Source organism: Naasia sp. SYSU D00057 (assembly GCF_017916505.1).
In the GTDB taxonomy this organism is placed as follows: Bacteria; Actinomycetota; Actinomycetes; order Actinomycetales; family Microbacteriaceae; genus Naasia.
The window spans coordinates 1-113,052 of the sequence record NZ_JAFMSZ010000005.1; the positions used below are offsets into that span (position 1 = coordinate 1).

Below are 113,052 nucleotides of genomic sequence, written 5' to 3' on the forward strand. Positions count from 1 at the left end.
CATTCCGAACCCGGAAGCTAAGACTCTCAGCGCCGATGGTACTGCGGGGGCGACCCCGTGGGAGAGTAGGACACCGCCGGACTTCTTCGAAGGAAGGGCCACCCATAGCCGGGTGGCCCTTTCTCGTTTAACCCGCGGCTGCTGCGCCGCATCGGGAGGGGGCGGGATGTTCTCGCTGATCTACACCAGCACCGAGACCCAGCCGTTCGACGGTGAGCAGCTCGAGGAGCTCCTCACCGTCAGCCGGCGCCGCAACGGCGCGCACGGCATCTCGGGCATGCTGCTCTACAACGACGGCCGGTTCATGCAGGCGCTGGAGGGCGACGAGCAGACCGTGCGCGATGCATACGCCCTGATCTCCGCGGACGAGCGTCACGACAGTCTCAAGGTGGTCACGCAGGGCGCAGTCGAGGGACGATCGTTTCCGGAATGGACGATGGGCTATCGACGAGTCGGCGACGAGGATCTGCGTGAGGTGGCCGGATACGACGGCTTCCTCGACTCGAGCGGCTTCGGTGACGAATCATGGTCGTCCCCGTCTGCCGCGAAGCTCCTTCTGGACTGGTTCCGCGTTCAGGGCCTGTGATCGAGCGCCGTCAGCGGAGGATCTCGACGAGCAGCACCCAGGCGTTCGTCATCGAGAGCACCAGCACCGCGAGGAAGCCGGCGAGCAGCAGGTAGAGCGCAACCGGCAGTCCCGCGATGAGGAGCGCCCCGGCCACCAGGAACGGCAGGAGCTGAACCTGACCGGTCAGCACCTCCACGATGGCCTCGCTTCGCGGCCGCCGGTTCTGCCGGTCCGCGCGGATGCCCGCGAGTGAGGCGCGCGCCTGGAGATACCAGGCCACGGCGCCGAGGCCCAGCACCTCGAGTCCGAACGCGAGTGCGGTCTGGTCGGCGAGGCCGGCGAGGCTCACGGTCAGGACCAGCACGAGGGCGGCGACCGTGGCGGCGGCGCGCGGCGGCAGCTGCGGGTACTTGAGGATGCGCTCCACGTTGACGGAGATCGCGACGATCACGAGGCCCGCGAGCGCGGCGGCGGCGCCCGCGGCGGCGACGAAGAACTCATGCCACGCCTCGACCTCCCGCATGGGCGCACACGGTACCGGCCCCAGGTCACCGAGCGGGCCGGTTCTCCACCGGGGTGAGCGACCTGTTGGAGGCAACCCACGATCGCAGCGCCCCTCGAGCACTGCAGCCTTCATGTGACCTACAGTCGACGGGCGCCGGCGCGAGTGAAGAGGCAGACTGCCGTCATGGAAGCGGTGCAGCGCGTCGCCATCGTGACCGGGGGAGCCCGTGGGATCGGGGCGGCCGTCGCGCTTCGGCTCGGCGCAGACGGGCGGGCGGTCGCCGTGCTCGACCTCGCGGAGGAGGCCGCCCAGGACACCGCCGGCGCCATCCGCGCCGCGGGCGGGCGCGCCATCGGAGTGGGGGCCGACGTCGTGGATGGCGACGAGGTGCAGCGCGCCGTCGACCGCGTGACCGCCGAGCTCGGCGCGCCGACCATCCTCGTCAACAATGCGGGGATCCTCCGCGACAACCTGCTGTTCAGGATGAGCGACGACGACTGGGACTCCGTCATCGCGGTGCATCTCCGCGGCGCGTTCCTGATGACGAGAGCCGTGCAGGCGCATCAGGTCGAGGCGAGGTGGGGGCGGATCGTGAACCTGTCGTCGACGAGTGCCCTCGGCAACCGCGGGCAGGCGAACTACTCGGCGGCGAAGGCGGGACTGCAGGGCTTCACGAAGACGCTCGCGATCGAGCTCGGCCCGTTCGGCATCACGGCCAACGCGATCGCACCGGGCTTCATCGCCACCGACATGCTGCGCTCGGCGGCCGACCGGATGGGCGTGCCGTTCGAGGAGTACCTGACCAGGGCGGCCGAGGGGATTCCGGTCGGTCGGACGGGTGTGCCGGAGGATGTGGCCGCCGCGGCCGCCTACTTCACCTCGGACGAGGCCTCGTTCGTCACCGGACAGGTCCTCTATGTGGCCGGAGGTCCGGCAGCGTGAACCGCGCGAGACTGGACGGGGCGACGGACGAGACCGCGACCGCCCGACGCTCCGCAGACACTTCTCCCGGAGATTCCGGGCCGCTCGAGGAGGAGCCATGACCGGTGCGGCAACCGCCCCACGTGCCCACGCCGGTGTCGGCGTCGCCGAGCCCGACTACGCACTGACCGAGCCGCTCGACCCCGACATGGCGGGCGTCTTCCGCCGCCTGCCCGCGGAGGCGCTGGAGTACCGCGCCCGCGCCCGCCGCTTCGTGCAGGACGAGGTCCTGCCCACCATCCAGGGGTTCTGGGACCGCGCCGAGTACCCGCTGCACCTCGTCCGACGCCTCGGCGAGCTCGACCTCCTGCGCGACGGCATCGACGTGCCCGGCTTCCCCCGCCAGAGCCTTCTCGCCGCCTGCCTGGTGCAGGCCGAGCTGAGCCGCGGCGACGGGTCCGTCGCCACCATGCTCGGCGTGCAGGGCGCCCTGACGATGCGCTCGATCGCACTGCTCGGCTCGGCGGAGCAGAAGGAGCGCTGGCTGGAGCCGCTCTCGCGCGCCACCGAGTTCGGCGCGTTCGCCCTCACCGAGCCGACCCACGGGTCCGACTCCGTGAGCCTCGAGACCCGCGCCACCACGGTCGACGGCGGCTTCCTCCTGAACGGCGAGAAGAAGTGGATCGGCAACGGCTCCATCGGCGGCGTCACCGTGGTGTGGGCGCGCGGCGACGATGAGGCGGTGCACGCCTACCTCGTGCCGCAGGACACCTCCGGGTACAGCGCCGAGGTGATCCCCGGGAAGCTGGCCCTGCGGGCCATCTGGCAGGCGCACATCCGGCTCCACGACGTGTTCGTCCCCGCCGAGGCGCGGCTTCCGGAGGCGCGCAGCTTCGGAGACACCTCGCGCGTCCTGCGCGCGACGCGGCTCGGGGTGGCCTGGTCGGCGCTCGGCCACGCGACCGCCTGCTACGAGTCGGCGGTGCACTACACCCGCCAGCGCATGCAGTTCGGCCGGCCGCTCGCCGCGTCCCAGGTGGTGCAGGAGCGGCTGACACGGATGCTCAGCGAGCTCACCCGGATTCAGACGCTGCTGATGGCGCTCACCGGACTCGAGGAGGACGGCGGGCTGACCGGCCCCCAGGCATCCCTCGCCAAGTACAGCGCGACCCGCGCCGCGCGGACCATCGCGGCGGAGGCCCGCGACCTGCTCGGCGGCAACGGCATCCTGCTCGCGAACCGGGTCGCGCGGCACTTCGCCGACATCGAAGCCCTGCACACGTACGAGGGCACCGAGACGGTGCAGGCCCTCATCATCGGCCGGGACATCACCGGCATCTCCGCCTTCGCCTGACGACACCGAGGAAGCGAACCATGACCGACGACACCACGCCCGTCCTCCTCGGCGGTGCCCGCACGCCGTTCGCGAAGTTCAACGGCGCCTTCGCGCCGCTCAGCTCGACCGAGCTCGGCGCCCACGCCATCCGGGCCGCACTGGAGCGCACCGGTGTGCAGGCCGACGCCATCGACGCCGTCATCCTCGGCCAGGTGATCCAGGCGGGCGCCGGACAGGGTCCCGCGCGCCAGGCGAGCATCGGCGCCGGCATCGGCTGGGACGTGCCCGCCATCACGATCAACAAGCTGTGCCTGTCCGGCCTCACCTCCGTGATCGACGCCGCGCGTCTCATCCGCACCGGCGAGGCGTCCGTCGTGGTGGCCGGGGGCCAGGAGTCGATGACGAACACCCCGCATCTGCTTCTGGGGTCCAGGGAGCCGTTCGGCATCGGGAATCGGGCGCTCGAGGACTCCCTCAATCACGACGGCCTGCTCGATCCCTTCGACCACCTGCTCATGGGGCGAGCGACCGACGAGGGCAACGAGGGTCGGCGCATCCCGCGCGAGCGCCAGGACGAGTACGCCGCACAGTCCCAGCAACGTGCCGCCGCGGCTCGCGAGCGGGGCGACTTCGACGCGGAGATCACCCCCGTTCCCGTCCCGCAGCGACGAGGGGAGCCTGTGCTCATCCGCCACGACGACGGCATCCGGCCCGACACGACGGTCGAGAGCCTGGCTCGGCTGCGTCCCGCGTTCCGGGAGGGCGGGACGGTGACGGCGGGCAACGCGTCGCAGCTGACCGACGGCGCCGCCGCCGTCGTCGTCGCCAGCAAGGCGTGGGCTCTCGCACACGGGCTCGAGTGGCTGGCCGAGATCGGAGCGGCGGGGCAGGTCGCAGGCCCGGACCGGTCCCTGCACTCCCAGCCGGCGAACGCCATCCGCCGCGCGCTCGACCGGCAGGGTCTCCGCGTCGAGGATCTCACCGCGATCGAGATCAACGAGGCGTTCGCGTCGGTCGTGCTGCAGTCCGCGGACGACCTCGGCGTCAGCCCGGAGCGCATCAACGAGGCGGGCGGAGCCATCGCACTCGGGCACCCGGTCGGGGCGTCCGGAGCCCGGCTCGCGCTCCACCTCGCACACGTCGTCTCCCGCGACGGCGGCCTCGGCGTCGCGGCGCTCTGCGGCGGCGGCGGGCAGGGCGAGGCGCTCATCCTCACGGCGCCCGGCGCCTGAGCCGCTCCCAGGAGGGCGCGCTCGCGAGGGAGAGGGAACGAAGCGAGGCGGCGCCCGTCGGACGCCGCCTCGCTTCCGTCGCTCCTCAGGCGGCGGGGTGCAGCAGGACCTTCGTGTAGCCGTCGATCCGCTTGTCGAACTTGTCGTAGGCGTTCGGAGCCTCGTCGAGCCCCACCTCGTGCGACACGATGAGCGACGGATTCGCCCGCCCGCGGATGATGAGGTCGCGCAGCTCCCGGTTGTACTTCTTCACCGGGCACTGGCCCGACCCGATGCTGATGCCCTTCGTGAACGCCGTGCCGTAGTCGAAGGCGATGCGTCCCTCCTTCGCCAGGTCGTTGGCGGCGTCCGGGTCCTGCGGGTTGTAGACGCCGACGACGCCGATGTGCCCGGTCGCGCGGACCGTCTTCACCAGGTTGTCGAGCACCATCTCGGGATGCTCCTCGCCGACCGCGTCGTGGGCCTGGTAGCCGACCGCCTCCACGCCGCAGTCGGCGCCGAACCCGTCGGTCAGGTCCATCACGGCCTCCTCGACGTCGGTCTTCGAGAAGTCGATGGCGGTGGCGCCGAACTTCTCGGCCAGCGCCAGGCGATCGGCCTCCTTGTCGACGACGAACACCTGCGCGGCCCCCCGGAGCATGGCGCTGTGGGCGGCCATGAGTCCGACCGGGCCGGCGCCGAAGATGACGACCGACTTGCCGGGTGCCACGTGTGCGAGCTCCGTGCCGTGGTAGCCGGTGGGGAAGATGTCGCTCAGCATCGCGAAGTCGGACTCGTGCTCATCGCCTGCGGGCAGCTCCAGCAGGTTGAAGTCGGCCCACGGCACGCGGAGCAGCTCGGCCTGGCCGCCCCAGTACGGACCCATCATCGGATAGCCGTAGCCGGCGCCCGGCATGCCGGACGGGTTCGCCCGCAGGCAGGCGGACGTGTATCCGTCGTTGCAGTTGCGGCAGGTGCCGCAGGCGAGGTTGAACGGCACCGAGACGCGGTCGCCGACCTTGATCCGGTCGACTCCCGGGCCAATCTCCTCGACGATGCCCATGTTCTCGTGACCGATGACCATGCCCGACTCCATGTCGGCGCGCCCCTCGTACGGGTGCAGGTCCGAGCCGCAGATGTTCGCGGTGGTGATGCGGATGACGGCGTCGAGCGGCGCCTCGATCTTCGGGTCGTCGACGTTCTCGACACGGACGTCGTACGGTCCGCGGTAGACGACTGCCTTCATGTGGTGTCCCTTCGGTGCTTCGAGTGGTGGACAGGCCGGTCGCTGCTCCGGAAACGCGGTCGGGGAGCCGATCAGGAGCGGGAGCATGCGTGCCGACGCCCCTCCAGCCGACACCTCCGATGCCGCTCCGGCAAGAGCGGGCGGGGAGGTTGACCATGCGGGCCTCGTCCGATACGCCGCGGATGCGCGGTCGGCTTCTCGGTTCCCGGACGGCGCCGCCGGGAGGTCAGCGGGCCGCGATCAGGTCCTCGCGCACGACGCGGCGCAGCACCTTGCCGATCAGCGAGCGGGGCAGGTCGTCGCGGACCACGATCCGCTTGGGCACCTTGTACGCGGCGAGGTGGCTGCGGCAGAACTCGCGCACTGCGTCGGGCGAGGCGGCGGCGCCTTCCCGGAGGACGATGGCCGCGACGACGTCCTCGCCGCCCGCGGGCCGCGGCAGTCCGACCACGGCCGCGTCCGCGATGTCCGGGTGGGAGACGAGCACACCCTCGACCTCCGACGGCGACACGTTGAAGCCGCCCGTGATGATCAGCTCCTTTCGGCGGTCGACGATCGTCACGAACCCGTCCGGGGCGACGGTGACCAGGTCGCCGCTGCGCAGCCAGCCGCCCTCGAGCAGCGTCTCCGCCGTCTCGAGGGGGCGGTTCCAGTAGCCCTGGAACACCTGGGGGCCGCGGAGCAGCAGCTCGCCCTGCTCGCCGGGCGGCACGTCCACGGTCGGGTCGTCGGGGTCGACCACCCGCATCTCGGTGCTGGGGAAGGGCACGCCGACGGTGCCCGGGCGGCGCGACGGTCCGATCGGGTTGCCGAGGGCGACCGGCGAGGACTCGGTCATGCCGTAGCCCTCCACGAGCAGGCCCCCGGTGGCCTCCTCCCAGCGCGCCACGGTCGCGACCGGCAGGTTCATGGCGCCGGAGATCGCGAAGCGGACGCTCGACAGGTCGGCGCCCCGGCGGCCGGCCGCCCGGACCAGCGCGTCGTAGATGGGCGGGACGGCGGGCAGGAACGTCGGCGGCGACTTCTCAGCCGCCGAGAGGACGAGGTCGACGTCGAACTTCGGGAAGAGCACGAGCCGCGCGCCGATGCTCATCGCGAACGTGAGGCACAGCGTCATGCCGTAGGCATGGAAGAACGGCAGGACGCCGTAGAAGATCTCGCGCCCCGGGGCGAGCCCCGGCACCCAGGCCCGCCCCTGCTCCGCGTTGGCGAGGAGGTTGCGGTGCGTGAGGACGGCGCCCTTCGGCGATCCGGTCGTGCCGCTCGTGTACTGCAGCAGCGCGACATCGTGGGGGGCGGGCTGCGGATGCCGTCGGCTGAGCGGCCGTGCCGTCACCAGCTCCTTCCACGGCCGCACCCGCCGGGACTCCGGGCGGGCGGTGAGGGCCGCGCGGCTCTCCCGCGCCTTCCGCACCGGCAGCTGCAGCGCGAGCCGCGTGCGCAGGGGGAGGGCTCGGGTGACGTCCACCGCGATGATCTGCTCGGGCCGGACGTCGTCGGGGAACGCGGCGACGGTGTCCGCGACCTTGTCCCAGGTGATGGCGACGCGCGCGCCGTGGTCCTCGAACTGATGGCGGAGCTCGCGTGCCGTGTAGAGCGGGTTGTGCTCGACGACGATCGCGCCGAGGCGGAGCGCCGCGTAGAAGGCCACGACGTGCTGCGGGCAGTTGGGCAGCACGAGGGCGACCCGGTCGCCCCGGTGCACCCCGAGCCGGCGGAGCCCTCCCGCGACCCGCTCGATCTGCTCGCCCAGCTCGGCGTAGGTCGTCTCGGCGCCGAAGAACTCGAGCGCGGTGTTCCGCCGGTACCGGCGGACGGCGGAGGCGATCATCTCGGGCAGCGACAGGTCCGGCACGTCGATGTCGGTGGGCACCCCCTCGGCGTAGGAGGCGAGCCACGGGCGTGAGGCGAGCGGGGAGTCGGGGGCGGCGGAGGAGTCGGGCATCGTCCCGATCGTAGGAGCATTCGCCGGGACGAGGCCGAGGGATTGCGGCCGCCCCTTCTCGGGGGCGCCGTCAAGGGTCTGCCCCGGAGGGCGCACCGTTCGTAGCGTTGCCGTCGGAGGCACAGTGATCGACGACGAGACCGACCGAGCAGCCGGACCCGCGAGCCCCGACGACGACCGGGTGCATGCGTTCCTCGCCGAGCACGCCGACCGGCTGGTCGCACAGCTCGCCGAGTGGGTGCGCATCCCCTCAGTGGCCGGATCGGATCGGGACACCGCCCTGGTCCAGTCCGCCAACTGGCTCGCCGGCGCGCTGAGGGACCTCGGGTTCCCCCGCGTGGAGGTCTGGAAGGCGGGGGACTCGCCTGCCGTCTTCGCGGAGTGGATCTCGTCGCCGGCCGCGCCGACCGTGCTCGTCTACAGCCACCACGACGTGCGCGCGGTGAAGGGGCAGAACTGGTCCGAGACTGAGCCGTTCGAGCCGGTCGTGCGCGGCGGGCGGATGTACGGCCGCGGCACGTCGGACGCGAAGGGGCAGATCCTCGCGCACCTCTGGGGGCTGCGCGCACACCTGGCGTCCCGTCCCGCGCCGGCGGTCAACCTCAGATTCCTCGTCGAGGGCGAGGAGGAACTCGGCTCACCCTCGCTCGCGGCTCTCCTCGAGGAGAAGCGGGAGGAGCTGGCGGCCGATGTCGTCGTCTTCTCGGACACGCTGCTCTGGCGAGAGGACCATCCGGCGATCTGCACGAGCGTCCGCGGCATGATCAGCGCGAGCATCGAGGTGCGCGGGCCGCGCAAGGACATCCACAGCGGCGCCGCCTCCGGCTCGGCGCCGAACCCGGCGCTGGAGCTCGCCCGGCTGCTCGGGTCGCTGGTCGACGAGGAGGGACGCATCGCCCTGCCCGGCTTCTACGACGACGTGCCGCCTCCTCTCGAGGAGCGCCGGCGGGAGCTCGCGGCCCTGCCCTTCGATGAGGAGGACTGGCTCACCCGGTCGCACACGCGGAGCGTGGGGGGCGAGCCGGGCTGGACCGTGCTCGAGCGGCTGTGGCTGCGCCCCTCCACCGAGGTGATCTCGATGATCGCGGGCGACCCGATCGGCGCGACGCGGGCCGCCATCCCCGCCGTCGCGTCCGCGGACATCTCGGTGCGGACCGTTCCGGGCCAGCGCGGCGAACGGGTCGCCGAGCAGATTCGGCGCTGGGTGGACGACGGTCTGCCCGACAGGGTCGAGTACACGGTGGCCGTCGCCGAGGAGACCGCGCAACAGCCGTACGAGACCCCTGCCGGGCCGGCCGTCGCCGCCCTCGACCGGGCGATGCGCCGAGGCTTCCGGACACCATGGGTGGGCCGGATGGGCAACGCGGGCGGCGGCCCCGCCGAGCTCCTCGCCCGGACGCTGGATGCGCCCGTCGTGTTCTTCGGCACGGGACTGATCGAGGACGACTGGCACGACAGTGACGAGAGCGTCCGGCTCGCCACGCTGGCGGATGGCGCGGCGACCCTCGCCTTCCTCTGGGAGGAGCTGCGCGCCGCGATTCGCGGCTGAGCCTCGAGCCGCGGGCGTGTGAGCAGGGATCAGCCGGCCGCCAGGGCCGTCCGGATCTCCTCCTCGACGAGGTCGGCGTTGATCATCGCTCCCGCCGTGCTGCCCGCGGCCGCGGCGACCGGGACCGTCGCCCCGGGATTGACCACGTTGCCGGCAGCCCAGAGCCCCGGCACGGTGGTCCGGCCCGTGGCGTCCACCGTCACCCAGCGGCCGTCGCCGAACGCGTCGGCCGTTCCGGCGCCGAGGGCGAGGAGGTGCCCGTCGTTCGGAACAGCGCGCGGGCGCACGAAGACGGCGTCGATCGGAAGGAGGTCGCCGGTCCGCAGGCGGAGACCGGACAGCCTCCCGCCCTCCTCGACGACGGCCCCCACGGGACGCGACTCGACGGCGATCCCGCGAGCGCTCAGCGCGCGGCGCTCGTCGCCGGAGATGCTCGTCCCGTTCGGGAAGTAGGTCACCCGGTCCGACAGCTGACGCACCAGCTGCGCCTGATGGATGCTCATCGGCCCGGACGAGAGGACGGCGATCCGCTGATCCCGCACCTCCCAGCCGTGGCAGTACGGGCAGTGCGCCACCCCGACGCCCCACTGCTCGGCGAGCCCGGGCAACTCGGGCAGCTCATCGCGGAGCCCGGTCGCGACCAGTACCCTGCCGGCCGTGTAGACCTCGCCCGACTCGAGCGTGACGGCGAAGCCTGCGCCGCCGCGTTCGGCCTTCGCCGCGGAGGCCCGGCGGACCACCCCGCCATACCGCTCCACCTCTCCGCGTCCGGTCGCGAGCAGATCGAGCGGGGACCACCCATCCCGCCCGAGCACGCCGTGCATCGCGTCGGCCACGCGATTGCGCGGCGCCCCTTCGTCGATCACGAGCACGCGGCGCCGGGAGCGCGCCAGCATGAGCGCCCCGCTGAGTCCGGCGCTTCCGCCGCCGAGGATGATCGCGTCCCACTTCTCGCTGTCCATGCCTCCACCGTGCGCATAGTGTGTCCTCAGCGCAACACGATTTGCCGAAACAGCAAGGAGAGACGTGGCGGAGGACCTCGAGGCGGTGCTGGACAGGGTCGCGCCCCGACTGCGGGAGCTGCGGCGCCGGACCGGATGGACTCTCGCCGACCTGGCGGGAAAGACCGGCATCTCGACGAGCACGCTGTCCCGGCTGGAGTCGGGGCTGCGCCGGCCGACGCTCGACCTGCTCATCCGGCTCGCCGTCGCCTACGGAGCGAGCCTCGACGATCTGGTGGGTGCACCGCAGATCGCCGACCCGCGCATCCACCCGAAGCCGTTCTACCGGGAGGGGCGCGCCATCATCCCGCTCACCCGCAGCAACCCCGGCATCCAGGCGTTCAAGATCGTGCTGCCCGGCCATCCGCCCGATGCCCCGGTGCCGCGGCGGCGGCACGAGGGGTACGACTGGCTCTACGTGCTGAGCGGACGGGTGCGGCTCGCCCTCGGCGACAGCGAGATCGTGCTCGAGGCGGGAGAGGCGGCCGAGTTCGACACCCGCGAGCCGCACGGGCATGTGAGCGCCTCGATGGAGCCGGCCGAGGTCCTCAACCTGCTGAGCACTCAGGGCGAGCGCGTGCACCTGCGTGACGCGCCGGGCGAAGAGCCTCCTTCCTGAGTCCCTCCGCCGCTGGCGATGACCCCTCCGGTCGCAGTAGAAGTGACGGGCGGAACGGGAGGCGCGGGATGGGAACAGCGGCGGGAACCGCCTGGATCTGCCGGACCTGCGGGAACCAGTACCCGCCGACGCCCACCCCGCCGAAGGAGTGCCGGATCTGCGTGGACGACCGTCAGTACGTCCCCGCCGGCGGCCAGGAGTGGACGAGCCTCCAGCAGCTGGCCGGCGAGCGGCGCCGCACCGAGTGGGCCGAGCTCGAGCCGGGGCTGTTCCAGCTGACGATCCATCCCTCGATCGGCATCGGGCACCGGGGCCTGCTCGTGCGGACGCCGGGCGGCGGGATCCTCTGGGATCCGCCAGGCTACCTCGACGCGAGCGCAGAGGCCTTCGTCCGCGAGCGCGGCGGCCTCGCCGGCCTCGCCCGCAGCCACCCGCACCTCTGCGGCGTGCTCGCCGAATGGAGTGCGCGGTTCCCCGATGCCGATGGGGCGGGCGCCCCGATGTGGCTGCCGCGGCGCGACGCCGCCTGGGTGCTCCGGCCCGGCGACGCCGTCCGGTGGTGGGACGATCGGCAGGAGGTGGCGCCGGGCGTGACGCTGATCCGCTGCGGCGGCCACTTCGCCGGCAGCGCCGTGCTGCACCTCGCCGACGCGGCCGATGGACGCGGCGCGCTCCTCGTCGGCGACACGATGATGGTGCTCGCGGGAAACCGTCGGGTGTCGTTCATGCGCAGCTACCCCATGCTGCTGCCCCTGCCGGAGCGGTACCTCGACGCGCTGCTCGCCGCCCTCGAGGGCGTTCGCTACGACCGCATCTACGGCGCGTGGGCGGGGCTCGTCGTGCCGGAAGGTGCGCGGGAAGTGGTGGCGCGGAGTGCGCAGCTGTATCGGTCCTGGCTGACCGGCGCGGCCCGGGACCCGGACCAGGACTGAGCGCGCGGGCGGTCAGACGAGGCCGGCGACCGAGCTGCGCCGCTCGAGGAGCACCGTGTCCCGCCATCGGCCGGCCATCGGCCCGTAGGTCATCTTCGCGATGCCCTCCCGGGTGCCGACGCGGCGGAAGCCCACGGACTCGTGCAGGATCAGGCTGATCCCGTTCTCGGGGAAGATCGAGGCCTGCAGCGTCCAGATGCCCGCCCGCTCGGTGGACTCGATGAGCGCCGTGAGGAGCAGTCGCCCGATGCCCCGGCCCTGCGCCTGCTCGCCGACGTACACCGCGTGCTCGACCACGCCGGAGTACACCGCGCGGGACGAGACCGGGGCTGCCGCGATCCAGCCGACGACGTGGGCGCTCTCGACGGCGACGAACCGGTGCGCGGGGAGACGGGTGGCGAAGAACTCCTCGGCCGTCGGGGGCGCCGACTCGAACGTCGCGTTCCCCGTCGCGATGCCCTCCTGGTAGATCCGCTCCACGGCGCGCCAGTGCTCGCGCGCGAGCGGCGCGACGACCACCCCGGCTCCGACTCCCACAGCACGAGGCTAGGGGAGTGGCGCGCCCCGCGGGTCGCGAACCGTCGGTCCCGGCCAAACCCCGGCTCAGTCGTGCGCGGGCGTCTCCCGTGCGACGTGCGATTCATCGACGGTGTGCGGCTCGTCGAGTGGCTCGTATCCGCCGGCCGCGAGTCGGAGGAACTCGTTGGCCGTTGAGACCGCGTCGCTCGGCATCGACTGGACCGCGGCGAGGAGCCGGGCCTGGAACGTCCCGAACGCCGTGCCGATCACCGCGGCGCCCTCGTCGGTCAACTCGAGCTGAATGCTCCGCCGATCGTGAGGGTGCGGGGTCCGGCGGATGAGCGCCGCCTGCTCGAGCCGGTCGAGCAGCGGGGTCACCGATCCGGTGGTGAGCCCGAGCTGGTCGGCGAGGGCACGCGGAGTGAGGCCGTCCATCTGGCCGATGCGTCCGAGTGCCCGCAGTTCGGTCACGCTCACGCCGAGGCCGTGTGAGAGGCGACGTCGGTAGCTCTCGACGTTCCGGATGAGGCTCATCACGGTGCCGGCGCTCTCCTGCAGTCGCTCCCGGACGTCCTCCGGCAGCGGGAGTCCGGTGCGCGGATCGACTTCGAGCGGCGCGAACGGCTCACGGTCGGCCATGGTTCCCCCATTCCGAGTCTGCGCTGGCTCGCAGGCACTCTAGCACCGAGCATCTTGACAGCCAAGCATCTTGATTCCTGTCATGTGACGGCGTACGGTTCAACGAGTTGCCGTTCGCGGCGGAGATGAGGAAGACATGGACACCCTGCAGGAGCGCATCGTCGATGCGGCCTACCCCCTCATCACCCACCGCGGGATCCGAGGAGTGTCGCTCGACGACGTGCGACGGGACGCGGCGGTCAGCTCGGCCGAGTTCGATGCCTCTTTCTCATCGATGACGGAGATCGCGGAGGCCTGCCTCGCTCGTCGGGAGCAGGAGTGGACGATCGACATGGTCGAGTCCGGCGCCCGGAAGCGCGGGAAGACCGGGGAGGGGCGGCTGCTCGGCATCTTCGATGTGCTGGACGAGTGGTTCCGGCGCGACGACTACGAGGCGTGCACCTTCATCAACACCCTGCTCGAGCTGGGCCGGGACCACCCGCTCGGCCATGTCAGCACCCGCCACCTCGAGCGCGTCCGGTCGATGGTCGCCCACCTCGCCGAGGAGGCACGGCTCGAGCGGATCGACGACTTCGCCCGCTCGCTGCACATCCTCATGAAAGGCGCGATCGTCAGCGCCGCCGAGGGGGACCAGGACGCCGCACGGCGGGCACGGCAGATGGCGGAGCTGCTGGTCGTCCAGCATCGGAGCGCCGCGCCGGTGATCGTGACGGAAGTCGACCTCGACTGGATCGAGCTGGACGCCGCCGACCTCGGCGGAGAGCGCACCGTCCGCGGGTCCGCATCGTCCGAGGCGGAGGTCCTCGACTGGCTGGACCTCGCCGACCTCGAGCTCAGCTGAGCCGAGGCGGCGTTATCCCGTGACGAGCAGCTTCGACACCGCGTCGAGGGAGCCGGGCACCAGCCGGTAGTACGCCCAGGTTCCGCGGCGGCTGCGGGTCAGGTAGCCCGCGTCCACCAGCACCTTGAGGTGGTGCGACACCGTCGGCTGGCTGAGGCCGACCGGCTCGGTGAGATCGCACACGCACGCCTCGTCCTCGGGTGACGCCGCCACGATCGAGAGCAGGCGGAGCCGCGCGGGGTCCGCGAGCGCCTTCAGCTTCCGCGCCAGCAGGTCGGCCTGCTCGGCCGGCATGGCCTCGCGGGTGATGGGCGCGCAGCGCGCCGTCACATCGGTGAGTGCGAGCAGGGTCGGGGAGGACATGCGGCGATCCTAGCGGCCGCATCGACCATCATCGATCCCCTCCGCGGTCGGCGCGGCCGCCTACGCCAGCAGCCGCCGGAGCATGGCGCGCTCGCCGAGGGTCCACGCCGCGCTCGCCGTGAGATAGAGGGCGGCGGCGAACGGAGCGATCGCGGCGAACGCGACGCTCGCGAACGGCAGGACCCGGGCGAGCGTCGCCATTCCCGGGACCGCCTGCTGTGCCGACGCGTCGAATCCCGTGAAGCGCGCGTTGGCACGGCGGCTCAGCTCGACGACGACCACCAGGACGACGAGCAGCGCGAGGAGCGGCCAGGCCGACGCGGCGCCGCTCAGAACCGGGAGCAGGTTCGCCCCGAGCGGCATGCCCCACAGGGAGTGCCCGAGGAGGGCGTTCGCCTGCCCGGCGAGCACGGGATGCGTGAACAGCGAGTACACCGCCGTCAGCACGGGCGCCTGCGCGATCGTCGGCAGGCAGCCCGCCAGCGGCGACACCTTCTCGTCGGTGTACAGCTTCAGCACGGCGCGGTTCAGCGCCTCGGGGTTGCGGATGCGGCGCCGCAGGTCGGCGATCCGCGGCGCGAGCCGGCGCCGTGCGATCTCGGCCCTCACCTGGGACACGGCGACGGGGAGCAGGGCGAGCCGCACCAGGACGGTGAGCAGCACGATCGCGAGCGCCCACGCCCCGCCGCCCGCGACGGGCGCGGTGAGCTGGGCGAGCAGGGCGACGAGGGACGAGAGGCCGTCGAGCACGACGGCGAACGGTGGGAAGAGGGACAGGTCCACGGCGGACTCCAGGGGTTCGGTGCGGGCGGAGGGAACGACGACCGCCCGGCGCCGGAGCGCCTAGACGGCCGGGATCCCCCGCCCCGGCGCCCGCGAGCGCACGTGTCCTGCCGCATCCGGATTGCGGTGCCAGACGAGGATGCGCGTCTCCGCCGCCTCCACCAGCGCGGCTGCCGAGCAGGCGTGCCGCACGGTCGCCATCCCGAGCACGACGAGCACGACGGCGAGGGCGACGAGCGAGGTCGCGGCGCCGAGCAGGCCCGCGAGGACGACCGCCGACAGCGGACCGCCCGCAGCGAGGGCTCCGTCGAGCAGCGCGACCAGCGGCGCGAGCAGGACGAGAGCGGACCTCACGAGCCGACCCTATCGCCCCGGCTGCGGGGGCGCGGCTCGGCGAGGAGAGCGGCGATGGCCGCCTCCTGGTGCCGGTAGCCCACCCACTCGTAGCCGATCACCACCACGGCCGGCGAGGCGACGACGAGCAGCAGCGTGACCGTGAGCGACGCACCGAGCGCGGCGAGCGCGATGCCCGCGACGAGGGCGAGCACGGAGAGTGCGAAGAGCAGGATGTGGAACCGGTCGAAGGCTCGGAGCAGGACGCTGTAGAGCACGATCACCGTGACCGTCAGCACGAGGACCGGCACCGCGACGGTCAGCGCCGCCCCGACACGGCTCAGAGAACTGTCGCCTTCGATCGCGTACGCGAGCACGTGCAGTCCGGCACCCGTCGCCGCGATCGATGCGAAGACGAGGATGTGGCTGAAGGCCCAGAACAGGACCCGCTCCCGATGCCGCGCGAGGAACTCCGCGGCAGGGGTGATGTAGTACTCCCACCACAGGCCGAAGGCGAGGGCGGTGCCGGTGACGGCGACGACGCCCGCCTCGAACGACCAGCCCTGCTCCTGCACCACAGCGGTCAGGGCGGTGACGGTGCCGAACACCACCTCGCCGAGCGTGATGATCACGAGCAGTCCGAACCGCTCCGCCAAGTGGTGCGGGTGCCACGGAAGCGGGTCGAGCCGCCGCTCGGTGATGACCGGGCCGGCGAGCTCGAACAGGATCAGCGCGAGGGTGCAGGCGACGAGCACCACCGCGTCCTCGATGAACACCGCCAGCAGCACCCAGCCGACCTGGGCGAGCGAGATGGTGATCGCGAAGAAGCGCGCGGTCCGCCGGCGCTGCGGATCGTCGCGAGCGGCTCGGAGCCACAGCGGCACGAGGGCGGCCCGCATGACGACGTAGCCGGCCACGATCAGGCCGTTCTCGAGGGGTGCGCCGGAGTCGAGTGAGGCGAACGCGTCGGGGATCCCGAAGGTCAGGAGCAGCACACCGACCATCTGCACCAGCGTCGCGAGGCGCATCAGCCAGTCGTCGTTGTCGTACGCCGACGCGAACCAGGAGTAGTTGATCCACGCCCAGCCGACCGCGAAGCCGGCGAACGCGAAGCCTGCGAGACCGGAGCCGACGTGCCCCTCCGCCAGCGCGTGGGCGAGCTCGTTGGCGGCCACTCCGTAGGCGACCACGAACGTGAGGTCGAACAGCAGCTCCAGCGGCGTCGCGGTCCGGTGTCGCTCGTCGGGATCGCGTCCGATCATCCGGACGAGATGATGGCTGCGTCCGCGCTCCGCAATCGTCATGCACCACACGGTAGGGGCGAGGAGGGGGGAGCCGGAAGCGCGGCTCGGGAGGGGAACGGGGGCTCGCCTCGCGAGAAGCCGCCCGAGGCCCCAGAATTGACGCAGGATGCGGTCATGACGGGGGAGCCCTACTCGCGGGTGCGCCTCGAGGCCGAGGGGCGGGACACCGAGCAGGCCCTGCACGAGCTCGCGCCCTTCTACGACGGGTCCGGCTGGGAGGCCGCGCGCACGGACGGCGACTACTCGTACCGCTATGCCGCCATCGGCGACACCTCGATGACTCTGCGGACGTCGCGCATCCAGGGACGCTTGCAGGGAGTCGTGCAGCCCGGACGTGACTACGTCGTGCAGTGGATCCTCGCGGGCTCCGCAGTCGTCGACAAGGGGCGGGACAATGTGCCGCTCGAGGTGGGGCAGCCGATGCTCTTCCCGGCGCACCGGCCGTTCCTCTTCGACTTCCGCGACTACGACCAGAAGATCATGCACCTCGAGCGGGGGCAGGTGGACCGCATCGCGGGGGAGCGGAACGCGATCGCGCCGGGTTCCGTGCGCTTCGACCACCTCGAGCAGCCCTCGGATGCGTCGGTGCAGCTCTGGCACGACACCGTGACCCTCGTGTCCCGCACGCTCGCGAGGGGAGAGGTCAGCCCGCTCCTCTGGAGCGAGCTCACCCGCATGACCGCCGTCGCCTTCCTCGAGATGTACTCGCCGCGCTCCGACGAGCTTCCCGCCGCGCTGCTGCACCCTCGGCAGGCCCGGCTGCGCGCCGCCGTCGAGCACATCCACGAGCGGGCCCACCTGCCGGTCACCGTGACGGAGCTCGCTCAGATCGCCGAGCTCGGCGTCCGCGCCCTGCAGGAGGCGTTCCAGCGCGAGCTCGGGATGCCGCCGCTGGCCTACCTCCGGCAGGTGCGGCTCGATCGGGTGCGGCAGGAGCTCGCACAGGCGGATCCCTCGCGCATCAGCGTCGCCGAAGTCGCCGGACGCTGGGGGTTCGCCCACCTGGGCCGCTTCGCCGCCGCCTACTTCCGCCGGTTCGGGGAGTACCCGAAGGAGACGCTACACGGCTGAGGTGGTTCCGCCGCCGCCCGACCGGCTCATCCGCTGAGCGCGGATGCGGTTCCCTGGACCGCGCCTGCTGGACACGCGCCCGGCGCAGGCCGCGGAGCGCGACCTACTGTTCCAGGGATGGCTGCCGCCTCGATCGACGGGAACCTCGGCGGCCAGGACAAAGAGAAGACACCATGGGCAAGCTCATCTACGGCACCGACGCCGGCATCGACATCGAGGATCGCGTGCTCGCGCATCTGCAGGTCGTGATCCTGTCGAAGATGCGGCGCAGCGAATCGTTCGCCTTCTCCTGGGAGTACGGCCGCGAGGCCGGCAGCGGGCGCACCACCATCTGGGTGCACCCGAGCATGAACCTGCGCTTCCGCTACAACGGCAGCCGCGCGCCCGAGCTCAACCGTGCCTGGCTCGAGGAGCTCAGCGTCCTCGCCAACTCGGCGAACGGCCTCCGGCTCATTCCCGAGCCCGAGGTGGCGCCGACCAGCGCCGAGCGGGGCCTGCGCAAGAAGTTCGCGACCGCGATCTGACCACCGCGATCTGATCCGAGCCGCGGGGCTCAGCCTTCGACGTTCGTCTCGGCGTGCGGAGCCCCGACCGGCTTCGATTCCGGCGACCCGCGCTCACGGAGGTAGACGGACAGCACGACCATGCTGCCGACCGCCAGGAACTCGGACTGCCAGTTCTGGAACGTGCGGTTCCAGAAGTCCGCCGACCCCAGATACTCGGCGAGCGTGAGCGGGTCCTGATAGTCGATCAGCTGCTGCTCGTTGTAGGCGGCGTGGCCCGCGATCCACTGCACGGCCCACGATGCGACGAAGATCGCGCCCATGGTCCACAGCAGGGAGTGCGAGTAGAGGCTGCGCCGCCACCCGGTGGCCTTCGCCCAGGAGGGGGAGTCCTTCCGCACGTGCCGGCCGAGCATCTGCTGCTCGTCCGTGCCGCGGCCGACCTCGTCGAGGTCCTTCGACTCGGGCGAGCCGCGGTGCACGAGCCACACCGTCGCCCCGATGAAGAGCAGGAACTGCAGGTACTCGGACTGCCAGTTCTCGGTCACGTCCGCGGCGAAGCTCGCCGAGGTGACGTAGTCGAGGTAGCTGATCGGGAACAGATGGGCCGCGGTCTGCTCGTCGTTGAACGCGTTCCAGCCCGCCAGCGACTGCGCGATCAGGGTGACGGCGAAGATTCCGCCGAAGAAGAGCCCGAGCCCGATGGGGCGGATCCGGTCGAGGAGAGCTCTCATCGGCCGAGGATCCCCAGCACCGCGAAGTAGACGAGCCCGGCGGCGATGACCGTGACGTACACGACGAAGGTCGCCTTCATGTCTCAGCCGCCCTCCACCGTGCAGTCGTAGGGGCCGTCCGGAACAGGGGAGCACCCCGCGGCGCGCACGGCCCAGCTCTCCCCGGTGCGGGCGAGGAACAGGGTGTCCCCGTCCAGCTCGACGATGGCCGCCCGTCCCCAGGCCTGCACGCTCGCCATCTCGCCCCCGGGCGGGATCCCGAGCATCGCGAGGGCGTCCGGGCACGCCTGTCCGCTGCCGCTCTCCACCTGGGTGACGGCCTCCGGGGTGAGGAGGTCGCACGCAGCGCCGTAGTCCCCGCCGCCGAGCGCCGCCTCGAAGTCCGCCGCCGCCGTGGCCGGTGACGCCATCGCTCCCGAGCAGCCGGTGAGCAGTGCCGAGGTCGCGAGCAGCCCGGCCACCGTCGGGGCCAGGGCCCGTCGTCCTCCGCGCACGATGACCATGCCTTCAATGTGAGCGGGGCTCACCCGCGAGCGCAACCCCCTTGCGGGGGCGCGAGCGGGGGCGCGGGGCGCACGGCCGCGCGGGTAGGGTGACCTCCGTGGAGAGCGCGAAGAGGCGGGTCGTCGTCACCGGGGGAAGCGGCAAGCTGGGGCGGGCGGTGGTCCGGCACTTCGCGGAGAACGGCTACGCGGTCACGAACGTGGACAGGGTCCCGCCGCCGGAGCTGCCGGACGGCGCGCGCTATCTGCAGGCCGACCTCACCGACTACGGCCAGGCGGTCCAGGTGCTCACCCACGTCGACGAGCACTACGGCACGCTGCCGGTGGGATCGGGCGACGGCGTCGACGCCGTGGTGCACCTCGCGGCGATCCCCGCGCCCGGCATGATGCCGGACTCCGCGATCTTCCGGAACAACACCGCGATCACGTACAACGTGTTCTCGGCCGCTCGCCTGGCAGGCATCCGCCGGGTGGTCTTCGCCTCGAGCGAGACGGTGCTCGGGCTGTCCTTCGACACCACGCCGCCGCCCTACTTCCCCGTCGACGAGGAGTACGCCGTCCGGCCCCAGTCGTCCTACTCGCTCGGCAAGGCCGCCGATGAGGAGCTCGCCCGCCACTTCGCCCGGTGGTGCCCCGACTCGGCGTTTCTCGGCCTGCGCTTCTCGAACGTGATGCATCCCGAGCACTACGCGGACTTCCCGGCCTTTGACGCCGACGCCCGGTCGCGCTCGTGGAACGCCTGGGGCTACATCGACGCCCGCGACGGCGGCCTCGCCTGCCGCCTCGCGATCGAGAGCGACCTGGTCGGCGCCGAGAACTTCATCATCGCGAACGCGGACACCGTCATGTCGCGGCCGTCCGCGGAGCTGATCGCCGAGGTGTTCCCCGGCATCCCCGTGAATCGGGAGCTGAGCGGCACGGAGACGGTGCTGTCGATCGACAAGGCGCGCCGCCTCCTCGGCTACGAGCCCCAGCACTCCTGGCGCGACGCCTGACGGTGGGAGCTCCGACGAAGAGGGGGAGGCGATGACCGAGCCGGAGTGGTGGAAGACGGCGGTCGTCTACCAGGTCTACCCGCGCAGCTTCGCGGACTCCGACGGGGACGGCATCGGCGACCTCCGCGGCGTGCGGCAGAAGCTCGACCACCTCGTCGACCTCGGCATCGATGTGGTGTGGCTCTCGCCGATCTACGCGTCCCCGCACGACGACAACGGCTACGACATCTCCGACTACCAGGCGATCGATCCGCTGTTCGGGACCCTCGAGGACTTCGACGAGCTGGTCGCGGAGCTGCACCGGCGCGGGCTGAAGCTGATGATGGACCTCGTCGTCAACCACACCTCCGACGAGCATCCGTGGTTCGTCGAGTCCGCGTCGAGCCGCGACAGCGCCAAGCGCGACTGGTACTGGTGGCGCGACCCGAAGCCCGATGGAGCGGCGCCGAACAACTGGGGCTCGTTCTTCTCGGGCCCGGTCTGGGAGCTCGACGAGCGTACGGGCCAGTACTACCTGCACCTGTTCTCGAAGAAGCAGCCCGACCTCAACTGGGAGAACCCGGAAGTCCGGGCCGCGGTCTACGAGATGATGCGCTGGTGGCTCGACCGGGGCGTCGACGGCTTCCGGATGGACGTCATCAACTTCATCTCCAAGGACCCGGCGCTGCCCGACGGTGTGCAGGATCCGGTGTCCGGGCTGGGTGACGGCTTCCCGCACTTCGGCTCAGGGCCGCGCATCCACGAGTTCCTGCAGGAGATGCACCGCGAGGTGTTCGAGAATCGGGACGCGGCCCTCGTGACGGTGGGCGAGATGCCCGGCGTCACCACCGAGCAGGCGCGCCTGTACACCGACCCTGCCCGCCGCGAGGTCGACATGGTGTTCCAGTTCGAGCACGTCGGCCTCGACCACGGCCCGGGCGGCAAGTTCACGCGGCGGGCCCTCGACCTCGCCGAGCTGAAGCACTCCTTCGCGCGCTGGCAGGAGGCGCTCGCCGACGTCGGCTGGAACAGCCTCTACTGGAACAACCACGACCAGCCGCGGGTCGTCAGCCGGTTCGGCAACGACCGGGAGCACTGGTACGAGTCGGCGACCGCCCTCGCCACCCTGCTCCACCTGATGCGCGGGACGCCGTACGTCTACCAGGGCGAGGAGCTCGGGATGACGAACGCGCCGTTCAGCGCCGTCGACGACCTGCGGGACATCGAGAGCCTCAACTACTACAACGCGACGGTCGCGGTCGACGAGGAGACGCCGATCGACGTGCTCGCGCGCGTCGCCGTCGGCAGCCGCGACAACGCTCGCACGCCCGTGCAGTGGGACGACAGCCCGGGCGCCGGCTTCACGGATGGCCGACCGTGGATCGCGGTGAACCCGAACGCCTCGTGGCTCAACGCCCGCGCTCAGGAGGGCGACGACCGCTCGGTGCTCGCCTGGTACCGGCGCCTCATCGCCCTTCGGCACGAAGAGCCGTTGCTTCGGGACGGCCGCTTCGAGCTGCTGCTGCCGTCCGACCCGCGGCTCTGGGTCTACACCCGCACGGCCGAGCGGCGTCAGCTGCTCGTCGCGGGCAACTGCTCCGACGGCCCCGTCACCGTGCCCGAGGACCTGCTGGGGGAGTGGGCGGACGCGGCGGTCGTGCTCGCCAACGCACCCGGCCGCGAGCGCCTCACGGCTTCCCTCGGGCCCTGGGAGGTCGCGGTCCTGGAGCGGAGTGTGCCCGTCACGTAGGTCGCCTGAGGAGCCGCCGGCGGCGCTCCTCCAGGGCGTCGGCTCAGCAGGAGCGGAACCTCTTCAGCAGGCGCTCGAGAGCCTTGAGTGCCTGCTGAAGGAGTGGAGTGCCTGCTCAAGGGGGCGAGAGTACGTCGCTGGTCTCGAGACGCGGCTGCGCCGCTCCTCATCCAGCCGAGGCGTGCAGGGCGATCGTGCGGGCCGCCTGAGCCACGCGGAGGGCGCGCGCGTCCGCCTTCGCCGGGGTCGGGACGCGCTCGGGGAGGTAGCCGAAGGCGAGCCCGGTGATCGGGTCGGCGAAGCCGATGCCGCCGCCCGCGCCGTCGTGGCCGAACGCGCGCGCCGTGCCGAAGTCGTGGTCGTCGGCGGGCTTCTGGAAGAGGAGCGAGTAGCGCCGATGACCGCCGAGCACCAGGTCCTCGCCCGCACTGCGCAGCTGCGCGATCCGCGCCACCGTGCCGGACGACAGCAGCGGGGAGCGCCCGTCGGAGCCGATGGCGAGGGCGTACGCGTCCGCGATGCCGCGCGCGCTGCCGACGCCGGACACGGACGCGACGCCGGCCTCGAGCAGCCGCGGGGAGTTTAGCCACGGATCGCCGTCGCCCAGCCAGTCGAAGGGAGCGACGGCGAGGCGGGTGACGTCGCCGGTCGGGTCGGCCGAGCCGACGGCCGCCCCCGGCATGACCTTGCGCAGTCGCGGCCGCTCACGATCCGGTAGGCGCAGCCAGAAGTCCACGCCGTGCCGGTCGGCGACCTCCGCCGCCCAGAACTCGGCCGTCGCGGCTCCCGTGATGCGGCGGACCAGCTCGTCGGCCAGGGTGCCGATGGTGAAGGCGTGGTAGCCGTGGGCGGCGCCGGGCGGCCAGGCCGGCCGCTGAGCGGCGAGATCCGCGGCGCCCGCCGGGCCGGTCGCGTCCGCCCAGGAGAGCCCGGGGGAGAAGCCGGGCAGGCCGGCGCGGTGCGAGAGCAGCTCGGCGACGGTCATCGCCTCCTTGCCCCCTCGCCCGAACTCAGGCCAGTAGTCGGCGACCGGCCGCTCCTCGTCGAGCGCTCCGCGCTCGATCAGCAGCCCGAGAGCGATCCCCGTGATCCCCTTCGACACCGACGCGACGGGCTGGATGCGGTCGGGCTCGTCGTCGCCGAAGGTGTGGGCATCGAGGAGGGTCCCGGCCGGGCCGTGCAGGACGAGCCGGAAGCGCCACGAGGGATCCTCGGCGAGGAACCGGTCGAGAATGCGGAGCAGGTCCTCGTAGCCGGAATCGAGCGTCGCGACGGTGACGGGCGTCACGCGAGCTGGCGCTCGCGGCGCAGCTGCGCCGGCTGCATCCCGGTGGCCCGGCGGAAGCTCGTCGAGAAGTACTGGCTCGACTGGAACCCGCAGAGCTGCGCGACGTCCGAGACGAGCAGGTCCGTCGTCGTCAGCAGGTGCTTCGCCTGCTCGACGCGCAGCAGCGACAGGTACTCGAGCGGCGTGAGATTCACCATCTTCTTGCAGTAGTGCACGAAGCGGGTCCGTCCGAGGCCGCACTCCTCGGCCATGCGGTCCACCGACCACTGCTCCTGCGTGCGCTCGCGCAGCCGCTGCAGGAACAGGGACACGGTCCGCTCCGTCGACGACAGATACGGGTCGAGGATCGGCTCCTGCTGCTCGAGGAGGTCGCCCAGCTCGATGAAGATCTCCGCGATGCTCGTCGCGATGCGAGCCATCGGCTGGCTGACCTGACCGCGCAGGGTGCGCTCCAGGGTGTCGACCGCCGCGAGCAGCGTCTTGCTCGCCCGCCATACCGGACGCTCGTTGAGGCTCAGCAGCTCGGTCAGCCGCGCGAGGTCGGGCGCGGGGATCGGCAGCCAGGACGGCCACACCCACTCCTGGTTCGGGCGGCGCACGTCCACGTCGACGATGAACCAGGTGAGCGTCGACGACGAGACGTTCGGCCGGCCCACCCGGTGCAGCTGCCAGGGCCGGGTGACGGTGATGTGGCCGGCGGTGAGATCGAACTCCTCGTTCTCGCAGGAGAACGGAATCGAACCCGCCGAGACGCACGTGAACTCGATGCCCTCGTTGCGGTGCCAGTCGAGGCCCCAGTCCTGGTCGCTCGTGATCTCCCAGCCGCCGACGCTCTTCAGCTGCGGCAGGATCTCGGGCGGAATCGGCTCGCCCGGGTAGGTGCCGCGCCCGTACGCCCAGAGCCCGATGTCCCCGGAATCGCCCGCATCCCGCAGGGGAGCGCAGGTGTCAGCGACGAATGTGCCGCCCGGGCCGATGAAGCGCGGAGCCTCCGCAACGCCGACTGCCGCCGGGCCCTGCCCCTCGCCCATCGCTCTGTCGACCAGCACCCGCGCCTCCTCATCGAGATCGTCCGTGCTGGAGACCCTACGTAGCGGACCGCCCCGGCGGCAATGGCTCGGATGTTCACAATCCGTCGCTGACGGATCGTGAACGACACGCGCGCCGTCCTCATCTACTGTCGGCGACAACCCCGCGGGCCCACGTGCCTCGCCTCGATGAAGAGGAGATCTGATCCGTGCCTATCAAAATCGGTTGCTTCGCGCTGGTCGACCCGTTCTCCACGCTGGACCACCAGCTGGACCGGATCCGCGACTGGGGGTTCCAGTACGCGGACGTCACCGACACGGGTGACGGCGCCGTGCTCGGCAACCACTTCGGCTTCAGCGCCGTGGCGAGCCTCGACGCGAACCCGTTCGAGATGCAGCGCCTGTTCCGCTCCCGCGGACTCGAGATCACGTCGTACTGCGCGCACGCCGACCTTCTCGACGCGTCGGCGCCGTGGCGGTACGGCACGGTAGAGATCATCAAGGCGGTGCGCGCCGCCGGCGCAATCGGCGTGAAGCACGTCGTCACCACCGAGGGGGAGCCGGTCACCCCGTTCGGTCACGGCCTCACCCGGGAGGAGGCGGTGTTCACCATCGCCGAGAAGCTGCACGAGCCGCTGCAGGTCGCCGCCGACTACGGTGTCACCATCCTCCTCGAGCCGCACGGCCCGATCACCGGCACGATCGACGGCACCTCCGCCCTGCTGGAGCGCATCGACTCGCCCGCCCTCGCCCTCAACTTCGACACGGGCAACAGCTGGCTCGCCGGCACCGACCCCGTCGAGTACGTGAAGACGTTCGGCGAGAAGATCCAGCACGTGCACTGGAAGGACCTCGGCGCCGAGTGGGAGGCGAAGCGGGGCGACATCTACGGCTGCGGGATGTCGACCATCGCGCTCGGCTCGGGCGTCATCGACATCGAGGGCTCCTTCCGGGCCCTCGAGAAGGCCGGCTTCGACGGCTACTCCACCCTCGAGATCGGCGGCGACGACGCGGTTCTCGCGTCCGCGGAGTACCTGCAGGGCCTCGGGGCGGTGCGCTGATGGCGGACGAGCTCGGGATCGGCCAGGTCGGCCTCGGCAGCATCACCACCGCCCACCGGCAGGGCTACCGGCTCTACGGCCAGCCGGTGGTGGCCGGCTTCGACCCGAACCCGGAGGCGCGCGCGCGCTTCGCGGCGGAGGAGCCGGACGCGACTGTGCACGAGACCCTCGAGTCGCTGCTCGCCGATCCGCGCGTCGGCGTCATCGACCTCGCCACCCCGCACCACGCCGACACGCGCCTCCCGGTCGTGCAGCAGATCGCGGCGGCGGGCAAGCCGATGCTCATCCAGAAGCCCTTCGCCTACACCTATGGCGACGCGGTGCAGATGATCGAGGCGATCGAGGCAGCCGGCGTGACCGCCATGGTCAACCAGAACATGTGCTTCGTGCCCGGCTCCCTCCGCCTGATCGACGCCGTGATGAAGGACCAGGCGATCGGCCGGCCCACCTTCGCGCAGGTCACCGTCCAGTACGTCTTCGACCTGCCCGACCATCCCTGGTTCGGCAAGGACGACCGCTGGTGGACGGGGGCCCTCACGGTGCACCACTTCGGCCTCCTGCAGCTGCTCTTCGGCCCGCCCGAGACGGTGTACGCGGTCACCGGCCGGGACGAGAACCAGCCCGGCATCACGGTGGACGGCTACGGTCACCTTCTGCTGCGCTACCGGAGCGGCCTCACCGTCGCGATCACGTCGACCGGCACCTACTACGGCACCGAACCCGTCCCGCACGGCAACGAGAAGATCTGGATCCAGGGCACGGACGGCATCGCCGACTGGCGCCCCGAGGGCGGCCTGTCGATCACGCGGCGCGCCGGCGCCGAGTTCGAGACGACCCGCACCGAGTGGGACTCGGAGCGCCGCTGGTTCCCGGACGCGTTCGGGCTCACCATGGCGCACTTCCGCCAGGCGCTCGCCGCGGGCCGGGAGCCGCTCAGCTCGGTGCAGGACAACCTGCACGTCATGGCGCTGATCGAGGCCGCGTACCTCTCCAGTGCCGAGAACCGGGTGGTCCCGCTCGCCGAGATCATGGGCGACCGCTGGAACCCGGACTACGGCACCGGCTGGTCGCACGGCTTCGGCGACTGGACCGCGCCGGGCGTGCAGACGGTCGAGGCGGTGCCGGCGTGACGTCGCTGCAGTGGACCGAGACGGCGCCCGGCTCGGGCTCCGTCTCGACCGCGGACGGCAGGCCGCTCGCCCGCTACAGCTGGTCGGCGGAGAAGAACCACCCCTACTTCTCCGAGGTGCGCCCGCTGCAGCACACCGGCGTGCTCACGAACACGGCGCCGTGGGACCACCGCTGGCATCACGGGCTCTGGTGGTCGTGGAAGCACATCAACGGCGTCCTGTACTGGGAGGACCACGAGGACTACGGCGGGGGCGGCGACGGGCTCGGCCGGTCCCTCGTCGTCGAGCACGAGGTCGACGAGGAGGACGGTGACCTGGCCATCCGCGAGACCCTCTCCTGGAGCCCGGTGGCGACAGGCCGGCCGGTGCTCGAGGAGCGCCGGATCCTGCACCTCCACACCGACCTCGACGGCGTCCTGGGCTGGGCCCTCGACTGGGACTCGGAGTGGACCGCCCTCGAGCAGGCCGCGCTGACCGTCACCTCGTATCCGGAGCACTGGTGGGGCGGCTACGCGGGCCTCAACTACCGCGCGGCGCGGTCGATGGCAGCGGGCGAGACGATCCTCGCCTCCGGCGACCGGACCGGCCGGGAGGCGATCCACTCGCACCCGGGCGAGTGGGGCGCGCTGCTCGGCAAGGTCGACGGCGCGGGCACCGACGAGCCGAACGCCCCGGCGTTCGGCGGCGTGGCGCTGCTCGTCCATCCGGGGAACCCGCTCACCCCCACCCCGCTCTACGTGTTCTCGGCGGAGGACGAGTTCGGCTTCCTCGCCTCCGCACCCCTCATGCACCAGCCGCTGCAGCTCGCCCAGGGGGAGACCCTCCGGCTGCGGCACCGGGCCGTCGTCCTCGGCGACGCCGTCGATCACGCGGCCCTCGACAGGCTTTCCCGCCAGTACGGCGGGGAGGAAACAAGCACAGCTCACAACCCGGCATCGAGAAAGGTACGTCAATGACGACACACCGCAGGAAGAGGCTCAGCGCGCTGGCAGCGGCCGCCGCTCTCCCCATCGTCCTCCTGTCCGCCTGCGCGAGCGGCGGCGGAGGAGGCGCCGGAGCCTCCGAGGACGAGGAGCTCACCCTCACCGCCTTCGACTACTACACCGACGAGCCCAGCCACACGAACATGGGCGACCGGCTCAACGCGTGCGCCGCCGAGGTGAACGCCACGGTCGAGCACCGCAGCGTGCCGTCGAACCAGTACAACCAGCAGGTGCTGCAGGCGATCCAGAGCAAGGACCTGCCGGACATCCTGATGGTCAACAACCCCGATCTCCCGCAGTTCGCGGAGACCGGGGCCCTCCGGCCGCTCACCGAGCTCGACATCGACACGAGCGCCTACTACGAGTCGGTGCTCAACGTCGGCAAGTACGAGGACGAGCTCTACGGTCTCGCCCCCAACGTCAACAGCCTCGTCCTCTTCTACAACGAGGCGATGCTGGCGGAGGCGGGCATCCAGCCGCCGACCACGTGGGCCGAGCTCGAGGCCGCGGCCGCGGCGCTCACCACCCCCGACCGCTACGGCTTCGTGTACGCGGGCCAGGCGGGAACAGAGGGTACCTGGACCTTCATCCCCTTCCTCTGGTCGAACGGCGGGTCGCAGCTCGAGCTCGACGCTCCGGAGGCGGTCGAGGCCCTCGAGTTCTACACCGGTCTCGCGCTGAAGGGCTACGTCACGACGGACGTCGTCAACTACACCCAGGCCGACGCGAAGGACCAGTTCGCGGCCGGGCGGGCCGCGATGATGATCAACGGTCCGTGGCAGATCCCGAGCCTCAACGAGACCGAGGGCCTCGAGTGGGCGAGCGTGCCGATCCCGGTGCCGAACGCCGGCGACGACGTCGTTGCGCCGCTCGGCGGCGAGCTGTGGACCGTGCCCGTCACCGACGACGAGCGCGAGCGCCGCGCCGCGCACATCGTCGAGTGCCTCAACAGCCCCGAGACCCAGCTCGAGACCGCGCTCACGAACAACACGGTCCCGAGCAACGAGGAGGTCGCGCAGCAGCTGATCGAGGAGCAGCCCGAGATGGAGTCGATCGTCCAGACGGTCTCCACGGCGTACCCGCTCACGGGTGACTCCGGCACCAAGTGGCCGATCGTCAACGAGCAGATCTCGGTCGCGCTCCAGTCCGTCATCACGGGTCAGGCCGACCCGCAGACCGCCATGGAGTCCGCCCAGGCGGCCGTGAGCGCGGAGTGATCCGGCGATCATGACCAACTCGTCACTCACGGGTGACCGCACCGGCGTTCCCCGCCGCGCTCCCGGCGCGGCGGGGGACGCCCCGCGTCCGCCCCTCGAGACGCAGGGCGGCCGGCGCGGAATGCGGCCGCGCACCCGGTCGGCGATCGTGACGTGGGCCTTCATCCTGCCCGCGGCCGTCTACCTGCTGGTGTTCTTCGGGTACCCGATCGTCAGCAACCTGACGATGAGCTTCCAGGACTTCACCACCGCGACCTTCTTCACGGGCGAGGCGCCGTGGGTGGGCTTCGACAACTACGTGGCGGTCGTCGGCTCCGGACTGTTCGCCAAGCTGACCGCCAACACCGCGATCTTCACGATCGTGTCGCTGACGGTCACCTTCCTCATCGGGCTCGGACTGGCGCTGTTCTTCAACCGGTACTTCCCGCTCAACAAGGTGCTCCGCGCACTGCTCCTGCTGCCGTGGCTGCTGCCGCTCATCATCTCCTCGGCCGTGTGGCGGCGGATGATGGAGGGCGAGACCGGCATCCTCAACGTCGTGCTGGAGGGGCTCGGGCTGTCCGGTGTCTCCTGGCTGACGAACCCGGATATCGCGCTCTACTCGATCATCATCGTCAACATCTGGGTCGGCATCCCGTTCGTGATGGTCATCATCTACGGCGGGCTGCAGGAGATCCCGAAGGACTACTACGAGGCGGCGTCGCTCGACGGCGCCACCGGGTGGCGCTCGTTCGCGAGCATCACGTGGCCGCTGCTGCGGCCCGTCGTCGTCGTCGTGCTGATGCTCGGCTTCATCTACACGATCCGGGTGCTCGACATCATCCTCGCCCTCACCGGCGGCGGGCCGGCGAACGCGACCGAGACGTACGCCTCCCGCGCGTACCACCTGTCGTTCGTCAACTTCGAGTTCGGGCGCGGCGCCGCGCTCAGCAACATTCTCATCATCGTCTCGCTGATCGTCGCGGCCTTCCAGCTGCGGGCGAACAAGCGGGCGAGCGACCTGGCGGGATGAGGACCATGCCCCACGCACTAGCGAACTACTCCCGCACGGCGATCGGGATCGTGATCGTCGCCCTGCTGCTGTTCCCCGTCTACTGGATGCTCAACACGTCGCTGCAGGGCAGTGAGAACCTCCTCGAGACCGAGTGGTTCCCGTTCGACCTCAGCCTGGAGGGGTACCAGCGCGCCATCGACTCGCAGCTCGGCAACCTCGCGACCAGCCTGCTCATCTCGATCGGGGCGGTGATCGTGTGCCTCGCCATCGCGGCGCCCGCCGCCTACGGGCTGTCGCGGACGAACATCGGCGGCCGCAGCGTCGCCGTGTTCATCGTCCTGCTGCTCATCACGCAGATGATCCCCGGCATCGTCATCGCGAACGGCCTGTACCCGCTCTACAACTCGGCGGGGCTCCTCAACACGATCCCCGGGCTGATCCTCGCGGACGCCTCGCACGGCATCCCGTTCTGCATCCTGCTCATCCGTGCCTTCATGCAGAACATCCCGCACTCGCTGCTCGAGGCGGCGCGGATCGACGGGGCCGGCGAGGTGCGGGTGTTCCTGTCGGTCGTGCTGCCGCTCAGCCGCAACGCACTCGTGACCGCCGCCGTCTTCTCGTTCCTGTTCGCGTGGAGCGACTTCCTGTTCGCGCTCACGCTCACCAACGGGTCGACCGTCGTGCCGATCACGCTCAGCATGTACGTCTTCGTCGGCGCGCACACGCAGAGCTGGGCGGCCCTCATGGCGACCGCCACGCTCGCGAGCATCCCGGCGGCCGTGCTGCTCGTGATCGCACAGAAGTACATCGCCTCCGGAGTGACCGGCGGCGCCGTGAAGTGACGCTGCGCTGGGTCTGGGGAGGGCGGGCTCGGATCGGCGAAGCCGCCCGTGCGCCGTCGCGCCGCGCTGCTAACGGATCGGTTCAGCAGGAGCCGGACCCCTTCAGCAGGCACTCGAGAGCCTTCAGTGCCTGCTGAAGGAGAAAAGTGCCTGCTGAAGAGGGCCGGGTGCCTGCTGAAGGAAAGAAGTGCCTGCTGAAGAGGGCCGAGTGCCTGCTGAGCGGGACCGCCGGACGCGGTCATGCCCGGGACGAGTGGGTTACGCCAGGAAGACGAGGTTGCAGGAGCGACACGACCAGTAGTGGCTGGCCCCGTCCTCTTGGAGCGAGAGCGGAGCGGAGCAGTGCGGGCATGCGGGAGCCTTGTGCCGCGAAGAGCCGCTGTCGGTCGGAGTCGTTGTCGTCATCTGAGGCGCCTTTCGTGCTCGGCGGAGGTCCCTTGCCGGGCGATCTGCTTACGTTAGACCCGGTTATCTCGACGATCAAGCCTGTTGCATATGCATATTCTCGTGGTGCGATCGGGGAGATGCGCGGTGCGGCATACGCGCCGGACGCCGGGAGGGACGCCCGGCGCGCGCCGTCAGCGGATCGCCTCGCCGCTCGGCGAGACCACCCACCAGACGTCCTGCACCGCCTGCCCGTTCACGTCCCCGGGCGCGGAGTCGCCCTTGAAGTAGTAGAGCGGCAGCCCGTTCAGGGTGAGCTGCGTGCTGCCGTCCGTCGCCGTGATGGTGCCCACCTCGCCCGTCACGCCCTCGACGGCCGGCGGATCGGCGCTCGGGGGCACGGGCGGCCAGTTGACCAGGCACTGACCCGAGCAGGAGCTGGTGCCCGAGCCTGCCGTGTCGTTGTCGAAGGAGTAGACGGTCATTCCCTTCCCATCGACCACGATTGTCGCCGAGCGAGGAGGAGGCGACCATGAGGTCCGGGGAACCCGCGTCGGGCGACTCCGCGGGCGCCGACTCGCTGGGCGCCGGACTCTCCGAGGTGGTGCCGGCTCCGGCGTCCGGGGAGCCGCCGGAGTCGGTCGTCGAGCCGGCGCATCCGGCGAGGACGAGGGCCGCCGCCGCGAGGGCGACCGCGAGCCGGGGCATTCGGGTGTTCATGCGAGGCCTCCGTTCCCCCGCGCGCGCGGGGACGGAGAGAGGCACGACGGAGGGGCCCCGCAGGTTCACCCGGCCGAGGAATTCGCCACTCGCGCACTCAGCAGCACGTCTCCCGTGCGCGTGGACCGCACCGCGATCGAGGTGATGTCGTCGATGGGGAGGTCAACCGTGCCCGTCGTGTGCACGGTCTCGCCGGGCCCGGCCTCCCAGCTGGAGACGACCGTCTCCTCCCCGTCCTTCGATGTGACGGTGAGCGCATACCGCCACGGCGGCGGGCTGCCGTACGGGCCGCTCCCGCGGTACGAGCAGGTCATCTCGACCCGCGTGCCCCAGTCCTCCGCGACGAGCTCCACGTCGGCCGACAGCGGACTCGACTCGCCGGCGGCCTCGAGGGACACGCCGACCGGCTCGAAAGCGGGGCGCAGTGCGCCGGAGAGGACGAGGAGGAGCGCGGCGACGGCCGCGGCGACGGCGGCGCCGATCCCGGCCCACCAGCGCCGCCGGCGCCGGCCGGTCCGCACCGCGGCGAGCAGCCCCGGCAGCGGATCGGGGGCCGGTTCGGTCGCGGGACGGTCCTCGGCGAGCAGCGCGAGCGCCTCGTCGGCCGGCACCCGGGCGAGGAGCGGAGGCACGGCGGCGAGCTCGGCCACCGCGGCCGCGCACCGCTCGCAGCCGCGCAGGTGCGTCTCGTACTCGCGCCGTTCGGCCGACGAGAGCGCACCGAGGACGTAGGCCGCGTCCCAGTCCTCGTACGGGTCGCGCTCCGCAGTCATCCCGTCACCCCCTTCTCCTCGAGGGCGAGGCGCAGCGCACGAAGCCCGTAGTGCAGCCGCGACTTCACCGTGCCGGCCGGGATGCCGAGCTCGGCCGCCGTCTCGGCGATCGACCGCCCGCCGTAGTAGACGTGCGCGACGACCGCCCGGTGCTCCGGCGACAGTGCGGCGAGCGCGTCGGCGATCAGCCAGGAGTCGAGCATGGCGTCGATGCGGTCGGCGTCGGGCTTCTCCGGCAGCGTCTCGACCGCCAGCTCGTGGCGGTGCCGCGCGCTCCGGCGGTCGTCGATCACGAGATTGCGCGCGACGGTGAAGAGCCAGACCCGGGCCGACGACGCGGACTGGTCCAGCACCGAGGGGCGCCGCCACGCTCGCAGCAGGGTCTCCTGCACCACGTCCTCCGCCAGAGCCCGGTCGCCGGTCAGGGAGACGACGTAGCGCCACAGCGGCCCGGCGTACTCGTCTCGGAGGGCACGAAGCAGCCGGGTCTCGTCGGAATCCATGCCCCTCCTTCCCGGGAGAGCACGAGCCGGGGCGGCCGCAGGTTCAGTGAACCGGAGCCGGGGGCGCCGACGTGCTCTGTCCATGGACTTCTCGGTGAACGGCTTACCACTGCACCCCCTCCTCGTGCACTCGGTGATCGCGCTCGTGCCCCTCACCGCGATCGCGGTCGTGCTCCACGTCCTCTGGCCGGCGGCCCGGCGGCGGCTCGGCGCGGTCACGCCCCTCCTCGGACTCGCGCTCGCCGTCGCGACGCCGGTCACGGTGCTCGCGGGCCGGGACCTGCGGGCGCAGGTCGGCCCGATCCCGGCGGTGGATCGGCACGCCGCCCTCGGCGAGACGATGACGTTCTGGGCGGTGGGACTGCTCGCCGTGTCCGCAGCCGCCTACGCCTGGTTCCGCTGGCGAGATCGACTGCGGCTGTCCCGCAGCACGGTCGTCGTGCTGACCGCGGTGCTTGCGGTGGTCTCCATCGGGGTCTCGATCGGCGCGCTCGCGATGGTGGTCCTCGTGGGCGACTCCGGCGCCCGGGCGGTCTGGGGCACCTGACGCGCCGTTGCACTCTGCGCGACACAGTGCAAGACTGCACTCTGTGGCCGAAAGTGCAACCGGACTCCGCGAGAAGCGCCGGCAGGAGACGACCCTCCGCATCAGCGAGGCCGCCCGCCGCCTGACCGCCGAGCACGGCCTGCACGGATTCACGATCGAGCAGGTCTGCGAGCAGGTCGGCATCTCGCGCCGCACGTTCTTCAACTACTTCCCGTCGAAGGACGACGCGATCATCGGCTACCCCGAGGACGCCCTCGATCCTGAGGCGGTGGAGCGCTTCCTCGCCTCGGCGCCGGGTCCTGGTGCCGCGCCGGCGCCGTCGGATCTCCTCGACGCCCTCGTCGCGATGACCCGTCAGCACATCAGGCTCATCCGCGTCAGTCCCGAGCAGGCGGGCGCCTTCGTCGCGGCCGTCTCCCGCGAGCCGCAGCTCATGCAGCGGATGATCCGCAGCGGCGGCGAGCGCGAGCGCAAGCTCATCGCCCTCGTGGAGGCGAGGGAGGGGCTGGCCCCCGGCGACCGCCGTGCGCAGCTCGCCGTGCTGCTGCACGAGGCGATGATGCGCTCCTGCTGGGAGCTCTTCGTAGCGCCCGGCAACACCCGCTCGATGGAGGACCTGCTGGACGAGGCGCTCGCCGTATCCCGCGCCCTCCTCGCGTCCTGACCAGCACCTCCCTGAACAGAAAGGTCCCCGTGACCGCTTCCGCGACGCGCCCCGCCGAGGACGCCCCCCTCCTGCTCACCCGGCGCAGGATCTGGATCATCTTCAGCGCCCTGATCGCGGGCATGCTGCTGTCGAGCCTCGACCAGACCATCGTGTCCACGGCGATGCCGACCATCGTGGGCCAACTGGGCGGCGTGGAGCACCAGGCCTGGATCACCACCGCCTATCTGCTCGCCACCACGATCGTCATGCCGGTGTACGGCAAGTTCGGCGACGTGCTCGGCCGCCGGCACCTGTTCCTCATCGCGATCGCGCTGTTCACCCTCGCGTCCGTCGGCTGCGCCTTCGCCGGCGACTTCTGGAGCTTCGTCGTGTTCCGGGCCCTGCAGGGCCTCGGCGGCGGCGGGCTGATGATCCTCTCGCAGGCGATCATCGCCGACATCGTCCCCGCCTCCGAGCGCGGCAAGTACCTGGGCCCGCTCGGCGGGATCTTCGGCCTGTCCGCGGTCGCCGGACCGCTGCTCGGCGGCTACTTCGTCGACCACCTCACCTGGCAGTGGGCGTTCTACATCAACATCCCGATCGGGATCGCCGCGTTCGCCATCGCCTGGTTCACCCTCACGCTGCCCGGCAAGCGCGCGTCGAAGCCGATCGACGTCCGGGGTGTCGTGCTGCTCTCCATCGCGACCACCTGCCTCATCTTCTTCAGCGACTTCGGCGGGGACACCGGGCACGGCTGGGACGCTCCGGAGACCTGGCTCTGGGGCGCGGGCCTCGTGCTCGCCGCGGGCCTGTTCGTGTGGACGGAGGCGCGAGCGCAGGACCCGATCATCCCGCTCTCGCTGTTCAAGAACCCGATCTTCGTCAACGCGACCGCGATCGGACTCACGCTCGGCCTCGGCATGTTCGCCGCGATCGGCTTCGTGCCGACGTTCCTGCAGATGTCGTCCGGAACCTCGGCGGCCGTCTCCGGTCTGCTGATGCTGCCGATGATGGCGGGCCTCATGGGCACGTCCATCTGGTCCGGCATCGCGATCTCTCGCACCGGGAAGTACAAGATCTACCCGATCGTCGGCCTCATCGTCACGATCATCGCGATGGTCGCCATGACCACGCTCGCTGCCGACACCCCGCTGTGGCTGATCTGCGTCTACCTGTTCCTGTTCGGAGCCGGCCTCGGCCTGATCATGCAGGTCGTCGTCCTCGTCGTGCAGAACTCGGTGCCCGCCGCCGAGATCGGAACCGCGACCAGCACCAACAACTACTTCCGGGAGGTGGGCGCGTCCCTCGGCGTGGCGATCTTCGGGACGATCTTCACGAACCGGCTCACCGAGAACCTCACCCAGGTGTTCCGCTCGGCGGGTGCCTCCGCGGCCGACGCCAGCGGCTCGGCGGCCACCCTCGACCCCGAGACCCTGAACGCGCTGCCGAACGGAGTCCGTGACGGGATCGTCGCCGCGTACGCCTACGCGCTCGCCCCGGTGTTCTGGTACCTGATCCCGTTCCTCGCGATCTCGCTGGTGCTGGCCCTGTTCCTCAAGCAGATCCCGCTGTCCGACACGGCCGGGATGGTCGCCCGAGGCGAGGCGGTGGGCGGCGCGGAGGCGGAGGAGCTCGAGGCGGCGCAGCGCGCGGCGGCCCCGGTGAGCCCGTCCCGTCGGGGCGGTCGATCCTCGAGGGAGTGATCGCTCAACCTCGGGATCGAGGAGCCGCCGCAGGCGACGCCCGCTTCGCGGGCTCCTCGATCACCGGGGTGGTCGGAAGGGTCAGGCGGCGCCGCCGAGCCGGCCCGCGAGGCGCTCGTGCATGCGGGTGCTCGCCTCATTGAGCCCGGTGATCTCGGCGCGCTTGCCGTGCTGGGCGTACTTCCAGGTGATCGCGTCGAGGGCGGCGACGGTCGAGGCGTCCCAGATGTGCGAGCGGCTCATGTCGATCACGACGCGCTCCGGGTCCTCCGAATAGGAGAACTGGGTGGTCAGGTCGTTGCTTGAGGCGAAGAACAGCTCCCCGTCCACCGTGTAGTGCGCGACGGGCTCACCGTCCTCGGTGCGCAGGCTCCGCGCGACGGTCGCGAAGTGCGCCACACGCCGTACGAACGCCACCATCGCGGTCAGCACGCCGGCGATCACGCCGACCGCCAGGTTGTTGGTGGCGACGACGACAGCCACCGTCACCACGAGCACCGTCGTCTCGCTCTTCGGCATGCGACGGAGCGTCGACCAGCGCACGCTGTGCCAGTCGAAGGTGCCGACCGAGACCATGATCATGACGGCGACGAGCGCCGCCATCGGGATGATCCCCACCACGTCCCCGAGCACCACGACCAGGATCAGTAGGAACACCCCTGCGAGGAAGGTCGAGATGCGCGTGCGCGCGCCGGACGCCTTCACGTTGATCATCGTCTGGCCGATCATCGCGCAGCCGCCCATGCCGCCGAACAGGCCGGACAGGACGTTGGAGACGCCCTGGCCCCACGCCTCCCGCGTCTTCCGGGAGGGGGTGTCGGTGTTGTCGTCGACGAGCTTCGCGGTCATCAGCGACTCGAGCAGTCCGACCAGCGCCATCGCGAGCGCGTACGGGCCGATCTTCGCGACCGTGTCCCAGGTCAGCGGCACCTGCGGGAGGAAGAACTCCGGCAGGCTGCTCGGCAGCTCGCCCTGATCGCCGACGGTGGGAACCGCGATCGAGGCGCTCACCGTCAGCGTGGTGAGCAGCACGATCGCGACCAGCGGGGCGGGCACGACGCGGGTCACCCTCGGCAGGAGGACCAGGATGAGGATCCCCGCCGCGGTGAGCGGATAGACGAGCCACGGGACGCCGACCAGGTGAGGCAGCTGGGCGAGGAAGATCAGGATGGCGAGCGAGTTCACGAAGCCGACCATCACGCTGCGCGGGATGAACCGCATGAGGCGAGCCACTCCGAGCATGGCGAGCGCGACCTGCAGGATGCCGGCGAGGATCACGGTCGCGAAGAAGTAGTCGAGCCCGTAGTCCCGGGCGACCGGGGCGATGACGAGCGCGACCGCGCCCGTCGCCGCCGAGATCATGGCCGGGCGCCCTCCGAGCACCGCGATCGAGACGGCCATGATGAACGACGAGAACAGCCCGACCTGGGGATCGACGCCCGCGATGATCGAGAACGAGATCGCTTCGGGGATGAGGGCCAGCGCGACGACGAGTCCGGCGAGCACTTCCCGGGTGAGGACGCGGGGACTGCGCAGCGCGCCCAGGACGGACGGGCGGGCAAGGTCGGCGGCGGGCGTGACGGGAGGCATGCGGAAGCTCCGGGAGAGGGGCAGGACCGGCGCATCCTTGCGCGCGAGGGAACGCTCGCGGGACGGAAGAAGGGCCACCGGAGCCTCCCGATCCTACCCGCGGGAGACGGAAGGGAGGCCCGCGTCAGGCCGGGACGGTCTCTCGCTCGACAGCGGCAACGCGGGCCAGCTCCCGCTGGACGAGCTTCGCCAGGTCGCGCAGGACGCGTGCCGTCTCCGGGTCGGCCGGCCGGGCGGCGTCGTCGAGCACGCAGAGCGCGCCGATGCGGTAGCCGTCCGGTGACTCCACCGGGAAGCCGGCGTAGAAGCGGGCGCCCTGCTCCAGGTGGGGGAAGCCGGCGAAGCGGGGATCGAGCAGCGCGTCCGGCACGATCAGGGCCCCCGAGCTGCCGATCGTGCGTGCGCAGAAGGACAGCGCGCGGTCGATCTCGCCTCGCCGGCCGGCGCCGTCCTGAGCCAGCTGCCACTGGACGTTCCGGTCGATGACCGTGATGGCGGCATACGAGGTGCCGAGCAGCGTTCGCGCGAGAGCGGTGATGCGCTGCAGGGCCGGGTCGTCGGACAGGCCTGCGGCGCGGATCCGGTCGACGGCGCGCTGGCGGGCGCCCTCCTCATCCGGTCGGTCGCGCAGCCGGCGCGCGCTGGTCGCGTGGTCCGCCGGCGCCACGCCCGGCAGTGCCTCCGCAACGGAAGGGGCGAGGACGCGGGCCCATTCCTCGTACATCTCGGGACAGCCGCCGTTGCGGTCCGGCGACGGCAGGGCGGGGTCAGGGAGCTCGACGTAGGAGGTCCGCGCGTACTGCAGGCAGAGGAGGCGCGTGACGCGGTTCATCCGACGGCCGTGCACGTCGACGAGCCGGCCGAAAGGGCCGTCGACGCCCTTCAGCGCGGAGACCGGGTGCACGCCGGCCACCACGACCCGCGTTCCGGACGCGGTGCTCGCGACGAGCAGGCGGAGCAGCGAGCTCATCAGCTCCTCCCAGTCGGCGAGGGGCACGAGTCGCAGGACGTCCTCATAGCCGACGGTGACGACGACCGCGTCGTAGCGCCAGAGCCGCACGTCGGCGAGGGTGCGTCCGACGGCCGCGACGGGAAGGCTCGTGCGGGCCAGGAGGTCGACGTCCGCGCCTCGGCCGGTGAGCCCGGAGAGCGCACGGGCGAGCTGCCCGGCGAGAGCCAGGTCGAGGCTCCGGACTCCGAAGCCGACCGCCGGGCCGCTGCCGAGCAGGAGCACGCGATCCGGGTCGGGACCGGACGCGAAGGCCGACGTGCCGTCGACCGGGCGGGGCAGTGCCGACCGCGTCCTCCGCCCCCGTGAGCGCCACGGCGCGAGCGCGGGGGCGAGCAGAGCGGCCAGGGGCGCCCGCGGAACGCTCGACATGATCCCCCTCCCGGCATGCGGCTCGACGTGCGGCTATCGAAGCGGCCGCTCCGGCGATACTCCGTTGCGCACCGGGGGACAGCAAGCGGGCCCCGGGTGTGCGGGTTCGGATAGCGAACATGGCGGTGAACCGCGCGGCGGCGGAACCCGTGCGCACGCTCGGGTTACCTTTTCCTGTCCTCGCATCCGTCGGTGGTCGGGGTACAGCAGAGGGGGAACGGTCATGGACGCGGTGCTCATCGCCGACGACGATCTGCTCCTGCGCATGGTCCTCCGCACCGCTCTCGAGCGGCGCGGATTCGCCGTGGAGGAGGCGGCCGACGGCGACGCCATGCTCCGGCTCCTCGGGTCCCGGCGGTACTCGCTGTGCCTCATGGACGCCGGGATGCCAGGGCCGGCTCTCGAGGACCGCTGCGAGTGGCTGCGCACGACCGCCCCGGACCTGCCGGTCGTGATGCTCACCGGCCAGGCGGACGTCCCGTGCCGCACCCAGTGCCCCGACATGCGCTACGCGAGCAAGCCGATCGACCTCGGCGCCCTCGACGCGCTGCTCGCCGATGCCGGCCTCATCGGAGGCCAGGGGTGAAGGCGGCGCAGCTCTCCGCCGCGCCCGCCGCCGAGCTGGCCGCACGCGCAGCGCGCCTGCTCGGCGCCGCAGCGTGGTCCTATGACGCGGACTCCGGGATCTTCCGCACCTCCGGGTCGTTCACGACGGTCTTCGGCGAGGGTGACGAGTCCGCGGCCGTCCTGTCCGAGACGCTCGCGCTCCTTCCCGAACCGCAGCGGTCCGTGCTGCGGCTGTCCCTCGAGCACTGCCTGAGCACGGGCGAGCCGTTCGACTTCACGACCGCCCTCGGCGGTCCCACCGGACGGGAGCGGCAGGTCCGCTACGTCGGCGAGGCGGTCCGGGACGAGGACGGCGAGGTGACGGGAGCCGCCGGCGCGGTGCACGACGTCACGCCGATCCTCGCGCAGGCCTCGAGCCGGGACATCCTGGAGGAGCACGTCCGCTCCCGTCTCGACCAGATGCCGACGGGCATGGCCTTCCTCGGCCCGGACTGGCGCTTCACCTACATCAACGAGAGCGCGCAGCGCTATCTGCAGCGCCCGGGCGCGGTGCTCCTCGGCGGCGTGCTCTGGGAGCTCTTCCCCGAGATCGAGGGCACGGCGTTCGGCATCGCGTACCGCCGGGCGATGGAGGACCGGGTCGTGGCCTCGGTGCGGGGCTACTTCGCGCCGATCGCGATGTGGTTCCTCGTCACCGCGTATCCGGTGGGCGAGGGCATCGGCTTCCACGTGCAGGACGTGACCGACGACCAGCGGAACGTGGAACGCCTCGAGGAGTCCGCCGGCCGGCTCCGCGCCCAGGCGGCGCTGCTCGATGCGGCCCGGGACGCGATGCACGTGCGCACGCTCGAGGGCGAAATCCTCTACTGGAACGCCGGCGCCGAGCGCGTGTACGGGTGGGCTGCCGAGAGCATGGTCGGACGGACGGTGTGCGGCCTCGTCGCGGCGGACCGCAGCGCGTACGACGCCGCGATGGAGACGACCCTCCGGACCGGGCACTGGAGCGGCGAGCTCGCGATGCGCACGCGGGACGGGCGCACGATCCTCGTCGACTGCCGCTGGCAGCTCACGAGCGCGGAGGACGGGCACGTGAGCGCCGTCTTCGCCGTCGAGTCGGACATCACCGAGATGCGGCACGCCGAGCAGGAGCGCTACCGGGCCCAGCGGATGGAGAGCCTGGGGGTGCTCGCCGGCGGCATCGCCCACGACCTCAACAACGTTCTGACGCCGGTCCTCCTCTCGGCCCAGCTGCTCGGGGACAGCGTCCGCGATCCGCAGGAGGTCGAGCTGCTCGGGTCCATCGAGGCCGGCGCGCGCCGCGGTGCCGACCTCATCCGGCAGGTGCTGCTGTTCGCGCGCGGCGAGGAGGCCGAGCGTCGCGTCCTCGACGTCGACAGCCTGCTCGCCGAGCTCGCCGACTTCTGCCGGAAGACCGCGCCGAGGAGCATCGACGTCGAGTTCCTCGCGCCGAGCCGCCCACTGCGCGTCACCGCCGATCGCACCCAGCTGATGCAGGTCCTCGTCAACCTGGTGACGAACGCGGTCGACGCGATGCCGGGCGGTGGAGCGCTGACCATCGGCGCCGCGCCGGTGGACGGCGGGCGGGGCCGGGTGGGCTTCACCGTCGAGGACACGGGCCACGGGATGGACGCCGAGGTCTGCGGGCGCATCTTCGAGCCGTTCTACTCGACGAAGGGACCGGGACGGGGGACTGGACTGGGCCTCCCCACGTCCCTCGCCATAGCCCGGCGTCACGACGGCGGAATCGACGTCGTGAGCGCCCCGGGCCGCGGCTCGCGGTTCACGCTGTGGCTGCCCGCGGCGGACGCCCCGGCGGACTCCGGCGAGGGGATCCGTCCCACTCCGCAGGAGGCGCCGGCGGGAGCGGGGCTTCTGGTCCTCGTCGTCGACGACGAGGAGCCGGTCCGCGACGCCGTTCGCCGGGTGCTCGAGACCCACGGCTATCGCACGGTCGAGGCGGCCGACGGCCGCGCGGGGCTCGAGCTCCTCGAGCGGTGCGAGGCGAGCGGCGACCCCGTGGCGGCGGTCGTGATCGACCTGATGATGCCCGTGCTCGGAGGGGCGAACACGCTCGACCGGATCCGCTCGGAACGGCCCGAGCTCCCCGTCATCCTGACCAGCGGCTTCGATCCGAGCGCCGGGAACGAGAGCCGCCCGGCGGACGCGGCGGTCCGATTCCTCCGGAAGCCGTTCGCCGAGGCGGAGCTGCTCGGTCTGCTGGGCGAGCTGCGCTCGCGGAGGAGGGTCCTGCTGTGACGGCCGGCTCCATCCGGGTCGTCGTGGCCGACGACGATCCGTTCACCGTGTCCCTCGTCGCCGGCGGACTCGAGGCACAGGGATTCAGCGTGCACACCGCGGCGACGGTCGAGCAGGCGTGGGAGCTGGTCGTGGCGGAGGAGCCGCACGCCCTCATCAGCGACCTCGACTTCGGGGGCGGGGTGTCCGCGGCCCCGCTGCTCGCTCGTGCGGCCGCCGACTATCCGTGGATGGGGCTCGTCGTCCTCACCGCGCACCGGTCGCCGGAGCTCGCCGTGGACGCTCCCGGTGACATCCCCGCGGGCGCCGTCTACCTCGTGAAGTCCACCCTCCGGCGGGTCGAGGACCTCGGCGACGCTGTGCGGCGCTCGATCTCGGGTGATCCCGTCCCGGACGGCACGGCAGCGGCGGAGGACACCCCGACCGTGCTCCTCACGCAGGGGCAGGCCGAGGTGCTGCGCATGCTCGCCGCCGGCGCGTCCACCCGGGCGGTCGCCGAGCACCGCGGCACGACCGTGCGCGCCGCCGAGACGATGCTCACGCGCCTCTACGCGGCGCTCGGGCTCGAGGTCACCGAGCAGTCGAACCCGCGCATCGACGCGGTCCGCCTCTGGCAGCAGGGCCGTGTCGGCGTCCGCTGAGCGGGAGCAGCGGACGCTCGGATTCCGGGAGGCCCTCGGCAGCCACTGGGGCTTCGGCCAGACCGCGCGGCTCCTGACCATTCCGCCCGCCGCAGCGCTTGTCGTGCTGCAGGAGGTGAGCGTCCCGTTCTCCTCGCCGGCACTCGTGCTGCTGTCCGTCCTCGCGCAGACGGCTCTCGTCACGCTGATCGCCGCTCCGCTCGCGGGTCACCTCCGGCGGACCGGCCGGACCCTGCCGGTCTGGCTCGTGCTCACGGCCTGGGCGGGCATCGGCGCCGGACGGGGGTTCGCCGGCGGCGCCGCCGCCCTGCTCGACGGCAGCGATCCCGACTTCGGGTTCCGGGTGGTCTTCTGGGCGCTCACCGCGGCCCTCTGGATGCCGCTCCTGGCCTACGTGCTCGCCCAGCTCGCGCACCGCCGGCTGCTGCTCACCACGCTCGCCGACGCCGAGGAGGATCTGCAGCTCGCGCGGGTGCGGGCCGCCCGCACCCAGCGCCAGGTGCGCGATCGCGTCGTCTCCGCGCTGCACGCGACGGTGACGCCCGCCATCCGGGAGATCCGGTCGCGGCTCGCGGCCGTCGCGCAGGACCCCACCCGGTTCACCGAGATCGGGTCGCGCCTCGGCACCGCGTCGCACGACGTGAGCCGCATCGTCGAGACCCTCTCCGCCGACTCGGGGCTCGGCTCCGTCTCCGCCGCACGGCGCCCTGCGCCGATGGCGGCGGCACTCGCCTTCGAGCGGCGGCGGCCCCTGCTCTGGGCGACGGGCGCGGCGACCGGCGTCGCGCTGGCCCTCGGACCGCTGGCCGCGCGCTCGGGCAACGTCGACCTGCTCCTCGAGCTGGCGGCGGCCATCACCACGTCCACCATCGCGCTGGTGGCCACCTCCGAGGTCTCTGGCCGCTCGAGCAGGCTGCGCCGCTCCGTCCGCGTCCGCGACCTGGCGCCGCAGGCCCTCGCCGCGTCGGCGGGTTCACTGGTGCTCGCCGGGTTCCAGGGGGACCGGCCGGAGGCATTCCCGCTGCTGCTGCTCGTCGCGCTTCCGCTCACCCTGCTGTTCGCCGTGGGCCTGATCTCCATCACCGTGGGCAGCGGCACGGCCAACGCGGATCTCGCCGCGCTCCTCGACCGGGTGGAGGATGAGCGCCGCTGCACCGACGCGCGGACGACGGAGGAGGAGTCGCGCATCCGACGGCAGCTGACCACCCTCACGCACGGGCCGATCCAGGGGCGGCTCGCCGCCTGCTCGATGGCGCTCAGCTTCCACGCCGCGGAAGGGGAGTCCGCGTCGCCCGAACGCACGGCCTACATCGCCGGGGCGGTCCTCGCGCACCTGGATGACGTGATGACGGACCTCGCGGACCTTCGGCGAGCCGCCCGCGTCCCCAATACGCGGCTCATTGCGCCCGCGCCCGTTGTCTCCGGGGTGCTCTCCTCGTAGCTTGGGGGACAAGGTCGCGGGGGTCGCGGCCGCGCTGAGCGTCCGGGGGCGGATGCCGGCCGACGCTGTTGGGGGACATCGACCGATGCGGCGAACGAGACGTGGCGCCATCGCCGTGCTGTTCGGCGCCGCCGTGGTCGCGGGCGCCCTCGTCGGCGCCGTGCCCGCGCTGCCCGTACTCGTCGCGCAGATGCCGACGATCGCTCCGGCCGCCGAGACCGTCGCCGTCTCCGCAGATGCGGCATCGTGCCCCTCCGGCGCCGAGCCGGTCGGAAGCGATGCTCCCGCGCGCACCTACGCCGACGGCGGAATCGCGGGCACCTCCACGGCCGACCTGCGCGCGTTCGCGGTCCGCTTCAACGAGATCCGCACGCAGCACTGCCTCGAGCCGATACCCGCCGAGAACTTCGCCTGGTCGGAGTGCCTGGAGGACCGCCTGGTCTGGATGGCGGAGGACCCCAGCACCGACCCGCTGAGCGCATGGGGCCACGAGGGAACCCCCCGCAGCGACGGAGCGCCGAGCGAGGGCTGCGACGGGAACCTGGCCGGCGGTGCCGACAACACCGGCGCGACCGTCGCCCAGAAGTGGTGGCAGTCGCTGCCGCACCGCACGTCCCTCTACCGGCCCGGAGAGGACGTCGGCGGCGCGTGCATCGCGTTCGCCATGACGCACGGCGGCCTGCCCGACGAGCCGAGCTCGTTCGCCCGCGCCGCCGCCCGCTGGACCGACTGCTGAGGCGATCCGCCGATCGATAGTCTTCGGGAGGCAATCGATTCTCGAAGGGACGGCGCGATGGCGGAGACGATCGGCTGGGGGATCCTCGCGACGGGCGGCATCGCCGGAGCCTTCACGAAGGACCTCGCGGTCGCCGGCCTCCGAGCCGCCGCGGTCGGCAGCCGCACTCAGGAGTCCGCGGACGACTTCGGGGAGCGCTACGGCATCCCGAACCGGCACGGCAGCTACGAGGCTCTCGTCGCCGACCCCGACGTCGACATCGTCTACATCTCGACGCCGCACTCGCACCACGCCGAGGCCGCGCTGCTGGCCCTCGAGGCGGGCAAGCACGTCCTCGTCGAGAAGCCGTTCACCTTGAACGCCGCACAGGCACGGCAGGTCGTCGCGCTCGCCGCCGAGAAGAACCTGCTCGTGCTCGAGGCGATGTGGACCCGTTTCCTGCCGCACATGCTGCGCCTGCACGAGATCCTCGACGCCGGAACGCTCGGCGATGTGCGCACCGTGATCGCCGACCACAACCAGGACACCCCCAAGGACCCCGCGCACCGGATGAACAACCCGGAGCTCGGCGGCGGTGCCCTCCTCGACCTCGGCGTCTACCCGGTCAGCTTCGCCGTCGACGTGCTGGGTGGGCCCACCTCCGTGACGGCCGTCGCCACCTTCACCGAGACCGGAGTCGACCGCCAGACGGCGATCATCCTCGAGCACGCCGGCGGCCGGCAGTCGGTGCTGCACACGGCGCTCGACACCCGCGGCCCGAATCGTGCCGCCGTCATCGGCGCGCTCGGCCGCATCGAGCTCGACGCGGTCTGGTACTCGCCCACGTCCTTCACGGTGTACGACAACACCGGCGAGGTCGTCGAGCGGTACGAGACCGCCATCGAGGGCCGCGGCATGCAGTTCCAGGCGCTCGAGGCGGAGCGGCTCATCCGGGTCGGGGAGACGGCGAGCCCGCGGCTCTCGCCCGCCGAGAGCGTGCTCGTCATGGACGTCCTCGACGACGTGCGCCGCCGGATCGGCCTCACCTACCCCGGCGAGACGCCTGCTTAGACTGTCCCGGTGCCGCTGACCCGACGGACCCGCCTCGTCTCCGCGATCACCGCGGGCGCTGTCGCGTACGCCGCCGCGCTCGGCGGCGCCGTCGCCGGCGGTGCCGCCGCCGCCGACCCCCGACCGGTGCCCGCGCCCACCCCCACCGCGTCGAGCGCCGCTCCGACGCCCACCCCCACGCCGACGGAGGTCGCGCGGCCCGTCCCCGCTGCTCCCGCCGCGCCCTCGCCCATCCGCACCTGCTCGGTGTCGGCAGAGGCGGCCGACGGGCGGCTGGGCAGCTTCCAGGGCCGCGTCGTCAACGCGGTCACCGGCGAGGTGCTGTTCGACCGCGGGGGCGACATCCCCTCGCGCGCCGCGAGCGTGATGAAGGTGCTCACGAGCGCCGCCGCGCTCTCCGTCCTCGGCCCCGACCATCGCCTCGCCACCCGCGTCGTGCGCGGCGCGGAGCCCGGAACGGTCGTCCTCGTCGGCGGCGGGGATCCGACGCTCTCGCGCACCCCGTCCGGCAGCACGACCGCGTATCCGGGAGCGGCGCACCTCGACGACCTCGCCGCCCAGGTGCGCGCCGCGTGGAGCGCGGATCCCGCCACCGCCGGCACGCCCATCACGACCGTCGTGCTCGACGCCTCCTACTTCGCGGGCGACGACTGGGAGCCGAGCTGGGCGCGCTCCGAGCTGACCGGCGGCTACATGCCCGAGATCACCGCGCTCATGGTCGACGGCGACCGCAGCGACCCGTACGCGAACACCTCGGTCCGCAGCGACGACCCCGTTCAGCGCGCCGGCGACGCGTTCGCTGCCGCACTCGGCGCGGGCGGCACGGTCCGCGGCACGGCACCGGCCGGCGCGCCGGTGCTCGGTCAGGTGGAGTCGCAGCCGGTGTCGACGCTCGTGCAGCAGAGCCTCCTCGTGTCGGACAACGCCCTCGCGGAGGCGCTCGCCCGCGTCACCGCCATCGAGGCGGGGGCGGGGAACACGTTCGGGTCCCTTCAGGCGGGCGTCACGAGCGGACTCGCCGCCTACGGGGTCGACAGCTCCGCACTCCGCATCGTCGACGGCTCAGGGCTGAGCGACAACAACGCCATCCCGCCCTCGTACCTGACCTCGCTGCTGATCAAGGTGCAGAACCGCGAGGGCGCCCTGTGGGCGGTGTACGACGGGCTGCCGATCTCCGGACAGACGGGGTCGCTGCGCTACAGCGACCGCTTCTCGGGCGCCGCCTCCCGGGCCGACGGGGCGGTGCACGCCAAGACGGGCTGGATCGAGACCGGCTACACGCTCGCGGGAACCATCGACGCCGCCGACGGCACGCCGCTCACCTTCGCGATCTACGCGCTCGGCGACGTCCGCGACAACGCGAAGCAGGCGATCGACACCTGGACCGCCGCCGTGTGGGACTGCGGCAACAACCTCGCCAACCACTGACGGCAACCGAAGCGACATCCGGCGACCGCTGCCGGTGTCGCCCCCGTTGGCGGTCCGGCGCTACAGCGTGACGGTGCCGCGGACCACGGTGGTGCTCGGGCCGCCGACCCAGATGCTGTCGCCCTCGGGACGCACGCTGACCCGGCCGTCCCGGAGCAGCGCGGTGCCCTGGCGGGCCGTGTAGGCGCCGGCGGCGACGCCCTCCTGCAGGAACCATCGGGCGAGGCCGGCGTTGAGGCTGCCGGTCACCGGGTCCTCGGGAACGCCGATGCCGGGCACGAAGGCGCGCACCTCCCAGTCCGCGGGGCCGCCCTCCGGGTGCGGTCCGGCGGCGCCCACCTTGAGCGACCCCATCGCCGCGAAATCGGGCTCGAGGGCCAGCACCGTGTCGGCGCTGTCGAGCAGCACCGCGATCCAGCCGGGCCCGTTGTCCGCCCATTGCACGTCGCGCACCCGGGCCGGGTCCACCCGGAGCGCGCGCAGCGCCGCGCCGCGCTCCTCGTCGGTGGCGGGCCCGCCCTTCCGCAGCGGCGGAGCCTCGAAGGCGATTCCGTCGTGCTCGACCCGCAGGCGGACGAGGCCGATGCCGCACTCCTGCACCACCTCGCCCGCGGTGCGCGGGGTGCCGCCCGCCTCGAGCCAGGCGTGGCAGCTGCCGAGGGTGGGGTGGCCGGCGAACGGGAGCTCGCCGCCGGGCGTGAAGATGCGCAGCAGGTAGTCGGCGCCCGGGACGGTCGGCGGCAGCAGGAACGTCGTCTCGGACAGGTTGGTCCACCGCGCGAAGGCCTGCATCTCGTCGTCCGCGAGCCCCTCGCCCTCGAGGACCACCGCCACCGGGTTGCCGCGCAGCGGAGTGGGGGAGAAGACGTCGACCTGGGCGAAGGGACGGGAGCGCATCCTCCGATCATCCCGCACCGCCCGGCCTGGTCGCCGTCGGGGCCGCCGTTAGGATTCCGGCATGACCTCGGCGCTGTTCATCATCGACGTCCAGAACGACTTCACCGAGGGCGGCGCCCTAGGGGTGGACGGCGGCGCGGCGGTCGCGGCAGGCATCTCCCGGTACCTGGACGAGCACCCCGGCAAATACGACGTGGTGCTCGCCTCCCGCGACTGGCACGACGGGACGAACGACAACGGCGGCCACTTCGCGACGGACGACGCGCCCGACTTCGTGGCCACCTGGCCCGCGCACTGCGTTGCGGGCACCCCGGGCGCCGAGTACCACCCCGACCTCGACACCGAGGACGTGCATGTCCACATCCGCAAGGGGCAGGGCAAGCCGGCCTACTCGATCTACGAGGGCGAGACGCCCGAGGGCGTCCCGCTGCCCGAGGTCCTCGCGGAGCACGGGGTGACGGACGTCGACGTCGTCGGCATCGCGACCGACTACTGCGTGCGGGCGTCCGCCCTCGACGCCCGGCACGACGGCAAGCGCGTCCGCGTCCTCACCGACCTGATCGCGGGCGTCGCGCCGGAGTCGAGCACAGCCGCGCTCGCCGAGCTCGAATCCGAGGGCATCGAAGTCACGCACTCCTAGGTCGCCGTTCCCGGCTCGCGGTCGGCGCTCGGCAGGACTTTCGGCGTTGAGCAGGACATCCAGGCCCCGAAAGTCCTGCCTACTGCAGAAAGTCCTGCCGAGCGCGCCGCCGACGGCCGTGACTTAGACCAGGAGCTGGTGCTTCGCGAGCTCTCGGTAGACCGGCACGGTGCTGACGAGCTCGGAGTGCGTGCCGATGCCGAGGACGCGGCCGTGATCGAGCACGACGATCTGGTCGGAGTCGACCACCGTGGACAGCCGGTGCGCGATGACCACGAGGGTGCGGTCCTCGGCGACGGCGTCGATCGCCTCGCGCATCCGCTGCTCGTTCACTCCGTCGAGGCTCGACGTCGACTCGTCGAGCAGCAGGATGGGCGGCGCGGCGAGCAGCGTGCGCGCGATCGCGAGCCGCTGGCGCTCCCCGCCGGACAGCATGATGCCGTCCTCGCCCACCTGAGCGTCGAGTCCCGCCGGGTCACGGTCGAGGACGTCGGCGAGGTTCACCCGGTGCAGCACCTCGGCGCACTGCTCGTCGGTGGCATCGGAAGCGGCGAGCAGCAGGTTGTCCCGCAGGGATCCGGCCAGCACCGGCGCATCCTGCTCGACGTAGCCGATCTGTGCCCGCAGGCTCTCCCGGGCGAGGCCGCGGATGTCGATGCCGCCGAGGCGGATGACGCCGGAGTCCGGGTCGTAGAACCGCTCGACGAGGGCGAGGATCGTGCTCTTGCCCGCCCCCGACGGGCCGACGATCGCGGTGCGCGACCCGCGGGGCACGCGGAAGCTGACGCCGTGCAGCACAGGCTGGCGCACGATCTCGGCCGGGGACTCCTGCCCCGGCTCCTGCTCGGCGAGGGCGGTGTAGCCGAAGCGGACGTCCTCGAACTCGAGGGCCGGCGCATCCGGCCGCACCGCCGAGTTGGCCGCGCCGACCACGACGGCCAGGGGCGCGATGTCGCGGTCGTGCTCGGTCTCGGTCGGCAGGGCGAGGACCTCCTGGATGCGCCCCAGCGCGCCGAGCGCCTGGTTCACCGCGTTGACGGCGCCGAAGAACTGGGCGAGCGGCATGATCATCATGAACAGGAAGAGGATGAACGCGACGAGGCTCGCGACGGTGATCGCGCCGCTCGCGACGCGGAAGCCGCCGACGCCGAGGACGACGAGGAACGACACCTGCATCGCGATGCCGGCGATCGGCACGATGAGCGCGGAGATGCGGGCCACCTTGATGCCCTGCCGCCAGGCGCCCTCGGCCTCCTCGCTGATGGCGTCCACCTCGCGCTCAGTGGCACCGGCGGCGCGGACGGTGCGGATCGCGCTGATTGCGCGCTCCACCGCGGCCGCGAGGTCGCCCACCTTCTTCTGCCCCTCCTGGACGGCGGGCCGGATGCGGGCGGACAGGGCGACCACGGTGACGACGGCCACCGCGACGACGAGCAGGGTGAGCAGCAGGAGCACCGGATCGAGGATCGCCATCGCGATGAGGGCGCCCACGAACGTGATCGCGCCGCCGACGGACTCGACCGCGCCCTGCGTGAGCACTGCGCGCAGCAGGGTGGTGTCCGAGCCGACGCGGGACACGAGGTCGCCGACGCGGCGGGTGTCGAACTCGCGGATCGGCAGGTGGAGCATCCGGTGGATCAGGTGCCGCCGGGAGCTGAGGACGACGCCCTCACCGGTGCGCTGGAGCAGGTAGTGCTCGTAGCCGTCGAGCAGTGCCGCGACGATGACGAGCAGGACGAGCAGCCAGACGAGCGGGCCGAGCGGCTCGCCGGCCTCGACGACCGTGATGACCTGACTGACGAGCAGCGGCTGCGCGAGCGAGGCGACGGCGCCGAGGACGCTGAGGGTGAGGATCAGCACGAGGACCGGGCGGTGCTCGAACAGGTAGGGGAGGAGCTGGCGCAGGGAGGCGCGCGGACCGGAGTCGGCGCGGGAGCGGCGACCGAGACGCGGCCGTGCGGCGGAAGAACTCATCGAGACCTCATTTTCGTCCGTACTTCTTGTGAACCGCCTGCCGGGAGACCCCGAGCGCGAGCGCGATGATCTGCCAGGACAGCCCGGCGTTGCGTGCGCGGCGGACGGTCACGGTCTCGATCGCGTCGAGCTCGCGGCGCAGCTCGGCGATCGCCCGCAGCGCGGCGTAGGGGTCGTCGGAGTCCGCGTTCCCGACGAGGGTGCGGATCGAGTCGATGCTCACAATGTCAACGCTAGTTGACAGCGAGGGCTGTTGTCAACCTGTGTTGACGCAGCCCGAGGCGCGACGTCAGTCGAAGACGACGCCCTTCTGCAGGATGAAGCAGCCGTAGGGACGGCTCTCGAGGGTCTTCACCACCGCGTACACGCCCTTGGCGCGCTCGTAGAACTCGAGGCGCGGCACGATGCCGTACTCGAGCGGCTTCTCGTGGCCGGCGCGGGCGACCTCGAGAACCTCGTCCTGGACCTCGACGACGATGGACGGGTCGTCGTCGACCTCCATGCGCTCGAGCGGCCGCTCCACGAACGTGTCGAGGGGGAAGACGGAGAGGATCGCCTCCGCGGCGCGCGTCTGCGTGATGTCGCCCAGGTGGATGACCGGCTTGCCGCTCGCGTGTGCGGGGTAGTTGCGGTCGACGAGCAGCAGCGTGTCGCCGTGGCCCATCTCGTCGAGCACCTTCAGCAGCTCGCCGGTGAGGACCGGGTCGACTCCCTTCAGCATGAGCCGAGCCCTACGGGGCGAGGGAGCCGGCGCTGCCGAGCTCCTGCTCCGGCTCGCCCGTGAGGTCGCGGTCACGCGTCTCGCGGGTGAGGATCAGGGCGATGAGGGTGAGGACCGCGGCGCCCGTCAGGTAGAGGCCGACGAGAAAGATGTTCCCCTCCGCCGACCACAGGCTGAGCGCGATCGTCGGGGCGAGCGAGGCGCCCAGGATGCTGGCGACGTTGTAGGCGATCGCCGATCCCGTGTATCGCGTGTTCGTGGGGAACAGCTCGGGCAGCAGGGCGCCCATCGGGCCGAAGGTGAGACCCATGAGCGCGAGCCCGGCGATGAGGAACAGGGCGACGACCGCGGGGTCGCGCGCCTCGGCGAACCAGGATTGGAAGGTGAGGCCGAACACCGCGATGAGGATGGTGGTCGCAATCAGCGTGCGACGGCGGCCGTAGCGGTCCGCGAGGATGCCGGCGAGGGGGGTCAGCAGGCCGAAGAACACGACGCCGATGAGCAGCAGCACGAGGAACTCGGGGCGGGTGTAGCCGAGGCCGACCTTGACGCCTTCGCCCGGCTCCGTCGGAGCGGTGCCGTAGGTGAGGGTGAACGTGGTCATGAAGTAGAAGAGCACGTAGGTCGCGAGCATCACGAAGGTGCCGAGGATGAGCGGCCGCCAGCTGTGGCGGAACACCGTCGCGAGCGGCAGCTTCACGCGCTCGCCGCGGTCGACCGACTGCTGGTAGACGGGCGTCTCGACGAGCTTGAGGCGGACGTACAGGCCGACGACGACGAGCACCGCGCTCAGCAGGAACGGCACGCGCCAGCCCCAGGCGGCGAAGGCCTCCGGGTCCATGCTGAGCGAGAGGGCGAGGAACAGGCCGTTCGCCATGATGAAGCCGATGGGAGCGCCCAGCTGCGGGAAGGTGCCGTAGATGGCGCGGCGGTTCTGGGGCGCGTTCTCGATGGCGAGGAGGGCGGCGCCGCTCCACTCGCCGCCGAGGCCGAGGCCCTGGCCGAAGCGGAGGAGCGCGAGGATCGCGGGCGCCCAGAGGCCCCAGGTCTCGAAGGTCGGCAGCAGGCCGATGAGGAACGTCGCGATGCCCATGACGAGCAGGGAGGCGACCAGCGTGACCTTGCGCCCGTGGCGGTCGCCGAAGTGGCCGAAGATCACCGATCCGACGGGGCGCGCGAAGAACGCGAGCGCGAAGGTCGCGAACGAGGACAGCTGGGCGGCCGTCGCGTTCTCGTTCGGGAAGAACAGCGCGGGGAACACGAGCACCGCGGCCGTCGCGTAGATGTAGAAGTCGTAGAACTCGATCGACGTTCCGATGAGGCTCGCGACGATCACCCGTGAGCGGGGATTGACGGGGGTGACTGTTCCGGCGGTCGACGTCATCTTCAGTCCTCGTTCACGTGTACGGCGTCCCGTCCGGCGGAGAGGGACCGAACGAGTTTACGCCTTTCCTGCGAAGAGGCTGACAGGATGGGGGCGTGGGACGTGTCGTCGTGGTCGGTTCGCTCAACGTCGACTCCGTGGTGACCGTCGAGCGCCATCCGCGGCCGGGCGAGACCGTACTGGGCGGCGACCTCCGCACCCTCTTCGGCGGCAAGGGCGCGAACCAGGCCGTGGCAGCGGCGCGCGCGGGCGCCCCGGTCGCGATGATCGGGCGGGTCGGCAGCGACTCGTCCGGCGCCGGCTACCTGGAGCGGCTGGCCGACCTCGGCATCGACGCGTCCGGGGTGACGCGTGACCCCGAACGAGGCACCGGGCACGCGGCGATCGCCGTCGCTGCGGACGGCGAGAACACGATCATCGTGTCGCCGGGCGCGAACGCCGGTGTCGGAGTCGACGACCTCGCGCCGCTCTCCGCCCTCGCTCCCGGCGACGTGCTGCTCGTGCAGCTCGAGCTCCAGCTCGACGTGGTCGCGGAGGCGGTGCGCCGGGCCGCATCCGCGGGCGCGCGAGTCGTCCTCAACGCGGCCCCCTACGCGGATCTGCCCGCCGATGTGCTCGCGCTCGCCGACCCGGTGGTCGTCAACGAGCACGAGGGGGAGCTGCTCGCCGCCGCCGGGCTCGACGCATCCTCGCTGCTGACGACGCTCGGCGGGGAGGGCGCCCGCTGGGGCGACCTCTCAGTCCCCGCCGCCCGCGTGGAGCGGGTCGTGGACACCACGGGAGCCGGTGACGCGTTCTGCGGAGCCCTCGCCGCCGCGCTGGCGGGGGGCGCGTCCCGTGAGGGCGCCCTCCGGGCTGCGGCCGCCGCGGGCGCGGAGGCGGTCGGCTGGCCGGGAGCTCAGCCCGCCTGAGCCGGCTGTTCCCTGTCCCTCAACAGGCATTTCTCCCGCCAACAGGCGGAATCCGGTCGATTCTGCCTGTTGGCGGGATTTGCGCCTGTTGAGGGACGGGGGCGACCGTGAGGAGCGGGACTTCTAGGAGGAGCGGATCTTCCGCACGAGGAGGGCCGCGCGGACGGCGGCCTCCGCCGCCTCGGCGCCCTTGTCCTCCTTCGACCCGGGGAGCCCGGCCCGGTCGAGGCCCTGCTGCTCGTCGTCGAGGGTGAGCACGCCGAAGCCGACCGGCTTGCCGGTCAGCAGTGCCACCTGGGTGAGTCCGCTCGTCGCGGCGTCCGCCACGTAGTCGAAGTGCGGGGTGCCGCCGCGGATGATGACGCCGAGCGCGACCGCCGCATCCGCCCCGCCGTCGAGCGCCGCCTTGCTGAGCAGGGGCAGCTCGAAGCTGCCGGGGGCGTCGATCTCGACGATCGTCGCGCCCATCGTCTCCAGCGCTCGGCGGGCTCCGGCGCGCAGGCCGTCGGCGATCTCCGCGTGCCAGGTGCCGGCGACGATCGCGACCTTCAGGCCGCGCGCGTCGATGTCCTTCAGCGACGCCTGGGGCGCGCCTTTTCCGCTCATTGCTGTCCTTCCAGGGTGGAGAGCGGAGCCAGGATGGCTCCGTCGGCGATGGAGTGGCCCATCCTGTCTCTCTTGGTCTCGAGGTAGCCCTCGTTCTGCGGCGTCACGCCGACGACGAGCGGCACCCGGTCCCGGACGGTGACGCCGTGCTCCTCGAGCTGGCGCACCTTCTCCGGGTTGTTCGTGAGCAGCCGGACCTCGGTGAGACCGAGGTCGGCGAGGATCGCGCTCGCGGCGCCGTAGTCGCGGGCGTCGGCGGGCAGGCCGAGCGCGAGGTTCGCGTCGAGGGTGTCGAGGCCCTCCTCCTGCAGTCGGTAGGCGCGCAGCTTGTTGACGAGGCCGATGCCGCGTCCCTCGTGGCCGCGCAGGTAGACGACGACACCGCCCTCGCGCTGGATCTCCTCGAGCGCGACGTCGAGCTGGGGTCCGCACTCGCACTTCAGGGAGCCGAACGCCTCCCCGGTCAGGCACTCCGAGTGCACGCGGACGAGCGCGCCCGCCTGCGGCGTCCCGGAGACGATGGCGACGTGGTCGGCGCCGGTGAGGCCGTCGCGGTAGGCGCGCATCCGGAAGGGGCCGTGCTCGGTCGGCACGGTGGTCTCCACCTCGAAGCGCACGCGCGGGGAGTCCTCGGCGACGGCAGCCTCGCAGCGGCGCGCCTCGCCCGGATTGGAGCGCAGGTACTCGAGGAGGATCGCGATGGTCGTGACGACCACGCCCTCCCGCTCCCCGAACTTGATGAGCTCGGGCAGGCGCATCATCTCGCCGTCGTCGGCGACGACCTCGCCGATCGCCGCGACCGGCTGCAGGCCGGCGAGCTTCATCAGGTCGACGGCCGCCTCGGTGTGGCCCGGCCGCTCGCGGACGCCGCCGTCGACGGCGCGCAGCGGCAGCACGTGCCCGGGCCGGATCAGCCGGGACGGCGTCGCGGTCGGGTCGGCGAGGGTGCGCAGAGTGTGGGCGCGGTCGGAGGCGCTGATGCCGGTTGACAGCCGGTCGGCGGCGTCGACCGTGACCGTGTAGTTGGTGCCCCGGGCGTCCTCGCTCACCGCGACCATCACCGGCAGCTCGAGGCGGTCGGCGTACTCGGCGGGCATCGGGGCGCAGATGAACCCGGAAGTGTGCCGGATGGTCCAGGCCATCGTCTCCTGGGTGACGAGCTCGGCGGCCAGGATGACGTCGCCCTCGTTCTCGCGGCCCTCGTCGTCCGCCACGAGGACGGGACGACCGGCCCGCAGGGCCTCGAGGACCTGGGGAATGCTCGCGAGACTCATCTCGCGCCTCCTTCTGCTGCGCTCGGTAGGCGGTCGCCGAATGCGACCAGACGGCGGACGTGCCGCGCGAGCACGTCCGTCTCGACGTTGACCACATCGCCCGGCTCGAGGGAGCCGAGCGTGGTGGCGACGAGGGTCTCGGGGATGAGACTCACCTCGAACCAGGACGGCGCATCCCCGGGCTCGCTGACCGCGGAGACGGTGAGCGAGACGCCGGCGACGGTGATCGAGCCCTTGTCCACGACGAGCGGGGCGAGGGCGGGGTCGAGCGCGAAGCGCAGGACGCGCCAGTGCTCCTGGTCGCTGCGGGCGAGGAGCGTCGACGTGCCGTCGACGTGCCCCTGCACGATGTGGCCGCCGAGGCGGTCGCCCACGCGGGCGGCGCGCTCGAGGTTGACCCGCGTGCCGACCGTCACGCCGGCGAGGGCGGACACGGCGAGGGTCTGGCCCATCACGTCGGCGGTGAACCAGTCCGGCCCCTGCTCGACGACGGTGAGGCAGACGCCGCTGACGGCGATCGAGTCGCCGTGGCGAGCGTCGGAGACGGCGAGCGGAGCCCGTACGGTGAGGCGGGCGCTGCCGTCGGGCAGGCCGTCGAAGCCGGTGATCTCCCCGAGCTCCTCGATGATTCCGGTGAACATGTCAGTCCTCCTCGAACTCGCGTCGCGGACGGGCGACGATCCGGACGTCCGCGCCGATCGTGTCGGCGGAGACGAGCTCCATGTGCCGGGCGTCGGCGATGCTGCCGATCCCGAGGTCACCCGTGGCGAGGCGGCCGCCGCCGAGCACGACGGGGGCCAGGTAGACGAGGACCTCGTCGACGAGGCCCGCGCGCAGCAGCGCGCTCTCGAGCGTCGGCCCGCCCTCGACGAACACGTGGCGCACGCCCTCGTCCCAGAGTGCGGCGAGCACGGCGCCGAGGTCCCGTCCGTCGAAGGAGCGGAACCCGCCCGGGTGGCGCCGGACGGCGGCGTCCTCCGGTATCGGGCGCTCGCCGAGCGCCACCGCGATCGGCTGGTGGGGGAGCAGGTCGCCGGCCTCGGTGCGGGCGGTGAGCGCGGGGTCGTCGGCGAGGACCGTGCCGGTGCCGACGAGGATCGCACCCGCCTGGGCGCGGCGCAGGTGCACGTCGGTGCGGGCGTCCGGCCCGGTGATCCACTTGCTGGTGCCGTCGGCGGCGGCGATGCGGCCGTCCAGGCTCGACGCCCACTTGGCCGTGACGAACGGTCGGCCGAGCCGGGATGCGGTGAGCCACACGACGAGCGCGTCCTCGACGAGGCCGCGCAGCACTCCGCCGATCACCTCGACGCCCGCCGCGGCGAGGCGCTCCGCGCCGCCGTCCGCCTGCGGCGACAGGTCGGGCACGGCGTAGACGACGCGGGCGACGCCGGCCGCGATGAGCGCCTCGCTGCAGGGGCCGGTGAGGCCCGTGTGATTGCAGGGCTCGAGCGTCACGACGGCGGTAGCGCCGCGGGCGCCGCCCTCCGGCAGCTTCGACAGCGCGTCGACCTCTGCGTGCGGGGTGCCCGCGCCGCGGTGCCAGCCCTCGGCGAGCACCGAGCCGTCCGGGCCGAGGAGGACGCAGCCGACCTGGGGGTTGCGGGTCCAGGCGGGTCCGCGGAGGCCGAGCTCGAGGGCGCGCGCCATCGCGCGCTCCAGGGGAGCCGTGCCGCTCGCGTCGCTCATTCCGCCTCGTCCGTGATCTGGACTCCGGGGGTGGACGCTGTCGTCGCCGTGGCAGGGCAGCCTCGACGACCCGTGCTTCTCCCATCCAGACTGTGACTGTCGGTTCCGGAATTCCACCGGATCGGCCGGCGCTCGCCCGAAGGCGCTCGCCGGTTCGCGGACTTTGACCGCCGGTTCGGAATTACACCGACCCCGGAGCACGTGTTGCTTGCTTCAGTTATACGGCAACGCGAGGGCCCGTCGAATATTCCCGGGTGCCCGGGCGGGCGCCCCGTCCGCGCTCAGCGGCGCAGGAGCACGTCCGGAACCTCGTCGAGACCCTCGACCCGCACGACGCCGAGAGCCTCCGCCTCCGCCGCCCGGGCGCTATCGAGGGGCTCGTGCCGCCGGTCGAGCCACACGCCGGTCAGGCCGGCCGCGGCGGCTCCCATGGCATCCGTGCGCAGCCGGTCGCCCACGTACGCGGCCTTGCCCGGCGCGACGCCGAGCCGCTCGCAGGCGAGCTCGAAGATGCGCCGGTCGGGCTTCGTGACGCCCACGTCGCCGGAGGCGACGACGACGTCCATGCGGCTGGAGAGGAGCATCGCGTCGAGCTTCGTGGTCTGGAAGTCGAGCTCGCCGTTCGTGATGATCCCGAGCCGCTGGCCGGCCGCGGTGAGCGCGTCGAGGCAGGGGAGCGCGTCGTCGTGCAGCCGCCACGCGTCGCGGTACTCCCGCAGGTACGCGGTCCACCACTCGTCGGCCTCGGCGTCGCTGAGCGGCGGGGCGCCCGACGCCGTCATGAGGTCGGCGGCACGGGCGCGGCGCTGCCCTAGGTAGGTGAGCTCGCCCGCGAGGTACCGGTGGTAGTGGTGCTCCTCGATGTCCCGCCAGCGGGCGCGGATCAGCTCGGGGTCCTCGACGGCGATCCCCGTGGTCCTGAGGTGCGCGACGATCGCGGCCTCGACCGCGGAGCGGTGGGCGAAGAGAGTGTCGTCGAGGTCGAAGAGCACCGCGCGGAGCGTCACGGCAGCAGCCGGACCCGTCGCTCGGTGCGCAGCTCGAAGGGGCCCATGTCAGCGGCGCGGCAGCAGCCCGACCCGGTCGTACACCGCCGCGACCTTGCGGTCCGCGAGCTCGGCGGCGCGCTCCGCCGCGTCCGAGAGCATCCGGTCGAGCTCGGCCGGGTCCGCGAGCAGCTCGAGCGTGCGGGCGCGGATCGGCTCGAACACCGAGACGACGGCGTCCGCGACGTCCTTCTTCAGGTCGCCGTATCCGCGTCCCGCGTACTGGTCCTGGAGAGCGGGGATCGGCGTGCCGGTGAAGGCGGACAGCATGGTCAGCAGGTTGGAGACGCCCGGCTTGTTCTCGCGGTCGTAGACGATCTCGCGGCCGGTGTCGGTGACCGCGGACCGGATCTTCTTCGCGGTGCGGTTGGGCTCGTCGAGGAGACGCACCAGGCCGGCGTCGCTCTCCGTCGACTTGCTCATCTTGGCGGTCGGGTTCTGCAGGTCGTAGATGCGGGCGCCGGCCTCCAGCGTGAGCGTCTCGGGGATCCGGAACGTCTCGCCGAATCGGGAGTTGAACCGCTGCGCGAGGTCGCGCGTGAGCTCGACGTGCTGCCGCTGGTCGTCGCCGACCGGGACCACCGCGGTGTCGTAGAGCAGGATGTCGGCCGCCATCAGCACGGGGTAGGTGAACAGGCCGACGGATGCGGCCTCTGTTCCCTGCTTGGCGGCCTTGTCCTTGAACTGCGTCATGCGGCTGGCCTCGCCGAAGCCCGCGATGGTGTTGAGGATCCACGCGAGCTCGGTGTGCGCCGGCACGTGAGACTGCACGAAGAGCACCGACTTCTCCGGGTCGATGCCGGCCGCGATGTACTGGGCCGCCGTGCGCCGCGTCCGGTCGCGCAGCTCGGCCGGGTCCTGCGGCACCGTGAGCGCGTGCAGGTCGACGACGCAGAAGATCGCGTCGTGCGTGTTCTGCAGCTCGCGCCACTGCAGCAGGGCGCCGACGTAGTTGCCGGCGTGCAGGGAGTCGCCGCTCGGCTGCATGCCGGAGAAGAGCCGGGGCTTGCCGGCCGTGCTGTGGGTGGCGTTGTCCTGAGGAAGGGCGGGGGAGTCGCTCATGTCGTCCTGGTCAGATGGCGTAGTCGACGACCACGGGGGTGTGGTCGGAGAAGCGGGTGTCGTAGCTGGGGGCCCGGTCGACCGTGCAGTCGGTGACGGTGTCGGCGAGGGCCTTCGTGGCGAGGTGGTAGTCGATCCGCCAGCCGGAGTCGTTGTCGAACGCCTTGCCGCGCCACGACCACCACGTGTACGGGCCGGGCACGTCACCCGCCGCCTTGCGGCCGACGTCCACCCAACCGAGGCCGGCTCCGTCGTTGTAGCCGTCCGCATCCTCGGCGCCCACGATGCGGTCGAAGTAGGCCCGCTCCTCCGGCAGGAAGCCGGCGCGCTTCACGTTGCCCTTCCAGTTCTTGATGTCGAGGGTGCGGTGCCCGACGTTGAGGTCGCCGACGACGAGCGCGAGCTCGCTGTGCGCCTTCAGCTCGGGGAGGCGCGCCTCCATCGCGTCGAGGAACTTGAACTTCTCGACTTGCTTGTCGGTCTCCGCCTCGCCGGAGTGCACGTAGGCGCTGACGACGGTGACGATCGTGCCGCCGTACTCGTAGTCCGCCTCGAGCCAGCGGCCGGCGGTGTCGAACTCGTCCTCGCCGATCGCGACGCGGTGGATGTGCGCCCTGTCGCGGCTCGCGATCGCGACGCCGGCGCGGCCCTTCGCGCTCGCGGCGTCGTGCAGGATGCTCCACTCGGGGCCGAGCAGCTCCTCGATGTCCTCCGTGGACGCGCGCACTTCCTGCATCGCGAGGACGTCGACGCCGCGGCCCTCGAGCCAGTCGCCCATGCCGCGCCGGAATGCGGCGCGGATCCCGTTCACGTTCACGGTGGCGACGCGGAGGGGCTTGTGGCGAGCGGGCATCGCTCAATTCTAGGGAGCGCCACCGACACGCTCTTCGACGCCGGCTGTGCACCTGCACTCGGCAGGACTTCCTGCACTGAGCAGGACATCCGGCCCGGAAAGGTCCTGCTGGCTGCAGAACGTCCTGCTGACTGCAGGCGCGGCGACTGCTAGTGGGCGCCCTCGTCCTCGCGCGCGAACTCCTCGGTCGTGGGCACCGCCGCCCGTCGCCGCGCCTCGGCGCGCACGTCGCGCTTGATGCGCCGGCGGAGCGCGAGCCGGCGGAGGCCGCGGGCGTTGCGGTACTCCTCCTCGGCCTGCCGGTGGTTGGCGTCGGCGACGAGGCGGCGGGCCTCCTCGAGCTTGAGGGCGTCCTCCACCTCCGTCTCCTCCTTGCTGAGGCTGCGGGGCTCGATGCCGGCGTCCTGCATCCCGACGTCGATCCAGGACGCGGCGATCAGCAGCACCTGGCAGAAGAAGTTGAAGAAGATGAGGAGACCGATGATCACCGCGAAGCCGGCGAGGAGCGGGTTGTTGCCGACGCCGCCGATGAGGCCCTGCGCGAAGGCCGCCTTGAGGACGCCGATGCCGACCGCGCCGATGGCGGCGCCCACCGCGAGCCGCTTGAGGGGGATCGGGACTGCGGACAGGATGCGGTACGCGGCGGCCACCGTGATGAAGTCGACGAGGAAGACGAGGACGTAGCCGATCACCGTGCTGACGACGACGGCGAACAGCGACTGCTCGTCGATGCCGAGGAAGGTCAGCGTTGCCCGCACGGCTCCGTTGGTGATGAAGGTGAGGCCCGCGGAGACGAGGATGAGGACGCCGAAGCCGAGGGCGAGCCCCAGGTCGCGCAGCTTCTGCAGCACGATCATGGTGGTGTCGGGCGGCAGCGCGAAGATGCGGCGGACGGCGTCGCGCATCGAGGCGAGGAAGCCGAGCGCGGTGAGCAGCAGTCCGACGAGGGCGATGGCGCCCGTCCAGCTGAGCGTGTCGGCGGAGAGCAGGTCGTCGGGGTCGACGGCGCCCTCGCCGTTCTCGCCGAGCAGGCCGGGGACGGTCGTGTTGATGCCGCTGATGAGCCCGTCACGGAGGACGGGGTTGCCGGCGATGATGAAGCCCGCGATCGAGAAGGTCACCCAGAGCGCGGCGAAGGTCGCGAAGACGGCGTTGTAGCTCATCCCGGCGGCGAGCAGAGGTCCGCCGTCCTCGTTGTAGTGCTGCAGCACCCGCATGGGGCGCGAGGCGGTTATCCGCTGGATGAGCCCCGCGAACCCGGTCTTCTGCTCTTCGGGGGTGGGCTTGGCGCTGGGCGCGGTCGCGACGGTCTCCCCGTCCCGCACGGCCAGCGTGTCGGCGTCCTTCGCCATGCCGGAAGCCTATGGCCGGGCCCCGGTGCCCTGCCGACTGCCGCCCCGCGGTTGCCCCGCCGCCCGCCTCCCTGCTACGGCGCCGCCTCAGCAGGACTTTCTGCAAACAGCAGGACTTCTGGGCCCGGAATGTCCTGCTCAGTGCAGAAAGTCCTGCCGAGTGGTGCGAGCTGGGGCGTGCTGCGAAAGGGTCGAGAGGACGGTCGCCTCGACGGTGGGCCAGTCGTAGACGACGCTGCCGTAGTCGAACTGGAGGGTGAGCTTGCCGTCGCGGTACAGACTGCTGATGCGCCGCCGGTCCTTCGAGAACGAGGCCGCCTGCGCATGGAACTCCCGGCCATCGAGCTCGACCACCAGCCAGTCGTCGATGAGGAGATCGACCCGGCCGATGCCCGGCAGGACGACCTGCGGCTCAGCGCGCACTCCGCGAAGGGCGAGACGGTAGCGCGCGATGGATTCGATGCCCGACTCGCTGCGTGCATCGAGAAGGTGGGAGAGCGCGGCCGCGTGAGCCGAGGTGGACGCCAGCACCGAGCGGAGGCGGTTCTCCGAGATGATCCGCCGCTGCATCAGCGAATCCAGGACGGCCACGGCGAACCAGGACGGCTGGCAGGACACGAGGTGACGCACGCTCGCCTCGGGAGGACTGGCCGCGAATCGGGACCCGATCGCGTGACCACCACCGTGCCAGTGCACCGTGACCTCGTCCGATTCCGCCGTCGCGAGCCGTCGGCCGGACGCGGACGGTGACATCGCGACGTGCAGCCGAGGATCCGGCGGTCGCCACGCTCCGGTTGCGGCCAGAGCCGTGACGCATCCCGCCCGCCCACCGAGCTGCATTGCACGCACCACATCCGGGTTGGCGCCGACAGCCGCGTACCAGCCGCGCACGACCGGACGGAGGCGTCCTTCTCGAACGGCCGTCTCGACTCCATGTCGAGTGACCCCCTGCGCTCGGAGGTCCGCTGCGCTGAACACGCCGAAGGCTGACATGGCGACGAGTGTCGGCATCGCAGTGCTTCTGAGGAGCACCGGCGGCTCGACCGTGGGGAGCGCCACCTCACCCGCCGCTGTGGAGGGCCGCGGTCAGCAGGATTTTCTGCAACTAGCAGGACAAATCAGGCCGAGAAGTCCTGCTGAATGCAGAAAGTCCTGCTGACGGCGGGGGCCCCTACGGCTTGCCGACGAGGATGGCCTGCTTGACTTCCTTGATCGCCTTCGTGATCTCGATGCCGCGGGGGCAGGCCTCCGAGCAGTTGAAGGTCGTGCGGCAGCGCCACACGCCCTCCTTGTCGTTGAGGATGTCGAGGCGCACCTGAGCGGACTCGTCGCGGTCGTCGAAGATGAACCGGTGCGCGTTCACGATCGCGGCCGGTCCGAAGTACTGGCCGTCGGTCCAGAACACGGGGCAGGACGAGGTGCAAGCCGCGCAGAGGATGCACTTCGTGGTGTCGTCGAAGCGCTCGCGAGCGACCGGGCTCTGGGTGCGCTCGCGGCCCCCCGGCGGCGTGCTGTTCGCGATGAGGAACGGCTGCACCTGGCGGTAGGCCTCGAAGAAGGGCTCCATGTCGACGACGAGGTCCTTCTCGAGCGGCAGGCCCTTCAGCGCCTCGACGTAGATCGGCTTCGACGGGTCGAGGTCCTTGATCAGCGTCTTGCACGCGAGGCGGTTGCGGCCGTTGATGCGCATCGCATCCGAGCCGCAGATGCCGTGCGCGCAGGAGCGGCGGAAGGTCAGCGACCCGTCCTGCTCCCACTTGATCTTGTGCAGCGCGTCGAGGATGCGGTCCGTCGGCAGGACGCGGACGTCGAAGTCCTGCCAGCGCGGCTCGTCATCCGTCTCCGGGATGTAGCGGCGGATGATCAGCGTGACGACGAAGGAGCCGGGAGGCGCGTCCTCGACCGCGGTGGTCTCGGTGGTGCGCTCGGGGATCCGCGTCTGCGCGGCTTCGATCGTGACGGTCGACATCAGTGCTTCCGATCCGTGTCGAGGAGGGAGGGCAGCATCTAGTACTTCCGCTCCATCGGCTGGTAGTTGGTGATCACGACGGGCTTCCAGTCGAGCTCGATGTGGTCGTCGGCGTGCGAGCTGTGCGGGTCGCCGGTGAGGTACGCCATCGTGTGCTTCATGTACTCGGAGTCGTCCCGCTTCGGGAAGTCGTCGCGCATGTGGCCGCCGCGGCTCTCCTTGCGGTTGCGCGCCGAGTAGACGACGACCTCGGCGAGGTCGAGGAGGAAGCCGAGCTCGATGGCCTCGAGCAGGTCGGTGTTGAACCGCTTGCCCTTGTCCTGGACGGCGATGTGCTTGTAGCGCTCGCGCAGCTCGACGATCTTCTCCATCATCTCGCCGAGCGACTCCTCGGTGCGGAACACCTGGGCCTTGCGGTCCATCTCGTCCTGCAGCTCCTTGCGGATCGCGGCGATCCGCTCGGTGCCGGTCGACGCCTGCAGCTGCTCGATCAGCTCGCGGATGCCGCGGGCCGGGTCGTGGGGGAGCGGGACGAACTCGGCGTCACGCACGTACTCGACCGCGTTGTTGCCGGCGCGCTTGCCGAAGACGTTGATGTCGAGCAGCGAGTTGGTGCCGAGGCGGTTGGAGCCGTGCACGGACACGCACGCGCACTCGCCGGCCGCGTACAGGCCGGGAACGACGGTGTCGTTGTCGGCGAGGACCTCGGCCTTCACGTTGGTCGGGATGCCGCCCATCGCGTAGTGCGCGGTCGGCATGACCGGGACCGGCTCGACGACGGGATCGACGCCGAGGTAGGTGCGCGCGAACTCGGTGATGTCGGGGAGCTTCGTCTCGAGCACCTCGGCACCGAGGTGGGTGCAGTCGAGGAGCACGTAGTCCTTCAGCGGACCGGCGCCCCGGCCCTCCGCGACCTCCTGGACCATGCACCGGGACACGATGTCGCGTGGCGCGAGGTCCTTGATGGTCGGGGCGTAGCGCTCCATGAACCGCTCGCCGTCCACGTTGCGCAGGATGGCGCCCTCGCCTCGGGCGCCCTCGGTGAGGAGGATGCCGAGCCCGGCGAGTCCGGTCGGGTGGAACTGGAAGAACTCCATGTCCTCGAGCGGCAGGCCCTTGCGCCACACGATGCCCACACCGTCACCGGTGAGGGTGTGCGCGTTCGAGGTGGTCTTGTAGATCTTGCCGAAGCCGCCGGTCGCGAAGATGACGGCCTTCGCGTGGAAGACGTGCAGCTCGCCGGTCGCCAGCTCGTAGGCGACGACGCCGGCGGGACGCCGCTCCTTCTTCTTGCCCTTGCCGACCTCGGTCATGATGAGGTCGAGCACGTAGAACTCGTTGAAGAAGTTGATGCCGTGCTTGACGCAGTTCTGGTACAGCGTCTGCAGGATCATGTGGCCGGTGCGGTCGGCGGCGTAGCAGGCCCGGCGGACCGGGCTCTTGCCGTGCTCGGCGGTGTGCCCGCCGAAGCGGCGCTGGTCGATCTTGCCGTCGGGCGTGCGGTTGAACGGCAGGCCCATGTTCTCGAGGTCGATGACCGCGTCGATGGCCTCCTTGGCGAGGATCTCCGCAGCGTCCTGGTCGACGAGGTAGTCGCCGCCCTTGACGGTGTCGAAGGTGTGCCACTCCCAGCTGTCCTCCTCGACGTTCGCGAGGGCGGCCGCCATACCGCCCTGCGCCGCGCCGGTGTGGGAGCGGGTCGGGTACAGCTTCGAGATGACCGCGGTCTTCGCCTTCGGTCCCGCCTCGATGGCGGCGCGCATTCCGGCGCCGCCGGCGCCCACGATCACGATGTCGAACTGGTGGTAGTGCACGCCGTCGTAGACGGGCCCCTGGCCTTCCGGCGTGTAGGAGAACCGGTTCTCCGGGTCCCGGAGGTGCCCCTTCTCCGGATTGGTGCGGTCGTGCATGATCCGGCTGACGAGGCCGGGCTGGTCCCCGACGCTCACGAGGCCGCCGGGCAGAAGCTCGGCAGGAGCTCCGGGTTGCTGGACACAGGGCAGGGGTCGAACGTGAAGATCACAAGGGTCCCGAGGATGAGGAGGACGACGGTCGCTCCGAGCAGCGCGCTCTTCATGATGAAGTGCGGGCTGAGGAGCTTCTTGAGACCGGTCCCGATGGGCGAGATGGAGTAGTCGTTGATGAGCGTGCGCATGCCGTTGGCGCCATGGATCAGCGAGAGCCACAGCAGCACGAGGTCGTACCACTGCCAGAAGGGGGAGGCCCACTTCCCGGCGACGAACGCGAAGTCGAGGGCGGAGACGCCGTCACCCGCGTACAGGTTGACGTAGAGGTGGCCGAAGATCATGACGACGAGCACGAGGCCCGAGGCGCGCATGTAGACCCAGCCCCACTTCTCCCAGTTCTTGCCGGCACCGCGGCGGACGACCGGGCTGTCCTTGGTGCGCGGTTCGTTCAGCGTGACGGCCATCACTGGGCTCCGAAGACGTGCATGAGGTGGCGGGGCGCGAAGCCGAGCATCAGGACGATCCAGAGCGCGATCACGATCCAGAACATGAGGCGGTGGTTGCGCGTCCCGACCGACCAGAAGTCGATGAGGATGATCCGCAGCCCGTTCAGCCCGTGGAATCCGATGGCGGCGACGAGCGCGAGCTCGCCGAGGCCCATGATCGGGTTCTTGTAGGTGTTGATCACCGCGTTGTACGCCTCGGGGCTGACCCGGACGAGCGCGGTGTCGAGGATGTGCACGAGGAGGAAGAAGAAGATCCCCACTCCGGTGATGCGGTGCAGGACCCACGACCACATTCCCTCGCGACCGCGGTACACCGTTCCCGCCGGCCTCTTCGGCAGCGAGATGCGGCCGTTCAGCAAGCTGGTGGGCCGGAGGGTGCGGGACTTCGAGGGTGTGGGCGTAGGAAGCTGCGTGCTCTTGAGCGACACGACGGTTTCCCACCTTCCCGGGGCTGGGCTCGGATGCGAATCTCATCCTACGCCGCGGCAGGAGGCCTCCCGGCCGGTTCCGCCGGGGGCGAAGCGGGAGTCGGCCCTAGTCTTTGGGCGTGAGTGAGAACGGAATCGGCTGGCACGGCAGGGGCACGGAACCGGAGGCGGTGGACCGCTTCTACAGCGTGATCCCGGCGGGCGGCATCGGCTCCCGGCTGTGGCCGCTGTCGCGGGCGGCGGCGCCGAAGTTCCTGCATGACCTGACCGGGTCGGGGCAGACGCTGCTGCGGGACACCTGGAACCGGCTCGCCCCGATCTCGGGTCCGCAGCGGATCATGGTGGTCACCGGACGCGCGCACCGCGCGGCGGTGGAGGAGCAGCTGCCCGAGCTGCGCGACGAGAACGTCGTGCTCGAGAGCGAGGGCAAGGACTCGTCCGCGGCGATCGGCCTGGCGGCCGCGATCCTCGAGCACCGCGAGCCGGGCGTGATCATCGGCTCCTTCGCGGCCGATCACGTCATCCAGGACAACCGCCGCTTCCGCCAGTCGGTGGTCGAGGCGATCGCCGTGGCCGACGCGGGCTACATCGCGACGATCGGCATCCAGCCGACGGAGCCCGCGATCGGGTTCGGCTACATCAAGGCGGGCGCGCCGATCGACATCCCCGGCGCCCCGACCGCGCTCGCGGCGGAGGGCTTCGTGGAGAAGCCGAGCCTGTCGACGGCCCGCAAGTACCTCTCCTCGGGCAACTACCTCTGGAACGCGGGCATGTTCATCTCCCGGGCCGACCGGCTGCTCGAGCAGCTGGGCAAGACGCAGCCCGAGCTGCTCGCGGGCCTGCTCGAGCTCGCGGAGGCGTGGGACACGCCCCGCCGCGGCGCGGTCGTCGACCAGGTTTGGCCCACCCTCACGAAGATCGCGATCGACTACTCGGTCGCCGAGCCGGCGGCGAAGGAGGGGGTGCTCGCGGTCGTGCCCGGCGACTTCCCGTGGGACGACGTCGGCGACTTCGGCTCTCTCGCGAAGCTCCAGTCCGGCGGACGCAAGTCGGATCTCGCGATCCTCGGCGAGAACGCCCGCGTGCTCGCGGACTCGTCGAGCGGCATCGTCGTCAGCGAGACCGGCAGGCTGATCAGCATCATCGGCGTCGACAACATCGTCGTCGTCGACACCCCGGACGCTCTCCTCGTGACCACGAGCGAGCACGCCCAGCGCGTGAAGGCGGTCGTCGACGCCCTCAAGCTGTCGGGCCGCACCGAGGTCCTCTGACCGTGGGATCGCCCTCCCCGAGGACCTGAGCACCCGTCACGAAACCGTAACGAACGCCTCAACGGCTCTCCGAGCCTCTCGGTGACGCCGCCGGCGCGGCACTATTGACCCCGACCTGCCCCGCCTACTCGGAGGACCCCATGTCCCGCTATCCCGCCGCCCGCCTCGTCCCGATCGCCGGGATCGCCGCGCTCCTCCTCGCCGGCTGCGGCGCCGCCCCCGAGCAGAGCGGCGCGACCACAGACGCCGGGGCCGAGGACTACTGCGCCCGCATGGTCACCAACTCCGGCGGCCTCGAGGACCGCTCGTTCAACCAGACGAGCTGGGCGGGCCTCGAGCGGGCCGCCGAGGAGTTCGGCGTCGACGTCGACGTCCTCGTCTCCACCAGCGAGACCGACCTCGCCCCGAACGTCGAGCAGGCGGTCGGGTCGGGCTGCCAGTTCGTGCTCACCGTCGGCTACGAGCTCGCGACCGCGACCCTCGAGCAGGCGGAGGCGAACCCGGACACGCACTTCGCGATCGTCGACGAGACCGTCGACGTCGACGGCGACGGCGAGCCTGACGCGGACAACATCAAGCCGATCGTCTTCGACACGGCGCAGGCCGCCTACCTCGCCGGCTACCTCGCCGCGGGCACGTCGAAGACCGGGACCGTCGCGACCTTCGGCGGCGGCAACCAGCCGCCCGTCACCCTCTTCATGGACGGCTTCGTCGACGGCGTGGCGAAGTACAACGAGGTGCACGGCACCCAGGTGCGCGTCCTCGGCTGGGACAAGGAGGCGCAGGACGGCGTCTTCACCGGCGACTTCGAGAACGTGAACCTCGGCAAGACGACCACCGAGCAGCTCATCGCCCAGGGCGCCGACGTGATCCTGCCGGTCGCCGGCCAGGTGGGCGAGGGTGCGGCCGCCGCGGCGCTCGAGGCCGGCGGCGTGTCGATCATCTGGGTCGACAACGACGGCTACGAGACCCTGCCGGAGGAGTACCGCCCCATCGTCCTCACCAGCGTCCTCAAGAACACGGAGGACGCCGTCGTCGAGATCGTCGGCGACGACATCGACGGCACCTTCTCGAACGAGCCCTTCGTCGGCACCCTCGAGAACGGCGGAGTCGGCATCGCCCCGTTCCACGACCTGGCCGGCTCGGTCCCGCAGGAGCTCGCCGACGAGCTGACGCAGCTCCAGGAGGACATCATCAGCGGCGCCATCGAGGTGACCTCCCCCTCGACCCCGTAGGGACTCGGCCGGCCGCGAATCCGCCGCCGGAAGAAGTCCCTGGTCGTGGCCCCGACGTTTCGGATCCATTACGGACCCGTCGCACTTTCATAACGTCTCGGGCACGCGTCCCCCGGGAGAGGGGTCGCGGCGCGTCACGCTGTGTAACGTAAGGCCGTCCGAGCCCGGCAGACCGCGGGGTTCGGCGCCATTTGCACCACGCGCCGGCACACCAGCGCGATCATCTGGAGGACACCTTGACCATCTCTCCCCGCCGGGGCCTGGCCGCGTTCGCGACCGTGGGCGCCGCTGCCCTGATTCTCTCCGGCTGCGCGTCGGCTCCTGAGGAGTCCGACTCCGGCAGCGGAGCCGGCGCCTCGACCGACGTCGTCCCCTGCATGGTCTCCGACACCGGAGGCTTCGACGACAAGTCCTTCAACCAGCTCGGGTCCGAGGGTCTCGAGGACGGCGCCGAGCAGATCGGCGCCGAGGCGATCAAGGTGCAGTCGGACACCGACGCCGACTACGGCCCCAACCTCAACAACCTCATCGACCAGGGCTGCACGCTGATCTTCACGGTCGGCTTCAACCTGTCGGCCGCCACGGTCGAGACGGCCACCGCCAACCCCGACATCGACTTCGCGATCATCGACGACGCCGCGGACAACGACCAGGACGGCGAGACGGACGCGGAGAACATCAAGCCGATCCTGTTCGACACCTCGCAGGCGGCGTTCCTCGCCGGCTACGCGGCGGCGAGCTACTCGAAGACCGGCATCGTCGGCACCTACGGCGGCATGAACTTCCCGACCGTGTCGATCTTCATGGACGGCTTCGCGCAGGGCGTCGAGTACTTCAACACCCAGAAGGGCAAGTCGGTCCAGGTCCTCGGCTGGAGCACCGAGAACAAGGACGGCACGTTCATCGGCAGCTTCGAGGCGGGCACCGACTCCCTCAACGCCGCCCAGAACCTGATCGACCAGGGCGCCGACGTGCTCCTGCCGGTCGGCGGCCCGATCTTCCAGAGCGCCGTCGAGGCGATCAAGGACTCCGGCAAGGACATCGCGATGATCGGCGTCGACGCCGACCTGACCGAGACCGACCCGGAGAACGCGGGCCTCTACCTCACCTCCATCCTCAAGGGCATGAAGGTCGCCACCACGGATGTCATCGTCGAGACCGCGGAGAGCGGCTTCGACGCCACCCCGTACCTCGGCAACCTCGAGAACGAGGGCGTCGGCATCGCGCCGTTCCACGAGTTCGAGTCGAAGGTGCCCGCCGAGCTCCAGGGCGAGCTCGACGACATCTCCGCATCGATCGTGAGCGGCGAGCTCGAGGTCCCGTCGTACCTCAACTCCGCCTCCTGAGAGGCGACGAGGGGCCGGGGGAGCGCGAGCTTCCCCGGCCCTTCGGCATTCCCGGGGCCCCTCCGCGCCTTAGATTGGATGACATGAAGCTCGAACTCCGCGGCATCACGAAGCGCTTCGGAGCGCTGACCGCGAACGACGCGATCAGCCTCACCGTGGAGCCGGGCGAGATCCATGCCCTTCTCGGCGAGAACGGCGCGGGGAAGTCCACCCTGATGAACGTCCTCTACGGCCTCTACCAGGCCGACGAGGGGTCGATCCTGCTCGACGGCGTCGAGCAGCACTTCGCAGGACCGGGCGACGCGATGCGTGCCGGGATCGGCATGGTGCACCAGCACTTCATGCTCATCCCGGTCTTCACGGTGGCCGAGAACGTCATGCTCGGGCACGAGCAGACGAAGGCCATCGGGCGCCTCGACCTCGCCGCCGCGCGGGCGCGAGTCCGAGAGATCTCCGACCGCTTCGGGTTCGACGTCGATCCCGATGCGCGTGTCGAGGACCTCCCCGTCGGCGTCCAGCAGCGGGTCGAGATCATCAAGGCCCTCTCCCGCGACGCGAAGGTGCTCGTCTTCGACGAGCCCACCGCCGTGCTCACGCCTCAGGAGACCGACGAGCTCATCGCGATCATGCGCCAGCTGAAGGCGGCCGGCACCTCGATCGTGTTCATCACCCACAAGCTGCGCGAGGTCCGCGCCGTCGCCGACCGCGTGACGGTCATCCGCCTCGGCAAGGTGGTGGGCGAGGCCGACCCGCAGTCCACGAACGCCGAGCTCGCCTCCCTCATGGTCGGCCGCTCCGTCGAGCTGACCGTGCAGAAGGAGCCGGCGAAGCCGGGCGATGAGGCCCTCGTCGTGCGGAACGTGTCGGTGCTCGATCCCAACGGCCAGAAGGTCGTCAACAACGTGAGCTTCGAGGTGCGCCGCGGCGAGATCCTCGCGATCGCCGGCGTGCAGGGCAACGGGCAGACCGAGATCACCGAGGCACTGCTCGGCCTGCAGCCGCACGTGAGCGGGGAGATCCTGCTGGACGGCAAGTCGCTGATCGGCCTCCCCGTGCGGAAGGTGCTCGACGCGGGCGTCGGCTTCGTGCCGGAGGACCGCACCGAGGACGGCCTGGTCGCCGAGTTCACGATTGCCGAGAACCTCATGCTCAACCGCAGCACCGGCGAGCCGTTCGTGAAGGGCGGCACTCTGCAGCTCGGCTACCTCAACGAGTTCGCAGAGCAGAAGCGCAAGGAGTTCGACATCCGCACGCAGAGCGTGCAGTCGCACGTCGGCCGGCTCTCCGGCGGCAACCAGCAGAAGGTGGTGCTCGCCCGCGAGCTGAGCCGGGACCTCCGCCTGTTCGTCGCCGCGCAGCCCACGCGCGGACTCGACGTCGGCTCGATCGAGTTCGTGCACACCCGGATCGTGCAGTCCCGCGACGCCGGCATCCCGGTCATCGTCGTGTCCACCGAGCTGGACGAGGTGGTGGCCCTCGCCGACCGGATCGCCGTCATGTACCGCGGCTCGATCGTCGGCATCGTTCCCGGGGACACCCCGCGCGACGTGCTCGGTCTCATGATGGCGGGCGAGAAGCCCACGGAGGTGGCGGCGTGACCGACCAGCAGATCCCGTCCCCGAGCCAGGCGGCGCCGATCGTCCCCGACGCTCCCGAGAAGGAGCCGGGGGAGAGCCGCTGGCACGCCTTCGTCCGTGAGGTGACTCAGGGCAGCGTGCTCATCTCGGTGCTCGCCGTGCTGCTGTCGATCATCGCGGGCGGCATCCTCATCGCCGCCACCGACGAGGACGTGCAGCGGGCCGCAGGCTACTTCTTCGCGCGGCCCCTCGACACGTTCCGCGCCATCTGGGACTCCGTCGCGGGCGCCTACTCGGCGCTGTTCCAGGGCGCCGTCTACAACTTCCGCCGTCCCGGCTTCGCGGCCGGCATCCGGCCCCTCACCGAGACGCTGACCTTCGCCACGCCGCTCATCGCCGCGGGACTCGGCGTCGCGCTCGCCTTCCGCGTCGGCCTGTTCAACATCGGAGGCCGCGGCCAGATGCTGATCGCGGCGGCGGCCGCGGGCTGGGTGGGCTTCGCGCTCGACCTGCCCTTCGGCATCCACCTGCTGGCCGCGGTGGTCGCGGGCATCATCGCCGGCGGCGTCTGGGGCGGCATCGCGGGTCTCCTCAAGGCTCGCACCGGCGCCCACGAGGTGATCACGACGATCATGCTCAACTTCATCGCGTTCTACCTCGTCTCGTTCCTGCTGCGGACGCCGGTGCTGCAGGCACCGGGCAGCAACAACCCGAAGACGCCGGCCATGAAGGAGACGGCCGTCTTCCCCGACCTCTTCGGCCCGGGCTACAACCTGCACGCCGGCTTCCTGTTCGTGATCGTGGCGACCGTCGTCGTCTGGTACCTGCTCAACCGGTCGAACGTCGGCTTCCAGTTCCGCGCCGTCGGGGAGAACCCGCACGCGGCGCGCGTGGCCGGCATCAACGTCCCGAGCGTCTACGTGTGGGCGATGGTCATCTCCGGCGCCCTCATCGGCCTCGCCGGCACCGCCCAGGCGCTCGGCACGATCAAGACCGGCTTCGGCTCGGGCATCGACGCGGGCATCGGCTTCGACGCCATCACCGTCGCGCTCCTCGGCCGCTCCCGCCCGTGGGGCGTCTTCGCGGCCGGCATCCTCTTCGGCGCCTTCAAGGCCGGCGGCTTCTCGATGCAGGCCGCCGAGGGCGTCCCGGTCGACATCGTGCTCGTCGTGCAGTCGCTGATCGTGCTCTTCATCGCGGCCCCGCCGCTCGTGCGCACCATCTTCCGCCTGCGGACCCCGGGCGCTTCCCAGAGACCCTCACGACGGCGGAAGGCGGTGGCCCGATGACGGCCGTGGCTGCGACGCGGGCCCCCGAGCCCGCCCTCGAGCGCGAGGCGGTGCGCAGCTGGAAGGTGCCGATCGCCCTCGCGATCTTCACGCTCGTCGCGCTCGTCCTGTTCGTCGCGCTCGGCCGGGACGGCACCTCGACGTTCCGCCTCTCCACCGAGGCGGACGCGTTCCGCCTGCCCGACCTGGCACTGCCGACCCGCGCCGGCTGCATCGTGCTCACGGTGCTGATGGCGGCGATCACCGCCTACAGCGTGGTGCGCTCCCGCGCCGCTCGGAAGACGCCCCTGTGGCTGATCGCCCTCTTCGGCGTGCTGTTCGTGGTCGCGTTCCTCACCTGGGCCTCCGCGGGTGCCGCGGTGCCGGTGCCGGGTCTGCTCGTCGGCACCCTCGGCCTCAGCGTCCCGCTCATCTTCGGCGCCCTCGGCGGCGTGATCGGCGAGCGGGTGGGTGTGGTCAACGTCGCGATCGAGGGGCAGCTGCTCGCCGGCGCCTTCGCGTCGGCGGTGGTCGCCTCGGTGACCCGGCAGCCGCTCATCGGACTGATCGGCGCCATGGTCGCCGGGATGCTCGTGTCCTTCGTGCTCGCCGCGTTCGCGATCAAGTACCTCGTCGACCAGGTCATCGTCGGCGTCGTGCTCAACGTGCTGGTCACGGGCATCACGAGCTTCTTCTTCTCGAAGGTGCTCACGCCGAACGCGTCGGTGCTGAACTCGCCGCCCAAGTTCTCGCGCATCGAGATCCCGGTGCTCTCCGACATCCCGATCATCGGGCCGGCCCTGTTCCGGCAGACAATCATCGTCTACGTCATGTACGTGGCGGTCGCGCTCGTCTGGTTCTTCCTGTTCAAGACGCGCTGGGGCCTCCGCCTCCGCTCGGTCGGCGAGCACCCGCAGGCGGCGGACACGGTCGGCATCAACGTGGCCCGCACCCGGTTCTGGAACGTGTCCCTCGCCGGCGCCATCGCGGGCTTCGGCGGCGCGTACCTGACCCTCGGCGCGGTCGGCTCGTTCAACAAGGAGATGACGGCGGGCGCCGGCTTCATCGCCCTCGCCGCCGTGATCTTCGGCCGCTGGGACCCGCTGCGCGCCACCCTCGCCGCGCTGCTGTTCGGCTTCGCCCAGAACCTGCAGAACGTGCTGAGCATCATCGGCTCGCCCGTGCCGAGCGAGTTCATGCTGATGCTCCCGTACGTGGTGACGATCGTCGCCGTGGCCGGGCTCGTCGGGCAGTCCCGGGCCCCCGCCGCGAGCGGCAAGCCCTACATCAAGTCATGACGCCCGGCGTCGGAGGGAACGGGGGAGCGGTGGCGGACATCGACTGGGACGGCCTGCGCGAGGTCGCGGTCGAGGCCATGCGGAAGGCCTACGTGCCGTACTCGAACTTCCCGGTCGGGGTCGCCGCGATCGTCGACGACGGTCGCGTGATCAGCGGGTGCAACGTCGAGAACGCGTCCTACGGCGTGACCCTCTGCGCGGAGTGCACCCTGGTCTCCGGCCTCATCATGTCGGGCGGCGGCAAGCTGGTCGCCTTCACGTGCGTGGACGGGGACGGCGGCGCGCTCATGCCGTGCGGCCGCTGCCGCCAGCTGCTCTTCGAGCACTCGGCGGAGGGCATGCTCCTCGAGACCGTGAGCGGCATCAAGACGATCGACGAGGTGCTGCCCGACGCGTTCGGGCCCCGCACCCTCGCCGCGTACCGCGAGCACCACCAGGGCTGAGGGCTGGAGCCTGAGGGCGGAGGGCGCCTGCGGGCGCTCGCGGCTGTCGGCACGACCGCGGGCCTGTCCTTCAACAGGCAGAAATCCCGTCAACAGGCGGAATCGGGCCTTTCCCGCCTGTTGACGGCAGGAATGCCTGTTGAGGGACAGGACAGGGCTCGTCGGCGCGGTCGAGGAGACGCTCGCGGAGCCGTCCGCGGCGGGCGTACCGTGTGCCGATGAACAGCGCCGTTCGCCTCGCCGCGCTCGCCTGCACCGCGGCCGTCCTGCTCACCGGCTGTGCCGGAAGCCCGTCCGGCGGTGGCACGACACCGCCGCCCTCGTCGCCCTCCGCGTCGCCGTCGCCCACCCCGACCGCGACACCGACGCCCACCGGTTCCAGCGCAGCGGCCGAGCAGTGCGAGGACGACGCGCTGTCGGTCTCGGTCACCGAGGGGGACGGAGCGGCCGGCAGCATCTACCGCCAGATCGTCTTCCTCAACACCGGGACGGTGGTCTGCTCCCTGCACGGGTCGCCGGGCGTTTCAGTGGTCGGACAGGGCGACGGCACCCAGCTGGGGGAGCCGGCCGAGGGCGGCGGCGAGGACGGCCCCTTCGTGCAGCTGCAGCCCGGCGGAACCGCCATCGCCCTCCTGCAGTCGACGAACATCGGGAACGACGGCGGCCCGCTCGCCGACGCCTGTCCCACCGCGCCTGCGGACGGCTGGCGGATCTATCCGCCGCACTCGTTCGAGGCCGAGTTCGTCCCGGCCGAGGGACTGACCGCGTGCACGGGAACGAGGCCGTGGATGAGGGTCGGCGTGGTGGAGGCGCCCTAGCCGAGCGCCGGCCCCCAGCCGCCGAGTGCGCCCCGGAGCACCGAGCGCGCCCTGGGCACCGGGTGCTCTCGGTGCTCACGGGCGCGCTCGGCGATGAGGTGCGGCGCGCTAGCGTGGAGCGGTGACCGAAGCCTTCGACGCCGTCGACCTCATCCGTGCCAAGCGCGACAAGCGCGAGCTGTCCACCGCGGAGATCGACTGGCTGGTCGACGCGTTCACGCGCGGCTACGTCGCCGACGAGCAGATGTCGGCCTGGGCGATGGCCGTGCTGCTCAACGGCATGACCCGGCGCGAGATCCGCGACCTGACGCTCGCGATGATCGAGAGCGGCGAGCGGATGAGCTTCGACGGGCTCGGCAAGGCGACCGTCGACAAGCACTCCACCGGCGGCGTCGGTGACAAGATCACGCTGCCGCTCGCGCCCCTCGTCGCGGCTTTCGGGGTCGCCGTCCCGCAGCTGTCCGGGCGCGGCCTTGGCCACACCGGCGGCACCCTCGACAAGCTCGAGTCGGTTCCCGGATGGCGCGCCGACGTCACTCCGGAGGCGATGCGCGACCAGCTGCGCGACATCGGCGCGGTCATCTGCGCTGCCGGCGCCGGCCTCGCGCCCGCCGACAAGCGCCTCTACGCGCTCCGGGACACGACCGGCACGGTCGAGGCGATCCCGCTCATCGCGTCGTCGATCATGTCGAAGAAGATCGCGGAGGGCACCGGCGCGCTCGTGCTGGACGTGAAGTTCGGCGAGGGCGCCTTCATGCAGGACCCGGCGCTGGCCCGCGAGCTCGCCCGGACGATGGTCGACCTCGGCCGGGACGCCGGAGTCGCGACGAGCGCCCTGCTCACCGACATGTCCGTTCCGCTCGGCCTCACGATCGGCAACGCGCTCGAGGTGCGGGAGTCGGTCGAGGTGCTCGCGGGCGGCGGTCCCTCCGACGTCGTGGAGCTCACCGTGGCCCTCGCCCGCGAGATGCTCGCCGCCGTGGGACAGGCGGACGCGGACCCCGCCGCGGCCCTCGCCGACGGCCGGGCCATGGACGTGTGGCGCCGCATGATCGCCGCCCAGGGCGGCGACCCGGATGCCGAGCTGCCGACGGCCCGCGAGACGGAGGTCGTCGTCGCACCCCGCTCCGGCGTCCTCACCGAGCAGCACGCGCTGCCGTTCGGCATCGCCGCCTGGCGCCTCGGCGCCGGTCGCGCCCGGCAGCAGGACCCGGTGTCGCCCGGCGCCGGCATCGAGCTGCACGCGAAGCCCGGCGATGCGGTTAAGGAGGGGCAGCCCCTGTTCACGCTGCACGCCGACGAGGAGTCCCGCATCCCGCGCGCCCTGGAGGCGCTCGAGGGGGCCTGGACGATCGGCGACGAGGCGCCGGCGGCCCGCCCGCTCATCGTCGACCGCATCGCCTGACCGGCGCCCTGCAGGGACCCCGGCGCGGGGTCAGGCGGATGGTCGGGCGTGACGAATCAAGGAGATCCGCCGGGAACCCGGCCCGGATCCGCATGAACCGGTCTCACGAGGACCGGATCTCCTTGATTCGTCACGCCGCCCACCGCGTGCACGGCGTCGTCGTGGCCCGGGTCGCAGTCGAAGACGATCCTGCGCGGCAGGCATCGACATGAGCGCCCGCTCGTATATGCAATCCGGTTTCATATGTGTGAGGATCGGCGGCATGGACACCGATCTCGCCGCCTCGGGCGCCGCCCGCATCACCTGGATCCGCTCCCGCATGCCGCTCCTCGCGGAGATGCGCGCGCAGTTCGCCGAGGAGCGGCCCTTCGAGGGGCTCCGCATCGGCATGTCGCTCCACGTGGAGCCCAAGACCGCCGTGCTGCTCGAGACGCTCGCCGCGGGCGGCGCCGAGGTGGTGGGCACGGGCAACCACGGCTCGACGCAGGATGACGTGGTCGCCGCGCTCCGCGCGCAGGGGCTCACGATCTTCGGCACCCGCGACGACAGCCTCGACCAGCACCACGCCAACCTCGAGTCGGTCCTCGACTCCCGGCCGCAGATCCTGCTCGACAACGGTGCCGACCTCGCCGCCGGAGTGGTGCGCCGAGGCATCGCCGGGGACGTCCGCGGCGGCACCGAGGAGACCACCTCCGGCGCCTTCCGCCTCCGCGACGAGCTCGAAGGGCAGGTGCCGTTCCCGGTGCTCGTCATCAACGACAGCCCGCTGAAGGCGATCGGCGAGAACCTGCACGCCGTCGGCCAGTCCGCGGTGGAGAGCTTCCAGCGCATCACCAACCTGATGATCCCGGGCCGGCGGTTCGTCGTCGTCGGCTACGGCTGGTGCGGGCGCGGCGTCGCCCGCTACCTGCGCGCCCTCGGCGGCCAGGTGGCCGTCGCCGAGGTGGACGAGATCAAGGCGTTCGAGGCGGCGCTCGACGGCTACCTCGTCGACGACCTCGCGAACCTCCTGCCCGACGCCCAGGCGGTCATCACGGCGACGGGCCATCCGAACGTCCTGCCTGCGGCCCTGCTGCCGCTGCTGCCCTCCGGAACCGTGCTCGGCAACATCGGCCACTTCCCGTTCGAGATCGACACCGCGGCGCTCGCGGGCCAGGCCGTGTCCCGGCAGCCGCTCGACGAGGCGCTCGAGGTCTACACGATGGCGGACGGCCGCGAGATCGTCCTCATCGCCGAGGGCCGGATGTTCAACCTCGCGGGCCGCGCGCCGAAGGGCAACTCGATCGCCTCGATGGACCTCGGCTTCACGCTGCAGGTGCGCTCCCTGGAGCGCGTCGCGGTCGCTCCGGCCACCCTGCAGGCGGGCGCCCAGCCGATCCCGGACGACATCAACCGGTCGATCGCCCGTCGCATGGTCGAGGTCATGCGGACCGGGTCGTGAGCGACCCGGACGCCGGCCCCGGCTATGCGGCGCCGGCGCTCGAGAAGGGCCTCGACATCCTCGAGCTGCTCGCGGACGCCGCCGGTCCGCTGACTCAGCGGGAGATCGCGGCCGCCCTCGACCGCAGCGTGGGTCAGCTGTTCCGCGTGCTGCTCACCCTCGAGCGGCGCGGTTTCGCGGTCCGCACCGAGGAGGGCGGCTACCTGCTGTCCGACCGCCTGTTCGAGCTCGCGCACCGGCAGGAGCCGCGTCGCGGCCTTCTCGCCGCCGCCGCGGCGCCCATGCGGAGGCTGGCTGAGGAGATCGGGCAGTCCTGCAACCTCGGCGTGCCCGAGGGCGATGTGGTGCGCGTCGTGGCGCAGGCGGAGAGCCCGACCCCGTTCGGGTTCTCGGTACGCGTGGGCGCCGCCTTCCCGCTGGCCGACAGCGTCACCGGCGCGGTGCTGCGCGCATTCGGCGGGGACGCGGCGGACGACCCTTCCGCGGCCGAGCTGCAGCGGCTCGGGCACGGCGAGCGGGCCGACAGCCTGCACTCCGGCGTCACCGACGTCGTCTACCCGGTGCTGGGTGCGGACGGCCGGGCGGTCGCCGCGCTCACCGTGCCGTACGTGTCGACGTCGTACAGCGCGGTCGGGCTGGAGGCCGTCCGCGCCGCGGTCGCGCGGGCGGCGGAGGAGATCGGCGCGACACTCGGGCGGCGGGCGGAGCCGCGCGGCTAGATTGGAGGGCATGAGCGACTCCGGCGACTACCTGATGAACGGCGGCCGGGTGGACATCGCGTCGCTGCCGAAGGTCAGCCTCCACGACCACCTGGACGGCGGGCTGCGCCCGCAGACGATCATCGAGCTGGCGGACGAGGTCGGCCTCGCGCTGCCCGCCGCCGACGCGGATGCGCTCGGCACCTGGTTCCGAGAGTCCGCGGACTCCGGCTCCCTCCCGACCTACCTCGAGACCTTCTCGATCACGACCGGCGTCATGCAGACGGCCCCCGGCCTCACCCGCGTCGCCCGCGAGTTCGTGCAGGACCTCGGCGCCGACGGCGTGCTCTACGGCGAGATCCGCTGGGCGCCCGAGCAGCACCTCACCCGCGGCCTCACGCTCGACCAGACGGTCGAGGCGGTGCAGGCGGGCATCGATGCCGGCATCGAGGACGTCCGCCGCACCACCGGCCGGGAGATCGGCATCGGCCAGCTCGTGTCAGCGATGCGGCAGAACGACCGCGGGCTCGAGATCGCGGAGCTGGCGCTGCGGCACCGCGGCAACGGCGTCGTCGGCTTCGACATCGCCGGCCCCGAGGACGGCTTCCTCCCGAGCAGGATGGGCGACGCGTTCGACCTCCTCGCGGAGAACTGGTTCCCCGTCACCGTCCACGCCGGCGAGGCCGCCGACCTCGACAGCATCGCGAGCGCCCTGCTCGACGGCCGCGCCCTGCGGCTCGGCCACGGCGTGCGCCTCGCGCTCGACATCGCGATCGAGGGCGAGGACGAGAACAACACGTGGGTGAGCCTCGGCAGGCTCGCGCACTGGGTGAAGGACCGGGAGATCGCCCTCGAGCTGTCCCCGTCGTCGAACCTGCAGACCGGCGCGATCGAGGCGTGGGGCGACGAGCTCGCCGACCACCCATTCGACCTGCTCTACCAGCTCGGCTTCCGCGTCACCGTCAACACCGACAACCGGCTGATGAGCGACACGTCGATCACGAAGGAGCTCTCGCTCCTCGTCGACACCTTCGGCTACGACCTCGCCGACCTCGAGGTCTTCCAGCTCAACGCCGCCGGCGCCGCGTTCCTCTCCGTCGAGGATCGCGAGGAGCTCGCCGACCGCATCAGCGCCGGCTTCGACGAGGCCGGCGCGTGACCGCCGCTCCGCTCCGGAAGGGCCGCGCCCGATGAAGATCGTCACGATCTGCGGCGCCGGCATCGGCACGTCCGCGATCCTCAAGGTGAGCGCCGAGCGCGCGCTGCAGCGCCTCGGCATCGACGCGGACGTCACCGCGACCGACGTGGCGAGCCTCGCCCTCGAGGCCGAGGACGCGCAGGTGATCCTCACCACGCCCGACCACGTGGACGACATCGGCCGAACATTCGCCGACGTCGTCGTAATCGACAACATCCTCGACCAGGAGGAGCTCGTCGCGAAGCTGGAGCAGGCGCTCGGGTAGGGGGACCGCTGGGCTGGAGGGGAAGGCGCAGCGCCTAACCCACCAGGCCCCGGGCGCCCTCCTCAAGGCGGGCGAGTACGTCCGCCGCCGTCGAGCGCCGCTCCTCCACGCTGCCGCGCGTCGCGGCGACGTCGAGGTAGAGCTTCAGCTTCGGCTCCGTGCCGCTCGGGCGGGCGATGAGGCGCGCGCCCTCCGCGAGCGTGAAGCGCAGCACGTCGCTCGGCGGCAGGTCACCGCCCGGGAGCAGGTCGTCGACCTGCTGAACCGCGAGTCCGCCGATCGTGGCAGGCGGACGGGACCGCATCCGCTCCATCGCCTGGCCGATCTCCTCCAGCCGGCTCACGCGCACCGAGATCTGGCTGGACGCGAAGACGCCGAAGGTCTCGTCGAACTCGCGCTGGTGCTCGGCGAACGTGCGGCCGCGGGCTTTCAGGCCGAGGAACTGGTTCACGAAGGCGACCGCGGCCGAGATGCCGTCCTTGTCGCGCACCTTCTCCGGGTCCACGAGGTATCCGAGCGCCTCCTCGAAGCCGAAGAGCAGGCCCGGCACGCGGGAGATCCACTTGAAGCCGGTGAGCGTCTCGCGGTAGCCGAGCCCGTAGTGCTCCGCGACGGAGCGGAGCCCGGGGGTGGAGACGATCGACGACGCGAGGGTCCCGGAGGCGCCCTCCGCGGCCGCGCGCTCCGCGGTGGCCCAGGCGAGCAGGAGGCCGAGCTCGTTGCCGCTGAGGGTCCGCCATCCGCCGTTCCCATCCGGCACGGCCGCGGCGAGGCGGTCGGCGTCCGGGTCGTTGGCGACCACGAGCTCGGCGTCGGTCTCCGCCGCGAGGGCGAGGGCGAGGTCGAGCGCGCCCTTCTCCTCCGGATTGGGGAACGCGACGGTGGGGAACGCCGGATCGGGGCGCAGCTGCTCCTCGACGGTGCGCGGCGCGGGGATGCCGGCCTGCTCGAACACGCGGCCCGCGGTCTCCCAGCCGACGCCGTGCATCGGCGTGTACACCCAGCGCAGCTCGGCGGCCGGCGCGGGAACCGCCGTCGCGACGACGTACGCGTCGACGACGCTCTCGTCCGCGGTGGCGTAGCCGGTCGAGCGGGGGAGGCGGTCGGCGGGGCCCTCGGCGATGACCTCGTCGATCAGCTCGAGCACCTCGCGGTCGGCCGGCGGCACGATCTGCGATCCGGCGTCCTCGCCGCCGAGGTAGAGCTTGTAGCCGTTGTCCTGCGCCGGGTTGTGCGAGGCGGTGATCATCACGCCGGCCGACGCGCCGAGGTGGCGCACGGCGAACGCGAGCACCGGGGTCGGCAGCAGCCGGGGGAGCAGGGTGGCGCGGACGCCGGCGCCCTCGAGCAGCTCCGCGACGTCGCGGGCGAAGACGGCCGAGTTGTTGCGGCCGTCGTAGCCGATCACGGCCGTCGGGCTCTCCTCGCGGCGGAGGAGGAAGCGCGCGAGGCCCACGGTGGTCTGGGCGACGACGACCCGGTTCATCCGGTTGGGACCGGCGCCGAGGCTGCCGCGCAGACCGGCGGTGCCGAACAGGAGGCGCGAGTCGAAGCGGTCGTGCAGGTCGGCGAGGGCGTCGGCACTGCCGGCCCGCGCCTCGCCGAGGACGGCGTCGAGCTCGGCGCGCGTCGCGTCGTCCGGGTCCTGAGCACGCCAGGCGTCGGCGGCCGCGAAGAGCCGCTCGTCGGTCACAGCCGGCCCACGATCTGCGAGAGGAGCCGGGCCAGCGTGCTCTCGGCGGCGCGGCCCGCGGCGAGGACCTCCTCGTGGCTCAGCGGCTCCTCCTGGATGCCGGCGGCGAGGTTCGTGATCAGCGACATGCCGAGCACCTCCATGCCGGCCTGGCGCGCGGCGATCGCCTCGAGCGCGGTCGACATGCCGACGATGTGGCCGCCGAGCGTCTCCGCCATCCGCACCTCGGCGGGGGTCTCGTAGTGCGGGCCGCGGAACTGCACGTACACGCCGTCGTCGAGGTCCGCATCCACCTCGCGCGCGACGGCGCGCAGGCGGGCCGAGTAGAGGTCGGTGAGGTCGACGAATGTGGCGCCCTCGAGCGGCGAGGCCGCCGTCAGGTTGATGTGGTCGCTGATCAGCACCGGGGTGCCCGGGGTCCAGGAGCGCTTGATGCCGCCCGCGCCGTTCGTCAGCACCATGACCGTCGCGCCGGCGGCGGCCGCGGTGCGGACGCTGTGCACGACCCGGCGGACGCCCTTGCCCTCGTAGAAGTGCGTGCGGGCGCCGATCACCAGCGCGTGCTTGCCGTTCGGCAGGCGGAACGAGCGGAGGGTGCCGCTGTGGCCGACGACCCCCGATGCGGTGAAGCCCTCGATCTGCTCGGCCGGCACGGTGGCGACCTCCTCGCCGAGCAGGTCCGCGGCCTTCCCCCAGCCGCTGCCGAGCGTGAGGGCGATGTCGTGCCGCTCGACACCCGTGGCCTCGGCGAGCTGCGCTGCCGCGCGCGCGGCGACGTCGAACGGGTCGGCGGCGGGATCGTCGAGGGCGGAGGAACCGGAAGCTGACATGGGAGCCAGCCTAGGACGACGGCGCCGGGCTGGCGGGGCGGGGTGGCCCTGCCCTCCCGCCCCTGTCCCTCAACAGGCAGAAATGCGTCCAACAGGCGGGAAGGAGCCGTTTCTGCCTGTTGACGGCATTTCTGCCTGTTGAGGGACGGGCCCTGCCCGTCGAGGGACAGGCCCGTCTGTCGAGGGACGGGCCCGTCTGTCGAGGGGCAGGGGCGGAGGCGATCGCCTGGCGCGGAATGACGCGGGAGAGGGGTCCGCATGAGGAAAGATGGGCGGAATGGTGTACGAGTTCGAGCGCAAGCAGCGGATCGGTGTTCTCGGCGGTGGCCCCGGCGGGTATGAGGCGGCGATCGCGGGTGCGCAACTCGGCGCCGAGGTGACCCTCATCGAGCGGGCGGGGGTGGGCGGCTCGGCCGTCCTCACCGACGTCGTCCCGTCGAAGACGCTCATCGCGACCGCGGAGGCGACCACGTCGATCGACGAGTCGACCGACCTCGGCGTCCAGTTCTTCGCCCGCGGCGAGACGGGACGGCCCTCCCGTCCGGAGATCGCCATCAACCTCGCCGCCATCAACAAGCGGCTCACCGGCCTCGCCCGCCAGCAGTCCGAGGACATGCGCGCCAACCTGCGCCGCGCGGGCGTGCGGATCATCACCGGCGAGGGACGGCTCGAGGGGTCCAACCGGCTCGTCGCCGCGACCGGCAAGGGCGGCTCCGACTTCGACGAGGTCGAGGTCGACACGGTCGTCGTGGCCGTGGGCGCGAGCCCGCGCATCCTGCCGACGGCGGTGCCGGACGGCGAGCGCATCCTCACCTGGAAGGACCTCTACGAGCTCGAGGAGGTGCCCTCGCACCTCATCGTCGTCGGATCGGGCGTCACGGGCGCCGAGTTCGCGTCCGCCTACCGGGCGCTCGGCGCCGAGGTGACGCTCATCTCCAGCCGCGACCAGGTGCTGCCCGGCGAGGACGGCGACGCCGCCGGCGTCATCGAGGACGTCTTCACCCGCAACGGCATGACCGTCCTGTCGCGCAGCCGGGCGCAGAGCGTCGAGCGGGTCGGCGACGGCGTTGTCGTGACGCTCGGCGACGGCCGCACCGTCGAGGGCAGCCACTGCCTCGTCGCGGTCGGCGCCGTCCCCAACACGGCGGGCATCGGCCTCGCGGAGGCGGGCGTCCAGCTCACCGACTCGGGCCACATCCGGGTCAACCGTGTCGCGCGCACGTCGGTGCCGTCGATCTACGCCGCGGGCGACTGCAGCACGTCGCTGCCGCTCGCGTCCGTGGCGTCGATGCAGGGGCGCACCGCCGTGTTCCACGCGATGGGCGACGCGGTCACGCCGGTGGAGCTGCGCAACGTGGCGAGCAACATCTTCACCCAGCCCGAGATCGCGACCGTCGGCTGGTCGCAGAAGCAGATCGAGGAGGGCATCGCTCAGGGGGAGATCTACAAGCTCCCGCTGTCGAGCAACCCCCGCGCCAAGATGCAGGGCGTGAAGGACGGCTTCGTCAAGCTGTTCGCGCGCACGGGCTCCGGCACCGTCATCGGCGGCGTGATCGTGGCGCCCCGCGCCTCCGAGCTGGTGCTGCCGATCGCGCTCGCCGTCGAGCACCGCCTCACGGTCGACCAGCTGGCGCGTGCGTTCAGCGTGTACCCGTCGATGTCGGGCGCGATCACGGACGCCGCCCGCGCGATGCACATCGTCCAGTAGGGACGGCTGCGCCCTGCGTTGGGCAGGACTTTCCGCACTCAGCAGGAGGAATCTCGGCCGGATCTCCTGCTGAGTGCAGAAGATCCTGCCGACCGCGGGCCGCTCAGGTCCCACGGCTGAGGGGCGAGGTCGCCTACTCCCGGCTGGGGGCGCGAGGACCTCGTGCCCGGGGTCAGGCGTCGACGATCTCCAGCAGGACCGTGCCCGATGACACGGTCTCGCCGACCGAGGCGCCGATGCGGGCCACCGTGCCGTCGCGGTGGGCGGTGAGGGGCTGCTCCATCTTCATCGCCTCGAGGACCGCGACGAGGTCGCCCTTGACGACCTTGTCGCCCTCGCCGACGGCGAGCTTCACCACGGTGGCCTGCATGGGGGCCTTCACGGCGTCGCCGGTCGTCGTCGTCACGCCCGAGGAGGAGTGGCCGCGGCGGCGGGGAGCGGCGGGACGCGGGGCGGATGCCGCGGGGCCGGCCAGCAGTCGGCCCGGCAGGCTCACCTCGATGCGCTTGCCGCCGACCTCCACCACCACGTTCTGGCGGGGCGGCTCAGCGGGGGAGTCCTCGGGGGCGGTGATGGAGCCGGTCCACGGCTCGATGTCGTTCGCGAACTCGGTCTCGATCCAGCGGGTGAACACGCTGAACGCGTCGCCGTTCGACGGCGCGAACGCCTCGTCCCGCACGATTGCGCGGTGGAAGGGAAGCACGGTGGGGAGCCCCGCGACCTCGAACTCGTCGAGGGCGCGGCGGGCGCGCTCGAGGGCGTCGGCGCGGTCGGAGCCGGTGACGATGAGCTTCGCGAGCAGGGAGTCGAAGGCGCCGGAGATGATGTCGCCGCCCTGGACGCCCGAGTCGACGCGCACGCCCGGGCCGCCGGGGGCCTTGAACACGTGCACGGGTCCGGGGGAGGGGAAGAAGCCGCGGCCGGGGTCCTCGCCGTTGATGCGGAACTCGATGGAGTGGCCGCGGGGCGCCGGGTCGTCGTAGTCGAGGGTGCCGCCCTCCGCGATGCGGAACTGCTCGCGCACGAGGTCGATGCCGGTGACCTCCTCGGTGACCGGGTGCTCGACCTGGAGGCGGGTGTTCACCTCGAGGAAGGACACGGTGCCGTCGCCGCCGATGAGGAACTCGCAGGTGCCGGCGCCGATGTAGCCGACCTCCTTGAGGATCGCCTTCGACGCCGAGTAGAGCTGCGCGATCTGGTCGTCGCTGAGGAACGGCGCGGGCGCCTCCTCGACGAGCTTCTGGTGCCGGCGCTGCAGGGAGCAGTCGCGGGTGGAGACGACGACCACGCGTCCCTCGGCGTCGGCGAGGCACTGGGTCTCGACGTGGCGGGGCTTGTCGAGGTACTTCTCGACGAAGCACTCGCCGCGGCCGAACGCCGCGATGGCCTCGCGGGTCGCGGACTCGAAGAGCTCGGCGACCTCCTCGCGCTCGCGGGCGACCTTGAGGCCGCGACCGCCGCCGCCGTAGGCGGCCTTGATGGCGACCGGCAGGCCGTGCTGGTCGACGAAGTCGAGGACCTCGCTCGCGTCCTTGACCGGCTCAAGGGTGCCGTGGGCGAGCGGGGCGCCGACGCGCTCCGCGACGTGGCGGGCGGTGACCTTGTCGCCGAGCTGCTCGATGGCGGCGGGCGGCGGGCCGATCCAGATGAGGCCGGCGTCCTCGACGGCGCGGGCGAAGTCCGCGTTCTCAGCGAGGAAGCCGTAGCCCGGGTGCACGGCGTCGGCGCCGGACCTGCGGGCGATGGAGAGGATCTTGTCGATGACGAGGTAGGTCTCGGCGCTCGTGGTGCCGCCGAGCGCGTACGCCTCGTCGGCGAGCTTGACGTGCAGCGCGTCCCGATCCTGGTCGGCGTAGACGGCGACGGACGCCTTGCCGGCGTCCTTCGCGGCGCGGATCACGCGGACGGCGATCTCGCCTCGATTCGCGACCAGAACCTTGGTGATCGTGCGCGCGCGAGACATGGACTTCAGCCTATTGACCGGTGGTCCCGTGGCTTTGGTGGCAGGTCTACACAAAACCCGCGGAGACCGGGGAGGGGCCCTACAAGTGCCCGGATCACGCGCCGACCGGGACCCGGGCGGCGGCGCGGCGGGCGGCCACCTGGTCGAGGACGATGCGCTCGAGCTCGGCCGCGCCGCCGGAGCGGGCGATCGACGCGCCGATCCCCGCGCTCGCCGCGGCGTACGCGTCGTCGGCGAGCACGGTGCGGACCGCCTGCGCCACGCGGCGCGCGCTCGGGCGGGCGGTGCGCAGGTCGATCCCGACCCCCGACCAGCGGACGCGGGCCGCGACCTCCGGCTTGTCCTCGGTGACCCCGGCGATGACGACCGGGATGCCCCGCTCGAGGGCGAGGTGCACTCCGCCGTATCCGCCGTTCGTGACGAACACGTCGACGAGGGGCAGCAGCCGGTCGTAGGGGAGGAACTCGGCGGCCCGCACGTTGTCCGGCAGCGGCCCGAGGTCGGCGACCGGGCGCCCGCCCGTCGTCACCACGACGAGGGTGCCGTCGTCGTCGGCGAGCCCGTCGATCGTGGGGCGGATCAGCTCGCTGAAGTCGGTGTTCGCGATGGTGCCCTGGGTCACGTGGACGACCCGCTTGGCGATCGCGAGCTCCGGCCACCACGACGGCAGGGATCCGCCGGTGGGCTGGGTGCGGGTCACCGGGCCGACGAACGACACGTTCTCGGGAAGGTCGGAGCGGGGGTACTCGAACTCGGGCACCGTGGTCTGGACGATCGCGTCCATCAGCCGCACCCCGTCCATCACCCGCGCGGGCATCGGCCGTCCGGCGATCCGCGTGTAGAGGGCGCGCGCCTCCTTCTCGATGCCGGCCAGCACGACCTTCTCGGCGAACGCGGTGAGCAGGCGGTTGCGCACGCGGCCGGCGGCGCCGGGCATCGGCGCGATGCCGAGGCCGAACGGGGCGGTGTCGACGCTCGGGATGGCGAGCGGGATGACGCCCACGCTGATCAGCGCCGGCCCCTCGCCCTCGCCGCGCAGCAGCGCCAGGGCGGGCATCGCGGTGAACATCGTCTCGGCGAGCACCGCGTCCGTCGGCTCCGCGGCGAGCGCGTCCTGCACCGCCCGCAGCTGCGCGGAGACGGGGCGCAGGAAGATCGAGCGCACCTCCGCGATCACCCGGTCGAGACCGTGGCGGCCGACGCGCTCCGGGAACGACGCGTCGAGGTCGCGGTCGTCGAAGTCCGCCTCGGCGGGCAGCTGCAGGAAGCGCGCCCCGGTGCGCTCGACCGCCTCCCGCCAGCGGGCGCCGGTGAGGAAGCGGACGTCGTGGCCGGAGGAGACGAGGTGCCGCGCGATGCCGAGCATCGGGGTGATGTGGCCGTGGATCGGGGTGCTGGCGAGGAGGAGCGAGGTCATGGGGAGAGGCAACCGGGCCGCGCGTCCCCGCTCCCAGGGCGGGACGTCTCTCCCGATGTCCCGACCGGATCGGGACACCGGTCCCGTGCGCCGGCCGCCTCCCTCCTGCCACGATGTGGCCATGACCAGCCCGCGCGCCGCCCTGCCGTCCCTTCGGCGCGGCGCGGACAGCTGGCTCCCCGGACTGCTCGTGACCCTCGCGATGGTCGCCGCGGTCATCGCGGTCGACCTCCTCCTCATGGCCCTCTGGGGCGACCGGCTGGGGGAGCGGAACGCCGCGATCCTCGCCGCGATCGCCGTCACCCTCGTCGTCGCGCCGCTGCACGACCGCCTCACCCGCGCCGTCCGGCGGCTGCTCACCGGACGGCGGGACACCTTCGAGGTGGTCTCGGCGCTCGCCGCACGCATGGAGCGGGCGGCGGATGCGAAGGGCCGCCTCGAGGACCTCGTCACGGTCGTCGCCGAGACCTTCTCCGCCCCCTACGTGGAGGTGCGGGTCGAGGGGCGCTCGCGCGCGGCCGGCGTCGCCCGCATCGGCGCCCCGGTGACCGATCCCGAGCGGTTCCCGCTGGAGTACCGCGGCGAGGCGCTCGGCACGCTCCTGCTCGCGCCCGGCCGGCGGCTGACCGCGCGGGACCGCACCGTGCTCGCCGACGTGGTGCGTCTCGCGGCCGCCGCGATCGTCACCGCCGAGACGAGCGACGAGCTGCAGCACATCCGCACCCGCCTCGTCGTGGCTCGCGAGGACGAGCGCGCCCGCCTGCACGGCGACCTCCACGACAACCTCGTTCCGCTCCTCGAGACGCTCCGGGCGCGCTCCCAGTCGGCCCGGGACGGCGTCAGCGCTCGCCGGGAGGGCGCCCGGCAGGACATCGCGGCGGCGGTCACGGCCGCCTCGTCGGCGGTCGACGACATCCGCCGCGTCGCTCAGGACCTGCGCCCGCCGGCCCTCGACGACCTCGGCCTCGCCCGCGCCCTGGAGCAGCTCGTCGACCGGTACCGGGCGCGCCTGCCCGAGCTGGCGCTTCGCACCGACCTGCCCGGCGCCCGCCCCGCGGCCGTCGAGGTCGCGGTCTACCGCATCGTCGCGGACGCGCTCGAGACGGTCGCCCGCCACGGCGGCGCCGGCGCGGTGGAGGTGGGCGTGACCGCCGACGAGGCGGTGCTGCGCGTCGACGTGCGCGCGTCCGGGGTCGAGGGGTTCGACGGCGGACGCGGACGCGCGGACCTCGACGCCCAGCGCGAGCGGGCCGAGGAGCTCGGCGGCACCTGGAGCGCCGAGGCGGACGGCTCCGGTGCCTCGATCTCCGCAGTCCTTCCGGTCACCGAGGAGGTGCCCCGTGACGCGTGACGCGGCGGCTGCCGGCCCGAGCCGCCTCGTGCGGGTGCTGTCCCTCGCGGGGCTCGTGCTCGCGCTGCTGAGCAGCGGCTTCTCGATCGTCGCCGACGTCGTGGTGGCGCGCGAGGGTGGGGAGTTCCTGATGAGCCCCGGCTGGTCCGGCGCGCTGCCCGGCCTCGCCCTCGCGCTGCCCGGCGTCCTCCTCTTCTGGCAGCTGCCCTGGCACCCGATCGCGAGCACGTTCCTCGGCTTCGGCGTGATGTGGTGCCTCGACGGCGCGGCCAGCGCCTGGGTGAACCTGTCGTTCGCGCTCGACGCGCACCTGCCCGGACTCGAGTTCGCGGCCTGGTTCTACACGCGGCTGGGCGCGATCCTGGTCCTGCCCTTCATCCTCCTGCTCGTGCTCTTCCCGGACGGGCGCCTGCCGGAGCGGCCGTTCTGGCGCGCGCTCGGCTGGGTCGCGATCGTGGGCGCGATCATCCCGCCGGTCTACGCGCTCTTCGTGCCGCCGTCCGCCGGGCCCGCCTTCGGCAACTCGGAGGAGCCGCCCGCCGAGGTGCTCGCCCTCGACGTCCTCTGGATCCGCACCCCGATCCCGGTGGAGATCTGGACGACCGTCGGCCGGATCCTGCCGCCGTCGTTCGTCATCGCGGGCATCGCGGGACTCCTGGTGCTCATCAGCCGGTGGATCGGAGCGGACGCGGTGCGCCGGTCGCAGCTGCGCTGGCTGATCTGGGCCGGGATCGTCGTGGCGGTCGTCACCGGCGTCGGGGAGGCGATGCTGACCGGGCTCATCGCCGAGCTGGTGTTCTCGCTCACCCTCTGCCTGCTCTGCGTCGCGGTCGTGGTCGCCGTCACCCGCTACCGCCTCTACGCGATCGACAGCCTCTTCAGCTGGACCCTCGTCTACGGCGCGCTCGTCGCGGGCATCCTCCTGCTCGACATCGTCCTCGTCACGGTCGCGGGGAGCGTGCTGGGGGAGCAGAGAAGCGCGCTGCTCGCGGTGGTCGTCGTCGGTCTCGCCTTCGCGCCGCTGCGCAACGCCCTCTTCCGCCTCGCCAACCGGCTGGTCGCCGGCCGCCGCTCCGACCCGTACGGCGTCGTCACGCGTCTCGCCGCGCGCCTCGAGGTCGCCCGCGGCCTGCCCGCGCAGCTCGAGGCGATCGCCGAGGCGGTGGCCGACGCGTTCGCGTCGCCCTCGGTCGAACTCCGCGTGGAGCGCGGCGGACTCGTCGCCGTCGCCGCCCTGCACGGCTCTAACGCCGACCGCACCGTCGAGCTGCCGCTGGAGTACCGCGGCACCGCGATCGGCCGGATCCTCATGGCGCCCGGCCGGCGTCCCCGGCTCTCCGAGCGCGACCAGCACCTCCTCGACGCGGTCATCCGGCAGGCCGCGGCCGCCGCGACCGAGGCGGAGGCGACGAGCGAGCTCCGCCGCATCCGCCGTGAGCTCGTGCTGTCCCGCGAGGCGGAGCGGCTCCGGCTGCGCCGCGACCTGCACGACGGGCTCGGCCCGCTCGTCGCGAGCATCCGGCTGCGCGTCGAGACGGCGGCGAACCTCCTCGACTCCGACCCCGACTCGGCGGAGACGCTCCTCGCAGGCGCCGCCGACGACGCGGCGGAGGCGGTGCGGGAGGTGCGGCGCATCGTGGACGGCCTCCGCCCGCCCGCCCTCGACGACCTCGGGGTCGCGGGCGCCATCCGCGCCCAGGCGGATCGCTTCTCCGCCGAGCGAGGGCGCGTGCGCACCAGCATCGAGCTGTCCGGCGGGATGCCCGCCGCCGTGGAGATCGCCGCCTACCGGATCGTGTCCGAGGCGCTCGCCAACGCCGCGCGGCACGCCCGCGCGTCCCGCGTGGAGGTCGAGGTCGTCGGCACGGTCGACGGCGTCCGGCTGCGCGTCGCCGACGACGGCGTGGGCATCGGCGACACGCCGCGGCTCGGCACCGGGCTCGCGTCCCAGCGGGAGCGCGCCGAGGAGCTGGGCGGCACCTGGCGCGTGGCGCGGCGGCCGGACGGGGGCACGGAGGTCGTAGCGTGGCTTCCCGTCGCCGAGCAGAGCGAGGAACAGGAGATGGCCCATGTCGGATGACGAGCTGCTCCGGGTGGTGCTGGTCGACGACCACCCGATCTACCGCCAGGGCCTCGCGGCCCTGCTCGGCTCCCTCGGCGGCGTGACCGTCGTCGGCACCGCGGGCGACGGCGCCGAGGCGGTCGAGGTGGCGCGCGCCGAGCAGCCGGACGTCGTGGTGATGGACGTCCAGATGCCCGGCATGGACGGCATCGAGGCCACCCGGCGGATCACGGCGGAGAGCCCGCACATCGGCGTCGTCGTGCTCACGATGTCGGAGGACGACGAGACCGTCTTCCAGGCGATGCGGGCCGGCGCCCGCGGCTACCTGCTGAAGGGCGCCGGACAGGAGGAGATCCTCCGCGCCATGCGCTCGGTCGCCGCCGGGGAGGCGGTGTTCGGCCAGGCGCTCGCCCGCCGGGTCGCCGACTTCTTCGCCGGGACCGCCTCCGCCCCCTCCGCGGCGCCGAGCCCGTTCCCACAGCTGACGGCGCGCGAGCAGGAGATCCTCGACCTGCTCGCCGCGGGCCGCAGCAACCCGCAGATCGCCCAGGCGCTGTTCCTGTCGCCGAAGACGGTGCGCAACAACGTGTCGAACATCTTCGCCAAGCTGCACGTCGCCGACCGCGCGGAGGCGATCATCCGCGCCCGCGACGCGGGGCTCGGCCGGTAGGTCCCCTCAGTCGACCGGCGGGGTGGGCTCCGGGACCCGGTTCCAGAGCTCGGGCAGCGTCACGCCGAGGTCGTGCAGGAGGCGGCGCAGCGTCGGCAGCGACAGGCCGACCACCGTCGACGGGTCGCCCTCGATGCGGTCGATGAAGGGGCCGCCGAGGCTGTCGATCGTGAACGCGCCGGCGACGGCGAGCGGCTCGCCGGTCGCGATGTAGGCGTCGATCTCCTCGTCGCGGATGTCGGTCGCGAAGGTGACGGACGCGGTCGCCACCGCACCCACCCCTCGGCCGTCGCCGCCCTTCCGGGCATCGACGAGCCAGTGTCCCGAGTGCAGCAGACCGGTGCGGCCGCGCTGGCGCAGCCACCGCTCGCGAGCGATCTCGGGGCGGTGCGGCTTGCCGTAGACCGCGCCGTCGAGCTCGAAGGCGGAGTCGCCGCCGATCACGAGGCCGTCGAGGTCCGGCGTGCCGGCGGCGACGGCCTCGGCCTTCGCGCGGGCGAGCAGCAGCACCATCTCGCGGGCGGAGACCGGGCCGTGCTGGCGCTCCGCCTCCGCGACCGCGGCGGGCTCGTCGACGGAGGACGGCACGACGATCGGTTCGATCCCGGCCGACCGCAGCAGGGCGAGGCGGGCCGGGGAGGTCGAGGCGAGGTAGAGGCGCATGACGGCTCCCGGGGCGGGCGGAGAGTGCTGTGACATGCTCGAGGGGTGGCGGAAACGACGGGCACCGAGCTCGAGCTCGACATCACCAACGTAGCCCACGGGGGCGTCTTCGTCGCCCGGCACGAGGGCCGGGTGGTGTTCGTCGCCGACGCCCTGCCGGGCGAGCGCGTCGTCGGCCGGGTGATCGAGGACAGGCACGACCGCTACTGGCGCGCCGACACCGTGCGCGTGCTGAGCGCCTCGCCGGACCGGCAGGACCACGTGTGGGCCGAGGCGGGCGTCGACCGCGATCCGGCCCAGCGAGCGGGCGGCGCCGAGTTCGGCCACATCCGACCCGCCCGCCAGCGGGAGCTGAAGCGTCAGGTGCTCGAGGAGAACCTCCGCCGGATGGGCGGCGTCGACCGCGAGGTCCCGGTCGCCGCGCTGCCCGGGGCGGAGGACGGCACCGGCTGGCGCACCCGCGTCCGGCTGCACGTCGACGAGGACGGCCGGGTCGGGCCGTATGCGCCCCGCTCGCACCGGGTCGTCGAGGTCTCCGACCTGCCGCTCGCGGCCCCCGCACTCCGCGAGCTCGCGCCGCTCGACCGGCGCCTGCCCGGCACGTCGAGCATCGATCTCGTGCAGACCTCGACCGGCACCGCCCGCTCCCTCGCGGACGGCGAGGGCGCCGGTGCTGTCGTGACCGAGCGGGTGGGCGACCGGGAGTTCCGCCTCGACCTCGGCGGCTTCTGGCAGGTGCACACCGCCGCGGCCGCGACGCTCAGCGACGCTGTGAGCCGCTTCGTCGACGACCAGCTCTTCGATCCGGCGGCCGCCAACCTCGACCTCTACGGCGGCGTCGGGCTCCTCGCTGCCGCGCTCGGCGACCGGTTCGGGCCCGCCACGCGCATCACCTCGGTCGAGTCCGACCCGCGGGCCACCGAGCACGCGCAGGAGAACCTCGCCGACTGGGTGGGCGCCTCGGCCGTGACCGAGCGGGTGGACCGCTACCTCCGGCGTCTCGCCGGGCAGGCGAGCCGCACCGAGCGGTCCCGCCTGTCCCGTGCGACGGTCGTGCTCGACCCGCCGCGGTCGGGCGCGGGCAAGGACGTGGTCAAGTCGCTCGCCGCCCTGAAGCCCGCCCAGCTGGTCTACGTCGCGTGCGACCCGGTGGCGCTGTCCCGCGACATCGGGGCCCTCCGCCGCGAGGGGTATGAGGTGACGGCGCTCGAGGGATTCGATCTGTTCCCCAACACCCACCACGTGGAGGCCGTCGCCTCGCTCGTCCGGACCTGACCCCGACGAGCGCCGCCCGCGACCGGCAGAACGGTTTGTCTACGGCGTGTCGTCCTCCGCCCGGACAGGATCGGCACCGTGCCGAGCCCGGAACGAGTGCGGATTGCGAACGCGCCGCGAATTGGGGGAGTGCGCATGGGGTACAGGATGGGGGTCCGCACTCTACGATGTCAGGCGGGGTGACTGACGCCCCGGGGGAAAGGGTGGCGGTGGTACACACGATGGAGCGACCGGTGACGGCGTCGAACGAGAGCGCGCCGGCGGAGAGCCGCGTCCAGCACGTCCGCGTGGCAGCGGTCGACGACCACGAGTCGGTCCGGCTCGGCCTGCGGGCCGCCTGCCTCGACGCGGGCTACGACTTCATCGAGGAGGCCGCCAACGTCGACGACCTCGTCGCGTCGCTCCGCGGCCGCGAATGCGACGTGGTCGTGCTCGACCTGTCCCTCGGCGACGGCTCGACGGTCACCGAGAACGTCAAGAAGATCCAGGCCACCGGCGCCGGCGTGCTGGTGCACAGCATCGCCGACCGGGTCGCCAGCGTGCGGGAGGCCCTCGCGGCGGGCGCCGCCGGCGTCATCCCGAAGTCGGCAGCGACGCAGGCCGTCATGGCCGCGATCGGCACCGTCGCCCGCGGCGAGGTGCTCAACAACCTCGAGTGGGCGAGCGCGATCGACGCCGACGCCGACTTCGCGAAGGCGCAGCTCGGCCGCCGCGAGCGCGACGTCCTGCACCTCTACGCCTCCGGCCTGCCGCTCAAGATGGTGGCCGCCCAGCTCGGCATCGCCGCGTCGACCGCCCGCGAGTACCTCGACCGCATCCGCGTGAAGTACGTGGAGGTCGGGCGGCCCGCCCCGACCAAGGTCGACCTGCTGCGCCGCGCGGTGGAGGACGGAATCCTGCCCGGACTGGATCCGGACTCGGGCGATGAGCGGTAGCGCTCCTCCCAGCGCTGCTCCTCCCGAGGTCCGCTCACCCGCGAACCCGATCACCTCGAGCTCCGTCGAGGTCGTGCTCTCCCGCGCCACCAGCATCTTCGGCGCGCTCACCGGGCTGCAGACGCTGCCCGCGCTCCTGACCCAGTTCCCCGTGATGGACACGGCCGTCGGGCTGACCGTCATCGTGGTGGTCTTCGGCTGCCTGTTCCTCGCCGGCCTCGCCGCCTTCTTCCGCCAGTGGACGAGCGGCACGTTCGCGATGTTCGCGGTCGTCTACCTCCTGACGCTCGTGCTCTGGCCAGTGATCGTGCCGGGTGCGCTGCCGGGCGGCGACGCGGCCTGGATCTACTACCTCTGCAACGTCGGCACGAGCTTCGCGGCCGTGGCGGCGCGGGACCGGTGGTGGCTGGCGGTCGGCTACGTGGTGCTGACTCCGACAGTGCTCGGCTACCTCCGCACCCTGCCGCAGGGCGGCGGGGCCACGCCGGGTCAGGCCCTCCTCGACGGCGTCTACTGCTTCTTCCTCGGTGCGGTCATGCTCGTCGTCGCCGTCTCGCTGCGGATCGCGGCGCGCGCCGTCGACGCGGCGCAGGCGCAGGCGCTCGCGAGCTACGCCGAGGCCGTGCGGCACAACGCCACGGAGGCGGAGCGCACGCGCGTCGACGCCCTCGTCCACGACAGCGTGCTCACCACCTTCCTGTCCGCCGCGCGCGCCCGCACCCCGCAGACGATGGCCCTCGCGGCGCGGATGGCGCGCAACGCGATGGGGCACCTCACCGCCGCGCAGTCGAGCTTCCCCGTCCCCGCCGCGGACGTGCCCGTCGACGTGCTCGTCGGGCGCATCCGCCTCGCCGTCGCCGAGCTGCCGGTGCCGTTCGACGTCTCCCTGCGCGACCTCGGCACGCACTCGGTGCCCGACGCCGCGGCGGAGGCCCTCGTCTCGGCGGCCACGCAGGCCATGGTCAACAGCGTCAACCACGCCGGCGCCGAGCCCGACATCCGGCGCTCCGTGCGGATCCTCGGACTGCCCGAGGGCGTGTCCGTCGTCGTCGAGGACAGCGGCCGCGGCTTCGACACCCAGGCGATCCCGGTCGAGCGGCTCGGCGTCCGCACGTCGATCCTCAAGCGGATGACCGACGCGGGCGGCACCGCCTGCATCACCTCGCGACCCGGCGAGGGGACGCGGGTGGAGCTCACGTGGACCGCCGGCGGGACCGCCTCCGGAGACCCATCCCTGCTCGACGCGGCGAGGTGGGAATCGTGATCACCCTGCCTCGCAAGCCGGTCCTCGCGCTCGGCGCCCTGTTCTCCGCCTACCACCTGGTGCTCGCCACCTACGACCTCGGCACCCCTGAGCGGGTGGGACCCGTCCTTGCCGCCATGGGGCTGTACGCGGTCGCGACCGCCCTCAGCCTGTGGCCGAAGAGCGTGGGAGCGATGCCCTACTGGCTCGCCTCCTTCAATGTCGGCGTCTCCGCCGCCCTCTGCTTCCTCGTCACGAGCCAGCTCGACCCCGGCATCGAGAACAGCTACGGAACGTGGCACGTCGCCGCCATCGGCACGCTGATGACCATCACGGCCGTGCGCCGGCGGTTCGTCTTCGCCTGGGTCGGCACCGCGGTGCTCGCCCTCCAGACGCTCGTCTGGGCCGGGCCGGACGCCCTCGCCACCATGGGTGTCATCGGCAGCGTCGTTTGGGTCGCCGTCTCCCACATGCTCGCCCACGCCCTGACCAAGGCCAGCCGCGACGCCCGCCAGTTCGCGATCGCCGAGCGCGAGGCCGCCGACTGGCAGGCCGGCCAGGAGGCGCACCTGTACGAGCGGCAGTTCCGCCTCGCGCAGACCAGCCGCGTCTCCCTCCCGATGCTGCAGCGCATCGCCCTCTCCGGCGGCGACCTCACTGAGGAGGAGCGCCAGGAGTGCTTCGCCCTCGAAGGCGCCCTCCGCGACGAGATCCGCGGCCGCCGACTCCTCAACGACGCCGTCCGCGAGCAGATCATGATCGCCCGCCGCAGCGGCAGTTCCGTGCAGCTCCTCGACGAGGGCGGCCTCGACGACCTCGACGAGCCCGCCCTCGAGCGCGTGCTCAACCGCCTCGCCGAAGTGCTCACCGGCGTGCAGACCGACCGCCTCATCATCCGCGCCGTCCCCGCCGGCGGCGACACCGCCGTCACCGTGGTCGGCCTGCGCACGGGCGGCTCCAGCGCGAGCGCCATCTCGGACGACCACGACGACGAGGTCGCCATCTGGGCGGAGATCCCGCGCAGCGAGGAAGCCGCCGCGCGCTGAGTCCGGCGTGCCCCTCAGACGGGGGTATGTACCCCGGTATACCGCGTCGTTTCCGCGGATTCTTAGGGTCCTCCTGGGGGAACGGGGGACAGAAACGTACCCCTGCTGTCCTCCCAAATGCCGACTTTGTCCGACCGGTCAGGACTTGCAGTATTGATGTTGTCAGGTGCTCCTCTTTGAGAGCACCGCCGGGCACTCGCCGACTAGGGTAAGCGGGCGAGTGATCTGGGGGCGAGTCAGGGTGATATTCGGGTTGTCACCCTGACTCGGGTCTTGGGGAAGGGCCGGTCCGTTTCGGACCGGCCCTCTTCTCGTTCGGCGCCTCTTCTCTCGTTCGCGGTGTCGCGGTGGGGCGGGGGCGGCACCGCTGTTGTGCCCATGGCGGCCGTACTCAGGCCCCTGACCTCACGTTCAGCAGGTGTCCGTCGTACTCAGCAGGCAAAATCGGCCCTGCTGTGCCTGCTGAAGCGGTTCCGTGCCTGCTGAAGGTGCTCGGGTCTGCCTGCTGGAGCCAGGCCAGTGCCTAGGGAAGGCGACCAGTACCTGCTGAAGGCGGCCAGTACCTGCTGAAGGCGGCCAGTACCTGCTGAAGGCGGCGGCTGCCTGCCGGGTCCAGGCCAGTGCCTCCTGAAGGCGGCGGCTGCCTGCCGCCTCCAGCCGGTGCCTGCTGAAGGCGCCCGCCGTCGGCAGGACTTTCTGCAGTCAGCAGGAGATCCGGCCGCAGAAAGTCCTGCTGACCGCAGAAAGTCCTGCTGACCGCAGCAGACGCGTCACCGCCGCGGGCGCCGCGCCCGACCTCCGGAACCCGGCCATCCCGCCATCGTCTTAAGCCCTACGGAAAACCGGCCCCTGGCAGGCTCCGCCCTACGGAAGGCCCGCCCTACGGAAGGCCCGCCCCATGGCAGGCTCAGCCCCAAGGCAGGCCCGCCCCTGGCCGGCCGGCCCCTGGCAGGCCCGCCCCCCCCACGGCAGGCCCCCCCAACACAGACCCGCCCCAAGCCACGGCGCCACCCGCCGCCCCTCACCCGTCCGACCGGCTCAGCGCCACATCCCGGGGTGCAGGGGCCCCCGCAGGCTGCGGACGCTGCGCTGCCACCCGCTCGGCGCCGTCGCCGGCGCGGCAGCGACCGGACGCGGCGCGGCGGCGGCCGCGGACAGGACCGCGATCACCGCCGCCAGCTCCTCTTCGGTGGGCGTTCCGCGGATCACGCGGACGTCGAGCGGCGCCTCCGGGGTGTCCGATGCGCTCACAGCGGGATGTTGCCGTGCTTCTTGGGCGGCAGGCTGGCGCGCTTCGTGCGCAGCGCCCGCAGCGCCTTGACGACCACGACGCGGCTCGCCGCGGGCTCGATGACGCCGTCCAGCTCGCCGCGCTCCGCCGCGAGGAACGGGCTCGCCACGTTGTACGTGTACTCGTTGGCGAGGCGGGTGCGGACGGCGGCGACGTCCTCTCCCGCCGCCTCCGCGCGCTTGATCTCGCCGCGGTAGAGGATGTTGACGGCGCCCTGGCCGCCCATGACCGCGATCTCCGCGGTCGGCCACGCGTAGTTCAGGTCGGCGCCCAGCTGCTTGCTGCCCATGACGATGTACGCGCCGCCGTACGCCTTGCGGGTGATCACCGTGACGAGCGGGACGGTCGCCTCGGCGTACGCGTAGAGCAGCTTCGCGCCGCGGCGGATGACGCCCGTCCACTCCTGGTCGGTGCCGGGCAGGTAGCCGGGAACGTCGACGAGGGTGAGGATCGGGATGCCGAACGCGTCGCAGAACCGGACGAAGCGCGCCGCCTTCTCGCCGGCGTCGATGTTGAGGGTGCCGGCCATGGCGCTCGGCTGGTTGGCGATGATGCCGATCGAGCGGCCCTCGATCCGGCCGAAGCCGACGACGATGTTGGGCGCGAACAGCGGCTGCGTCTCCAGGAACTCCCCGTCGTCGACGATGTGCTCGATGACGGTGTGCACGTCGTACGGCTGGTTGGGGCTGTCCGGGATGATCGTGTTGAGCCGACGGTCCGCGTCGGTGACCTCGAGCTCAGCCTCCGACTCGTAGACGGGCGGGTCGGAGAGGTTGTTGTCCGGCAGGTAGGACAGCAGGGTGCGCGCGTAGTCGAGGGCGTCGTCCTCGTCGTTCGCGAGGTAGTGCGCGACGCCCGAGCGGGTGTTGTGGGTGAGCGCGCCGCCGAGCTCCTCCATGCCGACGTCCTCGCCGGTGACCGTCTTGATGACGTCGGGGCCGGTGACGAACATCTGGCTCGTCTTGTCGACCATGATCACGAAGTCGGTGAGGGCGGGGGAGTAGACCGCACCGCCCGCGGCGGGGCCCATCACGATCGAGATCTGCGGGATGACGCCCGAGGCCGCCGTGTTGCGGCGGAAGATCTCGCCGTACTTGCCGAGGGCGACGACTCCCTCCTGGATGCGGGCGCCGCCCGAGTCGAGGATGCCGATGATCGGCACGCCCGTCTTGAGCGCGTGCTCCATCACCTTGATGATCTTCTCGCCCGCCACCTCGCCGAGGGAGCCGCCGAAGATCGTGAAGTCCTGCGAGTAGACCGCCACCTGGCGGCCGTGGATGGTGCCGAGCCCGGTGACGACCGCGTCGCCGTAGGGGCGCTTCTTCTCCATGCCGAACGCGTGCGTGCGGTGCCGGACGAACTCGTCGAGCTCGACGAACGAGCCGTGGTCGAGCAGCTGCTCGATGCGCTCGCGCGCCGTCTTCTTGCCCTTGGCGTGCTGCTTCTCGATGGCGGCCTCGCCGCTCGCCGTGACGGCCTCGTGATAGCGGTCGCGGAGGTCCTGCAGCTTGCCCGCGGTGGTCATCAGGTCGGGCTCGACGGGCGCCTCCGCGGCCTCGCCGAGAGCGCTCCGCTGCTCGTCGCTGAGCTTTGCCAGGTTGGTCTCCGTCACGCGGTTCACCCTACCGGCCCCCTCACAGGCGCCTCCGTTGAGGATTCGCACAAAGCCCCCGCGCGAAGGCGGGAGGTGACGCAGCGCCGATGCCGGCGTGGCGCCCCGGAACCTACCGGTTGGGGCGGCGCAGCAGCCGGCGGGTGCGGCGCGCGAGACCCCACACGGTCACACGGGACATCGCCTCGGCGACGATCGCCCTGCTCATCTTCGACGAGCCGGCACGGCGCTCCCGGAACACGATCGGCAGCTCGCGGATGCGCCAGCCGGCGTCGGCCATCCGGATCGTCATGTCGATCTGGAAGCAGTAGCCGCGGGAGTGCACGTCGGCGAGGTGAAGCCCCTGCAGTGCGGCGGAGCGGTACACGCGGTAGCCGGCCGTGGAGTCGCGGACGGGGATGTCGAGCATCGCGCGGGCGTAGGCGTTTCCGGCGCGACTCAGCAGCTGCCGGGACGGCGACCAGTCGACGACCCGCCCGCCGGGCACCCAGCGCGACCCGATCACCACGCCGAGCCCCGGATCTTCCTCGAGGGCCGCCACCATCTGCGGGAGTGACGCCGTCGGGTGTGAGCCGTCCGCGTCGAGCTCGACGACGGCCGGATAGCCGAGGGCCATCGCCCGCTCGAAACCGGCCAGGTAGGCGCGGCCGAGGCCCTCCTTGCCGGCCCGGTGCAGCACCGAGACGGCGGACTCCTCGGCGGCGAGGCGGTCGGCGAGCTCGCCGGTGCCGTCCGGACTCGAGTCGTCGACCACGAGGATGTCGAGATCGGCCTGCAGGGCGAGCACCTCGCGGACGACGCCCTCGAGGTTGTCGATCTCGTTGTAGGTCGGGATGACGACGAGAGCGCGGCCCCGATGGGGAGTGTTCGCCGATCCGGGCACCAGACGATCCTAGGTCGGCGGAACCCGCGCCCCGGGCAGGCGCCTCGCCGCCACCCGGTCGCCGGAGAGCCGCGGCGGAGCCGGCCGTGGGTCCCGGCCGAGCGGCATCCTTGGGCAGCAGAGGTGGCGGGGCGGCGCGGAACGCCTCGGTAGCGTGGAGGAATGCTGCTTCCTCGCGCGTCCGCCATCGCCGCCCGGCTCGACGTGCTCGAGAGCACCGGATCCACCAACGACGAGCTGCGTGTCCGGGCGACAGGTCCCGAGCCGTGGCCGCACCTGTCCGCGGTCGCGACGGACAACCAGACTGCCGGCCGAGGCCGGCTCGGGCGGGTGTGGGCCGCGCCGCCCGGAACCTCGCTCGCCCTGTCCGTGCTGCTGCGCCCCGGCCTGCCCCTCGACGCGCTGGGCTGGCTGCCGCTGCTCGCCGGGCTCGCCGTCGTGCGCACCCTGCGCGGCGTCGGCGCCGACGCCTCGCTCAAGTGGCCGAACGACGTCCACATCGAGGGCCGCAAGGTCTGCGGCATCCTCACCGAGCTGCTGCCCGACGCATCGGGCGTGCTGGTGGGCATCGGGGTCAACCTGACGCTGCAGGAGGACGAGCTGCCCGTGCCCACCGCGACCTCGCTCGCCCTTGCGGGCGTTCCCGCGGACGCCGACGCGGTCGCGGCAGGGACTCTCGCGGAGCTGCGCGACCTGGTCGCCGCGCTCGCCGCGGCCGGCGGCGACGCGGACGCGAGCGGGGTGCGCGCCGCCGTCTCGGGCGCGTGCGGGACCCTCGGGCGATCCGTCCGGGTCGAGCTGCCGTCCGGCGAAGTGCTGCGCGGCACGGCGACCGGCATCGACGGGCATGGGCGGCTCGAGGTGCTGCCCGAGGGCGGGCCCCAGGATGCGGGCGTCACCGCCGTGTCCGCCGGGGACGTCACCCACCTGCGGTATTAAATAGGGGCATGGCGAGCGGTGCCGGCACGACCGACGCCGCGGCCTGGCAGTCCAGGCGCGGTCGCTCGACGACGTCCGTCGAGCCGATCCCGGCACCCAAGCGGGGCTCGACCCAGGAGCACACGGTCGCGCGCATGCACGCGTCCGGCCGGCGCCTCGTGCTCCCCGTGCTCGCGCTCGTCGTGCTCGCGGCGGCGGCCGGCTACCTTCCCGGCAAGCTGCCGGAGGCCTGGCAGAACCAGGCGCTGCCGTTCGCGATCGGCGCCCTCGCCCTGCTGCTCGGCGTCGTCCCCTTCCTCGCCTGGCTGAGCCGGATCTACACGATCACGACGCGGCGGGTCGTCGTCCGCTCCGGACTCCTCATCCGCACCAAGCAGGAGCTGCTGTTCACGCGCGGCTTCGACGTGACGATGCGCCGCGGACCCCTGCAGCGGCTCGCCGGCAGCGGCGACGTGGCGATCGACTCGGGAGCCGACGAGCCCCTGGTGCTGAAGGACGTTCCCGGCGCGCCGCTCGTACAGGCCGCGCTCGCCGACCTCATGGAGGTCAGCACCCACGCGGTCGGCACGCCGCGCCAGCAGCAGATCAACGCGACGCGACGCCCCTTCGACCCCTGAGCCCGAGACGACCCTCCGGTGGTTGAGGAGGCGCCGCAGGCGCCGTCTCGAAATCACGCGACGTGCCTCGGGGACTCGGCCCTCGTCGGCTCGGTTCGAAGGCGAGGTCGCCTGATTTCGAGACGCTCGCTGCGCGAGCTCCTCAATCATCGGGATGGGAGCGGAGCGGCGTCAGCCCTCGTAGGAGGCGGCCGCCGGAGTCGCGGACGCGGAGGTGCCGCGCTGGGCGCGCGCCTCCGAGCGCTCCGGGTGGTAGACCCAGTGGCGGTAGAGGGCGAAGCGGACGATCGATCCGAGCAGCAGGCCGACCACGTTCGACGAGATGTTGTCGGCCAGCAGCGAGGTGTAGCCGAGCGCGTAGTGGGAGACCCAGAGGCAGCCGAGGCCGACGCCCATCCCGAGCAGGCTCACCGCGAGGAACTCGATGGCCTCGATCGCGCTGTCGTCGCGGCGGTGCGGGCCGAACGTCCAGTAGCGGTTGCCGATCCAGTTCGCCGCGATGGCCACCGCGGTGGAGATCACCTTGGCCAGGATCGGCCCCTCGTGCATGCTCTCCGGCGAGAGGATCGTGAGCCGCAGGGCGTTGAACACGGCGAGGTCGAGGATGAACCCGACGCCCCCGACGAGGGCGAAGGCGAACAGCTGCCTCAACAGGGTCCTGGCCCGTCCCTCCGAGGAAGCCTCGGGTCGAGCGGGGGAGGAGAGGGCCATTCAGCAGTCCGCTTCGATGACAAGATGGGGCAGGAATTCGTCAGTCTAGGGCAGTGGGGTGCGCATGAAGCTGAGCGTCGGGGTCGTGGGTGGAGGTCAGCTCGCTCGCATGATGATCCCCGCCGCCATCGAGCTGGGCATCGACATCAAGGTCCTCGCGGAGGCGGAGAACGCGTCCGCCCGGCAGGCCGCCACGATGGTGGGCGACTACCGGGATGAGGCGACGGTGCTCGCGTTCGCGGAGACGGTCGACGTCGTCACCTTCGACCACGAGCACGTGCCGCAGTCGATCCTGCGCGCCCTCGTCGACCGCGGCGTCGCGGTGCGTCCCGGCCCGCACGCGCTGCTCTACGCCCAGGACAAGCTCCTCATGCGCGAGCGCCTCACCGAGCTCGGCATGCCCGTCCCCGACTGGACGCGCGTCCGCGTGCCGGAGGATCTCGACCGCTTCCTCGCCGACCACGACGGCCGCGCGGTCGTGAAGACGCCGCGCGGCGGCTACGACGGCAAGGGCGTCCGGGTGGTCACGAGCTCCGCGGAGGCGGCCGACTGGCTTGCGGAGGGGGAGCTCCTCGCCGAGGAGGCGGTCGACTTCCGCCGCGAGCTCGCCCAGCTCGTCGCGCGCCGGCCGTCCGGCGAGATGGTGGCGTGGCCGGTCGTCGAGACTGTGCAGCGGGGCGGCGTCTGCGCCGAGGTGGTGGCTCCGGCCCCGCGCGCGGTCGGCCGGGTCGCCGACCTGGCGGGCGACATCGCCCTGGCGGTCGCGGAGGGCCTCGACGTCACCGGCGTCCTGGCGGTGGAGCTGTTCGAGACGACGGATGAGCGGGTGCTCGTCAACGAGCTCGCGATGCGCCCGCACAACTCCGGCCACTGGACGATCGACGGCTCGACGACGAGCCAGTTCGAGCAGCACCTGCGGGCCGTCCTCGACCTGCCCCTCGGCGCGACCGGCTCGCGAGAGCCGTGGAGCGTGATGGTGAACATCCTCGGCGGCCCGGTCTCCGGCACCCTCGCCGACCGGTACGCGGCCGCCATGGGGGAGCAGCCGCTCGCGAAGATCCACGCCTACGGCAAGGACCCCCGGCCCGGCCGCAAGGTGGGCCACGTCACGGTGTCGGGGCCGGAGCTCGACGACGTCGCGTACCGCGCGCGGGCGGCGGCCGCCTTCTTCGAGTAGGGCGCCCGCGCGAGTCGCGGACCCGGTCAGCGGCGGGTCGGGGGGACCGCGCCGCCCACGTAGGGGCTGTCCTCGCCCTCCACCTCGTCGGCGTAGAGCTCCGCGTCGTCCTGCGGGTGGTAGCCGATGCGCTCGCCCTCCTCGAGGGACCACCAGCGGCGGGTGTTGCGCGAGATGCCCCAGACCGTGCGGAAGCCCGTCCAGTCGCCGTCGATGGAGGCGAGCACCAGCCGGACGAGGTCCGGATACGAGAGCCACGTCGCCAACTGGCGGGTGGCGGTCGGGCGCGGGAACGAGGACCCGATCCGCAGATTGGCGACCGTCAGCCCGTGCTCGTCGCTGTAGAACGCGCCGAGCGCCTCCATCGCGGCCTTGCTGACGCCGTAGAGGCTGTCGGGGCGCGGGGGAGCGTCCGCCGGCACCGGGGTGCCGGCCCGCTCCAGGTAGCCGACGGCGTGGTTGCTGCTCGCCAGCACGACGCGCGGCACACCGCTCAGCCGAGCCGCCTCGAGCACCGTCCAGGTCCCGTGGATGTTGGTGTCGAGGTAGCCCTCCCATGGCGAGCCGGGGGTGGAGATCCCGCCCATGTGCACGATCGCGGACACCCCCTCGGTCGCCCGGCGCATCGTGTCGAGGTCGGTGACCGAGCCGACCACGGCGTGCGGCAGCGCGTCGTCCGGCCGGCGGGCGAGCGGTCGCACCGCCCAGCCGGACGCCGGGAGCTGCTCCGTCAGGACCGAGCCGAGGGCACCGGACGCTCCGGTGACGAGAACGGTCCGAGGGGCGGATGCGCTCACGCGAGGTTCCCTTCGATGCTGTTGATGGCGGTGCGGACGCCGTAGGCGAGAACGCCCGCCACCTCCTCGGCGCGCTCCGGGGTGAGGCGGCTGAGCGGCACGGAGCAGCTGACCGCGTACTCGCCGGCCGGCCCGGGGATGGGGACCGCGACGCAGGCGGTGCCCTCCGTGTTCTCCTGGGCCTCCTGCGCGAAGCCGCGATGACGCGTTCTCGCGAGGTCCTCGAGCAGCCGGTCGAGGTCGGTGATCGTGTGCGGCGTGAGCGGCCAGAGGCCGAGGGGGAAGCGGGCCCGCACCTCGTCCTCGGGCAGCGTCGACAGCGCGGCCTTGCCGAGGGCGGTCGCGTGGGCGGGGAGGCTCTGGCCGACGCGGCTCACCATCCGCAGCTGGTGCTGCGACTCGCGGCTCAGCAGGTAGACGACCCGGTTGCCGTCGAGTCGCGCGAGGTGCACCGTCTCCTCGAGCTCGGAGCGGAGCATCCCGAGCACGGGCTTCACGGCCTGCACGATCGGGTCCCGCTCGAGGAAGGAGATGCCGGTCAGCAGGGCGCGCACCCCGATCGAGTAGGTGGTCCCCGACGACGACAGCCAGCCGCGTGCCACCAGCGTCTTCAGCAGCTGGTGCACGCTCGAGACCGGCAGCTCCAGCCGGCTCGCGATGTCCGAGAGCGTCATGGGCCGCGTCGCCGCGGCGAGCAGCTCCAGCAGCTCGACGGTGCGCGCCGCCGACTTCACCTCGCCGACCTGCTTCTTCGCGCCGGAATCCTCCGCCGGCGCTGCCGCCCTCGCATCGATCGACGTCATCGTCATCGACTCCTTCGTTCTCCGGCGCGCCGGTGGCGCCTGCTTGACGCGCTCCGATCGGGCCCTTACTGTTGCCCAGCCTTACACAACTCTGAATCGCTTTCAAGGATATGAAAAAGCAATGACGCTTGACGGACTGCTCTTCTTCCCGGTCACACCATTCTCCGCCGACGGGGCGGTGGACACCGGCCGCCTGCAGGCCCACATCCGCGGCGGCGTGGAGCACGGCGCCGGCTGCGTCTTCGCCGGCTGCGGCACGGGCGAGTTCAACTCCCTGGATGCGGACGAGGTCGTCGTGGTGGCCCGGGCCGCCGTCGAGGCCGCCGCGGGGCGCGCGCCCGTCTACGTCGGAGTGGGCAGCGGCTCGTCGAGCTCGCCCCGCGTCCTCGGCGAGCTCGAGGCCGCCGGCGTCGACGGCCTCCTCCTGCTGCCGCCGTACCTGCTCGGCGGATCGCAGCGCGGCCTGGCCGACTACGTGACCAAGGTCGCCGCGTCCACGCGCCTCGACATCATCGTGTACCAGCGGGGCGAGATGGTCTTCGAGCCCGAGACCGTGCTCGAGCTCTCGCGCATCCCCAACATCGTGGGCCTCAAGGACGGCGTCGGCGACCTGGCCCGCGTGCAGGGCATCGTGTCCGCGATCCGCTCCTCCGGCGACACGGACTTCATGTTCTTCAACGGACTGCCGACCGCCGAGCTCACCATGCGCGCCTACAAGGCCACCGGCGTCCCGATGTACTCCTCCGCGGTCTTCGCCTTCGCGCCGGAGATCGCGCTGGCCTTCTACGACGCGCTGCACGCGGACGACCAGGAGCTGATCGAGTTCCTGCTCACCGAGTTCTACCTGCCCTTCACCGTCATCCGCGACCGGGGCAAGGGCTACCACGTCTCGCTCGTCAAGGCGGCCGCCACGGTCGGGTCCGAGCACATCGGCGGCGTCCGGCCGCCGCTCACCGAGCCCGCCGCCGCCGACCTCGACGACCTCTCCCGGCTCACCGAGCGCGTCCGCACCGCGCTCGAGGAGCGGGGCATCGTCCGCCGCCTGGCGGAGAAGGTCTGAGCACCGTCATGACCGGCTCGGCTCTGGCAATGAAGCCACGGCGTCGGCGCAGGATCCCGACGCCCTACCTGCTGATCGCGCCCGCGGTGGTGCTCATCGCGACGTTCATCGCGTACCCGGTCGGCACCGTCGGCTACTTCAGCCTCTTCCAGTACAGCGCGAGCAAGCCGTGGGCGACGAGGTTCATCGGCCTCGAGAACTTCCGCGTGATGCTGTTCGAGGACCCGCTGTTCTGGCGCACCCTCGGCATCACGACAGCCTGGGTCGTCGCGGAGGTCGCCCTCCAGCTCGTCTTCGGCCTCGCCCTCGCGCTGATCCTCAACCGGACCTTCCGCAACCGCGGCCTCGCCCGCGCCCTGATGTTCGCTCCCTGGGCCATCTCGGGCGTGCTCGCCACCCAGATCTGGCTGCTCATCTACAACCCGTCGACCGGCATCGCGGACGTGCTGAGCCAGCTCGGCTCGCCCACCCAGTTCGCGCCGCTCGCCTCCGCGGCGGGAGCGTTCTGGTCGGCGGTGATCGCCGAGGTCTGGCGCGGCATCCCGTTCTTCGCGATCCTCATCCTCGCCGACATGCAGTCCATCCCCACGGAGATGTACGAGGCGGCGGATGTCGACGGCGCGAGCAAGGTGCAGCAGTTCTTCTTCATCACGCTGCCCTACCTGCGCGACGCGATCATCATCACGACCCTCCTGCGGGCCGTGTGGGAGTTCAACAACGTCGACCTCATCTACACGCTGACGGGAGGCGGTCCCGCCGGCGCGACGACGACCCTCCCGCTGTACGTCGTCGAGGAGGCCGTCGGCTCCCGCAACTTCGGCTACGGATCCGCGCTCACCATCGCCGGCTTCGTCATCCTCCTCATCTTCAGCGTCCTCTACCTGCAGCTGGGCCGCGCCTCCCGACGGGAAGGAAAGTCATGAGCATCGCCGCCCGCCTGCAAGCGCCCGCGGTCGTCAACCGGGGCATCCGCGAGTCCGTCGGGTCGCGCGCGATCTCCCTCTGGATCCCGCTCGGGCTGTTCCTCAGCTTCACGCTGCTGCCCTTCTACTGGATGGTCGTCTACGCCTTCCGGGCGGAGGGGAGCACGCTGCCCCTGCCGTGGCCGCTCACCCTCGACCACCTGGCGACGGTGTGGAACGAGCTCAACTTCTCGACGTACTTCCTCAACAGCACGATCACGGCCGTCTTCACCCTGCTCTTCACGGTGGTGCTGTCGCTGCTCGCCGGGTACGCGATGTCGCGCTACGAGTTCAAGGGCAAGGCGCCGTTCATGCTCGTGCTGCTGGCGACGCAGTTCGTGCCCGGGGCGATGCTGCTCATCCCGCTGTTCATCATCTTCCGCCAGTTCGGCCTCATCGACTCGCTCGTCGCGCTGATCATCGCCGACACGGTGTTCCAGCTGCCGCTCTGCGCGATCCTCATGGCGAACTTCCTCCGCAACATCCCGATGGAGTTGGAGGAGGCGTCCTGGATCGACGGCTGCGGCCGGGTGCGCGGCTTCCTCGCCGTCGTGCTGCCGCTCCTGCGGCCCGCGATCGTCGCGGTCGGCTCGTTCGCGTTCATCGGCGCGTGGAACAACTTCCTGTTCGCGCTGATGTTCATCAACTCGAACGACCGGTTCACGCTCCCCGTCGGCCTCAACTCGACCATCGGCGAGTACTCGGCCGACTACGGAGCCCTCGCGGCCGGCGGCGTGGTCGCCGCCATCCCCGTGGTCATCGTCTTCGCGATCGTGCAGCGCTTCCTGGTCCAGGGCGTCAGCGCCGGCGCGGTCAAGGGCTGATCCGACTTCCCCTTCCCACCACCAACCCACCACCACTCAACGAGGAGACCCACACACATGAGGACGACACACCGCGCGCTCTACCGCGCCGGAGCCATCACGGCGGGACTCGGCCTGCTCGGCGGGCTCACCGCCTGCTCGGCCGGCGGTGAGCAGCAGGGCAGCCCGGACAACCCGGTCACCATCACTTTCTGGGACAACAACGCCGGGCCCGACCGCACCCCGCTGTACGAGGAGCTGATCGCGCAGTTCGAGGAGGAGAACCCCTCGATCAAGGTCGAGTACGTCGGCATCCCGGCGGCGGACGCCCCGCAGAAGTACGAGACCGCGGTCGCGGGCGGCTCGACGCCCGACGTCGGCATCGTCGTCGGCTGGATGGTCTCGAGCCTCGCCGCGCAGGGCGCGCTCGAGCCGATCGAGGAGCGCCTCGCGGACAGCGACGCGAAGATCGCGGAGGACGCCATCAAGGCCGCCAAGGGAGTCGCCTTCGACGGCGAGCTCTACATCGCCCCGATGACGAGCACGCCCGACACCCTCTGGTACCGCACCGACCTGTTCGAGGCCGCCGGCCTCGAGGCGCCGGAGACCTGGGACCAGTTCTACGAGGCGGCCGAGGCCCTCACCGACCCGGCGGCGGGCCAGTTCGGCTTCGCGATGCGCGGCGGCGCGGGCAGCGTCAACCAGCTCATCCCGGTCGCCTACTCGTGCAGCGGCATCGACGAGTTCTTCGAGGACGGCGAGACCACGCTCAACGACCCGAAGAACGTCGAGTGCATCCAGCGCTTCGCGGACATGTACAACGTCAACACCGCGCAGGCGGACGTCGGCTACGGCTACCAGGAGATGGTGACCGCGTTCGACGGCGGCTCGGCCGCGATGATGCAGCACAACCTCGGCTCCGCGCAGAACCACATCGACGCCTTCGGCGAGGGCGTCGTCGCGGGCCTGCCGATGCCGGCGGCGAAGACGGCGGGCGAGCGCACCATCATCGCCCCCACCCCCGAGGGACCCGCGATGTTCACGGGCAGCGACAACCCGGATGCGGCGTGGGCGTTCACCGAGTTCCTCGCCTCGCACGAGGCGAACAGCACCTGGAACGAGCGCACCGGCCAGACCCCGGCCAACGAGGACGCGCGCCAGGACGACTGGGTCAAGGAGAACGAGGCCCTCAACACGCAGATCGAGGCGCTCAGCGACCCCAAGTCGACCATCGTCACCTCGCCGCTCTACCTCCCGGACTGGAACGGCATCCTCGGTGAGATGGCCGCTCCCTTCCAGTCGGTCCTCCTGAAGGACATCACCGCTCAGGAGTTCATGGACCAGTGGGCGGAGAAGGTCAACACGGCCGAGGCCGAGTACCGCGAGCAGTTCGGCGACTGAGATCAGCGGCAGCACACTGACGGTCGTCGGCCAGGTCTTCCCGTGGGACCTGGCCGACGGCCCTGCCCGCGCCCGCACCTGGGCGCAGGCGGGCATCGACGAGCTCTCGATCGCCCTGCACTACCACGAGGTCCGCGCGATCCGCTGGCGTCCGGACGGGAGTCCGGAGCCGGTCGTCCAGCCCAGCGCGTACTACCTGCCGGGCGCCGGGGGCCGCTGGCCGGCGGGCCTCGAGCCGCACGCGCCGACCGGCTCCGCCGAGGTGGGCCTCACCGCCATCCGCAGCGCCCGGGCCGCCGGCCTCGAGCCGCGCGGCTGGATCATCCTCACCCACCTCGACGGCATGAGCGCCGACGAGCAGCGCTTCGCGGTGCGGGACGCCTGGGGCAGCCCCTCGCCGTTCGCCCTGTGCCCCTCGCATCCCGAGGTGCGCGCGTTCGGGCTGGAGCTGATCCGGCACACGCACCGCACAGCGGGCGTCACCGTCTTCCAGGTCGAGGCGCTGATGGGGCTCGGCTTCGAGCACCTCGTCGCGCACGACAAGGTGCCCTTCGCCTGGCTGGGCCGCCGGGCCGTCACCGCGCTGTCCCTCTGCTTCTGCACCGCCTGCACCGCCCGCGCCACCGAGGCGGGCATCGACCTGGCCGCGATCGCCGAGCGCGTCCGCTCCTCGGTCTCCGGGGATCCCGGGGCCGACGACCTCGACGACGACCTCCTGGTCGCGCGCGCCGTCCGGACCGGTACCGGCCACGCCTTCGCCGCCGAGATCGCGGCCCTCGGGAACGACCTCGGCCTCTCGATCTCGGTCGCGGGCACCACCGATCCCGCCGCCCTCGGCTCCTACGCGCCGCTCGTGCCCGCCCCGCCCGCGAACCTCACCCCGTACGCGTTCCTCTCCGCCGCGAGCGGACAGGGCTGGCGCGACGTCACCGAGTGGTCCGAGCGGCACGGCCGCCGGGTCGGCGGCGTCGTCGAGATGCTGCCCGCACAGCGGACCGTCGCCGAGGCGCTCGCCGCGGGCGGCGAGCCGGGCCCCGTGCTCGCGCTCCTCGACGACCTGTACCTCTACCACCTGGGCCAGCGCAGGCCCGACACCCTCGACCTCCTGCACGTCGACGACGTGCGGAGCGCGCACCGCCCCCGAAAGGACAACGCATGAGTTCCGCCGTCATCGAGACCGTGTCCATCACCGAGTTCGCCACCACCACGCGCAACTGGAAGGACTCGGAGGGACACGACCACGCGAGCGAGGAGCCGCGCCCGGCGACGGGCTCGATCCTCACGGTGACCGACTCGGACGGGGTCAGTGGAACCTGCCTGTTCGCCGGCGACTACCTCCGCCCGAACGTGATGGAGGAGTTCATCCGCCCGCTGCTGATCGGGCGCGACCCGATCCGCCGTGAGGCGATCTGGCACGACCTGTACCTCGCGCAGCGCGGCGCCTACGGCGTCCTGCACGACCGCGCGCTCTCGTTCGTCGACCAGGCGCTGTGGGACTACGCCGGTCACCGGTTCGGCCAGCCGACGTGGAAGCTGCTCGGCGGCTACCGCGACCGTGTGCCCGCCTACGCCAGCACGATGTGCGGCGACGACGTGCCGGGCGGCCTCGGCAGCCCCGAGGACTACGCCGCGTTCGCGGTGAAGCTCGTCGAGCGCGGCTTCACCGCGGTGAAGCTGCACACCTGGATGCCGCCGGTGTCCTTCGCGCCCGACGCGAAGCTCGACATCCGTGCCTGTGCCGCCGTCCGCGAGGCGGTCGGCCCCGACATCAAGCTGATGCTCGACAGCTACCATTGGTACAACCGCTCCGACGCGCTCTACCTCGCCAAGGAGCTCGAGAAGCTCGACTACCTCTGGATGGAGGAGCCGATGGACGAGTACTCGATGTCCTCCTACAAGTGGCTCGCGGACCAGACCAGCACCCTCATCGCCGGCCCCGAGAGCGTCGAGGGCAAGTTCCGGTCCCGCGCCGAATGGGCCGCGTCCGGCTCCGTCGACATCCTGCGCGTCGGCGTCCTCAGCGCCGGCGGCATCACGCCCGCCCTCAAGGTGTGCGCCCTCGCCGACGCGTTCGGCATGGACTGCGAGCTGCACGGCAGCGGGATGGCCTCCATCGCCGCGCTCGGCGCCGCACACAACGCGCGGTGGTACGAGACCTCCCTGCTGCACCCGCACATCGACTACGACGTGCCGCCGCCCCACCTGCAGCGCGTGCCGGACGCCATCGACCGCGACGGCTTCGTGATCTTCCCCGACGAGCCCGGGCTCGGCCAGGCGATCGACTTCGAGTACGTCGCCGCCAACACGACGGGAGTGCGGTGACCGGCACGGCGACGACACCCCAGGAGCTCGACGCCGCGCTCGACGCGGCGGTCGCGGCGTCGCGCCGGCTCTCGGCGCTCACCCTGCCGGAGCGCGGCGACCTGCTGAGGCGGATCGCGGACGCGCTCGAGGGCGCGCCGGACCTCGCCGAGACTGCGGCGGACGAGACCTCCCTCGCCGTCGAGCGGATGCGCGGCGA

The 113,052-nt window shown here is 71.9% G+C and carries 109 protein-coding genes, 1 rRNA gene and 1 riboswitch (1 of these 111 only partly in view); of the genes, 62 read left to right on the forward strand and 48 right to left on the reverse strand.

The annotated features are described in order from the left end of the window. Together rrf and J3P36_RS16920 are read left to right on the forward strand one after the other, a co-directional pair. Positions 1–82 (forward strand): 5S ribosomal RNA (rrf, locus tag J3P36_RS14205); the annotation flags it as partial. A gap of 84 nt (positions 83–166) precedes the next feature. Further along, a complete protein-coding gene (locus J3P36_RS16920) occupies positions 167–586 on the forward strand; it encodes a BLUF domain-containing protein (RefSeq protein WP_210509055.1) in 420 nt (139 codons plus the stop codon). 10 nt (positions 587–596) lie between these two features. On the opposite strand, the gene J3P36_RS14215 is transcribed toward J3P36_RS16920, so the two are convergent. Beyond that, a complete protein-coding gene (locus J3P36_RS14215) occupies positions 597–1,091 on the reverse strand; it encodes a hypothetical protein (protein ID WP_210508905.1) in 495 nt (164 codons plus the stop codon). 165 nt (positions 1,092–1,256) lie between these two features. Between J3P36_RS14215 and fabG the strand changes: the two genes are divergently transcribed. The 3 genes from fabG to J3P36_RS14230 all read left to right on the forward strand — a co-directional run bounded on the left by fabG (position 1,257) and on the right by J3P36_RS14230 (position 4,562). Further along, positions 1,257–2,015, forward strand: coding sequence for a 3-oxoacyl-ACP reductase FabG (gene fabG / locus J3P36_RS14220; protein ID WP_210508906.1), 759 nt, complete (start codon positions 1,257–1,259; stop codon positions 2,013–2,015). A 97-nt stretch (positions 2,016–2,112) separates the two neighbouring features. Beyond that, positions 2,113–3,348: an acyl-CoA dehydrogenase family protein gene (locus J3P36_RS14225; protein ID WP_210508907.1), complete on the forward strand. Its 1,236-nt coding sequence runs from the start codon at positions 2,113–2,115 to the stop codon at positions 3,346–3,348. Between the two features lie 20 nt (positions 3,349–3,368). Beyond that, positions 3,369–4,562 carry an acetyl-CoA C-acyltransferase gene (locus J3P36_RS14230; RefSeq protein ID WP_210508908.1) on the forward strand — a complete coding sequence of 398 codons (1,194 nt, stop codon included), beginning with the start codon at positions 3,369–3,371 and terminating at the stop codon, positions 4,560–4,562. Between the two features lie 85 nt (positions 4,563–4,647). Here J3P36_RS14230 and J3P36_RS14235 read toward each other — a convergent pair whose 3' ends face one another. Further along, the gene (locus J3P36_RS14235) at positions 4,648–5,787 is read right to left on the reverse strand and encodes a glutathione-independent formaldehyde dehydrogenase (protein WP_210508909.1); all 1,140 of its coding nucleotides are present in this window, start codon (positions 5,785–5,787) and stop codon (positions 4,648–4,650) included. Between the two features lie 226 nt (positions 5,788–6,013). After that, the gene (locus J3P36_RS14240; RefSeq protein ID WP_210508910.1) at positions 6,014–7,732 is read right to left on the reverse strand and encodes a long-chain-fatty-acid--CoA ligase; all 1,719 of its coding nucleotides are present in this window, start codon (positions 7,730–7,732) and stop codon (positions 6,014–6,016) included. A 124-nt stretch (positions 7,733–7,856) separates the two neighbouring features. Here J3P36_RS14240 and J3P36_RS14245 point away from each other — a divergent pair, with 124 nt between their 5' ends. Beyond that, complete coding sequence (locus tag J3P36_RS14245; protein ID WP_307807113.1) at positions 7,857–9,281, forward strand: M20/M25/M40 family metallo-hydrolase; 1,425 nt, start codon at positions 7,857–7,859, stop codon at positions 9,279–9,281. 29 nt (positions 9,282–9,310) lie between these two features. Here J3P36_RS14245 and J3P36_RS14250 read toward each other — a convergent pair whose 3' ends face one another. Next, on the reverse strand, positions 9,311–10,243 hold the full coding sequence (locus J3P36_RS14250; protein WP_210508911.1) for an NAD(P)/FAD-dependent oxidoreductase: 933 nt from the start codon (positions 10,241–10,243) through the stop codon (positions 9,311–9,313). Positions 10,244–10,307: 64 nt separating this feature from the next. Here J3P36_RS14250 and J3P36_RS14255 point away from each other — a divergent pair, with 64 nt between their 5' ends. Together J3P36_RS14255 and J3P36_RS14260 are read left to right on the forward strand one after the other, a co-directional pair. Then, entirely contained in the window at positions 10,308–10,901 is a 594-nt protein-coding gene (locus tag J3P36_RS14255) for a helix-turn-helix domain-containing protein (RefSeq protein ID WP_210508912.1), read from the forward strand. 161 nt (positions 10,902–11,062) lie between these two features. Then, positions 11,063–11,833, forward strand: coding sequence for a hydrolase (locus J3P36_RS14260; protein WP_210508913.1), 771 nt, complete (start codon positions 11,063–11,065; stop codon positions 11,831–11,833). A gap of 12 nt (positions 11,834–11,845) precedes the next feature. On the opposite strand, the gene J3P36_RS14265 is transcribed toward J3P36_RS14260, so the two are convergent. Next, complete coding sequence (locus tag J3P36_RS14265; RefSeq protein ID WP_307807114.1) at positions 11,846–12,370, reverse strand: N-acetyltransferase family protein; 525 nt, start codon at positions 12,368–12,370, stop codon at positions 11,846–11,848. 66 nt (positions 12,371–12,436) lie between these two features. After that, complete coding sequence (locus tag J3P36_RS14270; RefSeq protein WP_210508914.1) at positions 12,437–12,991, reverse strand: MarR family winged helix-turn-helix transcriptional regulator; 555 nt, start codon at positions 12,989–12,991, stop codon at positions 12,437–12,439. 136 nt (positions 12,992–13,127) lie between these two features. Here J3P36_RS14270 and J3P36_RS14275 point away from each other — a divergent pair, with 136 nt between their 5' ends. Beyond that, entirely contained in the window at positions 13,128–13,832 is a 705-nt protein-coding gene (locus J3P36_RS14275; RefSeq protein WP_210508915.1) for a TetR/AcrR family transcriptional regulator, read from the forward strand. 12 nt (positions 13,833–13,844) lie between these two features. Here the strand turns inward: J3P36_RS14275 and J3P36_RS14280 are convergent, their stop codons facing one another. The 4 genes from J3P36_RS14280 to J3P36_RS14295 are packed head-to-tail and all read right to left on the reverse strand — an operon-like array spanning position 13,845 to position 16,615. Continuing rightward, a complete protein-coding gene (locus J3P36_RS14280; protein ID WP_210508916.1) occupies positions 13,845–14,195 on the reverse strand; it encodes a metalloregulator ArsR/SmtB family transcription factor in 351 nt (116 codons plus the stop codon). A 60-nt stretch (positions 14,196–14,255) separates the two neighbouring features. Then, positions 14,256–14,978 (reverse strand): membrane protein insertase YidC, encoded by a 723-nt coding sequence (locus tag J3P36_RS14285; RefSeq protein WP_210508917.1) that lies wholly within the window; start codon positions 14,976–14,978, stop codon positions 14,256–14,258. Between the two features lie 60 nt (positions 14,979–15,038). After that, on the reverse strand, positions 15,039–15,332 hold the full coding sequence (locus tag J3P36_RS16845; RefSeq protein WP_210508918.1) for a DUF6412 domain-containing protein: 294 nt from the start codon (positions 15,330–15,332) through the stop codon (positions 15,039–15,041). After that, positions 15,329–16,615: a low temperature requirement protein A gene (locus J3P36_RS14295; protein WP_246854822.1), complete on the reverse strand. Its 1,287-nt coding sequence runs from the start codon at positions 16,613–16,615 to the stop codon at positions 15,329–15,331. The genes J3P36_RS16845 and J3P36_RS14295 overlap by 4 nt, the downstream gene beginning before the upstream one ends. 114 nt (positions 16,616–16,729) lie before the next feature. Between J3P36_RS14295 and J3P36_RS14300 the strand changes: the two genes are divergently transcribed. Together J3P36_RS14300 and J3P36_RS14305 are read left to right on the forward strand one after the other, a co-directional pair. Beyond that, positions 16,730–17,686 (forward strand): AraC family transcriptional regulator, encoded by a 957-nt coding sequence (locus J3P36_RS14300; protein ID WP_210508919.1) that lies wholly within the window; start codon positions 16,730–16,732, stop codon positions 17,684–17,686. Between the two features lie 173 nt (positions 17,687–17,859). Beyond that, positions 17,860–18,210, forward strand: a complete 351-nt coding sequence (locus tag J3P36_RS14305) for an ATP-dependent DNA ligase (protein ID WP_210508920.1) — start codon at positions 17,860–17,862, stop codon at positions 18,208–18,210. A 29-nt stretch (positions 18,211–18,239) separates the two neighbouring features. On the opposite strand, the gene J3P36_RS14310 is transcribed toward J3P36_RS14305, so the two are convergent. Beyond that, positions 18,240–18,923 (reverse strand): DUF6766 family protein, encoded by a 684-nt coding sequence (locus J3P36_RS14310; protein WP_210508921.1) that lies wholly within the window; start codon positions 18,921–18,923, stop codon positions 18,240–18,242. 83 nt (positions 18,924–19,006) lie between these two features. Then, positions 19,007–19,426, reverse strand: coding sequence for a hypothetical protein (locus J3P36_RS14315; RefSeq protein ID WP_210508922.1), 420 nt, complete (start codon positions 19,424–19,426; stop codon positions 19,007–19,009). A gap of 89 nt (positions 19,427–19,515) precedes the next feature. Here J3P36_RS14315 and J3P36_RS14320 point away from each other — a divergent pair, with 89 nt between their 5' ends. Beyond that, a complete protein-coding gene (locus J3P36_RS14320; protein WP_374100728.1) occupies positions 19,516–20,421 on the forward strand; it encodes an NAD-dependent epimerase/dehydratase family protein in 906 nt (301 codons plus the stop codon). A gap of 31 nt (positions 20,422–20,452) precedes the next feature. Beyond that, positions 20,453–22,150, forward strand: coding sequence for an alpha-glucosidase (locus J3P36_RS14325; RefSeq protein ID WP_210508924.1), 1,698 nt, complete (start codon positions 20,453–20,455; stop codon positions 22,148–22,150). Positions 22,151–22,316: 166 nt separating this feature from the next. Here J3P36_RS14325 and J3P36_RS14330 read toward each other — a convergent pair whose 3' ends face one another. Both J3P36_RS14330 and J3P36_RS14335 read right to left on the reverse strand, forming a co-directional pair. Next, entirely contained in the window at positions 22,317–23,438 is a 1,122-nt protein-coding gene (locus J3P36_RS14330) for a serine hydrolase domain-containing protein (RefSeq protein ID WP_210508925.1), read from the reverse strand. Continuing rightward, positions 23,435–24,487 carry an AraC family transcriptional regulator gene (locus J3P36_RS14335; protein WP_210508926.1) on the reverse strand — a complete coding sequence of 351 codons (1,053 nt, stop codon included), beginning with the start codon at positions 24,485–24,487 and terminating at the stop codon, positions 23,435–23,437. Before J3P36_RS14335 ends, J3P36_RS14330 begins: the two co-directional genes overlap by 4 nt. Positions 24,488–24,675: 188 nt before the next feature. Between J3P36_RS14335 and J3P36_RS14340 the strand changes: the two genes are divergently transcribed. The 6 genes from J3P36_RS14340 to J3P36_RS14365 are packed head-to-tail and all read left to right on the forward strand — an operon-like array spanning position 24,676 to position 30,693. Further along, positions 24,676–25,527, forward strand: a complete 852-nt coding sequence (locus J3P36_RS14340; protein ID WP_210508927.1) for a sugar phosphate isomerase/epimerase — start codon at positions 24,676–24,678, stop codon at positions 25,525–25,527. After that, entirely contained in the window at positions 25,527–26,657 is a 1,131-nt protein-coding gene (locus J3P36_RS14345; protein ID WP_210508928.1) for a Gfo/Idh/MocA family protein, read from the forward strand. The genes J3P36_RS14340 and J3P36_RS14345 overlap by 1 nt, the downstream gene beginning before the upstream one ends. Continuing rightward, the gene (locus tag J3P36_RS14350; RefSeq protein ID WP_210508929.1) at positions 26,654–27,613 is read left to right on the forward strand and encodes a DUF6807 family protein; all 960 of its coding nucleotides are present in this window, start codon (positions 26,654–26,656) and stop codon (positions 27,611–27,613) included. Before J3P36_RS14345 ends, J3P36_RS14350 begins: the two co-directional genes overlap by 4 nt. Beyond that, positions 27,610–28,857: an extracellular solute-binding protein gene (locus J3P36_RS14355; protein ID WP_210508930.1), complete on the forward strand. Its 1,248-nt coding sequence runs from the start codon at positions 27,610–27,612 to the stop codon at positions 28,855–28,857. Before J3P36_RS14350 ends, J3P36_RS14355 begins: the two co-directional genes overlap by 4 nt. 10 nt (positions 28,858–28,867) lie before the next feature. Then, positions 28,868–29,869: a carbohydrate ABC transporter permease gene (locus J3P36_RS14360; protein ID WP_374100729.1), complete on the forward strand. Its 1,002-nt coding sequence runs from the start codon at positions 28,868–28,870 to the stop codon at positions 29,867–29,869. Positions 29,870–29,874: 5 nt separating this feature from the next. Next, on the forward strand, positions 29,875–30,693 hold the full coding sequence (locus tag J3P36_RS14365; protein ID WP_246854823.1) for a carbohydrate ABC transporter permease: 819 nt from the start codon (positions 29,875–29,877) through the stop codon (positions 30,691–30,693). Between the two features lie 578 nt (positions 30,694–31,271). Here J3P36_RS14365 and J3P36_RS16435 read toward each other — a convergent pair. From J3P36_RS16435 to J3P36_RS14380, 3 genes are all read right to left on the reverse strand, one after another. After that, entirely contained in the window at positions 31,272–31,562 is a 291-nt protein-coding gene (locus J3P36_RS16435; protein ID WP_246854824.1) for a hypothetical protein, read from the reverse strand. Positions 31,563–31,862: 300 nt separating this feature from the next. Further along, on the reverse strand, positions 31,863–32,570 hold the full coding sequence (locus tag J3P36_RS14375) for a zf-HC2 domain-containing protein (RefSeq protein WP_210508932.1): 708 nt from the start codon (positions 32,568–32,570) through the stop codon (positions 31,863–31,865). Continuing rightward, positions 32,567–33,073, reverse strand: coding sequence for a sigma-70 family RNA polymerase sigma factor (locus J3P36_RS14380; RefSeq protein ID WP_210508933.1), 507 nt, complete (start codon positions 33,071–33,073; stop codon positions 32,567–32,569). The genes J3P36_RS14375 and J3P36_RS14380 overlap by 4 nt, the downstream gene beginning before the upstream one ends. 82 nt (positions 33,074–33,155) lie before the next feature. Here J3P36_RS14380 and J3P36_RS14385 point away from each other — a divergent pair, with 82 nt between their 5' ends. From J3P36_RS14385 to J3P36_RS14395, 3 genes are read left to right on the forward strand one after another with little or no spacing between them, the layout of a single operon-like run. Beyond that, positions 33,156–33,620: a DUF2231 domain-containing protein gene (locus J3P36_RS14385; protein WP_210508934.1), complete on the forward strand. Its 465-nt coding sequence runs from the start codon at positions 33,156–33,158 to the stop codon at positions 33,618–33,620. Between the two features lie 43 nt (positions 33,621–33,663). Further along, complete coding sequence (locus tag J3P36_RS14390) at positions 33,664–34,284, forward strand: TetR/AcrR family transcriptional regulator (RefSeq protein WP_210508935.1); 621 nt, start codon at positions 33,664–33,666, stop codon at positions 34,282–34,284. A 29-nt stretch (positions 34,285–34,313) separates the two neighbouring features. Continuing rightward, positions 34,314–35,969: an MDR family MFS transporter gene (locus tag J3P36_RS14395; RefSeq protein ID WP_210508936.1), complete on the forward strand. Its 1,656-nt coding sequence runs from the start codon at positions 34,314–34,316 to the stop codon at positions 35,967–35,969. 81 nt (positions 35,970–36,050) lie between these two features. Here the strand turns inward: J3P36_RS14395 and J3P36_RS14400 are convergent, their stop codons facing one another. After that, positions 36,051–37,559 (reverse strand): SulP family inorganic anion transporter, encoded by a 1,509-nt coding sequence (locus tag J3P36_RS14400; protein WP_210508937.1) that lies wholly within the window; start codon positions 37,557–37,559, stop codon positions 36,051–36,053. A 124-nt stretch (positions 37,560–37,683) separates the two neighbouring features. Continuing rightward, complete coding sequence (locus J3P36_RS14405) at positions 37,684–38,940, reverse strand: GAF domain-containing protein (RefSeq protein WP_210508938.1); 1,257 nt, start codon at positions 38,938–38,940, stop codon at positions 37,684–37,686. A 223-nt stretch (positions 38,941–39,163) separates the two neighbouring features. Here J3P36_RS14405 and J3P36_RS14410 point away from each other — a divergent pair, with 223 nt between their 5' ends. From J3P36_RS14410 to J3P36_RS14440, 7 genes are all read left to right on the forward strand, one after another. Then, a complete protein-coding gene (locus tag J3P36_RS14410; RefSeq protein ID WP_210508939.1) occupies positions 39,164–39,526 on the forward strand; it encodes a response regulator in 363 nt (120 codons plus the stop codon). Further along, positions 39,523–41,784, forward strand: coding sequence for a PAS domain-containing protein (locus tag J3P36_RS14415; protein WP_210508940.1), 2,262 nt, complete (start codon positions 39,523–39,525; stop codon positions 41,782–41,784). Before J3P36_RS14410 ends, J3P36_RS14415 begins: the two co-directional genes overlap by 4 nt. After that, entirely contained in the window at positions 41,781–42,425 is a 645-nt protein-coding gene (locus J3P36_RS14420; protein WP_210508941.1) for a response regulator, read from the forward strand. Before J3P36_RS14415 ends, J3P36_RS14420 begins: the two co-directional genes overlap by 4 nt. Further along, positions 42,409–43,866: a hypothetical protein gene (locus J3P36_RS14425; RefSeq protein WP_210508942.1), complete on the forward strand. Its 1,458-nt coding sequence runs from the start codon at positions 42,409–42,411 to the stop codon at positions 43,864–43,866. The genes J3P36_RS14420 and J3P36_RS14425 overlap by 17 nt, the downstream gene beginning before the upstream one ends. An 85-nt stretch (positions 43,867–43,951) precedes the next feature. After that, positions 43,952–44,602, forward strand: a complete 651-nt coding sequence (locus J3P36_RS14430; RefSeq protein ID WP_210508943.1) for a hypothetical protein — start codon at positions 43,952–43,954, stop codon at positions 44,600–44,602. Positions 44,603–44,659: 57 nt separating this feature from the next. After that, positions 44,660–45,652: a Gfo/Idh/MocA family protein gene (locus tag J3P36_RS14435; RefSeq protein WP_210508944.1), complete on the forward strand. Its 993-nt coding sequence runs from the start codon at positions 44,660–44,662 to the stop codon at positions 45,650–45,652. A gap of 9 nt (positions 45,653–45,661) precedes the next feature. Continuing rightward, on the forward strand, positions 45,662–47,080 hold the full coding sequence (locus tag J3P36_RS14440; protein WP_307807115.1) for a D-alanyl-D-alanine carboxypeptidase: 1,419 nt from the start codon (positions 45,662–45,664) through the stop codon (positions 47,078–47,080). A gap of 60 nt (positions 47,081–47,140) precedes the next feature. On the opposite strand, the gene J3P36_RS14445 is transcribed toward J3P36_RS14440, so the two are convergent. After that, complete coding sequence (locus J3P36_RS14445; protein ID WP_210508945.1) at positions 47,141–47,977, reverse strand: PhzF family phenazine biosynthesis protein; 837 nt, start codon at positions 47,975–47,977, stop codon at positions 47,141–47,143. Positions 47,978–48,038: 61 nt separating this feature from the next. On the opposite strand from J3P36_RS14445, the gene J3P36_RS14450 reads away from it, so the two are divergent. Beyond that, positions 48,039–48,617: an isochorismatase family protein gene (locus J3P36_RS14450; RefSeq protein WP_210508946.1), complete on the forward strand. Its 579-nt coding sequence runs from the start codon at positions 48,039–48,041 to the stop codon at positions 48,615–48,617. A 123-nt stretch (positions 48,618–48,740) separates the two neighbouring features. Here the strand turns inward: J3P36_RS14450 and J3P36_RS14455 are convergent, their stop codons facing one another. From J3P36_RS14455 to J3P36_RS14470, 4 genes are all read right to left on the reverse strand, one after another. Continuing rightward, entirely contained in the window at positions 48,741–50,591 is a 1,851-nt protein-coding gene (locus tag J3P36_RS14455) for an ABC transporter ATP-binding protein (RefSeq protein WP_210508947.1), read from the reverse strand. Positions 50,592–50,598: 7 nt separating this feature from the next. Beyond that, positions 50,599–50,814 carry a hypothetical protein gene (locus tag J3P36_RS14460; protein WP_210508948.1) on the reverse strand — a complete coding sequence of 72 codons (216 nt, stop codon included), beginning with the start codon at positions 50,812–50,814 and terminating at the stop codon, positions 50,599–50,601. A 66-nt stretch (positions 50,815–50,880) separates the two neighbouring features. Next, positions 50,881–51,312: an RbsD/FucU family protein gene (locus J3P36_RS14465; protein WP_210508949.1), complete on the reverse strand. Its 432-nt coding sequence runs from the start codon at positions 51,310–51,312 to the stop codon at positions 50,881–50,883. Positions 51,313–51,322: 10 nt separating this feature from the next. After that, entirely contained in the window at positions 51,323–52,696 is a 1,374-nt protein-coding gene (locus J3P36_RS14470) for an MFS transporter (protein ID WP_210508950.1), read from the reverse strand. 95 nt (positions 52,697–52,791) lie between these two features. Here J3P36_RS14470 and J3P36_RS14475 point away from each other — a divergent pair, with 95 nt between their 5' ends. Next, complete coding sequence (locus J3P36_RS14475; RefSeq protein ID WP_210508951.1) at positions 52,792–53,607, forward strand: PfkB family carbohydrate kinase; 816 nt, start codon at positions 52,792–52,794, stop codon at positions 53,605–53,607. A 123-nt stretch (positions 53,608–53,730) separates the two neighbouring features. Here the strand turns inward: J3P36_RS14475 and ribH are convergent, their stop codons facing one another. The 13 genes from ribH to sdhC all read right to left on the reverse strand — a co-directional run bounded on the left by ribH (position 53,731) and on the right by sdhC (position 66,266). Further along, positions 53,731–54,213, reverse strand: coding sequence for a 6,7-dimethyl-8-ribityllumazine synthase (gene ribH / locus J3P36_RS14480; protein WP_210508952.1), 483 nt, complete (start codon positions 54,211–54,213; stop codon positions 53,731–53,733). Beyond that, entirely contained in the window at positions 54,210–55,487 is a 1,278-nt protein-coding gene (gene ribA, locus J3P36_RS14485; protein WP_210508953.1) for a GTP cyclohydrolase II, read from the reverse strand. Before ribA ends, ribH begins: the two co-directional genes overlap by 4 nt. Further along, the gene (locus J3P36_RS14490) at positions 55,484–56,128 is read right to left on the reverse strand and encodes a riboflavin synthase (protein ID WP_210508954.1); all 645 of its coding nucleotides are present in this window, start codon (positions 56,126–56,128) and stop codon (positions 55,484–55,486) included. Before J3P36_RS14490 ends, ribA begins: the two co-directional genes overlap by 4 nt. A 1-nt stretch (position 56,129) precedes the next feature. After that, positions 56,130–57,173: a bifunctional diaminohydroxyphosphoribosylaminopyrimidine deaminase/5-amino-6-(5-phosphoribosylamino)uracil reductase RibD gene (gene ribD, locus J3P36_RS14495; protein WP_246854826.1), complete on the reverse strand. Its 1,044-nt coding sequence runs from the start codon at positions 57,171–57,173 to the stop codon at positions 56,130–56,132. Positions 57,174–57,242: 69 nt separating this feature from the next. Then, a riboswitch (FMN riboswitch) is annotated at positions 57,243–57,377 on the reverse strand. A 77-nt stretch (positions 57,378–57,454) separates the two neighbouring features. Then, complete coding sequence (locus J3P36_RS14500) at positions 57,455–58,180, reverse strand: HAD family hydrolase (RefSeq protein WP_210508955.1); 726 nt, start codon at positions 58,178–58,180, stop codon at positions 57,455–57,457. A 48-nt stretch (positions 58,181–58,228) separates the two neighbouring features. Next, positions 58,229–59,281, reverse strand: a complete 1,053-nt coding sequence (trpS, locus tag J3P36_RS14505; protein WP_210508956.1) for a tryptophan--tRNA ligase — start codon at positions 59,279–59,281, stop codon at positions 58,229–58,231. A 10-nt stretch (positions 59,282–59,291) separates the two neighbouring features. Continuing rightward, positions 59,292–60,134, reverse strand: coding sequence for an exodeoxyribonuclease III (locus J3P36_RS14510; RefSeq protein ID WP_210508957.1), 843 nt, complete (start codon positions 60,132–60,134; stop codon positions 59,292–59,294). A 149-nt stretch (positions 60,135–60,283) separates the two neighbouring features. Further along, positions 60,284–61,486 carry a YihY/virulence factor BrkB family protein gene (locus J3P36_RS14515; protein ID WP_210508958.1) on the reverse strand — a complete coding sequence of 401 codons (1,203 nt, stop codon included), beginning with the start codon at positions 61,484–61,486 and terminating at the stop codon, positions 60,284–60,286. 138 nt (positions 61,487–61,624) lie between these two features. Beyond that, positions 61,625–62,239 carry a hypothetical protein gene (locus J3P36_RS14520; protein ID WP_210508959.1) on the reverse strand — a complete coding sequence of 205 codons (615 nt, stop codon included), beginning with the start codon at positions 62,237–62,239 and terminating at the stop codon, positions 61,625–61,627. Between the two features lie 418 nt (positions 62,240–62,657). Next, positions 62,658–63,455, reverse strand: a complete 798-nt coding sequence (locus J3P36_RS14525) for a succinate dehydrogenase iron-sulfur subunit (protein WP_210508960.1) — start codon at positions 63,453–63,455, stop codon at positions 62,658–62,660. Positions 63,456–63,493: 38 nt separating this feature from the next. Beyond that, positions 63,494–65,404 carry a succinate dehydrogenase flavoprotein subunit gene (sdhA, locus tag J3P36_RS14530; protein ID WP_307807116.1) on the reverse strand — a complete coding sequence of 637 codons (1,911 nt, stop codon included), beginning with the start codon at positions 65,402–65,404 and terminating at the stop codon, positions 63,494–63,496. After that, positions 65,401–65,886, reverse strand: coding sequence for a succinate dehydrogenase hydrophobic membrane anchor subunit (locus J3P36_RS14535; RefSeq protein ID WP_210508961.1), 486 nt, complete (start codon positions 65,884–65,886; stop codon positions 65,401–65,403). The genes sdhA and J3P36_RS14535 overlap by 4 nt, the downstream gene beginning before the upstream one ends. After that, positions 65,886–66,266 (reverse strand): succinate dehydrogenase, cytochrome b556 subunit, encoded by a 381-nt coding sequence (sdhC, locus tag J3P36_RS14540; protein ID WP_210509063.1) that lies wholly within the window; start codon positions 66,264–66,266, stop codon positions 65,886–65,888. Before sdhC ends, J3P36_RS14535 begins: the two co-directional genes overlap by 1 nt. 209 nt (positions 66,267–66,475) lie before the next feature. Here sdhC and J3P36_RS14545 point away from each other — a divergent pair, with 209 nt between their 5' ends. From J3P36_RS14545 to J3P36_RS14605, 13 genes are all read left to right on the forward strand, one after another. After that, on the forward strand, positions 66,476–67,627 hold the full coding sequence (locus tag J3P36_RS14545; RefSeq protein ID WP_307807117.1) for a mannose-1-phosphate guanylyltransferase: 1,152 nt from the start codon (positions 66,476–66,478) through the stop codon (positions 67,625–67,627). Positions 67,628–67,767: 140 nt separating this feature from the next. Beyond that, positions 67,768–68,862: a BMP family protein gene (locus tag J3P36_RS14550; RefSeq protein ID WP_210508962.1), complete on the forward strand. Its 1,095-nt coding sequence runs from the start codon at positions 67,768–67,770 to the stop codon at positions 68,860–68,862. A gap of 236 nt (positions 68,863–69,098) precedes the next feature. Then, complete coding sequence (locus J3P36_RS14555; RefSeq protein WP_210508963.1) at positions 69,099–70,208, forward strand: BMP family protein; 1,110 nt, start codon at positions 69,099–69,101, stop codon at positions 70,206–70,208. Between the two features lie 83 nt (positions 70,209–70,291). Continuing rightward, positions 70,292–71,806: an ABC transporter ATP-binding protein gene (locus J3P36_RS14560; protein ID WP_210508964.1), complete on the forward strand. Its 1,515-nt coding sequence runs from the start codon at positions 70,292–70,294 to the stop codon at positions 71,804–71,806. An 11-nt stretch (positions 71,807–71,817) separates the two neighbouring features. Continuing rightward, complete coding sequence (locus tag J3P36_RS14565; protein ID WP_374100730.1) at positions 71,818–73,074, forward strand: ABC transporter permease; 1,257 nt, start codon at positions 71,818–71,820, stop codon at positions 73,072–73,074. Further along, positions 73,071–74,351: an ABC transporter permease gene (locus tag J3P36_RS14570; protein WP_210508966.1), complete on the forward strand. Its 1,281-nt coding sequence runs from the start codon at positions 73,071–73,073 to the stop codon at positions 74,349–74,351. Before J3P36_RS14565 ends, J3P36_RS14570 begins: the two co-directional genes overlap by 4 nt. Continuing rightward, complete coding sequence (locus J3P36_RS14575; RefSeq protein WP_210508967.1) at positions 74,348–74,794, forward strand: cytidine deaminase; 447 nt, start codon at positions 74,348–74,350, stop codon at positions 74,792–74,794. Before J3P36_RS14570 ends, J3P36_RS14575 begins: the two co-directional genes overlap by 4 nt. Positions 74,795–75,012: 218 nt before the next feature. Next, the gene (locus tag J3P36_RS14580) at positions 75,013–75,612 is read left to right on the forward strand and encodes a DUF4232 domain-containing protein (protein ID WP_210508968.1); all 600 of its coding nucleotides are present in this window, start codon (positions 75,013–75,015) and stop codon (positions 75,610–75,612) included. A gap of 121 nt (positions 75,613–75,733) precedes the next feature. Further along, complete coding sequence (locus J3P36_RS14585; RefSeq protein WP_210508969.1) at positions 75,734–77,017, forward strand: thymidine phosphorylase; 1,284 nt, start codon at positions 75,734–75,736, stop codon at positions 77,015–77,017. Positions 77,018–77,279: 262 nt separating this feature from the next. Beyond that, complete coding sequence (locus tag J3P36_RS14590; protein WP_210508970.1) at positions 77,280–78,458, forward strand: adenosylhomocysteinase; 1,179 nt, start codon at positions 77,280–77,282, stop codon at positions 78,456–78,458. After that, complete coding sequence (locus J3P36_RS14595) at positions 78,455–79,177, forward strand: IclR family transcriptional regulator (RefSeq protein WP_210508971.1); 723 nt, start codon at positions 78,455–78,457, stop codon at positions 79,175–79,177. Before J3P36_RS14590 ends, J3P36_RS14595 begins: the two co-directional genes overlap by 4 nt. Positions 79,178–79,187: 10 nt before the next feature. Then, complete coding sequence (locus J3P36_RS14600) at positions 79,188–80,315, forward strand: adenosine deaminase (protein ID WP_210508972.1); 1,128 nt, start codon at positions 79,188–79,190, stop codon at positions 80,313–80,315. A 31-nt stretch (positions 80,316–80,346) separates the two neighbouring features. Continuing rightward, on the forward strand, positions 80,347–80,619 hold the full coding sequence (locus J3P36_RS14605) for a PTS sugar transporter subunit IIB (protein WP_210508973.1): 273 nt from the start codon (positions 80,347–80,349) through the stop codon (positions 80,617–80,619). A gap of 34 nt (positions 80,620–80,653) precedes the next feature. Here the strand turns inward: J3P36_RS14605 and J3P36_RS14610 are convergent, their stop codons facing one another. Together J3P36_RS14610 and J3P36_RS14615 are read right to left on the reverse strand one after the other, a co-directional pair. Beyond that, positions 80,654–82,312 (reverse strand): phospho-sugar mutase, encoded by a 1,659-nt coding sequence (locus J3P36_RS14610; RefSeq protein WP_210508974.1) that lies wholly within the window; start codon positions 82,310–82,312, stop codon positions 80,654–80,656. Then, positions 82,309–83,142, reverse strand: coding sequence for a purine-nucleoside phosphorylase (locus tag J3P36_RS14615; protein WP_210508975.1), 834 nt, complete (start codon positions 83,140–83,142; stop codon positions 82,309–82,311). The genes J3P36_RS14610 and J3P36_RS14615 overlap by 4 nt, the downstream gene beginning before the upstream one ends. Before the next feature lie 277 nt (positions 83,143–83,419). Between J3P36_RS14615 and J3P36_RS14620 the strand changes: the two genes are divergently transcribed. After that, on the forward strand, positions 83,420–84,850 hold the full coding sequence (locus J3P36_RS14620) for an NAD(P)H-quinone dehydrogenase (protein WP_210508976.1): 1,431 nt from the start codon (positions 83,420–83,422) through the stop codon (positions 84,848–84,850). Between the two features lie 172 nt (positions 84,851–85,022). On the opposite strand, the gene J3P36_RS14625 is transcribed toward J3P36_RS14620, so the two are convergent. Then, on the reverse strand, positions 85,023–86,813 hold the full coding sequence (locus tag J3P36_RS14625; RefSeq protein WP_210508977.1) for a biotin carboxylase N-terminal domain-containing protein: 1,791 nt from the start codon (positions 86,811–86,813) through the stop codon (positions 85,023–85,025). 94 nt (positions 86,814–86,907) lie between these two features. Then, positions 86,908–88,230, reverse strand: a complete 1,323-nt coding sequence (locus J3P36_RS14630; protein WP_210508978.1) for a glycosyltransferase — start codon at positions 88,228–88,230, stop codon at positions 86,908–86,910. Positions 88,231–88,351: 121 nt separating this feature from the next. On the opposite strand from J3P36_RS14630, the gene J3P36_RS14635 reads away from it, so the two are divergent. From J3P36_RS14635 to J3P36_RS14645, 3 genes are read left to right on the forward strand one after another with little or no spacing between them, the layout of a single operon-like run. After that, complete coding sequence (locus J3P36_RS14635; RefSeq protein WP_210508979.1) at positions 88,352–89,581, forward strand: sensor histidine kinase; 1,230 nt, start codon at positions 88,352–88,354, stop codon at positions 89,579–89,581. Next, positions 89,571–91,661, forward strand: a complete 2,091-nt coding sequence (locus J3P36_RS16850) for a histidine kinase (protein ID WP_210508980.1) — start codon at positions 89,571–89,573, stop codon at positions 91,659–91,661. The genes J3P36_RS14635 and J3P36_RS16850 overlap by 11 nt, the downstream gene beginning before the upstream one ends. After that, positions 91,651–92,313 carry a response regulator transcription factor gene (locus tag J3P36_RS14645; RefSeq protein ID WP_210508981.1) on the forward strand — a complete coding sequence of 221 codons (663 nt, stop codon included), beginning with the start codon at positions 91,651–91,653 and terminating at the stop codon, positions 92,311–92,313. The genes J3P36_RS16850 and J3P36_RS14645 overlap by 11 nt, the downstream gene beginning before the upstream one ends. A gap of 6 nt (positions 92,314–92,319) precedes the next feature. Here J3P36_RS14645 and J3P36_RS14650 read toward each other — a convergent pair whose 3' ends face one another. Beyond that, positions 92,320–92,976, reverse strand: a complete 657-nt coding sequence (locus J3P36_RS14650) for a nucleoside triphosphate pyrophosphatase (RefSeq protein WP_210509065.1) — start codon at positions 92,974–92,976, stop codon at positions 92,320–92,322. Positions 92,977–93,021: 45 nt separating this feature from the next. Here J3P36_RS14650 and J3P36_RS14655 point away from each other — a divergent pair, with 45 nt between their 5' ends. The 4 genes from J3P36_RS14655 to J3P36_RS14670 all read left to right on the forward strand — a co-directional run bounded on the left by J3P36_RS14655 (position 93,022) and on the right by J3P36_RS14670 (position 97,475). Then, a complete protein-coding gene (locus J3P36_RS14655; RefSeq protein WP_210508982.1) occupies positions 93,022–94,251 on the forward strand; it encodes a class I SAM-dependent RNA methyltransferase in 1,230 nt (409 codons plus the stop codon). 233 nt (positions 94,252–94,484) lie between these two features. Further along, positions 94,485–95,186: a response regulator transcription factor gene (locus J3P36_RS14660; protein WP_307807118.1), complete on the forward strand. Its 702-nt coding sequence runs from the start codon at positions 94,485–94,487 to the stop codon at positions 95,184–95,186. Next, positions 95,176–96,450 (forward strand): sensor histidine kinase, encoded by a 1,275-nt coding sequence (locus tag J3P36_RS14665; protein ID WP_210508983.1) that lies wholly within the window; start codon positions 95,176–95,178, stop codon positions 96,448–96,450. The genes J3P36_RS14660 and J3P36_RS14665 overlap by 11 nt, the downstream gene beginning before the upstream one ends. Next, positions 96,447–97,475 carry a hypothetical protein gene (locus J3P36_RS14670; protein ID WP_210508984.1) on the forward strand — a complete coding sequence of 343 codons (1,029 nt, stop codon included), beginning with the start codon at positions 96,447–96,449 and terminating at the stop codon, positions 97,473–97,475. Before J3P36_RS14665 ends, J3P36_RS14670 begins: the two co-directional genes overlap by 4 nt. A 1,038-nt stretch (positions 97,476–98,513) precedes the next feature. On the opposite strand, the gene J3P36_RS16445 is transcribed toward J3P36_RS14670, so the two are convergent. The 3 genes from J3P36_RS16445 to J3P36_RS14685 all read right to left on the reverse strand — a co-directional run bounded on the left by J3P36_RS16445 (position 98,514) and on the right by J3P36_RS14685 (position 101,261). Further along, the gene (locus J3P36_RS16445) at positions 98,514–98,726 is read right to left on the reverse strand and encodes an acyl-CoA carboxylase epsilon subunit (RefSeq protein WP_210508985.1); all 213 of its coding nucleotides are present in this window, start codon (positions 98,724–98,726) and stop codon (positions 98,514–98,516) included. Then, positions 98,723–100,291: an acyl-CoA carboxylase subunit beta gene (locus J3P36_RS14680; protein ID WP_210509067.1), complete on the reverse strand. Its 1,569-nt coding sequence runs from the start codon at positions 100,289–100,291 to the stop codon at positions 98,723–98,725. The genes J3P36_RS16445 and J3P36_RS14680 overlap by 4 nt, the downstream gene beginning before the upstream one ends. A gap of 199 nt (positions 100,292–100,490) precedes the next feature. Beyond that, positions 100,491–101,261 carry a polyprenol monophosphomannose synthase gene (locus tag J3P36_RS14685; RefSeq protein ID WP_210508986.1) on the reverse strand — a complete coding sequence of 257 codons (771 nt, stop codon included), beginning with the start codon at positions 101,259–101,261 and terminating at the stop codon, positions 100,491–100,493. 162 nt (positions 101,262–101,423) lie between these two features. Between J3P36_RS14685 and J3P36_RS14690 the strand changes: the two genes are divergently transcribed. Together J3P36_RS14690 and J3P36_RS14695 are read left to right on the forward strand one after the other, a co-directional pair. After that, positions 101,424–102,200, forward strand: a complete 777-nt coding sequence (locus J3P36_RS14690) for a biotin--[acetyl-CoA-carboxylase] ligase (RefSeq protein WP_210508987.1) — start codon at positions 101,424–101,426, stop codon at positions 102,198–102,200. Between the two features lie 8 nt (positions 102,201–102,208). Then, positions 102,209–102,817, forward strand: coding sequence for a PH domain-containing protein (locus J3P36_RS14695; RefSeq protein WP_210508988.1), 609 nt, complete (start codon positions 102,209–102,211; stop codon positions 102,815–102,817). Between the two features lie 171 nt (positions 102,818–102,988). Here J3P36_RS14695 and J3P36_RS14700 read toward each other — a convergent pair whose 3' ends face one another. Further along, entirely contained in the window at positions 102,989–103,468 is a 480-nt protein-coding gene (locus tag J3P36_RS14700; RefSeq protein ID WP_246854827.1) for a GtrA family protein, read from the reverse strand. 124 nt (positions 103,469–103,592) lie between these two features. Between J3P36_RS14700 and J3P36_RS14705 the strand changes: the two genes are divergently transcribed. Next, positions 103,593–104,705 carry a 5-(carboxyamino)imidazole ribonucleotide synthase gene (locus J3P36_RS14705; RefSeq protein WP_210509068.1) on the forward strand — a complete coding sequence of 371 codons (1,113 nt, stop codon included), beginning with the start codon at positions 103,593–103,595 and terminating at the stop codon, positions 104,703–104,705. 26 nt (positions 104,706–104,731) lie between these two features. Here the strand turns inward: J3P36_RS14705 and J3P36_RS14710 are convergent, their stop codons facing one another. Next, positions 104,732–105,502 carry an NAD(P)-dependent oxidoreductase gene (locus tag J3P36_RS14710; RefSeq protein WP_210508990.1) on the reverse strand — a complete coding sequence of 257 codons (771 nt, stop codon included), beginning with the start codon at positions 105,500–105,502 and terminating at the stop codon, positions 104,732–104,734. Further along, positions 105,499–106,305: an IclR family transcriptional regulator gene (locus J3P36_RS14715; RefSeq protein ID WP_210508991.1), complete on the reverse strand. Its 807-nt coding sequence runs from the start codon at positions 106,303–106,305 to the stop codon at positions 105,499–105,501. Before J3P36_RS14715 ends, J3P36_RS14710 begins: the two co-directional genes overlap by 4 nt. Positions 106,306–106,426: 121 nt before the next feature. Between J3P36_RS14715 and J3P36_RS14720 the strand changes: the two genes are divergently transcribed. The 7 genes from J3P36_RS14720 to J3P36_RS14750 all read left to right on the forward strand — a co-directional run. Continuing rightward, positions 106,427–107,365, forward strand: a complete 939-nt coding sequence (locus tag J3P36_RS14720) for a 5-dehydro-4-deoxyglucarate dehydratase (RefSeq protein WP_210508992.1) — start codon at positions 106,427–106,429, stop codon at positions 107,363–107,365. A gap of 29 nt (positions 107,366–107,394) precedes the next feature. Next, positions 107,395–108,288 carry a carbohydrate ABC transporter permease gene (locus J3P36_RS14725; protein ID WP_210508993.1) on the forward strand — a complete coding sequence of 298 codons (894 nt, stop codon included), beginning with the start codon at positions 107,395–107,397 and terminating at the stop codon, positions 108,286–108,288. Then, positions 108,285–109,151, forward strand: coding sequence for a carbohydrate ABC transporter permease (locus J3P36_RS14730; RefSeq protein WP_210508994.1), 867 nt, complete (start codon positions 108,285–108,287; stop codon positions 109,149–109,151). The genes J3P36_RS14725 and J3P36_RS14730 overlap by 4 nt, the downstream gene beginning before the upstream one ends. 57 nt (positions 109,152–109,208) lie before the next feature. Continuing rightward, on the forward strand, positions 109,209–110,531 hold the full coding sequence (locus J3P36_RS14735) for a sugar ABC transporter substrate-binding protein (RefSeq protein ID WP_210508995.1): 1,323 nt from the start codon (positions 109,209–109,211) through the stop codon (positions 110,529–110,531). A gap of 262 nt (positions 110,532–110,793) precedes the next feature. Beyond that, entirely contained in the window at positions 110,794–111,690 is an 897-nt protein-coding gene (locus tag J3P36_RS14740) for a hypothetical protein (RefSeq protein ID WP_210508996.1), read from the forward strand. Continuing rightward, positions 111,687–112,853, forward strand: coding sequence for an enolase C-terminal domain-like protein (locus J3P36_RS14745; protein WP_210508997.1), 1,167 nt, complete (start codon positions 111,687–111,689; stop codon positions 112,851–112,853). Before J3P36_RS14740 ends, J3P36_RS14745 begins: the two co-directional genes overlap by 4 nt. Beyond that, positions 112,850–113,052, forward strand: the beginning of a protein-coding gene (locus J3P36_RS14750; protein ID WP_210508998.1) for an aldehyde dehydrogenase family protein. 1,264 nt of this gene lie beyond the right edge of the window; the window shows 203 of its 1,467 coding nt (coding positions 1–203); its start codon is at positions 112,850–112,852; its stop codon lies off the right edge, out of view. Before J3P36_RS14745 ends, J3P36_RS14750 begins: the two co-directional genes overlap by 4 nt.

Coding starts and splice junctions, on each gene's coding strand:
- J3P36_RS14535 (WP_210508961.1), bottom strand. CDS start 65,886: ATGGCCGTCACGCTGAACGAACCGCGCACCAAGGACAGCCCGGTCGTC.
- J3P36_RS14615 (WP_210508975.1), bottom strand. CDS start 83,142: ATGTCAGCTTCCGGTTCCTCCGCCCTCGACGATCCCGCCGCCGACCCG.
- J3P36_RS14625 (WP_210508977.1), bottom strand. CDS start 86,813: ATGTCTCGCGCGCGCACGATCACCAAGGTTCTGGTCGCGAATCGAGGC.
- J3P36_RS14215 (WP_210508905.1), bottom strand. CDS start 1,091: ATGCGGGAGGTCGAGGCGTGGCATGAGTTCTTCGTCGCCGCCGCGGGC.
- J3P36_RS14295 (WP_246854822.1), bottom strand. CDS start 16,615: ATGACGATTGCGGAGCGCGGACGCAGCCATCATCTCGTCCGGATGATC.
- J3P36_RS14435 (WP_210508944.1), top strand. CDS start 44,660: ATGGCGGAGACGATCGGCTGGGGGATCCTCGCGACGGGCGGCATCGCC.
- J3P36_RS14280 (WP_210508916.1), bottom strand. CDS start 14,195: ATGTCCTCCCCGACCCTGCTCGCACTCACCGATGTGACGGCGCGCTGC.
- J3P36_RS14325 (WP_210508924.1), top strand. CDS start 20,453: ATGACCGAGCCGGAGTGGTGGAAGACGGCGGTCGTCTACCAGGTCTAC.
- J3P36_RS14375 (WP_210508932.1), bottom strand. CDS start 32,570: ATGACTGCGGAGCGCGACCCGTACGAGGACTGGGACGCGGCCTACGTC.
- J3P36_RS14630 (WP_210508978.1), bottom strand. CDS start 88,230: ATGACCTCGCTCCTCCTCGCCAGCACCCCGATCCACGGCCACATCACC.
- J3P36_RS14445 (WP_210508945.1), bottom strand. CDS start 47,977: ATGCGCTCCCGTCCCTTCGCCCAGGTCGACGTCTTCTCCCCCACTCCG.
- J3P36_RS14600 (WP_210508972.1), top strand. CDS start 79,188: ATGAGCGACTCCGGCGACTACCTGATGAACGGCGGCCGGGTGGACATC.
- J3P36_RS14345 (WP_210508928.1), top strand. CDS start 25,527: ATGGCGGACGAGCTCGGGATCGGCCAGGTCGGCCTCGGCAGCATCACC.
- J3P36_RS14650 (WP_210509065.1), bottom strand. CDS start 92,976: ATGCGCCTCTACCTCGCCTCGACCTCCCCGGCCCGCCTCGCCCTGCTG.
- J3P36_RS14720 (WP_210508992.1), top strand. CDS start 106,427: ATGACGCTTGACGGACTGCTCTTCTTCCCGGTCACACCATTCTCCGCC.
- J3P36_RS14315 (WP_210508922.1), bottom strand. CDS start 19,426: ATGGTCATCGTGCGCGGAGGACGACGGGCCCTGGCCCCGACGGTGGCC.
- J3P36_RS14735 (WP_210508995.1), top strand. CDS start 109,209: ATGAGGACGACACACCGCGCGCTCTACCGCGCCGGAGCCATCACGGCG.
- J3P36_RS14605 (WP_210508973.1), top strand. CDS start 80,347: ATGAAGATCGTCACGATCTGCGGCGCCGGCATCGGCACGTCCGCGATC.
- J3P36_RS14550 (WP_210508962.1), top strand. CDS start 67,768: ATGTCCCGCTATCCCGCCGCCCGCCTCGTCCCGATCGCCGGGATCGCC.
- J3P36_RS14355 (WP_210508930.1), top strand. CDS start 27,610: ATGACGACACACCGCAGGAAGAGGCTCAGCGCGCTGGCAGCGGCCGCC.
- J3P36_RS14635 (WP_210508979.1), top strand. CDS start 88,352: ATGACCAGCCCGCGCGCCGCCCTGCCGTCCCTTCGGCGCGGCGCGGAC.
- J3P36_RS14580 (WP_210508968.1), top strand. CDS start 75,013: ATGAACAGCGCCGTTCGCCTCGCCGCGCTCGCCTGCACCGCGGCCGTC.
- J3P36_RS14305 (WP_210508920.1), top strand. CDS start 17,860: ATGGGCAAGCTCATCTACGGCACCGACGCCGGCATCGACATCGAGGAT.
- J3P36_RS14620 (WP_210508976.1), top strand. CDS start 83,420: ATGGTGTACGAGTTCGAGCGCAAGCAGCGGATCGGTGTTCTCGGCGGT.
- J3P36_RS14490 (WP_210508954.1), bottom strand. CDS start 56,128: ATGTTCACCGGAATCATCGAGGAGCTCGGGGAGATCACCGGCTTCGAC.
- J3P36_RS14590 (WP_210508970.1), top strand. CDS start 77,280: ATGGACACCGATCTCGCCGCCTCGGGCGCCGCCCGCATCACCTGGATC.
- J3P36_RS14250 (WP_210508911.1), bottom strand. CDS start 10,243: ATGGACAGCGAGAAGTGGGACGCGATCATCCTCGGCGGCGGAAGCGCC.
- J3P36_RS14715 (WP_210508991.1), bottom strand. CDS start 106,305: ATGACGTCGATCGATGCGAGGGCGGCAGCGCCGGCGGAGGATTCCGGC.
- J3P36_RS14575 (WP_210508967.1), top strand. CDS start 74,348: ATGACGCCCGGCGTCGGAGGGAACGGGGGAGCGGTGGCGGACATCGAC.
- J3P36_RS14560 (WP_210508964.1), top strand. CDS start 70,292: ATGAAGCTCGAACTCCGCGGCATCACGAAGCGCTTCGGAGCGCTGACC.
- J3P36_RS14365 (WP_246854823.1), top strand. CDS start 29,875: ATGCCCCACGCACTAGCGAACTACTCCCGCACGGCGATCGGGATCGTG.
- J3P36_RS14450 (WP_210508946.1), top strand. CDS start 48,039: ATGACCTCGGCGCTGTTCATCATCGACGTCCAGAACGACTTCACCGAG.
- J3P36_RS14470 (WP_210508950.1), bottom strand. CDS start 52,696: ATGACGTCGACCGCCGGAACAGTCACCCCCGTCAATCCCCGCTCACGG.
- J3P36_RS14360 (WP_374100729.1), top strand. CDS start 28,868: ATGACCAACTCGTCACTCACGGGTGACCGCACCGGCGTTCCCCGCCGC.
- J3P36_RS14380 (WP_210508933.1), bottom strand. CDS start 33,073: ATGGATTCCGACGAGACCCGGCTGCTTCGTGCCCTCCGAGACGAGTAC.
- J3P36_RS16920 (WP_210509055.1), top strand. CDS start 167: ATGTTCTCGCTGATCTACACCAGCACCGAGACCCAGCCGTTCGACGGT.
- J3P36_RS14645 (WP_210508981.1), top strand. CDS start 91,651: ATGTCGGATGACGAGCTGCTCCGGGTGGTGCTGGTCGACGACCACCCG.
- J3P36_RS14725 (WP_210508993.1), top strand. CDS start 107,395: ATGAAGCCACGGCGTCGGCGCAGGATCCCGACGCCCTACCTGCTGATC.
- J3P36_RS14520 (WP_210508959.1), bottom strand. CDS start 62,239: ATGTCACCGTCCGCGTCCGGCCGACGGCTCGCGACGGCGGAATCGGAC.
- J3P36_RS14570 (WP_210508966.1), top strand. CDS start 73,071: ATGACGGCCGTGGCTGCGACGCGGGCCCCCGAGCCCGCCCTCGAGCGC.
- J3P36_RS14665 (WP_210508983.1), top strand. CDS start 95,176: ATGAGCGGTAGCGCTCCTCCCAGCGCTGCTCCTCCCGAGGTCCGCTCA.
- J3P36_RS14465 (WP_210508949.1), bottom strand. CDS start 51,312: ATGCTGAAGGGAGTCGACCCGGTCCTCACCGGCGAGCTGCTGAAGGTG.
- fabG (WP_210508906.1), top strand. CDS start 1,257: ATGGAAGCGGTGCAGCGCGTCGCCATCGTGACCGGGGGAGCCCGTGGG.
- J3P36_RS14430 (WP_210508943.1), top strand. CDS start 43,952: ATGCGGCGAACGAGACGTGGCGCCATCGCCGTGCTGTTCGGCGCCGCC.
- J3P36_RS14455 (WP_210508947.1), bottom strand. CDS start 50,591: ATGAGTTCTTCCGCCGCACGGCCGCGTCTCGGTCGCCGCTCCCGCGCC.
- J3P36_RS14705 (WP_210509068.1), top strand. CDS start 103,593: ATGAAGCTGAGCGTCGGGGTCGTGGGTGGAGGTCAGCTCGCTCGCATG.
- J3P36_RS14300 (WP_210508919.1), top strand. CDS start 16,730: ATGACGGGGGAGCCCTACTCGCGGGTGCGCCTCGAGGCCGAGGGGCGG.
- J3P36_RS14310 (WP_210508921.1), bottom strand. CDS start 18,923: ATGAGAGCTCTCCTCGACCGGATCCGCCCCATCGGGCTCGGGCTCTTC.
- J3P36_RS14695 (WP_210508988.1), top strand. CDS start 102,209: ATGGCGAGCGGTGCCGGCACGACCGACGCCGCGGCCTGGCAGTCCAGG.
- J3P36_RS14515 (WP_210508958.1), bottom strand. CDS start 61,486: ATGGCGAAGGACGCCGACACGCTGGCCGTGCGGGACGGGGAGACCGTC.
- J3P36_RS14745 (WP_210508997.1), top strand. CDS start 111,687: ATGAGTTCCGCCGTCATCGAGACCGTGTCCATCACCGAGTTCGCCACC.
- J3P36_RS14510 (WP_210508957.1), bottom strand. CDS start 60,134: ATGCCCGCTCGCCACAAGCCCCTCCGCGTCGCCACCGTGAACGTGAAC.
- J3P36_RS14240 (WP_210508910.1), bottom strand. CDS start 7,732: ATGCCCGACTCCTCCGCCGCCCCCGACTCCCCGCTCGCCTCACGCCCG.
- ribH (WP_210508952.1), bottom strand. CDS start 54,213: ATGAGCGGAAAAGGCGCGCCCCAGGCGTCGCTGAAGGACATCGACGCG.
- J3P36_RS14230 (WP_210508908.1), top strand. CDS start 3,369: ATGACCGACGACACCACGCCCGTCCTCCTCGGCGGTGCCCGCACGCCG.
- J3P36_RS14730 (WP_210508994.1), top strand. CDS start 108,285: ATGAGCATCGCCGCCCGCCTGCAAGCGCCCGCGGTCGTCAACCGGGGC.
- J3P36_RS14525 (WP_210508960.1), bottom strand. CDS start 63,455: ATGTCGACCGTCACGATCGAAGCCGCGCAGACGCGGATCCCCGAGCGC.
- J3P36_RS14680 (WP_210509067.1), bottom strand. CDS start 100,291: ATGACCACCGCGGGCAAGCTGCAGGACCTCCGCGACCGCTATCACGAG.
- J3P36_RS16435 (WP_246854824.1), bottom strand. CDS start 31,562: ATGACCGTCTACTCCTTCGACAACGACACGGCAGGCTCGGGCACCAGC.
- J3P36_RS14275 (WP_210508915.1), top strand. CDS start 13,128: ATGGACACCCTGCAGGAGCGCATCGTCGATGCGGCCTACCCCCTCATC.
- J3P36_RS14410 (WP_210508939.1), top strand. CDS start 39,164: ATGGACGCGGTGCTCATCGCCGACGACGATCTGCTCCTGCGCATGGTC.
- J3P36_RS14270 (WP_210508914.1), bottom strand. CDS start 12,991: ATGGCCGACCGTGAGCCGTTCGCGCCGCTCGAAGTCGATCCGCGCACC.
- J3P36_RS14400 (WP_210508937.1), bottom strand. CDS start 37,559: ATGCCTCCCGTCACGCCCGCCGCCGACCTTGCCCGCCCGTCCGTCCTG.
- J3P36_RS14235 (WP_210508909.1), bottom strand. CDS start 5,787: ATGAAGGCAGTCGTCTACCGCGGACCGTACGACGTCCGTGTCGAGAAC.
- J3P36_RS14385 (WP_210508934.1), top strand. CDS start 33,156: ATGGACTTCTCGGTGAACGGCTTACCACTGCACCCCCTCCTCGTGCAC.
- J3P36_RS14690 (WP_210508987.1), top strand. CDS start 101,424: ATGCTGCTTCCTCGCGCGTCCGCCATCGCCGCCCGGCTCGACGTGCTC.
- ribA (WP_210508953.1), bottom strand. CDS start 55,487: ATGAGTCTCGCGAGCATTCCCCAGGTCCTCGAGGCCCTGCGGGCCGGT.
- J3P36_RS14405 (WP_210508938.1), bottom strand. CDS start 38,940: ATGTCGAGCGTTCCGCGGGCGCCCCTGGCCGCTCTGCTCGCCCCCGCG.
- J3P36_RS14225 (WP_210508907.1), top strand. CDS start 2,113: ATGACCGGTGCGGCAACCGCCCCACGTGCCCACGCCGGTGTCGGCGTC.
- ribD (WP_246854826.1), bottom strand. CDS start 57,173: ATGAGCGACGCGAGCGGCACGGCTCCCCTGGAGCGCGCGATGGCGCGC.
- trpS (WP_210508956.1), bottom strand. CDS start 59,281: ATGAGCGACTCCCCCGCCCTTCCTCAGGACAACGCCACCCACAGCACG.